The organism is Flavobacterium sp. 316, from assembly GCF_000967805.1.
GTDB classification, from domain to species: Bacteria; Bacteroidota; Bacteroidia; order Flavobacteriales; family Flavobacteriaceae; genus Flavobacterium; species Flavobacterium sediminilitoris.
Genome location: NZ_JYGZ01000002.1, coordinates 173,015 through 270,813, shown reverse-complemented (window position 1 = coordinate 270,813; position 97,799 = coordinate 173,015). Strand labels below are relative to the sequence as shown.

Genomic DNA, 97,799 nt, shown 5'->3' with positions numbered 1-97,799 from the left:
TACTACTCCATATTAAAGGTTACTTAAAGGTTAGGATAAAGGGAGGATAGTGTATAGAAACAGTATGGAAGAGTAATAGTATTTAAAAGAACAACAAATTGTATTAATCAAATGAAGAATCGTTGTATAGCTATATTAGGATTAATTTAATAACCTGTATAGTTGTTTTAGGATGAGTCAAAGACGGTGATACTCCCTATATACTCCCATCAACCCCATATATACCCCTTATCAAAGTAGTAGTTGTGGTACCCTATGGCTTATTTTCTTTTGCGGTTTTTAGTGAAAAATGAAAGATATTTTATCACAGGAGTATAAAATGTAAGACTATTTTATTGCAACAAAAAAATGCCACTATTTTAGCCTTTTAAAGAATAGCAAAACATTTAAAGCATTACTTCTTTTTCCTCTTTTTTTATTATTTTCGCATTATGTCAAAACTACCTAATATCACCACAAGTATATTCTCTGTAATGTCGCAATTAGCGAATGATTACGGAGCTATTAATTTATCACAAGGATTTCCAAATTTCCCTGTAGACGAACGCTTATTACAAATTTCTGAACGTTTACTTCGTGAAAACATACATCAATACACACCTATGGCTGGTTTACCATTACTAATGGAAAGAATTGCTGCATTAACAGCAAAAAACTACCAAAGAAATGTAAACATTGCTACAGAAATGCTAATTACTGCTGGTGCAACTCAAGGTGTCTTTACAGCACTTAACACTTTTATTAATCAAGGAGATGAAGTATTAATTCTAGATCCTAGTTATGATAGTTACGAACCTTCTGTTTTAGTAGCGGGCGGAAAACCTGTGCGTATTTCATTAAATGAAGATTACTCACCAAACTTTAATAAAATTGAAGATGCAATCTCAGCTAAAACTAAGATGATTGTTATCAATAATCCACACAATCCTACAGGAAGAATTTGGACAGAAGAAGAGTTCCAAACCTTGGAACAAATCTTAGAAAAACACCCTCAAGTTTTAATTCTTGGAGACGAAGTGTATGAATACATCTCATTTTCACATCCGCATATTTCTTTTAATTCAAGACCTAAATTAATTGAAAGAACAATTGTAGCATCGTCATTTGGAAAATCATTACATGTAACAGGTTGGAAAGTAGGATATTTAATTGCGCCTGAAAAACTAATGTATGAAATGAAAAAAGTACATCAGTTTTTAGTGTTTAGTGTAAACAGTTTTTCACAACATGCTATTGCAGAATATTTAAACGTAGTTGATTTTAGTGAAGTTGCTAAAATGTACAAACGCAAACGCGATTTATTCCAAAACTTACTAAAGGATAGTCGTTTTGAACTAATGTCTTGTGATGGAACTTACTTTCAAGTAGTAAATTACAATCAAATTAGCACTAAAAACGATGTCGATTTTGCGAAAGAATTAATTACAAATCATAGTGTAGCCGCTATTCCAATTTCAGTATTTTATAATGATGCAACAGATAGAAATATGCTTCGTTTTTGTTTTGCTAAAACAGATGAAACGCTGATTGCTGCTGCTGAAAAGTTAAAAGAGGTTTAATTCTAGGTTACATCAGTTCGAGTTTTTTAATGTAGAACAACGAAGTCAAAAAGTATCGAGAACTCCTGTACTGAAAAGAAATACTTCTCGATACGCTTCGCACTCAAAGTGACGTGAATTGTGTTGAAAAGATATTCTTGTATTTAGTTCTCCGTCTGTTCGAGTATTTTTAATGAAATGCGAACAGCAATTTCATGAAAAATGTATCGAGAACTCCTGTACTTAAAAGAAATTCTTCTCAAAAATTACTCGAACTAACAAAAAAGCGCATCAAAAACTAATTACACTCAATGGATTACTTCACTTGTTTTCCCTTTATAAAAACATGTTTAGGCAGTACAGAAGGAACTTCATCAATATTCATTGTCATAATATCTTTAGAAAAAACAGTAAAATCGGCCCATTTACCCACTTCAAGACTTCCTTTTTCATTTTCTTCAAAATTAGAGTAAGCAGCCCAAATAGTCATCCCTTTTAAAGTTTCTTCACGAGTTAAAGCATTCTCCATTTGAAAACCATTTTCAGGATAATTCTTCAAATCTTTTCGTGCTACAGCAGCATAAAAAGTCAACATAGGATTTACTTCTTCAATTGGAAAATCAGTTCCTAAAGCTACTAGACCTGCTTTTTCTAGCATTTTTTTATAGGCATAGGAGTATTTAATTCGTTCTGAACCTACTCTATCTTCAGCCCAATACATGTCGGAAGTAGCATGTGTAGGTTGCACAGATGGAATAATACCTAATCTAAAATAATCAAAATCTTGTTCTTGCATAATTTGTGCATGTTCAATTTTCCATCTTCTATTAGGTTTATCTTTTAAAACATCTTTGTATATTTTTAATAAAACAGTATTTGTAGAATCTCCTATTGCGTGTGTATTCATTTGATAATCAGAATCAGCAATTTGTTTTGCAATACTTTTTATTTCATTTATTGGAGATAATAACGCCCCAAATTGTTTTGGTTTATCTGAATAAGCACGATGCAAACAAGCACCACGAGATCCTAAAGCACCATCTCCCATGAACTTAAAAGAACGAACATTTAATTTATCTGTTTTATAAATTCCTAATCTTGTATAATAATCAACATTCTCTTTTGAAGCCATAACCATTGCATAAACATTAGTATCGAGTATGTTTTTTTGCTGCAACTCATCTATTAATTCAATAATATTTCGTTCTAAACCAGCTTCATTAACGGTTGTTATACCATAGTTGAACATTTCGCTTTGAGCATCTTTCAAAGCGGTTGTTTTAACATTCAAACTTGGCTCTGGAATAATGGCATTGATTAGTTCCATTGCATTATCAACCAAAATTCCTGTTGTTTTTCCGTCTTTAACTTCTATTTGTCCACCTTCTATTTTTGTAAAAGCCGTAATTCCTGCAAGTTCTAATGCTCTTCCATTTACTAGCATTGCATGCCCATCTATTCTTGTTAACACAACTGGAATATTTGGAAACAGAGCATCTAATTGCGCTCTTGATGGAAATTCTTTATTCTCCCAATCGTTTTGATCCCAACCTCTTCCTTCTATAAAATTAGTATTCTTTTTATTTTGAAATGCAACTACTCGAGAAACTACATCATCATAACTTTTAGTCTCTTTTAAATTTACTTTTTGCATAGTCATTCCTAAACCATACAAATGAGCATGAGCATCATAAAACCCCGGATATATAAATTGATTTTGAACATTAATATTCTTTTTAGCCTGAAACTGTTTTGTAATTGCTTTAGTAGTACCTACTGCAACTATTTTCCCTTTGTTAACAGCAATTGCTTCTGCTATATCAAATGAATCATTAACAGTATAAATAGTAGCATTAGTAAGTATCAAATCTATTTTTTCTCTTTTTTGACCAAATAAAAACAAGCTATTTAATAAAAAAAGAAAAACAACCTTTGAAGTATTCATATGTATTAATTTAATACACAAATGTAAAGAATAACCCATTGGATGTAATTAGTTTTTGATGATTTTTTTTCGTCAATTCGGGCATTTTTAATGAAATGAGAACAGCGATTTCATTAAAAAAGTATCGAAAATAATTCTTACAATAGAAACTTCTCAATACGATTCACACTCAAACTAACGTTTTAAACAATTTCGCCCAAAAGATAAAGAATATCCTTATTTTATCCTGATTCTTATTTTATTTAAGGTACCTTTACTAAAAACTTAGAAATTATGGCAAAAAGTCAAGATGCAAAGAAAACAGCTAAAAAAGAGCCTTTAAAAACTCCTAAAGAGAAGAAAGCTGAAAAACGAGACAAGAAAAACACTCCTAAAAGAGACATTTAATATTCAAACACGAAGTAATTCGTGTTTTTTTATATAAACAGCTATTTTATTTAAGTACTGCAATAAAATAAAAAGCACAATATAAGTCCTTGTAATCATAATTTTCATCCTTCAAAAAAAGAGAAACAAGCACATTCTATCTTTAAAATAAGGCAATAACACACTTTAATGTATTGTTAACAAATTTGAGTTGAAAAAACGATAAATAATTGTATTTTTACCACTCAAAAATTTTTAATAGTCAAATGGGTAAAATCATAGCAATTGCCAATCAAAAAGGTGGTGTAGGAAAAACAACAACTTCTGTTAATCTTGCTGCATCATTAGGTGTTTTAGAAAAAAAGGTACTTTTAATAGATGCCGATCCGCAAGCTAACGCTAGTTCTGGATTAGGAATTGACATAGAAACTGTAGAAATAGGAACTTACCAAATTTTAGAACACAGTAACACTCCTGATGAAGCTACAATGACATGTACAGCTCCAAATGTTTGGGTAATTCCTGCACATATTGACTTAGTTGCTATTGAAATTGAATTAGTAGACAAAGAAAATCGTGAATACATGCTTAAACAAGCATTAGAATCTGTAAAAGACAAATACGATTACATTCTAATTGATTGTGCTCCATCATTAGGATTGCTTACGCTAAATGCCTTAACAGCAGCCGATAGCGTTGTTATTCCTATTCAATGTGAATATTTTGCATTGGAAGGACTAGGAAAGCTATTGAATACTATAAAAAGTGTACAAAAAATCCACAATCCTGAATTAGATATTGAAGGCCTATTATTAACCATGTATGATTCTCGTTTACGTTTATCAAATCAGGTAGTTGAAGAAGTTCAAAAACATTTTAATGATATGGTTTTTGAAACTGTTATTCAACGTAATATTAAGTTGAGTGAAGCACCTAGTTTTGGTGAAAGCATTATTAATTATGATGCCACTAGTAAAGGTGCAACAAATTATCTAAATTTAGCGGAAGAAATTATCAAGAAAAACAAGTAGAAAATGGCGAAAGCAGTGAAAAAACAAGCATTAGGAAGAGGATTATCAGCTTTATTAAAAGACCCATCAAACGATATTAAATCGGTTGAAGACAAAGGGGCAGATAAAGTGGTAGGAAACATCATTGAGCTTGAATTAGATGCAATTGAGATAAATCCGTTTCAACCTAGAAGTAATTTCAACGAAGAAACACTAAAAGAACTAGCTATTTCTATTAAAGAATTAGGTGTAATTCAACCTATTACTGTTAGAAAACTAGAATTCAACAAATACCAATTAATTTCTGGAGAGCGAAGACTCCGTGCTTCTAAATTAGCTGGATTAGAAGTTATTCCTGCTTATATAAGAATTGCTAATGATAATGAATCATTAGTAATGGCTTTAGTAGAAAACATTCAACGTCACGATTTAGATCCTATTGAAATTTCACTCTCTTATCAACGTTTAATTGATGAAATTAACCTTACTCAGGAAGAGTTAAGTGAGCGTGTGGGTAAAAAACGTTCTACTATTACTAACTATTTACGTCTTTTAAAACTAGATCCTATTATTCAAACAGGAATACGTGATGGATTTATTTCTATGGGACATGGTAGAGCTTTAATTTCAGTAGAAGACGAAAACATACAATCTGATATTTATCAAAAAGTCGTATCACAAAATCTTTCTGTAAGAGAAACCGAAGCGCTTGTTAAAAAATATCAAGAGAGTCTAAAACCAACTACTGCAAAAACGAAAACATCTAGCTTTGACATCGACGAAGGAGAGAAAAAAGTATTCACAAACTTTTTTGGAACAAAAGTAGATGTAAAAGTAGCCATAAATGGAAAAGGAAAAATTACAATTCCTTTTCACTCTGAAGAAGATTTTAATCGAATTTTGAAATTGATTAACAATTAGTGAAAAAGATTCTAACCATACTTTTTTTTAGCTTATTTTTAAGCTTTAACGCTACTGCTCAGGAAGAAATTTCATTAGTTGCAAAAGATTCTATATCAACTACAATAAACCCATTATCTCCAGCTAAAGCTGCCTTTTATTCGGCAGTTTTACCTGGTTTAGGGCAAGCCTATAATAAAAAATACTGGAAAATACCTCTGGTTTATGCTGGTTTAGGTGCTGGAATTTATTTTTACACTTGGAACAACAAAAAATACCACGAATTTCGTGATGAATACAAAAAAAGATTAGATGGAACATCTGCTATGGGTGTACATCCTATTTACGGTGGAATAGATAATGATGGTTTAATTAGAGGACAAAAGTTTCACCAACGAAATCGAGATTTATCAGCACTAATTACTGCCGGAATTTATCTCTTAAATATTATCGATGCTAATGTTGATGCACACTTATTACAATTCAATGTAAACGATAATTTATCTATTAGACCCGAATTATATCAAAATGAAATTGATTACAAATTCAAATCAGGAATTCGACTTACCTATATTTTTTAACATTTATTTAGCTAACATAATTACTTAATTCATACAAATATCAAATGAAAATTGCACTTTTAGGATACGGAAAAATGGGAAAAGTTATTGAGAAAATAGCTTTAGAGCGTGGTCATGAAATTGTATTAAAAAAAGGAAGTAACGATAGTTTTGAAGGATTACAAAATGCAGATGTTGCTATTGATTTTAGCGTTCCATCGAGCGCTGTTTTAAACATTTCAACTTGTATTGAAAATGAAATACCTATTATATCAGGAACAACTGGTTGGCTTGAAGAATATGACAAAATGGTAGCTTTATGTAATTCAAAAAATGGAAGTTTTATATATGGCTCTAACTTTAGTTTAGGTGTAAATGTGTTTTTTGAATTAAATGAGTATTTAGCTAAAATGATGGCTAATTTGAAACAATATAATGTTTCAATGGAAGAAATTCATCACACACAAAAACTAGATGCTCCTAGCGGAACTGCTATTTCTTTAGCAAATGGAATTATAAAACATACCGATTATAAAAATTGGTCATTAGAAACAACAGATGATGAAAACATTCTAATTAATGCTAAAAGAATTGAAAATATTCCAGGAACACACAGTGTTTTTTATGATAGTGAAGTAGATCAAATTGAAATAAAACATACAGCTCACACTAGAGAAGGCTTTGCATTAGGCTCTGTAGTTGCGGCCGAATGGTTATTAGGAAAAAAAGGAGTATTTACAATGAAAGATGTTTTGGGGATTTAGATAACAAGAAGAAAGAAAAGAGAATATAGATATAGTTAATAATTGATAATTGATAATGAGTGCTAATAAAGAGCATAATTACAAGAATCTTAAAATTTGGCAGTTTAGGTAATTGTGATAGCTAATAACATTTTTAATATCTTATCTGATTTTCCAAAACACGAAAGATATGATTTAAGCTCTCAAATTAGTTGTTGTTCTCTATCTATTCCTAGTAATATTGTTGAAAAATCTACTAGAATAAATAAATCTTTTAGTAATTTTATAGATTACCTTTAGGTTTTTCATTTGAATTAATAATACAATTAATAGTCGCAAAGCGCAAAAAACATATAACAGAAAAACATTTAATAAAATAAACAATAAAATTGAAGAATTTCAGAGAATAACAATATTATTTCAAAATGGACTAAATTGAGTCTATTTTCTTTACTCTGTTTTCTTTATTCTAAAAAAAACAAATATGTCAGTAACAGGTTGGTTATTATTCATCTTATTAGTACAAGTAATCCACGGATTAGGAACTTGGAAATTATATGTAAAAGCAGGTAGAAAAGCATGGGAAGCATTCATTCCAGTTTATAATTCAATTGTTTTAATGAAAATTATCAATCGCCCTACGTGGTGGACACTTTTACTTTTCATTCCTATTATCAATTTATTTTTATTTCCAATCATTTGGATTGAAACACTAAGAACATTTGGTAAAAAATCTACTTTAGACATGATCTTAGGAATTGTAACACTTGGATTTTACATCATGTATGTAAACTATACTCAAGAAGTTACTTATTTTGCCAATCGTGATTTAAAAGCACCTACAAAAGCTATGGACACAGTTGGTTCACTTGCTTTTGCAATTGTTGTAGCTACATTTGTACACACTTATTTTATTCAACCATATACTATTCCAACCTCATCATTAGAGAAATCATTATTAGTAGGAGACTTCCTTTTTGTAAGTAAATTTCATTATGGAGCAAGAACACCTATGACTACGTTTGCTGCTCCAATGGTTCATGATACTATTCCTCTTATACATACAAAATCATATACTACTTGGCCACAATTACCTTATTATAGATTACCTGGTTTTCAAAAAATAGAACGAAATGACATTGTTGTATTCAATTGGCCTACTGATACCCTATTTCACATGTACAAAGCAGCAGACAAACGCTATGACAAACCTATTGATAAAAAAACCAATTATGTAAAAAGATGTACAGCCATTGCTGGTGATACATTTGAAATTAGAGACGGAATTATTTATATTAATGGCAAAGAATCTATTATGCCTGATAGAGCAAAGCCTCAATATATGCATAAGGTATACTCTAAAAACGGTGTAGCTTCTAACCTACTTACAGAAAATGGTTCTACAGAATTTACTCGTAAATTTATTACCACTATCTACAACGAAAATCAAGCAAATGCTTTATCACCTTATGCTAGAGGATCATTCAGAAATGAAGACGGTACCATAACTATTCTTACTGATGCTAGAGGAATTCCTAACAAAGTTCTTTCAAGTTTCAGTATCTCATTAACAGAAATTAGTGACTTTGAAAGAGAAGCTAACCTAACGCTTGTAAATGCTGAAAATTTAAGAAAAAATAGTGCTATTGATTCTGTAGTGAGAATTATATTACCAAAAAAAGAACTAAACAAAGAAATTTTTCCTGGCAATACAAATTGGACTATTGATAATTTAGGACCTATTTACATTCCAGAAGCAGGAAAATCAGTAGAACTTAACAAAGAAACATTGCCTTTTTACAAAAAAATAATTAATGAATATGAAGGAAACCAATTAGTAGTTAATGGAGATGAAATTAGAATCAATGGTCAAGTTGCAACTTCATATACATTTAAACAAGATTATTACTGGATGATGGGAGACAATCGTCACAATTCACTCGATGCCAGATATTGGGGCTATGTTCCTGCTAACCACATTGTAGGAAAACCTATTTTTATTTGGATGAGTATTGATGGAATTAATGATGGAATTAAAAACTGGAGAATTCGCTGGGATAGACTGTTTACAACAGTTAGCGGAACAGGTCAACCACAATCTTATTTTAAATATTTTCTAGTTTTATTGGCCTTATATTTTGTAGGCGAATATTTTTGGAAGAAAAAGAAAAAAGCAAAAGAAAATGCTTAATCATTACTTTATTTTTCAAGAATGTATTTAGATTCAATACATTCTTGAAAAATAAAATTCTTACTAAAAGAAATAAACAATCTTAGTGTTTAAAAAAATGAATATTTTATTACATCCTACTTACTTTCCATCTATAAGTCATTATACTGCTATGTTACAGGCGGAAACAATTACTTTTGAAGTTGAAGATAATTTTCAGAAACAAACCAATCGTAATAGAATGTATATTTACAGTCCAAATGGTATTCAAATGCTAAATATTCCTGTAAAGCATAATAAAACAGCACATCAGAAATACAAAGACGTTAAAATTGAAAATGCATTTGATTGGCAAAAAAATCATTTTAAATCCCTTGAAGCAGCTTATAGAACTTCTCCTTTTTTTGAGTTTTTTGAAGATGACTTTCGTCCAATATTTGAAAAGCAACACACTTTTATGATGGATTTAAATTTTGAAATCTTTGCAGTTATTAATGACTGTTTAGGGATTACACTTCCATTTTCTAAAACGGAAGAATTTTTCCATGAGACACCTAATTTCACAGATTTTAGATCTTTAGCAAACGGAAAGAAAGACATGTTTATAAATGAAGATTATATTCAGGTATTTAACGAGAAACATAATTTTATTCCTAATTTAAGTATTCTAGATTTATTATTTAATGAAGGTAGACATGCAAAAGAATACTTATTAAGACAAACAATATAAAGTATATTATTTCTTCGATTCTTTTTCAACTATTTCTAATCGTGTAATAACTGGAAAATGGTCGCTTAGTTTTACTTGATTATTAGTTTGAAATTCTTTTACTTTAAAAATATCTTCAACAAAAACATAGTCAATTCGAGCAGGATAATATTTAAAATTATACGATTTTCCAAAACCCGATCCTGCTTCTTCAAATGCATCATTCATTTCTCCTTTTATATTTCTATATACATAAGAGAAAGCACTATTGTTTAAATCTCCACAAATAATTTTTGGATACTTACAACTATCATAATGTGCTTTAATTAACTCTGATTGTAATTGTTGTTCTTTAAAAGCCTCACTTATTCTCATGAAAATAAATTTAGATTTGTTTTCATCTAGTTTCTCATGAATATCTGTACTAATTTTTATTGATTGTAAATGCATGCTATATACTCGTATAGTGTCTTTAAACTTTACTATATCCGCAAAAATCACATTATTACTAGAGTTTGGAAAATCAATTTCACCTGTATTTATAATTTCATATTTAGAAAAAATTGCCTGACCATATTTGTTTTTATTTCCCTCTAATTCTATGTTTTTAAAAGGAAAGTTTCTCAATCTTACATTTTCATTAGGTGTATATTCTTGTAAACATAAAATGTCAGGATTATAATTCTGAATAACATCTGAAATATCACTTGGTACTTTTTTATTGGGCAACCATTCGTATTTATTAAATAAACGGACATTATAACTCATTAAAGTAAAATCGTTTGGTTCTGCTTTTTCGTTAGTTTCAGAAAAACGATATAACTTATTTATAAATGTGATACCAATTAATAATACAAATCCAGATAATAATGCTTTTCGTTTTAATTGTAAGACCCAAACAATAAAAAAAATAAAATTTACAATTAGAAAAAGAGGTAGTAAAAGCGTTAATACACTTAGAAAAGGAAATAATTTAGGAGCTAAGAAAGGTAATATATAAGCCAAAAACGTCAATATAGCTAAAACTTTATTAACGAAAAATGCAAGCCTACTTATCCACGATTCTTTTTTCAATTATTTTCCTGTTTTAAATAAAAAATCTTTTTCTTCTTTACTCAAACTATCATAACCTGATTTACTAATCCGATCTAAGATATCATCAATTTTTTTTTGATCGATATTTGTTGTCTGATTTGTAAATGTAGTGGTTTTACTTGTATTCTTGTGTACGGTTTTAAAAGGAGTTTTCTTTTTTGGTGAAATTAAATCTTCAAATGCATCTTGTAGTTTTGAAATTCCTTTTGATAAATCGGTTCCATTTTTCAACAATTTTACATATAAAAACCCAAATAATGCTCCTCCTAAATGAGCCAAATGTCCTCCAGTATTACTTATAGGAACTTGAATTAAGTCTAACAAAACAATCACAGCAGCTACTTGCCATAGTTTTACTGTTCCAATTAATGGCATTCGCAATAACATATAAGGCGCATAAGTTGCAACTGCTATTAAGATTGACATTATTGCTCCACTTGCTCCAACTAAGACAGAATATTCTCCTAGAATATAAAATGAAATTAAAAATATTAATCCTGAGAAAATACCTCCTAAAATATAAAGTCCTAATAATTGTCTTCCTGTAAAATAGTTTATAAATAATCTACCCGAAAAATGTAAAACCATTAGATTGAAAAACAAGTGCAAAAAACCAGCATGAAGAAACATGTAACTTATTAATGTCCATGGTCTAAATATTAACTGATTATTATCAGAAAACAAGCCTAACCATATAGGGTAATTAAACGATTTGGTTTTAAATGAGAAAAAGAAAATAATTGACAGCACAAAGATTCCTATATTCCAAAAAATTAATCTTTGAACTATACCTCCTGTTTTATATTGCTGTTTTATATCTTCTATAATATTCATAAATCTATTTATTAGATTATTTTGTTATCTGTCCCAACGATTTTTATTAAACTGATTCTTTTTCCAATACCACATCATAATAAATCCTACTAATGCTCCTCCTAAATGAGCAAAGTGAGCTACTCCTGTTCCTCCACTACCAAATAATGAACTTCCTTGTAATCCTAAATATAAATCTATTGTTAACAATCCTGGAACAAAATATTTTGCTTTAATTGGCACAGGAATAAACATCAATGCTAATTCTGCATTAGGAAACATAAAAGCAAAAGCTACTAATAAACCATAAATTGCTCCTGAAGCACCTACTGCTGGAGCTATAAATGAAGAAGCCATTCCATCTAAACTACTCTGTGAAAGATATTCAGTCCAGTTTGTGCTATACTTTCCTTGGTTTAATATTTCAAAAATAACCTCTTTATCTACTCCATTTTCTAACAATACATTTAGTCCATTATGAAATTGATAATAATTTACTCCTGTGTGAAGTAAAGCTGCTCCAATTCCACATGAAAAGTAAAAAAATAGAAATTTATTACTTCCCCACATTTGCTCTAAAGCACTTCCAAAAGAAACCAAAGCAAACATATTAAAGAAAATATGCATTGGACCTCCATGCATAAACATGTGTGTAATAGGTTGCCAAAATTGGAACTTATCACTTTCAAAGTAATGTAATGCTAATAAATCAATAGAATTAGGTAATATATAACTCCCTATAAAAAATATAATATTGATGATAAGCAAATGCTTTACCATATCTGTCATTCTAATCATAATGCAAACTTTTTATCTAAATCTTCTACACTTATAGTAATGAAGATCGGTTTATTAAATGGAGAAACGTTTGGGTCTTTACAAGCAAATAAGCCATTAACCAAGTTCTCTTGTTCTATTTCTGCTAAATATGTTCCTGTTTTTACGGCAAGACTTTTTGCCATTGTCTTTGCAATTCCATCATTTAAAGAGAAAGTACTTTCAGGAATATTATGTTGCAATCCATTTATTAGTTCTTCTAGCAAAATACTTACTTCACTCTCTTGAATGGAAACAGGAATTCCTCCTATTTGAATACTATCTTCTTTAATATTGTCAAATATAAATCCTGTATTTTCTAATGAAGGTTGTAGTTCTTTGATAAACTGAATTTCTTCTCTAGAAAAATACAATTCTAATGGAAATAATAATTGCTGACTTGAAGCATGTTTAACTGTAATATTTGTCAAATATTGTTCGTATAAAATACGTTGATGTGCTTTATTTTGATCAATAACAAGCATTCCTGATTTTATGGAACTAACGATATACTTTTTGTGTATTTGGTAGGTTCTTGAAGTTGTATTTTCAACTTCCATATTATCAAAAAAAGAACCTGTTAACTCTTCACTTTCAAATGAAATGCTTTCTACTTCTGCAGTATCCTTTCTTAAATCTACATATAAACTTTCCCAAGAATTTGCAGTTTCTCTCTTCGTATAATTTCCACTTGAAGCGTATGAATTATTATTATTTCTTACTGGTTTATTTTCTATAAAAGGATTAAAATTTGCATCAACCTGAATAGTAGGAGAATCACTATCTTTATTCTTATACTCATAAGGAGTATCTAAATTAGGATCGCGTTCAAAATCTAAAACAGGAGCCACATTAAACTGTCCTAAGCTATGTTTTATAGCAGAACGTAAAATCGCATATAAAGCTTGTTCGTCGTCAAATTTAATCTCTGTTTTAGTAGGATGAATATTGATATCTATGGTATTTGGAGGGACTTGTAAATACAAAAAATAGCTCGGTTGATTTCCTTCTTTTAATAATCCATCATAGGCATTCATAATTGCATGGTGTAAATAACCACTTTTTATAAATCTATCATTCACAAAAAAGAATTGTTCTCCTCTACTCTTTTTAGCATATTCAGGCTTACCAACAAAACCACTTATCTTTACAATTTCTGTATCTTCTGTTACTGGAACTAATTTTTCATTTGTTTTACCTCCTAAAAGATTCACAATACGCTGTCTGTAATTTGAAGCAGGTAAATTAAACATTTCACTTCCATTATGGATCAATGTGAAATAAATATTTGGATGAGCTAATGCAACACGTTGAAATTCATCAACAATATGACGCATTTCAACTGTTTCAGATTTTAAGAAATTTCTTCGAGCTGGAATATTAAAAAATAAATTTTTTACTAAAAATGAGGTTCCTTTTGGTAGAACTGCAACATCTTGTGATATAAATTTACTTCCTTCTATAACAATGTGATGTCCTAATTCTTCCTGATCCTGTTTTGTTTTTAACTCCACATGAGCAATTGCCGCAATAGAAGCTAATGCTTCACCGCGAAATCCTTTTGTACTTAAATCGAATAAATCTTCTGCTAAACGAATCTTTGATGTAGCATGGCGTTCAAAACACAAACGAGCGTCTGTAACACTCATTCCTACTCCATTATCAATAACTTGAATTAATGTTTTTCCTGCGTCTTTAACAATTAACTTAACATCATTTGCTTTTGCATCGATAGCATTTTCAAGTAATTCTTTTACAACAGAAGCTGGTCTTTGAACAACCTCACCTGCTGCAATCTGATTCGCAACATGATCAGGTAATAATTGAATTATACTGGACATTTATTTTCTTTTAAAGACCGATAAGTCAAAGTCAATTATAAATAAAAAAATAAGTATCAAAATACTTATTATAATCAAAATTCTCCTATTCGCTTCTTTGTTTTGATTATGTTTAAAATCATTTAAAGCTTTCATAAATTTTGCTTTCAACCCTCTATCTGAACCTATGGTTACTCGATATTCGTCAAATTTATGTTTAATTTCAAAAGGATTTCCTTCTCCTTTATCATCAAAATATCTTGGTTGATAACTAAATTTTTTATTTTTTCTTTTCCCCAAAAGTCCCATTTTACTTTTATTTTAATTATTCAACATAGGAATCTAACACATATATACCTATCAATAATAATACCAGTAATAGTATTAATACACTTATTGGCAGAACTGTTTTTGTTTTTTTATTTTGCCCATGCACACCTTTCCATTTTGAAATAAAATCTTCCTCTGACAAAGAATCATCATTGGTCTCTCTATTATTTTCTTTTGAAAATCGAGGCTTATAATTAAAGGTTCTATTTTTTGATTTATACAACAAAACTTAGGTGCTTTTTTATAGAATCAAAAATACTTAAAAATAAATAGAATTAGAAATACAAATTGCCAAATTTTGTTAATTAGAGAAACTTACAAGTCTTAAAAACCAATATGAGTTTTTGATTATTATAAAACTATCAATTTAGGCTAAATCCTATCTGGATTTTGTGATAAAAAGTAATATTTTTTTATTAAAAACTTACCTGAGACAACTATTTCTTTGAAATAATTAAACTCAGGCTTTTAGTTTTTTTTATTTATTTAAGGCTACCATTTTTATTGCTGCAATAGCAGCTTCTGTTCCTTTATTACCATGCTTTCCTCCACTTCTATCAATAGACTGTTGCATTGTATTATCTGTTAAAAGGCAAAAAATAGTAGGTACATCATACTTTAAATTTAAATCTTTCACTCCTTGAGTTACTCCATCACATACAAATTCGAAATGCATCGTTTCACCTTTAATAACACAGCCTATTGCAATAACACAATCTACATTTTGTGTTTCAATCATCTTTTTTGAACCAAATATTAGTTCAAAACTTCCTGGCACATCCCAACGGACAATGTTTTCTGGTAAAGCACCACAATCTATTAAAGCTGCTTTTGCACCTTCAAACAAACCATTCGTAATTGCGTCATTCCATTCTGAAACAACAATCCCAAATCGAAAATCTTTCGCATTTGGGATTGTGTTTTTATCGTATTGTGATAAATTTTTATTTTCTGTAGCCATAATAAGCTTTATTCTGTCATCGTAATTAAAGCATCTATATTTTGAGCTTCTCTTGACGTTTCATAATTCTCTTTAATTTTTTTGAATAAAGCATTTGCTTCTCCTTTTTTATTATTTAAATAACATAGTTGAGCTGCTTTCATTAAAAATCTTGGAGTAGTATAATCATTTTCGTTAGATTCTGCTGCTTTCTTATAACTATCAATTGCTGCATCAACTTTATTTAGTTCTGAATACGCATCACCTAAAGCTCCTAAAGCTTCTGCTTTTGTTATTGCATCATTTGCTTTATAAGCTGTAAGGTATTTTTCAGCATTTTTAAAATCTTTAGTATGTAAATAAGCCATACCCGCATAATAGTTTGCTACATTTCCAGACTTTGTACCTGAATATTCTTCTGCAACACCTATTAATCCTAATTTACCTTCACCACCTTTAAGTGCTAAATTAAATAATGAATCTGGGTTTTGAGCATTAGCTAAAGCATCATTAAAATAAACTTGAGCTTGGTAAATGTCATTCAACGCTTTATCTTCTTTAGGCTCTACTACAAATTTATTAAATAATAAATACCCAATTGTTGCTAAAGCGATAGCACCTACAACTCCTAAAATTAACTTTTGGTTTTTAGCTACCCATTCTTCTGTTCTTGAAGCTGTCTCGTCAAGTGTATTAAATACTTCTTCCGTTGTACTTTCACCAGATTCTAATACTTCTTCAAATTCATTTTCGTTATCTAAAACATCTTTTGGTTTTGGTGCTTTATAACCTCTTTTGTTATATGTTGCCATTTATAATAAGTTTATTAAAGTTGCAAAAATATAATTTTTATTGAAACAGACACAAAAAATATTTTAAAATATTATTATATTAAGCTATACTCACATTATTAAGCTATGAATAAATTAAAAGTGCTTTTTTAATTGTTTTATATAATTTCATAGTATTTTTGCTGTAATTTCATATACTAATAAGATTTATTGCATAGTGTTTTTACAACATCTCACCTTACTTAACTATAAGAACATCTCCACACAATCTTTTGATTTTGATAGTAAAATCAATTGTTTTGTTGGAAAAAACGGAATAGGAAAAACTAATATTTTAGATGCTATTTACCATTTAGCTTATGGGAAAAGTTATTTTAACCCATTAGCTTCTCAAAATATAAAACATGATGAGGATTTTTTCTTAATTGATGCCATTTTTAACAAAAACGAACAAGAAGAAAAAATTTCGTGTAGTTTAAAAAGAGGTCAGAAAAAAATAATAAAACGAAACAATAAAATATACGAAAAACTTTCAGAACATATTGGCTTTGTCCCTTTAGTTATTATTTCACCTTCTGATACAGACTTAATAGTCGAAGGAAGTGAAACCAGACGAAAATTTATTGACAGCGTTATTTCTACATTAGATAACAAATATTTAAATGAATTAATACAATATCAAAAATTAATAGCACAACGAAATGCTCTTTTAAAATACTTTGCATTAAATCAAGTATTTGACAAAGATAATTTAGCGATCTATGATGACCAACTTGAACCTTTAGGTAAAATAATTTTTGAGAAAAGAAAACACTTTTTAGATCAATTCATCCCTATTTTTCAAAAATACTACACTATAATTTCTAGTGAAGCAGAAACAGTACAATTAATTTATCAAAGTCAGCTTTTTATGTCTGATTTAACTACATTGTTTAAGCAAAACTTAAATAAAGACAGAGCCCTACAATATACTAGTACCGGCATTCATAAAGATGACCTTTCTTTTGAAATTGATAATTTCCCAATTAAAAAATTCGGATCACAAGGACAACAAAAATCATTTTTAATTGCTTTAAAATTAGCTCAATTTGAATTTATAAAAGAACAAAGCGGTGAACTACCTATTCTTTTATTTGATGATATTTTTGACAAATTAGACGAATCTCGTGTTTCAAAAATTGTAACTATGGTAAACGATGCTGTTTTTGGACAAATTTTCATTTCTGATACCCATGCTGAAAGAACAGAAAACATTATTAAAAACACACATCAATCTTACACTATTTACAACTTATAATTTATAGAATTAATCTTATTTTTGCATCATTAAATTTTATTTCAAAATGAACATTCAATCTAATTTTTCTTTAAAAAAACATAATACTTTTGGAATTAATGCTTTAGCAAAACAGTTTATCGCAATTCATACAATAGAAGAATTAGCAATATTATTAAAAAATGAGAAAGATATTTTCATTCTTGGTGGTGGAAGCAATATGTTACTTACTAAAGATATTAATAAATTAGTTGTTCATATTGATTTAAAAGGAATAGAAGTCATAGATAAAAATGAAGAATATACATATATAAAAGCAAATGCTGGTGAGAACTGGCACGAATTTGTACTTTATTGTATTAAAAATAATTATGGTGGAATTGAAAATTTATCTTTAATTCCAGGCAACGTAGGAACAACTCCTATTCAGAACATAGGTGCTTATGGTGTAGAAATTAAAGATGTTTTTTTTAGCTGTGAAGCAATGGAAATTGAAACACAAAAGCTAATCATCTTTGATAAAGACTCTTGTCAATTTGGATACAGAGAAAGCATTTTCAAAAACGAGCTAAAAAATCAATATATTATTACTTCCGTTACATTTAAGCTAACTAATAAAAATCACAAATTAAACACTTCTTATGGTGCTATTGAGACAGAATTAGCAAATCAAAACATCACTACTCCAACCATAAAAGATGTTAGCAATGCTGTAATTTCTATTAGAAAAAGCAAATTACCTGATCCAAAAGAATTAGGCAATAGCGGTAGCTTTTTTAAAAACCCTATTATTTCAAAAGAAAAATATTCAAAAATTGCACTACTTTTCCCAGACATGCCACATTATAACATTTCTGATTCTGAAGTAAAAGTACCTGCTGGTTGGTTAATTGAACAAGCTGGTTTCAAAGGAAAACGCTTTGGTGATGCTGGAATTCACAAAAACCAAGCACTTGTATTAGTTAACTACGGAAATGCCACTGGAAGCGAAATTCTTTCTGTTTCTAAAGACATTCAAAACACTATTTTAAACAAATTTGGTATCTTAATAGAAGCAGAAGTAAACATTATTTAATAATAAAAATCAATAATAATACTAATTGTTTTGTAAATTTGCAGTCTAATATTAAGCATTATGAAACTAATTCTACTTACTATAGGTCTTCTAGCAATTGCCATTATTGGCATTTCAATAAAGATTTGGGCAAAAAAAGATGGTAAATTCGCTGGAACTTGTGCTAGCCAAAGTCCATTCCTAAATCCAGATGGAGAAAACTGTAGCTTTTGTGGAAAAACTCCAGAAGAAATGAAAAACTGTGAAGAAAGTTCACACTCTTAATTTTTTACTTTCTCTATATGTTTTTACAAATTTTATTGATTTTACTAGCATTTTTTGTTGGTATTCAATTCCTATACTATGTATTTATTTTAGGACGATTTTCTTTTTCTAAAAAAACAACTACTACAGCTAAAAAAATCCCTATTTCAGTAATTGTTTGCGCTAAAAATGAAGCTGAAAATATCAAAAAATATTTTCCTCTTTTAATTTCACAGAATCATCCAGATTATGAAATTATATTAATTGATGATGCATCTAGTGATGAAACACTTGATTTATTTGAAAAATACGAACAACAATATTCAAATATAAAACTAGTCAAAGTTCAAAACAATGAAACTTTTTGGGGAAATAAAAAATATGCACTTACATTAGGAATAAAAGTTGCTAAAAACGAACATCTTCTTTTTATTGATGCAGATTGTTATCCTAATTCAAAAAACTGGATAACACAAATGGCTAGCCAGTTTACATCAAAAAAAGCAATAGTATTAGGATATGGTGGTTATGAAAAAATCAAAAACTCCTTCCTAAATAAAGTCATTCGTTTTGAAACACTTGTTACAGCTACTCAATACTTCGGATGGGCAAAAACAGGCAATCCATACATGGGCGTTGGTCGAAATCTTGCATATACTAAAAAAACTTTTTTTGATGCAGGTGGTTTTATAGAACACATGAAAATTAGGTCTGGTGATGATGATTTATTTATAAATCAAGTAGGTACAAAATCAAATACTACTATTTGTTTTACACCTGAAAGCTTCACATATTCTGAACCTAAAAAAACATTTAATGAATGGTTTAATCAAAAAAGGAGACATGTATCAACCGCAAAACTATACAAACCTTTTGATCGCTTACAACTAGGCTTATTTTACATTTCTCAATTAGCATTCATTTTACTTTCAATTATATTGTTAGCCTTTCAACATCAATGGATCATTGTAACATCAATTATAGTATTTCGCTATTTATTTACATGGATAAGTCTTGGTTATGCAGCCGGAAAACTAAAAGAAAAAGATGTAATGTATTGGTATCCAATTATAGAATTTTTCCTTATCTTCACACAACTAAATGTTTTCTTTACTAACATTTTCTCAAAACCCGTACATTGGAAATAAATTCTGAAATTATTCAAAAAAATATAGACAAAGCAAAAACTGGAGACCAAGTTGCCTTCACATTCTTATTAGATTTTTTCTGGAATGAAGTTTATGGCTTTATGCTAAAAAGAACTGAAAACGAAATCGACACAGAAGACATTACAATTGAAACTTTTGCAAAAGCTTTTGATAAAATCACTAATTACAATCCAGAATTCGGGTTTAATACTTGGTTAATTGCAATAGCAAAAAATGTTCATATTGATATGCTACGCAAAAAGAAATCTTCATTATTTATAGATATTACAGATGAAGAAAATGATCATGCATTTAATGTTGTTGACGAAACACCTTCTATAGAAGATGAAATTATTACTGAACAAAATCTTTCGCAACTATTAAATTACATTAAAACATTAAAACCCGCATATCAAGAAGTTATTCAACTACGTTATTTCCAAGAAATGACCTATCAAGATATGGCTGAGCAACTTGATGAGCCTTTAAATAATATTAAGATAAAGCTACTTCGTGCTAAAAAATTATTAGCTGAAACTATTTCTAAAAAAAAGAATAAAAAATTGAAGTAAACGCACTTAATATTGTTTCAAATTTCACAACATGACAAACAAATCTTAAAACTTACTAATTCTTCTTTTGTTTTATCAAATCTCACTATCTTTGTGATTCAAAATTATTTTTATGAATACTGTTACTGAGAATGTTTTTCCTCCAAGAGAACCAAAACCAAAGTGGCTGAGAGTAAAGTTACCTACAGGAAAAAATTATACAGAATTAAGAGGATTAGTTGACAAATACAAATTAAATACAATTTGTGCTTCTGGTAGTTGCCCAAATATGGGAGAATGTTGGGGAGAAGGAACCGCTACTTTTATGATATTAGGAAATATCTGTACTCGTTCATGCGGATTTTGTGGTGTAAAAACAGGTCGACCAGAAACGGTTGATTGGGACGAACCTGAAAAAGTGGCACGCTCTATAAAGTTAATGAACATTAAACATGCCGTTATTACAAGTGTAGACAGAGATGATTTAAAAGATATGGGATCTATTATTTGGGCTGAAACAGTTAAAGCTATTCGAAGAATGAACCCAAACACTACTTTAGAAACTCTAATTCCTGATTTCCAGGGAAACACTAGAAATTTAGATCGTATTATTGAAGTAGCTCCAGAAGTAGTCTCTCATAATATGGAAACTGTAAAACAACTAACAAGAGAAGTAAGAATACAAGCTAAATATGAAAAAAGTTTAGAAGTTTTACGTTATTTAAAAGAACAAGGCATTAAAAGAACTAAATCTGGTATTATGTTAGGTTTAGGAGAAAAAGAAGAAGAAGTAATTCAAACTCTACACGATTTAAGAGCTGCAAATGTTGATATTGTAACAATAGGTCAATATTTACAACCTAGTAAAAAACATTTGCCTGTAAAAGAATACATTACTCCTGATCAGTTTGAAAAATATGAAAAAATAGGTAAAGAATTAGGATTTAGACATGTTGAAAGTGGGGCTTTAGTGCGCTCTTCTTACCATGCTGAAAAACATATTCATTAAAAACCATATAAAGTTAGCAGTTATTAACTAGAAACTATTACTTTATTAAAACCAAAAACTCCATAACTATTAATTTATGGAGTTTTTTATTATCTATACTTTATCGTTTTTAACAACAACCAAAACTTCTTCATTGAATTATATTTCAAATAATCATTATTCTTTTTCAAATAATCACATAACTTAAATAAATCTTAAAATTTAATAATACAATCAAATTATATTCCTTATCTATCTATCAAAAATAATAAATTCCTTACTTTTATACTCTAATTTTTCTTTAAAAAAATGACAAGAATTGCTATTAATGGTTTTGGAAGAATTGGTAGAAATTTATTTCGCCTTTTGCTTAACCATCCTTCAATTGAAGTTATTGCAATAAACGATATTGCAGACAACAAAACGATGAGTCATCTAATAAAATATGACAGTATTCATGGTGTGTTACAATCAAAAACAAGTTATAATGATACTTCTATTATAATAGATGATAAAGAATATTTATTCTATCACGAAAAAGATATTAAAAATTTAGATTGGAAATCCTTAAATATAGACATTGTAATTGAAGCTACAGGAAAATTCAAAACTTGGGACACTTTAAATCAACATATTTCATCTGGAGCAAAAAAAGTAATTCTATCTGTTCCTCCTGAAGATGATAAAATAAAAACAGTGGTTTTAGGAGTAAATGAAAGCATTTTAGACGGTTCTGAAGTTATCATTTCAAATGCAAGTTGCACAACAAACAATGCAGCACCTATGATAAAAGTAATTCAAGAACTATGCGAAATTGAACAAGCTTATATTACAACTGTACACTCTTACACCACCGATCAAAGTTTACACGATCAACCTCATAAAGATTTAAGAAGAGCTAGAGGTGCTTCTCAGTCTATTGTTCCTACAACAACTGGTGCAGCAAAAGCATTATCTAAAATTTTTCCAGAACTAGAAGGTAAAATTGGAGGATGTGGTATTCGTGTTCCTGTTCCTGATGGTTCATTAACTGATATCACTTTTAATGTAAAAAGAAAAGTAAGTATTGAAGAAATAAACAATGCTTTTAAACAAGCCTCAATTACAAATTTAAAAGGAATATTAGACTATACAGAAGATCCAATTGTTTCAGTAGATATAATAGGAAACAGAAATTCTTGTCTTTTCGACGCACAATTAACATCTGTAATAGACAAAATGATAAAAGTTGTAGGTTGGTATGATAATGAAATCGGATATTCATCACGATTAATAGACTTGATTCTCTTTGTATCCAAAAAATAATCTTATAATTAAAATACGTAAAATCAATTAACTATAATTAAAATATAACATTAGAAAAAAATATATATTTTTGTTAACAATCGCTAAATCTCAAAATCAATTTCATTTATAATGAGAAACTTATTACTTGTTTTTTTATTTTTCTGCTCAATAAGTTACTCTCAGTCACTTTTAAAATTGACTACTGAAATAAATGATAGTATTGATTATTATTTAGAAGTTGCATCATTCAACAAAGAAGATAAACGCTATTTTAACAAAGCCATAATTTATATTGACAAAGCCATAGATTATGCCAAGAAACATGGAGAATATTCTAAACTTCCAGACTGTTATTTAGTTTTAGGTGGAGTTTATTATGATTTAGGAAAACCTGATACTGCAATTGAAAACTTCATAAGAAGTATTAATCTATATAAAAAAAATGTTCCTAGTGCAAACTTAGCTTTAGCTTATTATAGTTTAGGAAAATGTTACTTAGAAAAGAACAAAATAGATCTTGCTGAAATCTATTTTAATAAATCTTCTGAAATCTACGGGGCATTAAATTTTTCAGACGCAATTGAATTAATCAACATTCAAAAAGGAATTATCCAGAAAAACAAAGAAAAATATGACGAAGCTATTTCTATTTTTAGCTCTGTAATTAGCTCCATTTCTAATGAATCTTTTTTTGACACAAAAGTAGAAGCTTATTATCAAATAGGTGAAATTGAAAACCTAAAAAACAACACTAATAATGCAATTGATTTTTTCGAAAATGCATTAATTATGAATTATAATCATTCTAAAAATATTCAACTCCAAAAGAAAATTCTTAGACAATTAAGTAATACCTATAAAAAAAACAATCAACTTGATAAATCTCAAATTTATTTAGAAAGATATGTTTCTATTGCAGATTCTTTAGATAACTTTTACAATCATTCATTATCTGAAAACACATTTGATAGAATTCAGTTTGACAAACAATTAAAAACAATTGAGCAATTAGACAAAGAGAAAAAAAGTCAACAAAAAACGCTTCGTTTTTCAAAACTAATAAGTATTTTAAGTATCGCATTAATTTCTATTTTATCGCTACTTAGTTTGTCTTTATACAAAAACAATAAAATTAGAATTAGCACAAATAAATTATTAAAAGAAAAAAACAAAGAATTAACCATAGAAAAAGAAAGAGCTGAAAGAGCAAGTAAAGCTAGAGCTGAGTTCTTAGCAACCGTAAGTCATGAACTTAGAACACCTTTAAACGCTATAAATGGCATTGCATATATTCTGCTTAATGAAAAACCAAAAGCAACTCAACTAAATTATTTAAAATCATTAGAATTTTCAGGAAAATATTTACTTACATTTATTAATGATATTCTTGAAATTAACAGACTTGAATCTGACAAAGTATTAGTTGAAAAAATAAATTTTAATTTAATTGATTTAGTCGAAAATATTAAAACCTCTTTTAATGAATTTATTATTGAAAATAATATTAATTTCCACCTTAAGATAGACAAAGATATCCCTCCTTACACTATTGGTGATCCTACAAAAATTTCACAGATTTTAATTAACTTAGTTAACAATGCTATTAAGTTTAGTAAGAATGGAGATGTTTGGTTAACCATTCAAAAAATAAAAGAATCTAAAAATCAAATCGTACTTTCTTTTGAAATAAAAGATAATGGAATTGGTATTCCAAAAGATAAACAAAAAAGTATTTTTGACAGCTTTAGTCAAGGATCTGTAGAAATTAATCGCACTTATGGTGGAACTGGCTTAGGATTATCCATTGTAAAGAAAATTTTAGAAATTTTAGGTAGCGATATTATACTTGAAAGTGATGTTAACAAAGGAACTAGCTTACAATTTAATTTAACTTTTGACAAGGGTGAAATCATTGAAAAGAAAGAAGCGTTACAAGAAAGTGAAAATTTACCCACAAAAAAAACTATAAAAATTTTATTAGTTGAAGACAACAAAATAAATCAAATGATAACCAAAAAAATGCTAGAACAAAAAGGTATATTTTCAGTTATCATTGATAATGGAGAAGAAGCTATTGAACATTTAAAAACAAACACTTATGATTTGGTTTTAATGGATGTTCACTTACCTGGCATAAATGGAACAGAAGCTACCTCTGAAATTAGAAGTTTTGACACTACTACACCCATAATTGCCCTCACAGCAATATCATTAAATGAGAATAGGGAAATGCTGCTTTCTTACGGCATGAATGAAGTAATCACAAAACCATTTGTTCCTGAAGAATTTTACACTATTCTATTTAACTTTTTATCTAATACTGAAGAATAAAATTTTTAATTAGGCTTCTCACATGTGGTTCTGCTTTTTTTGCAGCTTCTAAAACCTCTTCATGATTTACTTCTTCAATACTTTCCTCATTACCCATATCTGTAATTACAGAAATTCCTAAACAATCCATGTTCATATGCTTTGCTACAATAACCTCTGGAACAGTAGACATTCCTACGCAATCAGCTCCAATATTTTTAACCATCTTATATTCAGCTAATGTTTCAAATGTAGGTCCTTGTAACCCTAAATAAACACCTTCTTTAACCTCTATTTCATTATCTTTTGCAATATTTTTTATTTTAGCAATCATATCTTTTGAATATGGTTCACTCATATTTACAAATCTTGGCCCAAAACGCTCATCATTATGCCCACGCAATGGATGTTCTGGCATCATATTTATATGATCCTTTATTATCATAACATCGCCTACTTTAAAAGATGCATTTACACCACCAGAAGCATTTGAAACAATTAATTTTTCTATTCCTAATAATTTCATAACTCGCACAGGAAACGTAACTTCTTTCATATCATAACCTTCATAATAATGAAATCGTCCTTGCATAGCCATTACTTTTTTAGAATCAATAGTTCCGAATAATAACGCTCCTTTATGTCCTTTAACAGTAGAAACAGGGAAATTTGGAATTTCACTATAGGAAACTGAAAATTCAACCTTAATATCATTGGCAAATCCTCCTAAACCAGAACCCAAAATAACTCCATACTCTGGAGCAAAATGTGTTATACCTTTCAAATAATTAACCGTTTCTTGTGCCTTTTCCCACATATTCTTTTATTTTACTATTAAAATTATTTTCGTTTTCAATTATTCTACTCTTAATAGGCAAATAAAATAATTGATTATTTAAAAATTTACCTTTTAGTCTAACAAAGTCTTTTTCAGTAGTAATAATTTTTTTATTACTAGCTAACTTTTTTATTCTTTTTATATCTTGATCAGAAAAATTATGATGGTCTGGAAAAACCATTTTTTCATCTTCTTCATTCCCTAAGAAATCAAAAAACAAATCGGGTTTAGCAATACCTGCCAAAAGCAACTTTGGCTCTTTTAAATCTTCGATTTTTATTACCTCATTTTCAGCATACATATATTCATCATATTCAATTGTACTAAAGAAAACAGGACAATTAACATTTAACTGTCTCTTTATATTCTCCTGTGTAAGTTCGGAAATTAGTGAAGGACATTTAGTGACAATTATCATATTTGCCCTTTTTTTTCCTAATGAAGGTTCTCTTAAATTACCAAAAGGGAGAATAAAATCATTACAAAACAAATCATCATAAGTCGTTAATAGAATATAAAATCCTGCTTTTACTTTTCTATGTTGAAAAGCATCATCTAACAAAATCACATCCGGACTATATTTTAACAATTCTGTAATTCCATTTCTTCTATTAGCATCAACAGCAACCAAAACCCCAGGAAATTTAGAATAAAATTGAAAAGGCTCATCTCCTAAAATTCTAGCAGAAGTATTTTCATTAGCTAAAACAAAACCTTTTGATTCTCTTTTATAACCTCTACTTAGTGTAGCTACCTTATACTCTCTTAACAAGCGTATTAAGTACTCAATTTGAGGTGTCTTTCCTGTTCCTCCTACACTTAAATTTCCAACAGCAATTATTGGAATATTAAAAGTATGACTTCTAAAAATGCTAATATCATACAAAAAATTTCGAATGAATGTTACTATCCAGTAAATGAATGCTAGTGGGAAAAGTATTTTTCTTAAAAAAACCATAGCACGAAAGTAGCAATTTTTTATCTTTGAAGTAAATTTCTATACATGAAACTTTTCGAAATACTTCCTATACTTGAAGAACTCGCTCCATTAGCATATGCAGAAGATTTTGATAATGTAGGCTTACTCGTTGGCAATCAAAACGAAACAATAAAAGGAATATTAGTTTGTCATGATGCATTAGAAAATGTAATTGATGAAGCCATTTCAAAGAAATGCAACCTTGTAGTTTGCTTCCACCCTATCCTTTTTAGTGGATTAAAAAAAATTACAGGTAAAAACTATATAGAGAGAGCGATTATAAAAGCCATTAAAAATGATATTTCAATTTATGCTATTCACACGGCACTTGATAATCATCAAAATGGTGTCAATAAAATTTTCAGTGATGCTCTAGGTTTACAAAACACTAAGATTCTTATTCCAAAAGAAAATTATATCAAAAAATTAGTTACTTATACTGTTCCTGAAAATGCTACACAACTAAGAAATGCATTATTTGAAGCTGGAGCAGGAAAAATAGGTAACTATGAAAATTGTAGTTTTAACAGTCGAGGAATCGGCACTTATTTAGGAAATGAAAATAGCAACCCTGAAATAGGAAACAAATTTGAATTTATAGAAAATATAGAAACTAAAATTGAAGTTACTTTTGAAAAGCATTTAGAATCTAAAATTCTAAAAACATTATTCAGCAATCATATTTATGAAGAAGTTGCATATGAAATTTATTCATTAAACAATAAACATCAAAATATTGGTTTAGGAATGATAGGAGAATTATCTCAACCAATGAATGAAAGCGATTTTCTATCTTTTGTAAAAACAAAAATGCAGTGTGGAGGCATTAGACATAGTGCTTTTACAAACAAATCTATAAAAAAAGTAGCTGTTTTAGGTGGTTCGGGAAGTTTTGCAACAAAAGCAGCTTTACAAGCTGGTGCAGATGCTTTTTTAACTTCAGATTTAAAATATCATCAATTTTATGAAGCAGAAGGAAGACTTCTTTTAGCCGATATTGGTCATTTTGAGAGCGAAAGATTTACAAAAAATTATATTGTTGATTATCTTAAAGAAAAAATCACTAATTTTGCAATCGTTTTATCAGAAGAAAATACAAATCCTGTTCAATACTTTTAATATGGCAAACAAAAAAGAACTTAGCGTAGAAGATAAATTAAGAGCACTTTATGCTTTACAGCTGGTTGACTCTAAGATTGATGAAATACGTAATGTTAGAGGAGAACTACCTCTTGAGGTTGAAGATTTAGAGGACGAAGTTGCCGGTCTAAGCACTCGTTTAGATAAATTAAAATCAGATTTAGAAGCTATCGATGTTCAAATTAAAGAAAAGAAAAATGCAATCGATGAGCACAAAACAAGCATAAAAAAATACTTAGATCAACAAAAAAATGTTCGCAACAATAGAGAATTTAACTCTTTAACAAAAGAAGTTGAGTTTCAAGAACTAGAAATTCAATTAGCTGAAAAGCATATTAAAGAAATGAAAGCCTCTATTGAACATAAAAAAGAAGTTCTTGGTCAAACTAAAGAAAAATTAGATTCTAAGCAACATCACTTAAAACACAAAAAGGCTGAACTTAGTGATATTATGGCTGAAACTGAAAAAGAAGAAAACTTCTTAATCGGAAAATCAGAAGAGTTTCAAGAAAAAATTGAAGATCGTTTACTAGCAGCATACACAAGAATTAGAACAAGTGTTAGAAATGGTTTAGCAGTTGTTTCTATTGAGCGTGGTGCTTCTGCGGGTTCATTTTTCACAATTCCACCACAAACACAAATGGAAATTGCTGGACGTAAAAAAATCTTAACAGATGAACACAGTGGTAGAATATTAGTAGATAATATACTAGCTGAAGAAGTAAAAGATGAAATGGAGAAATTATTTGCAAAATTGTAATTATAGATTCCATTCAAAATAAATATAAATCCTGAAAATACTTTCAGGATTTTTTTATAACACTACGTTAACTTTTAAAATTCATAATTCCTATCTTTGCAACATGGAAGAAGAAAAATTAGTTCGTATTAATAAATTTTTATCAGAATCAGGTTATTGTTCACGTAGAGAAGCCGATCGTTTAATAGACCAAGGTCGTGTAACTATAAATGGAATTGTTCCAGAAATGGGAACAAAAATAGGTCCAAACGATGAAGTGCGAGTAAACGGACAATTGATTCAAGAAAAAACAGATAATCGAATTTATCTTGCTTTCAATAAACCTGTAGGCATTGAATGTACTACAAATCCTGATATAAGAGATAATGTTGTTTCTTATATTAATTATTCTGAGCGTATTTTTCCTATTGGTCGATTAGACAAAGCTAGTGAAGGTCTTTTATTGTTAACCAATGATGGCGATATTGTAAATAAAATTTTACGTGCAAGAAACAATCACGAAAAAGAATATATTGTAACAGTTAATAAAACAATTACTGATCGTTTTATTCAACGCATGGCAAATGGAATTCCTATTTTAGATACTATTACTAAAAAGTGTAAAGTAGAACAAGTAAGTAAAAATACTTTTAGAATTATTTTAACACAGGGATTAAATCGTCAAATTCGTAGAATGTGCGAATACCTAGATTATGAAGTAGAAGCGCTAAAACGTACTCGAATAATGAATATTTCATTAGATATACCTGTTGGACAACATCGTTTACTTACATCGAAAGAAATGACCGATTTAAATAATTTAATTGTGCAGTCTAGTAAAACCGAAGAAGCTAGTCTACCAAGTAATAAAAGTAAATTTACTGGCAAAAGAAATTATGATGACAGGAATAGGTAATAGTTATACTATTTCTGTTTTTTTTTTAAAAACACTTGATTTATCACTAAAAATTCGCACTCAGAACTTTCTATTATTAAAAATATGAAAAACAAATATTTTAGATATTTATGGTATTCATTATCATCAAAACAAAGATTTATTATAAGAAAAATATATTATTATCCAATAGATTTTTTTGATAAAATAAGAGGTAATAGACATAAATATGTTCCCTCAAGAGGGGATATTTATACAGGTTCAGCATCAAATTCTCAAAATTTTATTAAACAAAGTAATCATCAATTGCATCTATTAGTAGATGAAATCGATTTAAAACCAAATGATACTGTTTTAGATATAGGAAGTGGCATAGGAAGAACAGCAATATCCCTAACTAATTATTTAAACTCTAATGGAAAATACGAAGGGTTTGACGTTGTTAAAAGTGGTGTAGATTGGTGCAATTCAAAAATTGGTAAAGATTTTTCAAATTTTAATTTTACTTATATTCCTATATTTAATGATCTATATAATGACTCCTATTTAAAAGCAGAAGATTTTATATTCCCATATGAAAAAGGAACATTTGATAAAATTTTTTCTTTCTCAGTTTTTACTCATATGCAAATTAATGAAATCCAAAATTATTTTAAACAAATAAATAAAGTTCTTAAAGATGATGGAATTGCATTTTCAACTTTTTTTCTATACGATAACTACAATGAAGATTACATATCTAAAAGAGAAAAATTCAGTTTTCCAGTTAAAGGAAATGGTTTTAGATTAATGAATAATCAGGTTAAATCAGGAAATATAGCAATTCATAAAGAAAAATTGAATAAAATGATGGATGATGAAAATTTAATGATAACTAATATTATTGATGGTTTTTGGAAAGAAAATCAAAAGAAAACAAAAACTATTGAGTATCAAGATATAGTTATTTTTAAAAAAAAGAGTAATTTATAGATTTAAAGCCACTTATTCAAAAATTAAACATAATCCAGAAATTAGAATATATTAAACTCTTGAACATAAATATAATGGATTAATTATAAAACCTAAATACTTGGAAAAACACACTCCTTTTAAGCCTGAAACTAAAATATAAATTTATAAACACCTGCTTTTCAAAATAACAAACCCCATAAAAAGATGTCAAATCAATTTTCCAAGTTAGGAATTACTGCACCAATACTAAAAAGCTTAGTCGATTTAGAAATCGCTACACCAACAGAGATTCAAGAAAAAACAATTCCCATTTTATTAAATAAAGCAGATGATTTTGTTGGCTTGGCAAAAACAGGTACTGGAAAAACGGCTGCTTTTGGATTACCCTTATTACAATTAATAAAATCGGATAATCAAAATATTCAAGTGGTAATTTTAGTCCCAACAAGAGAATTAGGACATCAAATATTTAGTAACATGGAAACATTTGCTAAATATTTACCCGAAGTTTCTATTGCTGCAACTTGTGGAGGAATTCCTATTAAGCCACAAATTGAACGCTTATCAAAGCCTACACATATTGTGATTGCTACACCAGGTCGTTTAATTGATTTAATTAAACGAAATGCTATAAATATTAAAGAAGCAAAATATTTAGTATTAGATGAAGCTGATGAAATGATAACCGCTTTAAAAGAAGGTTTAGACGAAATTATAGTAGCACTACCAAAAAGCAGAAGAACATTATTGTTTTCTGCAACAATGCCAAGTACAATTAAGCAATTAATTCAAAACTACATGTCTAAACACGTTACGCAAGTAAGTGCTGATATGAAAACTATAGGAAATAATAGTATTGACCATCAATATCTAGTAGTAGATCCTATTGAAAAATTAAATATTCTAATGCATTTCCTAACTTCAAGAGAAGGGCAACGTGGCATTATTTTTTGCAAAACAAAAGCAGCCGTTAATAAACTAGCTAAAAATTTAGCAATTAACCGTTTCTCTTCAGGTGCATTACATGGTAGTTTAACACAACCTATTCGTGATCGTATAATGGAACAATTTCGTGAAGGACATATTAACATTTTAGTTGCTACTGATTTAGCTGCAAGAGGAATAGATGTAAAAGAAGTGTCATATGTAGTTAATTATCATTTACCAGATGTTTATGAAGCGTATGTACATAGAAGTGGAAGAACAGCTAGAGCTGGAGCAAATGGTTTATCGTTGACTATTTTACAAAAAGAAGAAATTGTTGAACTAGCTGATTTTCAAAAAGAGTTAGGAATTACTTTTACCGAATTTAAAAAGCCAGATAATCAAAGCATTGAGGATAATAATGTTTTTTTATGGGCTAAACAAATTTTCAAAACGAAACCAAATAATGAAATTTCTCCTGTTTTAAAAGATAAAATTAAAACAGTTTTCCATCATTTAACTAAAGATGAATTGATTGAAAAAATGTTGGCCAATCATTTATTACAAAATAAAAATGAAGTTCTCATAAAAGCCAAAACACCAGTTAGAAAGAAAAAATAAATCGTAATAAAACTAATTTTATCCTAAAATTAAAAAGGGAAAAACACCTAATAGAAAGGGTTTAAGAACCTTATAAGTATTTAATTTTAAAACTGATCTTTACCAAGAGTAAAAAACAAATAGTTTAACGTAAAATAAAAAAAATGAAAAGAGAAGTAACTATTAAAGAGTCAGAAGATAAAATTTTTCTATTAATTGAAAAAGATTATTTTAAAAGAGTTAAGGAAGGAAGAAGATTTTGGGGTTGGGGAAAACACAAATTAAAATGCCGATATTTTATTTTTGGAATCCCTGTTAAAGAAAATTGTAACAACTGTTGGGGTTAAAAATCAAAAGCCATCAAATTCACACTTGATGGCTTTCTTTCTAATTATACTTTATTATAACTTTTATTTAGTAATCCTACTAATTCATTTTTGGTATATGCTTTCAATCTCACCCATTTATCATCATCTTGTCAAAATTTTAAAATACTAAATATTTTATCGGATACCATAATTAAATCTAAAAACATCTCATAATAAGTTTACTATGAGATGTTAAAAAGTTAGTAAATCTCAATATTATCCTTGATACTCGTCATTATTTGGATTTAATTGATTTGCATGATTGTCTAAATCTGCTTGTGTGTACTCATAATCTTTACTTAAAGCCATAATTATAATATTTAATGTTAATATTTAAACAAAAATAGATTTAATTTGAATAATGTTAATGGAAATATTCGACGATAGTAAAAAATCTTAGTTTAAGATATAATTTTTATTTCCATAACATAGTCGTCCATTATATAATTATTTCCTATATCTATAACTTCATCTTTTACAATAGAGAAACCTAATTTTTCATAAAATGATTTAGCATTATTATACTTATTCACATTAAGAAAAATAGCTTCTTGATTAGCTTCTAAAGCTTTTTCTTTTACTAGTTCGTACAATTTCTTTCCAATTCCTGTACCTTGTGTTTCTGGTAGCACGTAAATTTTATGAATTTTTGCTTTATTAGGCATGCTATTTAATTCATAAGACACAAACCCTAGCGGCTTTTCTAATTCATCTTCTACAAGATAAAAAACATGCTTTTTAATTTCTATTTGCCCTTGTAGCGCCTCTATAGAATAAAATGCATCAAGCATATAATACAATTGTTCTTCACTTAAGATATCCTTATAAGCTATTGGCCAAATAGCATAAGCTAACTCTTTTACTTTGTTTAATTCGTCTCCTTTAATTTCTCTAATCATAATAATAAAAAATGCATACTGTAAATTTACAATATGCATTTTTATTTAACCTTCAATAATTCTAAAAAAAACGTATCTATAAAAATTTTAATAGAATTAAGCTTGTCCAGTTGGTCCAAAATTTAAAGGAATATGTGGTTGTTCGCCTTCTTCAATTTTCCCGTGTGCAACTTCAAATCTTTGTATATTTTCACCTAATGCTTTTAATAGTCTTTTTGCATGTTGTGGAGTTAATACTATTCTCGATTTTACTTTTGCTTTTGGCACACCTGGCATTATTGCAATAAAATCTAAAACAAATTCACTATTTGAATGATTAATAATAGCTAAATTAGAATAAATTCCTTCAGCTATTTTTTCATCTAATTCAATATTAATTTGTCCTTGTTGGTTATTATTATTTTCCATAATTTAATGATTTAAAAAAACCTAACAGAAATATCTGTTAGGTTTTTAGTTATGTATAAAACAACTTTCAATGACTAGTAATTAAATTCTTCTTTAGCAGCCATCAATTCGTTGTATTCTTCTTTAGATCCAACTATTGTATTGTCATATTCTCTCATACCTGTTCCAGCAGGGATTCTATGTCCTACAATAACATTTTCTTTTAAGCCTTCTAATGTATCTATTTTCCCTGCAACAGCAGCTTCATTTAATACTTTAGTAGTCTCTTGGAACGATGCAGCAGAAATAAATGATTTCGTTTGTAACGATGCTCTTGTAATACCCTGAAGTACTGGAGTAGCAGTTGCAGTAACAACATCTCTAGCTTCCACTAAATTTCTATCATCTCTTTTAAGTAATGAATTTTCATCACGTAATTGACGAGGTGTAACAATTTGTCCTTCTTTTAAGTTTACAGAATCTCCAGCAGATTCTATTACTTTCATTCCATATAGTTTATCATTTTCAACGATAAAGTCTCTTGTATGAGCTAATTGATCCTCTAAGAATAGAGTATCTCCTGGATCAACGATTCTAACTTTACGCATCATTTGACGAATTACTACTTCAAAGTGCTTATCATTAATTTTTACCCCTTGTAAACGATATACTTCTTGAATTTCATTTACCAAATACTGTTGAACAGCAGATGGTCCTTTAATTCTTAAAATATCTTCTGGAGTAATTGCTCCATCAGATAAAGGAGTTCCCGCTTTAACGTAATCATTTTCTTGAACTAAAATTTGATTAGAAAGTTTAACTAAATATTTCTTTACTTCACCAAATTTAGATTCAATTGCCAACTCACGGTTACCTCTTTTAATTTTACCGAATGTAACAACACCATCAATCTCAGATACAACTGCAGGATTAGAAGGATTACGAGCTTCTAACAACTCTGTAATTCTTGGTAAACCTCCTGTAATATCACTTGATTTAGAAGAACGACGAGGAATCTTCACAAGAATTTTTCCTGCTTTAATTTTTTCTCCTTCATCAACCATAAGGTGAGCTCCAACTGGTAAGTTATAAGAACGAATTAATTCTCCGTCTTTTCCATAAATATGTAAAGTTGGAATTAATTTTTTATTACGTGCTTCAGAAACTACTTTTTCTTGGAAACCTGTTTGCTCATCTATTTCAACTAAGAAAGTTTCACCTTGCTTAATATCTTCATATTCAACTTTACCTGTAAATTCAGAAATAATAACTCCATTATATGGATCCCATTTACATATCAATGATCCTTTATCTACGATTTCACCATCTTTAACAAAGATGTTAGAACCGTAAGGAATATTGTGAGTATTTAGAATAATTCCTGTTTTCTCGTCAATTAATTTTAACTCTGTTGAACGAGAGATCACGATATCAGCTGTATTACCTTCTGAATCTTCTCCTTTTACAGTTTTTAAATCTTCTATTTCTAAACGTCCTTTAAATTTAGTAACAATACTAGACTCTTCTGATAAACCTCCAGCAACCCCTCCAACGTGGAAAGTACGAAGTGTTAACTGTGTACCTGGCTCACCAATTGATTGAGCAGCAATTACACCAACAGCTTCACCTTTCTGAGTCATTTTTCCAGTCGCTAGGTTTCTACCATAACATTTAGCACAAATACCTTTTTCTGCTTCACATGTTAAAGGAGAACGAACTTCAACTTTTTCGATAGGAGAAGCATCAATTTTCTTAACAATAGATTCAGTAATTTGCTCACCTGCATGAACTAATACTTCAGAAGTTAAAGGATCTACAATATCTTGAAGTGTTACACGTCCTAGAATTCTTTCTCCTAATGTTTCAACAATTTCTTCGTTTTTCTTCAAAGCAGAAACTTCAATACCTCTTAAAGTACCACAATCAACAGAATTTACAATAACATCTTGAGATACATCATGTAATCTTCTTGTTAAGTATCCTGCATCGGCAGTTTTAAGAGCCGTATCCGCAAGACCTTTACGAGCACCGTGAGTAGAGATAAAGTATTCAAGAATTGAAAGTCCTTCTTTAAAGTTAGAAAGAATAGGGTTTTCAATAATTTCACCACCACCAGCAGTTGATTTTTTAGGTTTTGCCATCAAACCACGCATACCAGTTAACTGACGAATTTGCTCTTTAGATCCCCTTGCTCCAGAATCAAGCATCATAAACACAGAGTTAAATCCTTGTTGATCTTCTCTAATATTTTTCATTGCCAATTCTGTAAGTTCAGCATTTGCAGAAGTCCATATATCAATAACTTGGTTATAACGCTCATTATTTGTAATAAGACCCATGTTATAATTCAATGAAATTGCATCTACTTGAACACGTGCATCAGCGATCAATTTTCCTTTTTGATCTGGAATTCTAATATCTCCTAATGAGAATGATAAACCACCTTGGAAGGCAAATTTATATCCCATATTCTTCATATTATCTAAGAACGCAGCTGTTGTTGGAACATCTGTAACTCCTAAAATTCTACCAATAATATCACGAAGTGATTTTTTAGTCAATACCTCATTAATGAATCCTGCAGCTTCTGGCACAACTTCATTAAACAAGACTCTACCAGCGGTAGTTTGAATAATTTTGTTAACCAATTCTCCTTCTTCATTAAAGTCTTTAGCTCTTACTTTAATACGAGCATTTAATTCAACTTTACCTTCATTAATTGCAATATTAACTTCTTCAGCAGAATAGAAAGTTAATCCTTCTCCTAGAATTTTCTTTTCTGGAGTAGATAAACGTTCTTTAGTCATATAATACAATCCAAGAACCATGTCCTGAGAAGGTACCGTAATAGGAGCCCCATTAGCAGGGTTAAGGATATTATGTGACGCTAACATTAATAATTGTGCTTCAAGAATTGCCTCTGGTCCTAAAGGTAAGTGAACTGCCATCTGGTCACCATCGAAATCGGCATTAAAAGCCGTACATACTAATGGGTGTAACTGGATTGCTTTCCCTTCAATTAATTTAGGTTGGAATGCTTGAATACCTAAACGGTGAAGAGTAGGAGCACGATTCAATAATACTGGATGTCCTTTAATTACATTTTCAAGAATATCCCATACTACTGGTTCTTTTTTATCTATAATTTTCTTTGCAGATTTTACTGTTTTAACAATTCCTCTTTCGATTAATTTACGAATAACGAATGGTTTGTATAATTCTGCTGCCATATCCTTAGGGATACCACATTCAAATAATCTTAATTCAGGTCCAACAACGATTACCGAACGAGCAGAATAATCTACACGTTTACCTAATAAGTTTTGACGGAAACGTCCTTGTTTACCTTTTAACGAATCTGATAAAGATTTTAATGGTCTATTAGATTCTGTTTTAACCGCAGAAGCTTTTCTTGTATTATCAAATAATGAGTCTACTGCTTCTTGAAGCATACGTTTCTCATTACGTAAGATAACTTCTGGAGCTTTAATTTCCATTAATCTTTTTAAACGATTATTACGGATGATAACTCTTCTGTATAAATCATTCAAATCTGAAGTTGCGAAACGACCTCCATCAAGTGGTACTAATGGACGTAATTCAGGTGGAATAACAGGAATTACTTTTAAAATCATCCATTCAGGAAGATTTTCTCTATTTTTATTTGCTTCACGGAAAGATTCAACTACATTTAAACGTTTTAACGCTTCTGTTTTACGTTGTTTTGAAGTTTCATTATTTGCAGCGTGACGCAATTGGAATGACAAAGTATCTAAATCAATACGTGACAATAAGTCCATAATACATTCTGCGCCCATTTTAGCGATGAATTTATTTGGATCTGTATCATCTAAATATTGATTTTCCATTGGAAGCGTATCTAATATGTTTAAATACTCTTCTTCTGTTAAGAAATCTAATTTATTTAAAGTTTCTCCTTCTAAACCTTGTGCAATACCTGGTTGAATTACTACATATCTTTCGTAGTAAATTATCATATCTAATTTTTTAGAAGGTAAACCAAGAATGTAACCAATTTTATTTGGTAACGAACGGAAATACCATATATGAGCAATAGGTACAACAAGATTAATATGTCCTACTCTATCTCTACGAACTTTTTTCTCTGTAACTTCAACACCACAACGATCACAAACAATGCCCTTGTAACGTATTCTTTTATACTTTCCACAAGCACATTCGTAATCTTTTACTGGACCGAAAATACGTTCACAGAAAAGACCATCTCTTTCTGGTTTGTGAGTACGATAGTTTATAGTTTCAGGCTTTAAAACCTCTCCTCTTGACTCTGCCAAGATAGATTCTGGTGAAGCTAATCCTATCGTAATTCTGTTAAATCTTTTAACGGTGTTTTTATCTTTTAATCTTGTCATGATATGAATACTATCGATTTTATAAAAAACGCTATAAAGGGAGTAAGTTTTACATTACTCCCGTAAAATTATTCTTCTAATCTGATGTCTAAACCAAGACCTTTAAGTTCATGCATTAATACATTGAACGATTCAGGTAATCCAGGTTCTGGCATTGTTTCTCCTTTTACGATTGACTCGTAAGTTTTTGCTCTACCAATTACGTCATCCGATTTAACCGTCAAGATTTCTCTTAAGGTACTCGATGCTCCATAAGCTTCAAGAGCCCAAACCTCCATCTCTCCAAAACGCTGACCTCCAAATTGAGCTTTACCTCCTAATGGTTGTTGTGTAATTAAAGAGTATGGACCAATAGAACGTGCGTGCATTTTATCATCAACCATGTGTCCTAATTTTAACATATAGATTACACCTACGGTTGCTGCTTGATGGAAACGTTCTCCAGTACCACCATCATATAAATGAGTGTGCCCAAATCTTGGAACACCAGCTTCGTCTGTCAATTCATTAATTTGATCTAAAGTAGCCCCATCAAAAATTGGTGTTGCAAACTTTCTACCTAAATTCATACCTGCCCAACCTAATACGGTCTCATAAATTTGACCAATATTCATACGAGAAGGTACACCAAGTGGATTCAATACAATATCAACAGGAGTTCCATCTTCAAGGAAAGGCATATCTTCATGACGAACAATTCTAGCAACAATACCTTTGTTACCGTGACGACCTGCCATTTTATCTCCTACTTTAAGTTTACGTTTTTTAGCAATGTAAACTTTAGCAAGTTTTAAAATTCCAGAAGGTAGTTCATCTCCAACTGTGATTGTGAATTTTTCTCTTCTCAACCATCCTTGTAAATCGTTTAACTTAATTTTATAGTTATGAATTAAATCATTTACTAATTTATTAGTTAAATCATCTGTTGTCCATTGTCCTTTTGTTAAATGAGCAAAATCATCAACAACTTGTAACATTTTCTTAGTGAATTTTTTCCCTTTTGGTAATACTTCTTCACCTAAATCATTTATAACACCTTGCGATGTTTTACCATCAATGATTAAAAATAATTTTTCGATTAACTTGTCTTTTAAGTCATTGAATTTAACTTCAAATTCTATATCAAGTTTATCAATATCTTCTTTATCTTTAGAACGCTTACGCTTATCTTTTACAGCTTTAGCAAATAATTTCTTATCTAAAACAACTCCATGTAATGATGGAGAAGCTTTCAATGAAGCATCTTTTACATCTCCTGCTTTATCACCAAAGATAGCACGTAATAATTTCTCTTCTGGAGTTGGGTCAGATTCTCCTTTTGGAGTAATTTTCCCTATTAGAATATCACCAGGTTTTACCTCTGCTCCAATTCTAATCATTCCATTTTCATCTAAATCTTTTGTTGCTTCTTCTGAAACGTTAGGAATATCATTAGTTAACTCTTCGTTTCCTAATTTTGTATCTCTAACCTCTAATGAATAATCATCAATATGTATAGAAGTAAAAATATCGTCACGAACTACTTTTTCAGAAATTACAATCGCATCCTCAAAGTTATACCCTTTCCAAGGCATGAAGGCTACTTTTAAATTTCTTCCAATTGCTAATTCTCCATTTTGTGTTGCGTATCCTTCACAAAGAACTTGACCTTTAGAAACTCTATCCCCTTTTCTTACAATTGGTTTTAAGTTTATACAAGTACTTTGATTGGTTTTTCTGAATTTGATTAACTGATATGTTTTCTCATCTTCATCAAAACTTACTAATCTTTCGTCATCTGTTCTGTCGTACTTAATTGTAATTTTATTAGAATCAACATAAGCAACAACTCCTTCTCCTTCAGCATTAATTAATACTCTTGAATCAGATGCAACTTGTCTTTCTAATCCTGTACCTACAATAGGTGCTTCTGGACGTAATAAAGGAACTGCTTGACGCATCATGTTTGATCCCATCAATGCACGGTTCGCATCATCATGCTCTAAGAAAGGAATTAATGAAGCTGAAATAGAAGCAATTTGGTTTGGAGCAACATCAGTATAATGAATTGCAGTTGGTTCTACAACAGGGAAGTCACCTTCCTCACGTGCAATAACGTTTTCCGCAGTAATTTTACCTTTGTCATCCATCTCAATGTTTGCTTGTGCAATCATTTTTCCTTCTTCTTCTTCAGCGCTTAAATAAGTTGGAATTGATTCTAAATCTACTACTCCATCTGTAACCTTACGGTAAGGAGTTTCAATGAATCCCATTCCATTTACTTTAGCATAAACACCTAAAGATGAAATCAATCCAATGTTTGGTCCCTCTGGTGTTTCAATTGGACATAAACGTCCATAATGCGTATAGTGAACGTCACGAACCTCGAAACCAGCTCTTTCTCTAGATAAACCTCCAGGTCCAAGTGCAGATAAACGACGTTTGTGTGTAATCTCTGCTAGTGGATTAGTTTGATCCATGAACTGAGATAACTGGTTGGTTCCAAAAAATGAATTAATTACTGACGATAAAGTTTTAGCATTAATCAAATCGATTGGTGTAAATACTTCATTATCTCTAACATTCATTCTTTCACGGATTGTTCTTGCCATACGAGCAAGACCAACTCCAAATTGTGAAGACAATTGTTCACCAACTGTTCTTACACGACGGTTTGATAAGTGATCAATATCATCAATCTCAGCTTTTGAGTTGATTAATTCAATCAAATATTTTACAATTGTAATAATATCCTCTTTGGTCAAAACTTGTTTTTCCATTGGGATATCCAAACCTAATTTTTTGTTCATTCTATAACGACCAACTTCACCTAAGTTATAACGTTGATCAGAGAAGAATAATTTATCTATAATACCGCGAGCCGTCTCTTCATCAGGCGGTTCTGCGTTACGTAATTGTCTATAAATATGCTCAACAGCTTCTTTTTCAGAATTTGTTGGATCCTTTTGTAATGTATTATGAATGATAGTATAATCAGCAGCATTATTATCTTCTTTATGTAAAAGGATTAATTTTACATCTGCATCGATAATTTCTTCAACATTATCTTTATCTAAAATAGTATCACGGTCTAAAATAATTTCATTACGTTCAATTGATACTACTTCTCCTGTATCTTCATCTACGAAATCTTCATGCCAAGTATTTAAAACACGTGCAGCAAGTCTTCTTCCGATATATTTCTTAATTCCTGTTTTAGAAACTTTAATTTCTTCAGCTAAATCAAAAATTTCTAAGATATCTTTATCTCTTTCAAATCCAATAGCTCTAAATAAAGTTGTAACAGGTAGTTTTTTCTTTCTATCAATATAAGCGTACATAACACTATTGATATCTGTAGCAAATTCTATCCAAGAACCTTTAAAAGGAATAATTCTGGCAGAATATAGTTTAGTACCATTAGCATGGAAAGATTGACCAAAGAAAACACCTGGTGATCTATGTAATTGAGAAACAACAACACGTTCAGCACCATTAATAACAAATGTTCCACTAGGTGTCATATAAGGAATAGTTCCTAAATACACATCTTGAACAATAGTTTCAAAATCTTCATGTTCTGGGTCAGTACAATACAGCTTAAGTCTTGCTTTTAAAGGCACACTATATGTTAGTCCTCTATCAATACATTCTTCAATTGTATATCTTGGTGGGTCTATAAAATAATCAAGAAACTCTAAAACGAATTGATTTCTCGTATCCGTAATTGGGAAATTTTCCATGAAGGTATTATAGAGACCTTCGTTGCCTCTTTCATCAGATTTAGTTTCCAATTGGAAAAAATCCTTAAAAGACTTTACCTGAATGTCCAGAAAATCTGGATAATTAGGTATGTTTTTAGTAGAAGCAAAATTTAATCTTTCAGTCTGATTAGCAATCATCAATGGACAAATTTTTATTTAGAAAAAAATTAAAAACGTATAAACGATAATATACGCAAAATGGTTTAGGTCTTTGAGAGACAATCCCAAGACCTAAACCTGCTTTGTAAACTAAGTTTAACTTATTTAAGCTCAACTACAGCACCAGCTTCTTCTAAAGCTTTCTTAAGACCTTCAGCCTCATCTTTAGAAACTCCTTCTTTAACATTAGTTGGAGCACCGTCTACCATATCTTTAGCCTCTTTAAGACCTAAACCAGTTAATTCTTTAACAGCTTTAACTACAGCTAATTTAGAAGCACCAGCTTCTTTCAATACAACTGTAAATTCTGTTTGTTCAGCAGCAGCAGCACCTTCACCACCACCAGAAACCACAACTGCAGCAGCAGCTGGCTCTATACCATACTCATCTTTTAATATTGTTGCTAATTCGTTAACTTCTTTAACTGTTAAGTTAACTAATTGCTCTGCGAATTGTTTCAAATCTGCCATTTTTTCTATCTTTTAAAATGTTTTGTAAAAATATAATGTATTATAGTGCGTTCTTTTATTCAGCTCCTTCTTCTTTACCTTCTTGGTTTTGAAGTGCAGCAATAACTCTTTGTGCTGGAGATTGTAATAATCCAATGATTTCACCAATAACTTCAGCTCTAGATTTGATAGCTGCAAGGTTTTCTAAGTTTTCATCACCAATGTAAACATCTTCAGTTATATATGCTCCTTTTAAAACTGGCTTTTTACCTTTTTTACGGAACTCTTTAATGATTTTAGCTGGAGCACTAGCTACATCTGAAATCATCATTGAAGTATTTCCTTTTAAAACACTAGGTAAATCTCCGAAATCAGTATCAGAAGCTTCCATTGCTTTTTCAAGCAAAGTATTTTTTACAACTTCTAATTTTATTCCTGCTTTAAAACAAGCTCTCCTTAAGTTTGAAGTAGTTTCTGCATCTAGTCCTGAAGTGTCTGCTAAATAAATAACATTCACACCCGCTAACTTTGCAGTTAAATCTTCAATAGCGATTGATTTTTCTTCTCTAGTCATACTAAAAATTTTTAACTACCAAATTATACTGCCTTAGGATCTAAAGCAATAGCAGGACTCATTGTACTTGATAAGTGTATAGACTTAATATAAGTACCTTTAGCTGCAGTTGGTTTTAATTTTATTAATGTTTGAATAATTTCGTGAGCATTATCATAAATTTTATCAGCATCAAAAGACACTTTTCCAATTCCTGCATGAACAATACCCGTTTTATCAACTTTAAAGTCGATTTTACCAGCTTTAACTTCTTGAACAGCTTTAGCAACATCCATAGTTACAGTACCTGTTTTAGGGTTTGGCATTAAACCTCTTGGTCCTAAAACACGTCCTAATGGACCTAATTTACCCATAACAGCTGGCATAGTGATGATAACATCAATATCAGTCCAACCATCTTTAATTTTTTGTAAATAATCATCTAAACCAACGTGGTCTGCACCTGCTGCTTTAGCTTCAGCTTCTTTATCTGGAGTAACTAATGCTAACACACGAACATCTTTTCCTGTTCCGTGAGGCAATGTTACAACTCCTCTTACCATTTGATTCGCTTTTCTAGGATCTACTCCAAGGCGAACTGCGATATCAACAGACTCATCAAATTTTGCAGAAGAAACAACTTTAATTAATGCTGATGCATCTTTTAAAGAATATTGTTTGTTCTTATCAATTTTTGAAGCAGCCTCTTTTTGCTTTTTTGTCAATTTTGCCATGTCTAATTCTCTTTGAACGATTAAAAAGGAGCGTCTCCTGATACTGTTATACCCATAGATCTAGCTGTACCTGCAACCATACTCATTGCTTTTTCAATAGTAAAAGCATTTAAGTCTGGCATTTTATCTTCAGCAATAGTTCTGATTTGATCCCAAGTAACATTTGCTACTTTCTTACGATTTGGTTCTCCTGAACCTGATTTAGCTTTAGCTGCTTCTAAAATTTGAATTGCAGCTGGTGGCGTTTTTACAACAAAGTCAAAAGACTTGTCTTTGTACACAGTAATTTGTACTGGTAAAACTTTGCCAGGCTTATCTTGAGTTCTAGCATTAAATTGCTTACAGAACTCCATGATGTTAACCCCAGCAGCCCCCAAAGCAGGTCCAACCGGTGGCGATGGATTCGCAGCACCTCCCTTAACTTGTAGTTTAACTACTTTACTAACTTCTTTTGCCATTTTTTAAAAAAATTTAGCACATCTATCAATTGGAAGCGATTGATGTGATTATATATGTAACTTAAATATTATACTTTTTCAACTTGCATAAAACTTAATTCTAATGGTGTTTTTCTACCGAAAATCTTAACCATAACTTCAAGTTTACGCTTTTCATCATTAACCTTTTCAATTGTTCCATTAAAGCCATTAAATGGCCCATCAACAACCTTAATTGTTTCTCCAATAGAGAAAGGAATTGCTACATTATCAATTTTAACTGATAACTCATCCACTTTTCCTAACATTCTATTTACTTCTGAAAGCCTCAATGGTACCGGCTCTCCTCCTTTAGTTTCACCTAAGAATCCAATTACACCAGGTATAGACTTAATAATATGAGGAACTTCTCCAGTAAGATTAGCTTCAATCATAATATAGCCAGGGAAATAAACTCTTTCCTTAGCTATTTTTTTTCCATCTCTAACCTGAACAACTTTTTCAGTAGGAACAAGTACCTGAGACACATAGTCTTCCATACCTAACCTTACAGTTTCAGTTTCTATATAAGCTTTAACTTTATTTTCTTGACCACTTACAGCTCTTACTACATACCACTTCTTAACATTATTATCTGCCATAACTAATTATTTTAGTATGTTAAAAAAACCTTCTAAAGCTTTTACAAATAATTGATCTACACCATAAGTCAAAAGCGCAAAAATAACTGAAAAAAGTGCCACTATTATAGTTAAGCGCTGTACTTCTGCCCACTCAGGCCAAGTAACATTAGCTTTTAATTCCTGAAATGCTTCCGAAATATAATTAACGAATTTTGTCATTACTTAATAATTTGCACGGGCGGAGGGATTCGAACCCCCATCAATGGTTTTGGAGACCACTATACTAGCCCTTGTACTACGCCCGTTTATTTAACCAGTTCAATTTTTAAAAATTGAACTGGTATTTTTATTTATTATAAACTATAATTAGTCTAAAATTTCAGTTACCTGACCAGCTCCTACTGTTCTACCACCTTCACGGATAGCAAAACGTAAACCGATACTTAATGCGATAGCATTTAACAATTGAACTTCAATAGTTAAGTTATCACCTGGCATTACCATCTCTACACCTGCTGGTAAAGTAATAGTACCAGTTACGTCAGTTGTTCTAACATAGAACTGTGGACGATAGTTATTATGGAATGGTGTATGACGTCCACCTTCTTCTTTTTTCAAGATATAAACCTCTGCTTTAAAATGAGCATGTGGCTTAACAGATCCTGGCTTAACAATTACCATTCCTCTTTTGATATCTTCTTTAGCAATACCTCTTAATAAGATACCTGCATTATCTCCAGCCTCACCTCTATCTAAGATTTGACGGAACATTTCAATACCAGTAATAGTAGAAGTTAATTTCTCAGCACCCATACCAACGATCTCAACAGGATCACCTGTATTTGCAATACCAGTTTCGATACGACCTGTAGCAACAGTTCCACGACCTGTAATTGTGAATACATCTTCAATAGGCATTAAGAAAGGCTTATCAACATCACGAGCAGGCAATTCAATCCAGTTATCAACAGCTTCCATCAAAGACATAACTGTTTCAACCCATTTTGGCTCACCATTTAAAGCTCCTAAAGCAGATCCTTGGATAACTGGTCCATTATCTCCATCATATTGATAGAAAGATAATAAATCTCTAATTTCCATTTCAACAAGCTCTAACAACTCAGCATCATCAACCATATCAACTTTATTCATGAAAACAACCATTCTTGGAACACCAACTTGGCGACCTAAAAGGATGTGCTCACGAGTTTGTGGCATAGGACCATCAGTAGCAGCAACCACTAAGATAGCACCGTCCATTTGAGCAGCACCAGTAACCATGTTTTTCACATAATCCGCGTGACCAGGACAGTCAACGTGAGCATAGTGACGGTTAGCTGTTGAATACTCTACGTGTGAAGTATTAATTGTAATACCTCTTTCTTTTTCTTCTGGAGCATTATCAATCTGATCGAAAGATTTTGCTTCTGATAAACCTGCATCAGCTAATACTTTAGTGATAGCTGCAGTCAAAGTTGTTTTACCGTGATCTACGTGTCCGATTGTACCGATATTTAAGTGCGGTTTCGAACGATCGAATGTTTCCTTTGCCATGACTTAATAATTTAATCTTAGTTATTTAATTAGTGTTCAATATAATAAAAAACAACCTGAGAGCCAATGACGGGATTTGAACCCGTGACCTCTTCCTTACCAAGGAAGCACTCTACCCCTGAGCTACACCGGCCAATGACCTACAATAGCAGGATTGTTTTTCTTCGTGGGGAGAGCAGGATTCGAACCTGCGAAGTTTTCACAGCAGATTTACAGTCTGCCCTCGTTGGCCGCTTGAGTATCTCCCCGAACCATTTTATTATCAGTTACTTACAATTTGAGCCGATGGAGGGACTCGAACCCACGACCTGCTGATTACAAATCAGCTGCTCTAGCCAGCTGAGCTACACCGGCAACTATAATAAAAAAGTCCGCTATTTCTAACGGACTGCAAATGTATATAATTTATTTTTCAATCAAAAATTTTTTTCACTTTTTTTTATTTTAAACATACGTTCTCATTTTTTCTTTATACTTAACCAAAACCCTCTCTAAAGACTCAACAGAAATATCTACCGCTTCTTCAAAGCTTTTACAAGTTTTTTTCACCATAAATTCATCTCCTGGAACATTAATTTTTACTTCAATTGTTTTATTTTCTTTATCACTTGTATTTTCCAATTTCAAAAAAACATCAGACGATACTACTTTATCACAATACTTTTCTAATTTATCTAATTTTTCTTGAATAAAATTGACTAATTTTTTGTCAATATTAAAATTAACAGCCTGAACATTTACTTTCATACTTTAAATGATTTATTTAGGTTAGACAAATGAATTATTATTGATTTCTAGGATGCGCTTCTTGATATACTTTTTTTAACTCTGTCAAACTACTATGAGTATATACTTGGGTAGAAGACAAACTAGCATGCCCTAATAATTCTTTTACTGAATTTAAATCGGCCCCATTATTTAGCAAATGAGTTGCAAATGAATGCCTAAGAACATGTGGACTCTTTTTTACTTTCAGAGACACAGTACTAAAGTAATCATTTATTAAACGATAGACAAACGATTCACTAACTTTATTCCCTTTTTTAGACAAAATTAACACATCATTCGATAACATTTTTTTTTCACAACTTCTCACCTGAATATATTTCTTCAATACTTCCTCAGTACACTGAAGCAAAGGCACAATTCTTTCTTTATTTCTTTTCCCTAAAACTTTAATAGCTTTATTAGAAAAATCTACATTTTGAATTTTTAAATTTATCAACTCTATTCGCCTAATCCCTGTAGCATAAAACAATTCAAGAATCAACTGATTACGTATTCCTTCAAAATCATCTGAAAATTGATTTACTTGAAACACATTTTGAATTTCTTTTTCCGAAAACGGAATTTGAATTTTTTTAGGTATTTTCAAGGATTTATGCTTCAACAAAGGATTAATTTTTATTTCTTTTATTTTTAATAAAAATTTATAAAATGATTTTAAAGATGATATTTTTCTATTTACAGATTTATTTGAAAGCCCTGATTCCACTAACAAAACCATCCAACTCCTTATTACCGAATAATTAACCTCTTCTAATTGGATTTCATTGTGATACAAATTCAAATAATTCACAAACACATTAACATCTCCTACATAAGCTTTTAAAGTAAGAGCAGAATACTTTTTCTCCTTTTCAAGATAATTTTGATATGCTTCTAAATTTTTATTCATAAAAAAACCGTTAGAAACAAAGTTACACTTTATTTCCAACGGTTAAATATTTTATAGCTGTAAAAAATTATGATTCTAATGAATCTTTCAATCTTTGAATATATGCAGCTTTTTGAACTTGAGCTCTTTTAACAATTGATGGCTTATGGAAAGCTTGACGTGATCTCAATTGACGAACAGTTCCAGTTTTGTCGAATTTTCTTTTATAACGCTTTAACGCTTTATCGATATTTTCTCCGTCTTTAATCGGTATAATTAACATAGTTTAGGCACCCCCTTTCATTTAGACTGCAAAAGTAAAAAATTATTTTCATAATACCTAAATTTATTTAAACATACTCAACTTAAGTTGTTTAAATAAAATATAATTACACTCAATTATCTAAAACAAAAAAGAGATTTATACAATCTCTTTTTATTCTTTATTTTTTAAGACTAGCAGCTAGCTGCTATTGGGCAAGGAGTTCTAGGACTATCAACCCATCCATTACAACTTCCATCATCACACCATTCACAACAAAAAAGTCCTCGTCTACCTAAAATCATTTTCTGCTCACTTCTAGTAAGGACAACTCCTAGTTTTGATACTTTTTTCATAATTAAACATTTTTAAGATAAACAAACCTCACTGTAAATCTTTTAAAGATACTCACAGCTTATGTCTTTTTTATCGGAAAGAACACACTCTCATATATTTCTTTCTCAATTAATTACAAATATAAACAAATTTCTAAAAACCATCCATTTTCCCTATACTCACTTTACTTATCAATATAAATTTTTAAAAGCGTTTATACTTAAAATTCTTTTCCATATAACTAAAATGTAGTATTTACAAGCTTACAAAGCTATGATTTAACGGCTGGTTTATAATTTTGATTATCAATAATCATCTTTGACAGGATTTCTTTAAGAATTTCTGAAGTCCCACCACCAATAGGTCCTAAACGACTATCTCTAAATAAGCGTGCTAACGGATATTCTTCCATATATCCATAACCACCTAACATCTGCAAACAGCTATAAATAGTTTCATCAGCAACTTTTGTTGATTTTAACTTGGCCATAGTTGCCTCCTTTACTACATATTCACCCTTATCCAATCTTGCTACAGCAGCATAATTAAATATTTTACAATGCTCAACATCAGTTGCATGTTCCACTATTGTATGACGTAATGCTTGAAATTTATTAATTGTTTTCCCAAAAGCCTCACGTTGAGACATATATTCAATAGTATATTCAATAGCATATTCTGCTCTTGCATGCGCATTAATAGCCATTATAAGACGTTCTAGAGCAAAATGCTGCATAATATACGGAAAGCCTTTTCCTTCTTCACCCATTAAATTTTCGATAGGAATTTCAACATTATCAAATGCTATTTCTGCTGTATCAGAAGCTCTCCATCCTAATTTATCTAGTTTAGTAGCAGATACTCCTTCTGTATTACTATCTACTAAAAAGATACTAATTCCTTTATTTCCCAAATCAGGGCTGGTCTTTGCTGCAACAACTAGGTAATCAGCATAAACACCATTAGTTATAAATGTTTTAGAACCATTAATAACATATTTATCTCCTTTTTTCACGGCAATTGTACGCATTCCTGCAACATCACTACCTCCAAAAGGTTCTGTAATACATAAAGCGCCTATTTTATCACCTGAAATACTTGGAACTAAATAGTCTTGCTTAATTCGTTCATCTCCTTCTGCATTTAAATGCGTCATTGCTAAGTAAGAATGTGCCCACATAGCCGCAGCAAAACCAGCAGATTTTATTTTTTGGAGTTCTTCTAAAAAGATAACAGTATAAAATAAATCCAACCCTAAACCTCCATATGCTTCAGGATATCGTATCCCGAAAAAACCCATTTCTCCAAACTTTTTCCAAATAAAACGTTCGATTGTTCCTGTTTTTTCCCATTTTTCGATATGAGGCACAACTTCTTTATGCAAAAAATCGCGTAAGCTTGATCTAAATAATTGATGTTCTTCTGTAAAATATATTGAATCCATGAATTTATATTTGATTTCTTTAAAATGAGCTATTTTTTTAGAATTCCAAATATAAGGCGATTATTTTTAATTTTTCTAAGGGACAGTTGTTAATTTTTGCCAAATCTTCAATAGAACTTAAAACACCATTCATACTTCTATAAGTAACAATCTCTTTTGCAAAAGCATAATTAAAATATGGAAATTTTGCCAATTCTTTTATTGAAGCTTCATTTATTTTAATTTTATTTAAATTTTGATTGGGCGACACAAAAAATGCTGTTTTACATTCTTCAAAAATTTCAGGTGTAATTCCCCAAATAAATTGCAACTGATCAATTGTAGCAAAAGTTCCTAATTTCATTTTCTCTTTCAATATGATATCCGAAATTTTATCTCCAATACCATAAATCTTCATTATCTGTTCTTTTGTTGCTAAATTTAAATCTATTGGAACAATTTTTTCTTTATTTTGTTTAGTATATGAAATAGGGTTACTTTTCTTTGAAGTTACCCAATCAGGAAACTTAAAATTCACTTGCATCTTCATCAATAGTTCATCTGAAATCTTAGTAATCTCTTGAAATTCTTTTGAGGAATTAATAAATTTTCCTGATTTTCTATACTCATGTAATCTATCAATTTCCTCGATAGACATTCCTAACATATATCCTTTATAATCTGTTATAAAATTCGGATTGAAAGGTTTTATTTCATATTTTTCATCTACAATACTTTTTTTTATACTGTCTATTTCGTCTTGAACAAGGAGCCATTCTTCATCGGTTTCATTTAAATTATCATTGCCATAATTAGTTGTTTTCATCAAATAATAAATTATTTGAACAATTATAATCAAAATCAATAATGAAAAAATCCCACTTCTATGTTCTCTAGAAAATAGAAAGTAGGATTTTATTTTTTCCATCTGTTTTTTCAAAATAGTTATACCTGAAAAACTTTAATATATTATTCTTCTTGTTTTCTTACTAATTCATCATCATTCTCACTATAAGAATCTGGTTCTTGTTTTGGTGGAATTGTTAGAACTTTATAGAAAAAAAATGCTGCAAATGAAACCACAATTCCTTGTGCGCAAATCATTGTTATTAATGCTGTTGTATTCATAATTATTCTCTCCCTTCTTTTACTCGTTTTTTATAAGCTAAATACACTACTATTGAAATGAACAAGAACAACATTAACAATAACATTCTTCCTAAAAATTTATAAAATGTATTATTAGTAAAGTCTCCTGTTGCAATTTTATCTTTTGGATTTATGTTATCTCCTACTTGTACAAGTGTTTTTTGATTTTTACTTGCATCGAAAGTATATATTTTTGTGTCTTTAAATGTCTCTACTTTTACTTTTTCTGTTGTTTTATCAAAAACTTTCTTCTCATTTTCAAAAGTAAATTTTATTTCCGTTGGAGTTACTTCCTCAACAATTGCTGATTTAGTTCCAGTACTTTCAAAATTTTCCGCATAATATGCATCTGAAAACCATTCTTTATTATGAGTGTCTGAATCTTTTACTTTATCAACCCAATCAGGAATACTTGACACTAATACCCAACCTAATAAAGCTGGAGTAACAATCAGGATAATATATTTATAGAAACCTGGTAATTTAATATCTGCTCCTTTATTAATTTCTACCCAACCTTTCTTAATTCCAAAAATATAAGAAAATAAAACTGTTTCTAAGAATGCAAAAACAACCAAACTTACCGTTCCTGCCCAATAGTCATATTGATCAAATAATCCTTGATTATAAAAAATAACTGTTGGAAGTCCCATTGTTAAAGCTAAGGCACCAAATGACCAAGCTCCTTTATTTTTACTCCAATTAAATTCATCTCGCATAAATCCCATCCATGGAGTACCCATTGCTAACGAAGAGGTAATCCCTGCAAAGAACAATAGACCAAACCAAAAGACTCCTGCAAATATTGATAAGACATCTCCCCATTGTTGAAATAAATATGGCATAGTTTGAAACGCCATTCCAAAACCTGCGTTCTGAATAACCCAATCCAACCCTAAATAACCTGCAGCAATTGGAACAACTATTAAACTACCTAATACAACTTCAACAAATTCATTCATAAAACCTGCCGAGACTGCATTTAAGGCCACGTCATCTTTTTCTTTCAAATATGCTGCATAACAATGAATTGTACCCATACCTACTGAAAGTGTGAAAAATATTTGACCCGCTGCTGCTAACCAAACTTTTGGATTAGATAATGAATCAAATTGTGGCGTCCATAAGAAATTAAGACCATCCCAAGCATTAGCTTCTGGAAAAATATCTGAAGCTCCACTTGTTCCTAATGTTAATCCTCTAATTGCTAAAATAACACCAAATGTTATTAACAAAGGCATACCAATTTTGGCTACTTTTTCAATTCCACTTAATCCTTTAGATAATATATATGTATTTAAAAGTAAACAAACAATGTAAAATATTACGGCTTCATAAGGAATACCTGTTGTAGAATGAGCAACATCAACATAAGAGTTAAAGAATCCTGCAACATCCGCTTGACTCATATCTTTAAACGTTCCTACAATGGAATGATACACATAAGACATTGTCCATGATTCAATATAACAATAATAGGCTGCAACAGCAATATTAGTAAAGATTCCAAACACTCCAATATACTTCCAAACTCGGCTTTTACCCATAGTATTTAGAATGTATGGCGTACTATGATTTCCAAATTTGCCACCGTATCTTCCTGTAGACCATTCAATAAATAATAATGGAATACCCATTACTAAAAAACATATTAAATATGGAATAATAAAGGCTCCTCCTCCATTTTGAACTGCTTGAACTGGAAAACGTAAAAAGTTTCCAAGTCCTACAGCATTTCCAGCCATTGCCAGAATGAGTCCGACTCGCGAACCCCAAGAATCTGCTTTTGTTGACATACTATATAATTGGTTGTTAATTTCTCAAAGATAAGAAAAGTATCGAAAAAACAAAGAAAAGTTAATTTTTTGACAATTGTTTACTATAAATCAAACACAGATGATCTTTTTGTATAAATCATATCTTTTAATTTCAATAAAAACGCTAGTGTTAAATAAAACCCGAAACCTAAGCCTGCGGTTACAAAAGATATGTATATAAAAAAAAGTCGAACATTTGTTGCTCTGATACCTAATTTATCGGCTAATCTTGTTGCTACAAAAAAGCCATGTTTTTCAAAAAAATGAAGTATTTTATACATTAAAAATTCTATTTAAACTTTTCAAATATACATATTAATTTTTAATCAATTTTAGTCCTATTCTACAGTGTAAACATTTGTTTTTACTACAATATTCGTTTTTCAATTGTAATAAACTTTGCGAATCAAAAGCATTATTTGCTTTAATTTTAAAACTATTAAATTTATTTATTATAGTGTTTTTTTCTGGTTGAATTTGTTTTATTAGACTTAATATTGATTCTATATTATCTTTACCTATATAATAATCATAAGTAAATTTCAAAGGGATTATCGTATTTATGATTATTAAATCTATAAAATTTCTTGACAGCAGCTTTCTTTTTATGCTATTTTTTTTATCAAAATTGTAATGATCTTTCCAATAATTATTTGTTTCAAATGAGAATAGCCTATAGAATTTATCTTTATCATTTAAATTTATACATTTTGAAAAAACATTATCAATAGTACTATATAAACTGGCTAATTGAGCTAAACGAATTGTTGGAAAATTATCTGGCCGAAGCTTATAAAACTGTAATGGCTCTAAAAATATTTTTTCTAAAGCATATTTATTTTGAAGATATTCCCACTTTGATACTATTTTTATATAATATTCGTCTTCATAGTTTTCTTCTAATAAATTTGAATACCCAAATAATAATGCCTCTAGGTTTTCAACAGAGATTCTTTCTTTTCTAATTGTAGAAAAAGGAATCGATTTTGCAATTTTAAGAAAAGCCTCTCCATTTGTATTTAATCCAAAGTTTTTTGCTAGCATGCAAAAAAGTACTGCTTCCCAGTCGTTTTTTGTTTCACTAAGTAACTGCAATACTTCATTTGATTTTCTCTCTAATCGTTCAAAAAATAATCTTTCTTTCCAGTTATCGAATATAAAATCATCAATTGTTGTAATTTGATTTTCACAATTGATCCACGTTTTGGTCTTTATTAAATTTTCATATTTAACAACTTCAGTCTTTGAAACACATTCCTTCAATTCTAAAACAGGGATTTCTGAATTGTCTTTTCTAAAAACTTCGATATCGTGTTCCCAAACTACATGTAAAATTACATTATCATAATTTTCATCTTTTTGATGATTATGTAAATACCAATCTGATGATTTTACATGAATTTCAATATTTCCAGCCCATTGCTGATTATCTATAATTATTTTTGAATTAAAAAAATCTGGACCTGAAGTTTGTAAATAATGTCCAAAATGGAGAATTTCTACTTTTTCTCCTTTCGTAGTGTATAATTGAGTTACATTGACTTTTTTATGTAACCAAATATAATGTAAGAAGTCTTCTTTCATAATATGGCTTGTACTAATTAATTGGCTTATAATAAAGTACAAATATATACAAAATAAAAAAACCTGCAAATCATAAATTTGCAGGTTTTTTTTAATGGCTTAATTATTTTATTGAACTTATAATATCATGTTTAGTAACAATATGATGTTTTCCGTTTTCTAATTCTACTAAAACGGCTTGATTATCTTTATTTATTAATTTAGAAATTTCTTCCATTGAAGTTGAAGCTTTAACAATTGGATATGGTTTACCCATAATATCTTTTATTGGTTTATCTGCTATATTTTTATCTTCAACATAACTTCTAAACAAATCTGTTTCATCAATACTTCCTACAAACCCTGTTGTATCTATAACTGGAATTTGAGAAATTTTATATTTTTTTAGTCTTTCAATTGCATGAGATACTAATTCTTCTGTTCGTACAATTATTAATGGCTTATCTTGATGATCTTTAATTAAATCTAATGCTTTTGTTACTTCTTCTTCTAAGAATCCTCTTTCTCTCATCCAATCATCATTGAACATTTTTCCGACATATCTACTTCCTGAATCGTGAAATAAAACTACTACAACATCTTCTGGTTTAAAATGTTCTTTTAACTGTAATAACCCTTTTATAGCTGCTCCTGCTGAGTTCCCTACAAATATCCCTTCTTCTAATGCTAGTTTTCTTGTATAAACTGCTGCATCTTTATCTGTTACTTTTGTAAAACCATCAATTAGTGAAAAATCAACGTTTTTAGGTAAAATATCTTCTCCAATTCCTTCTGTTATATAAGAATAAATTTCATTTTCATCAAAAATTCCTGTTTCATGATATTTTTTAAATACTGAACCATAGGTATCTATTCCCCATATTTTCACGTTTGGATTTTTCTCTTTAAGATATTTTGCAACTCCAGAAATAGTTCCACCTGTTCCTACTCCTACTACAAAATGTGTAATTTTTCCTTCAGTTTGTTCCCAAATCTCTGGTGCAGTTTGTTCGTAATGTGCAATTGCATTACTTGGGTTATCGTATTGATTTACATACCATGCGTTTTCAGTTTCAGTTGCTAAACGTTTTGAAACCGAGTAATAAGAACGTGGATCTGTTGGTTCAACATCTGTTGGACATACTACTACTCTTGCTCCAACAGCACGAAGAATATCCATTTTTTCTTTTGATTGCTTATCTGAAATAACACAAATTAACTTATATCCTTTCACAATTGCGGCAAGTGCTAATCCCATTCCTGTGTTTCCTGATGTTCCTTCAATTATGGTTCCACCTGGTTTTAATCTTCCGTCTGCTTCCGCATCTTCAATCATTTTAACAGCCATTCTGTCTTTTACAGAATTTCCTGGATTAAAAGTTTCTACTTTTGCTAGAACTAATGCGTCGATTTCTTTAGTAAGTTTATTTATTTTTACTAACGGTGTATTTCCAATAGTTTCTAATATATTTTTTGCGTATTTCATTTTTTAAATTTTGTAAATGCAAAGATAATGTGAATATTATGAATACAAAAATTAGAGAGAGTTTATAATTTAACCCTGATTGTACTGGCAGCTTTTTTGTTTATAAAAACCAAAACCTACAAGGAAAAGCAGGAAAATGGATTACAAAAATGCCTTTTGATTCGTTTTTTATTTGAAAAAATTCCAAACTAATCCAAATCGAACAATAAAATCTCTGTACGGGTAGTTTGGTGCTGAATAAAAATTGTATCCTGTCCAAGCTGAATTAAAATGCTCAGCTTTTAGAAATATTCTTGTTTGACGAACTTTTGCGTTTATAAAGAAATCAAACATAGGAAATCCTCCAATTTTTCTTTCATTTTGGACATAAAATTCTCCCAATAATGGGTTATAGTCGTTAGCATAATATTCTGTAAAATAATTGAAAATAATTCCTGTTTGAATAAACATGGCTTTTTTGAATATATGTTCTGAAAAATAAAGTGAGTTTCTTGTTACAAATTGTGGAACATTTAGCGTTTTGTCTGAGTTTTCTACATTTTGATATAAAAAAGTATTATCTAATGCTAGTTTCCAAAATTTAATTTCTTTTGATACTTTAATAGACGCATAATTTATAGTTTTATTATTTTGAAAAGGTTTTACTGTAAGTGTATCAATACTATTTGTGATATTATCGAAATATAGATAATCGTCTAAAATTGAATATTGTGCTTCAAGATTTATCCATTTTGTTAATGCTGAGAATTGAAATTGATTTTTCTTTTCATTTTTAAAATTATTTGCCCAATTATAATCTACATAATTACTTTGATATAATGTGTAATTAAGGTTTGGTAAACTATTTAACTTTTGATATTTAAACACAAATTGATAATCCTCATTTAATTTATAATTTAGCGTTGCTTCAATATTTGAAACAGATTGATCTGTAATTGCATTTGAAATTAACAAATTGGCCTTTAATTTATTTGCATAATATGTATAATTTCCTCCTATAGAAGTTATTCTTTCATTAATTGCATTAGGAACTAACGTATTTCCTATATTATCAAAAACAATACTTTTATAAAAATAATTGTATGTATTATCTTCTACGAAGAAGGAAACGTCTCCATATTTTTTAGTTGTAAAGCCAACTCCTAATTTATTATATAAATGATTATATCTTGTTTTATTATTTATTGAACCAGAATAGAAATCTCCAAACCTCTTATCTGCTGTTAATTGTGTATAATTGAAAAACTTATACTCGTGATTAAATTGATGAGTAAAAATTAAACTATTTGGATTGTTTTTATTCAATTTGAATGAATGGTCAATAAGAAATCGATTTCCTTTTAAAAGTGATGTTGCGTTTCTAAAATAAACATCGATTCTTTCCCTTTCATTATATGGATTTTCACTCTCTTCAAATAGATTTATATCTTTGATTCCTCCATTTTCTTGATTTGAAATGTCTTGTCCTGCAAAATGAGCATTTAATATATATCGTTTATCTTTTGTAAAATAACTCGTAGTGAATCTGAAATTTCCAGAACTTGATATGTTATTTATATATTTTCCATTTGATCGCAATCCTTTATAAGCAATAGAAAAATTTAAATTAGGTTTTGTATTTACTGTCAAAAAAGCGTCAACTGATTGCCCTTGCTCCATTACCGTTTTAAAATACAAATCAGACAAAGGTGTTGGAACATTATAATATTTAATATCTTCTATTTCTAAATAATTAAAATGTTTTGCTGAAAAACCCATTGATGGGTGAATTGATTTCTTAACTAAAGAATAATTTAATGTATTATATGTATGCCCTTCATTAGCAAACGCTATTAATCCAAAAATATCTTTTCTCAGTAAATTATATCTATATTCTTTTTGAATTGACAAAGTTGTATCTAAAAATGTAGTATCTCTATCAAGAGTATAAGTTTTATACAACTCTATAGATGGTTTCTCATCTATATCAGCCATATTCAAAGGTTTTAGTACTTTTAGAGTATCTTTCTTTATAATATTATTCTCTGTTTTTGATACATTCTTTTGTGAAAAAGCAAATGATGAAGATAATATTAAAAATAAAAAAAATAGGTTTTTCATTATATTATAAATATGAGCAAATGTAATGAGAAAATAGTGAATAAAAAAAGACCTACATTTTTTAAATATAACATTACTAAACCAATAAAAAAATATTGAGTTAATCATTTAATTTCTGTATTTTTAAGTCTTTAAAATCAGCTATTATAGAAGTATTTGAAGGACAAAGCATACTAAACTTTATAAAAGAATTGCCAAATGATGAATCTTGTAAGGTATATTTAGCACAAATGAAATGGAAAGATGGTTTTATTTGTATGAAGTGTGGTCATACAAAAGGATGTGAAAAATCGGGATATAATTACCAATGTTATAATTGTCAACATGTTGAAAGTGCCACTGCAAATACGTTGTTTCACAAGGTTAAATTTGGTTTACATAAAGCTTTTTGTATTGTGTTTGAAATGACAACTAGTAGTAAAAGTGTATCAAGTATTCAAATGGGCAAACGCTTTGGTATTCGCCAAGGTACTGCTTGGTATTTTATGCAAAAAGTGCGCAAAGCAATGCAAAGTAGCCAGAAATATCCTTTGTCAGAATTGGTTCATGTAGACGAATTTACTGTGGGTGGAAAAGAAGAAGCAAAACAAGGAAGAAGTTATAATTCTAAAAAGAAAAAAGCAGTAATAGCAGTAGAATTAAACCAAAAACATCAGATAAAAAGAGTCTATGTGAAATCTATTGACGACTATTCTTCAAAATCACTAACTCCAATTTTTGAAGAACATATAAGTCAAACGACAAAGATAGTAACGGATAAATGGAGAGGATATGAACCTCTAAAAAAACTTTACAATATTGAACAGCAATTAAGTAATAATGGAAGAAATTTCAACGAATTACATATTATAATAATGCAATTGAAATCTTGGATTAGGACAACACCAACCCATGTTAGTAAATGGCATATCCAAGCCTATTTTGATGAGTTTTGTTTTAGAATAAATCGTTCTCAATTTAAAACAAGTATTTTTCATAAAACCATAGAAAAAATGCTAAATACAAAACCAATTTATCAAAAAAATATAAAACAGACGCTAAGTGTATAACTCAAAAAAAATATTTTTTAATTGAATAGGCAATAGTTTTTAATTACTGCCCTATTCAATTAAAAAATATTCACATTATTTTTTAATTACTCTCTTTATGAAATTATCTTCACCAACCTTGAATACGACATAATACGTACCCGAATTTAAATTATCTAAATTAATATCTATAACATTATTAGGACTATTTAGAACATACTTTTCTTTCACAACTCTACCAATATAATCAATGATATAATATTCACTTATAAAATTATTATTAGACCTTATACTAATATTATCATAAGTAGGAACAGGATATATAGTATAAGAATCATTATTTAAATTAAAAGATGAATTTTCAAGTACAGCAGAATCAAAACCAGACACAACTAAGCTAAATTTTTGAGAACCTGAACTTAAACTTCCTTTGTGTCTAACTTGAATAGTATACCTTCCTATAGCATTATCAATTTCAATTTTTTCAACATTATCAACAGTATTATCTCCTTTAACAGCAGCGCCTGACAAATTGTTTAACTGTAACTTCCATGGAAAATTAACTTCTTCATTCTTTACAACTCTAATATCTAAATCATTAACTAAAGCAGGAATAGATGAATTAAGCTGATTGTCTTTAGCAATACCTGGAGGATCTATCCAGCATATTGTTGCTATAAGTCTTTGAGCAATTGATACATCAACATCAAAAGTATATACATCATCTTGATTCAAGATAATCTCCTTAATTAAAGATTTTGGAGTCAAACTAAATGACTCTCTAATTAAATTTGCTGCACTCTCAGCATTCAGCAACCCCCAACCAAATTTAGCATCTGGACCAATTACACCACCATCTCTCGCAGTATGACAAACTAGTCCTTTTAAAGTTGACGATAACATAAATGAAGAATTTAAATTATTATAATATTCTTGTAACAACAATAAAGAACCTGCTACATTTGGAGAAGCCATTGACGTCCCAGTTTTAAAACTATATGAAGTCAAATTATCGTTATCTGTAGACCATACATTGGTACCATCTCCCGCAATATCAGGTTTAACCCTCCCGTCATCTGATGGACCTTGACTACTAGAAGAATTTATAACTAAAGATATCAAACTTCCATTAACTGGACTAATAAAAGGATTTGCGTTTGCAACAACTAAATTATTTTTTGCATTTTTTTCGGCAGTTAATTTATCATAGTTAGGTGACAACCCTCCAGAATAGCTACTAGTCCCTGAATTCCCTGCAGAAGTAACCATCAAATAATAAGGAGAGTTATAAGCTACTTCATCCCAATTCCTCGATTCAGTATCATAACACCCCATCTGCCATGTTGCTGCATTTTGATCTCCATTTTCATCCAAAACCGGAATCCCATATGAATGATTAGAAATCAACAATGCATTATTTGCAATCTCTGAGACTACTTCTGATAAATCATTAGTCCAATTATAAGAAACTAAATTAGCTTTAGGAGCCATTCCCTTTCCAGAAGCATCTACGCCTTTAGCAATCAAGGTTCCTGAAACATGTGTTGCATGACTATCACTAGGAGGATTTGGTAACACATATTCAGGTGTTAAAACCCTAGAAGAAGATACAGTCTCATCATTCTGAAATTCCATATGATCTACTCTTGCCAATCCACCATCCCAAACACCAATCAACATATTTTCACCTTCCAAATCAAGTCCTAAACTTCCACCAAAATGCAATGAATTAGTACCAGTAGCCTTTGCACTATTGGCATTATCTGTTAAAATAAACACAGGTCTTCCATCAATAATATCAAATATTTTATACGGAATATTACTTGAATAAATAGAGTTTACCTTTAATGAATTATTCAATAAAAATTTTTCAATATCAGAATTCCTCAAACTATCATTCTTATTAAACCTATTAATCAAACCATTCAACTTATCCAAATCATACTCTCTAATAATATTTTCCCTTTGATTCCTTGTTTGCGAATAACCGCAAAACACAAAAAGCAGTAATAAATAGTAAATTTTTTTCATAATAATTAAAAAAATAAACTACTTTAGAGGTTATCTCTAAAGTAGTTTATAGTTATACATATAAAATTGAAATTAATTATTGATATTCGCATCAATGAATGGGTTTCTATCAATTTCTTTTTGAGGAACCTTCAAATAAAATAATTCACTATCAGCTGGCACAGTAAGCACTACTCTGTGTACGTTATCTCTTACTATTGGTCTTCTCAATCTTTTTGCATCAAACCACTCCACACCAATTTCTCCATAAAGTTCCTTACGTCTTTCTAAAAGAATCTCCTCTAATAAATCATTACCTGTATTAGTAGACAAAACAGCATTTGGATCTCTATCAGACTGTAAAGAAAACAGTAAATCTCTTGCACCTGGCTCATTTCCTGATCTAAATTGAGCTTCTGCATCAATCAATACCATTTCAGATTTTCTCATTATTGGCAAATCAGCATCAAATGTAAAGGCAAATTTTGTCGTCACAAATTTTCTCCAAGGAGTTGCTGAATTATAAATATCGAAAAAAGTATTTCTAATATCAGATGCCGTAAATTCATTAACAAAATTAGAGTTCACATATGTAGCTTGATATGAAAGCGTTAAATGATCTGTAAGAACATGAGGAGCAGCATAATAAAAATTAGTTTCTGCTTCATCTTGATACATTCCCCAAATCCATTCAGCATCTTCAATATTATTAAATCCATTTCCCCAATTAGTAGAAACCACAGCCGTATTTGCATCTCCTCCATATGCCTCTTGAGCAGCTATTGAAGCACTTGTCCAATCGTCTTGAGTAACTAATAAAACTCTCGCTAAAATACCATTAGCCACTTCCTTATTAACATAACTTTTTCCTATTCTAGTATCTGGTAACACTTGAATAGCTGACCTTAAATCTCCTAAAATCAATGCATACACATCACTTGTAGAACTTGGTTCCTTTGGCTGAGTTGCACCAGTTACAGGTTCAGTATATATAGGAAGCTTCTTAGCATTTGGATCAGTAAGGTAGTTTGGTGCAAACTCTAGTACTAATTGAAAATAATGAAAAGCTCGAAGAGTTTTTCCTATTGCGATTAATTCATTTTTATCATTACTAGACAATTCTTCACTTCTTTCAACACCTGAAATTAATTGATTAGCATAAAATATAATTTCATAATTAAAATCCCAATTAAACACTGTTCTTCTATAACTTGGTTCTCTATTTTCATGTGCATAATCAAATTGATACCAATTTGCAGATTGAATTAAATCATTTCCTTTAATTGTTCTGGCAAAATACTGTGAATATAACCCTCCTGAATCAACAGTAGTATATTGAGCTCTATATCTTCTTAAAATTCCAGAAACAAAGGCGTCCGCCACTGCTCTATTAGAAAAAACCACGTCTTCAGTTAATCCACTTTGGTTCTTTGGTTCGTCCAAGAATTCATCAGAACAACTTGACGAAATTAGCAACAATAATGCAAAACTAAAAAGTAATGCTTTATTCAATAAATTATTATTTTTCATATTATTATTTTTTAAAAAGAGACTTTTACTCCTGTAGTAAACGTTCTATATTGTGGAGATCTTCTATTAGTAGTTCCATCAAAACTTTGTTCAGGATCAATACCTTTATGTGATTGAAAAGTTAATACATTATCTGCTTGAATAAATAATCTAACATTATCTATTCCTGTTCTAGACAATAATTCTGAAGGTAAACTATAACCTAAAGTTAAGCTCTTTAATCTTAAATAATCATTATCAAACAAATATCTAGTTGACCTTGCATTACTATCATTATTATCTATTGTTAATCTTGGATAGTCAGTAACGTCTCCAGGATTTTGCCATCTATCAAATACATCTGGGTGCGCATTAGCCCCTGGTCTACTAAATGAATTAGTAATACCTGAATAATCCGTATCTAAAATCTGTGCACCAACACTAAAATTAAAGATTAAATTCAAATCAAATTGACGATACTTTAAATATGATGAAAAGCCACCTTCAAAATCAGGTAATGAAGTACCAAAGAACTTTCTTGTAGCATCCGCATAAACTTTAGTTGTTTGTTGCCCAACAACATTCCCATTTACATCTAGAACATCTTCATACCACATTGCCTTACCATCTGCAGGATCAACTCCAGCCCATTCTGCTATATAAAAATCAAAAATAGATCTTCCAACTTCCCATCTTTTAGAACCTCTATCAATACCATTTTCATCAACTAAACTTAAAATTTCATTTGTGTTTTTAGAAAGATTTAAACTAGTATTCCAAACAAAGTTATCTGTACTAATATTTTTTGTATTAATTACAAACTCAAAACCTGAATTCTTAACAGACCCAATATTAGTTGTTATATCTTGAACACCTAATGAAGTTGCTAAAGGTTTATTTAAAATCAAATCAATAGATTTCTTATTATAATAGTCAATAGACCCTGTAATTCTATTATTTAAAATACCATAATCTAATCCTATACTTGTAGACGCTGTCTTTTCCCATTTTATATTAATATCTGCTAAACCAGACAATAGTAAACCTGGATTCCCTTCATTATTCCATCCTGTAGAATAAAGAGATTGATATGGAAAATAATTAGTTCCTAAGTTACTATTCCCCAATTCTCCATAAGAAGCTCTCAATTTCAAATAATTAACAAACTTACTCTCATTTAAAAATGCTTCTCTAGAAATTATCCAACTTCCTCCAACCGAATAAAAGCTACCCCATCTTACATCTTTATCAAATCTGGTTGAGCCATCAGTTCTAGCACTAAACTCTGCAAAATATTTTTCATTATAATTATAACCTAACCTACCTAAATAACTATTAATTCTTTCTTCAATTATCGTTCCAGAAACTCCTTCTGGCACTGTACTTCCATTCAGATTTTGAACTCCAGGCAAGAAACCTGTACCTTGTGCTTGAAATTGATCTATTTTCAATGAATAAGCTTCAGTAATAGCATCTAATGATATATTATGATTATTTATTTTTTTATTAAAATACAAACCATTAGTAGCATTTAATGTTGTAGTAATATTTCTTGTTTGATTAACTCTTCCTCCAACTGAAGAAGCCGCTCCGTATAAATCATCATTAAAACTATATGAATCAAACATAAAGTTTTCATATCCTAGTCTACCTTTATATGTCAAAAAATCGAACAACCTAACTTCTGCATATCCAGAAGTCAATAAACTAGTTCTCTTTCTTTGCTCATCTCCCAAGTACAAATTAGCAACAGCGTTTTCCCCTCCATTTACAGGCCTAACACTATTAACAGACTGCCCAGGGATCGATCCATTACCAAAATCGTATTGCACCCCTCCATTTTGATCATAAACTAAACTACCATTTTGATCTCTCTGATATAACGGATAAATACTTGACAAACTATAAATCCAACCTATACTTTGAGTTGTACTTCCACTTGTTTGATCAGGATTTCCTGAATTCGAAAACGAAACACCTGAACTCATACCAATTTTTAACCAATCTTTTAATTGTGAATCGACATTAAGCCTTGAAGTTATTCTTTCAAAATCAGAAGTAACAACAGGTCCATCTTCATTCAAATAATCCAAAGAAAGAAAATAAGTAGTCTTATCATCTCCTCCAGAAATATCAAAACTATGATTTGTTCTTATTGCTGATTTTCTCAAAATTTCATCTTGCCAATCAGTCTCCCACAATAATTTAGCTCCATTTATTAATTGCCCATCAACTCCTATAGGATTTGAAACCCCATAAGGATTATAACCTAAACGATCTATTAATTGAGAAGATGCATTAGAAGAAGCCGTTACCACATCTTGACCTGCATCAAGATTAGAATTTTTAATTGCTTCCCAAGTCAATTTCATTAAATCTTCAGTACCTATTCTATCATGTAGTCCTACAGCTAAATCAGAAAAACCTATCTGAGATCTTAAATTAATCTTAGGAGCAGTATTTCTTTTACCTCTTTTAGTTGTAATTAAAATAACACCATTAGCACCTCTACTACCATATAAAGAAGCTGAAGAAGCATCTTTTAAAACTGTAATACTCTCAATTTGATCCTGACTTATAGAGTTTATATTACCATTATAAGGAGTACCGTCCACTACATACAAAGGCCCTGCTTCAGCTGTTAAACTAGAGAAACCTCTGATTCTAATCTCTGGATTTGTACCTGGCTGCCCACCTTGATTAACCATAGTCACACCAGAAACAGTTCCTTGCAACGCTTTCAAAGGAGAAGTAACTTGTTGATTATCAATCACATCGGAAGTAAGAGTGCTTATAGCCCCTGTTACAGCTTCCTTTTTTTGCACTCCATATGCAACGACCACAACTTCCTTTAGTTCTAGTCCTTCTTGTAATTTGGCGTTATAAGTACTTCCTGAACCTATAACAATCGACACACTATCCATTCCTGCATAAGAAACAACTAACACATCTCCTTGACTAGCTCTTATAGTATAGCCACCATCAAAATTAGTTGTTGTCCCCTTATTAGTCCCTTTAACAACAACATTAGCCCCTGCTAAAGGTCCCAATGCATCAGAAACGACACCTGAAACAGTTTTCTCTTGTGCGAACGAAAACTGCATTACAAACGCTACTATCAGCGTAAAAATCCATTTAAACTTCGATCTCATATTAAATTTTTTTGAGTTAGTTATTTAGCAAACTTCTTAATAATTTCTTAAATAACCAAATAATACTTCGGAATATTATTAATATAAAAGTGTTAAAATTTAATTATCAAAAAAAACTAACAACAAAACTAACACTATTAAGATGTTAAAACCGCAAAAAGGTTGCGTAAAAATTATATTTTTGCAAAAAAAATGTTAATCAATCGACATACATCTTTTACTTTTGAATGTGGAACAGATGAAGCTGGGAGAGGTTGCCTCGCTGGCCCGGTAACTGCTGCTGCTGTAATTCTCCCTATAGAATTCAAATCAGATTTATTAAACGATTCCAAGCAGTTATCAGAAAAAAATAGATTTAAGTTAAAACCAATTATAGAAGAAGAAGCTTTAGCTTTTTCTTTTACACATATCTATAATGAGGAAATTGACGAAATAAATATATTAAATGCTTCAATGAAAGCAATGCAAGAATCTATTTTAAAATTAAAAACGACTCCAGAATACATTATTGTAGATGGAAACAGAGCTATTTTCTCAAAATTAGACCTAAAGAATACTCATGGTAAAAAACTCACACTTGAAGAAATTGAATTTTTAAAAAAAATCCCTAATGAAAGTATAATAAAAGGTGACTCTAAATATTTAAGTATTGCAGCTGCTTCTGTTTTAGCAAAAACATATAGAGATGAATATATGGATAAAATTCATGAAGAATTTCCAATGTATAATTGGAAAAAAAACAAAGGGTACCCTACAAAAGAACATCGTGAAGCCATAAAAAAATATGGTCCCACAAAATATCATAGAATGAGTTTTAAATTATTACCCGAACAATTAACTTTAGATTTATAAACCTTTATAACTACTAAATTCCGCTTCAAATAGTTCTGAAAAATGCTTTACAACTTTCTCTTTTACTAAATTTTCATCTATTTGAGCATTTAATTCAGCATGCATTGAAGTAACCGCTTTTCCTTTTATACCACACGGAATAATATTATCAAAAAAACCTAAATCTGCATTAACATTTAATGCAAATCCATGCATAGTTACCCAGCGACTTGCGCGAACTCCCATAGCGCAAATTTTCCTTGCAAACGGAGTTCCTACATCTAGCCATACTCCTGTTTCTCCTTCACTTCGAGTTCCTATTATATCATATTCCGCTAATGTTAAAATTATAGCTTCTTCTAAAAAGCGCAAATACTTATGTATATCAGTAAAAAAATTTTCTAAATCCAAAATAGGATAACCTACTATTTGACCTGGTCCATGATATGTTATATCTCCTCCTCTATTTATCTTATAAAAAGTAGCTCCTTTTGCTTCTAATTGTTTTTCTGAAAGTAACAAGTTTGATAAATCCCCACTTTTTCCTAATGTATATACATGTGGATGCTCTACGAAAAGAAAATAATTAGGTGTTTGAAGATTTGCTTCTTCCCTACGGTTTCTAACTTTTACATCAATAATTCCTTTAAATAATTCTTCTTGATAATCCCAAACCTCTTGATAATCTTTATATCCTAGATCTTGCAGTTGTATTTTTTTATTTTGAATCACAATGAGTATATTGAAAATTAGTATTGCAAATATACAAATACTTCCTTCTTAGCCCTGACAGAAATAGCATCCTTTTTTGAAAAAAAAGATAAAATGTAAGGCAGGAAAACGGAAAGCAAGAACATCCAAACTATTCGCTACAAAAATCCTTAATATTGAAACTCTAAACTTGAATCTTGTAACAAAATCTATTATCTTTGCTCGCTTAATTACAATTATATATTAATTATATGCAACTTTCAGAACAAGAAATCATTAGAAGAGAAAAGCTTAAAGCTTTACGTGAACTTGGTATCAACCCTTATCCTGCGGACTTATTCCCTGTGAATCATACTTCGAAACAGATTAAGGAAACTTTTGAAGAAAATAAAAAGGTTGTAGTTGCTGGAAGATTAATGAGTGTTCGCGATCAAGGTAAAGCTGCTTTTGCTGAACTACAAGATAGTGAAGGAAGAATCCAATTGTATTTAAATAGAGATGTTATTTGTGAAGGTGAGGACAAAACGTTATACAATCAGGTTTTTAAAAAACTAACCGATTTAGGCGATTTTATAGGTATTAAAGGAGAATTGTTTACTACAAAAGTAGGAGCAAAATGTATTCGCGTGGAAAATATAACTTTTCTAAGCAAAACATTACGTCCATTACCTCTACCAAAAACAGATGACGAAGGTCAGGTTTTTGATGCTTTTGTTGATCCAGAATTGAGATACAGAATGCGTTATGTAGATTTGGTTGTAAATCCACAAGTAAAAGAGGTATTTAAAAAGCGAACAAAATTATTTAACGCTATGCGCTCTTTCTTTAATGAAGCAGGCTATATGGAGGTTGAAACACCTGTTTTACAATCAATTGCTGGCGGAGCAGCAGCAAGACCTTTTATAACACATCATAACAGTTTAGACATCCCATTATACATGAGGATTGCTAACGAATTATACCTAAAAAGATTAATTGTAGGTGGCTTTGATGGTGTTTATGAATTCTCAAAAAATTTCCGTAATGAAGGAATGGATAGAACACATAATCCAGAATTCACAGCAATGGAGATCTATGTAGCTTACAAAGATTACAACTGGATGATGGAATTTACAGAGAATTTATTAGAATATTGTGCTTTACAAGTAAATGGAACAACTGAAGTTGTTTTTGGAGATAAAAATGTGAATTTCAAAGCACCTTATGCTCGTGTGACCATGACTGATGCTATTAAACAGTTTACAGGTTTTGATATTACTGGAAAAACCGAAGCTGAATTATTTGAAGCAGCTAAATCTATGGGAATTCAGGTAGATGAAACTATGGGTAAAGGAAAATTAATTGATGAAATTTTTGGCGAAAAATGTGAAGGAAATTTTATCCAACCAACATTCATTACAGATTATCCAAAAGAAATGTCTCCATTATGTAAAGAACATAGAGATAATCCTGATTTAACTGAACGTTTTGAATTAATGGTTTGTGGAAAAGAAATCGCAAATGCTTATTCTGAGTTAAACGACCCTATTGATCAAAGAGAACGTTTTGAAAATCAAATGACTCTTGCTGAGAAAGGTGATGATGAAGCAAATGGAATTATTGATGAAGATTTCCTACGTGCTTTAGAGTATGGTATGCCTCCAACATCTGGATTAGGAATTGGAATGGATAGATTAATGATGTTTTTAACTAATAATGCATCAATACAAGAAGTTTTATTCTTTCCTCAAATGCGTCCTGAGAAAAAAGGACCTGAATTAACAGAAGATGAAAAACATATCATAGAAATTTTAAAAGCTAATGAAGGAATTGCTATTGGCGATTTAAAAATAAAATCGGAATTAAGTGGCAAAAAATGGGATGCTGCAAGCAAAGGAATCACTAAGCATGGTTTAATGAAAATTAAAGTAGATGGCGATGCTAAAATTGCTGAATATTTAGGGAAATAATTAATTCCTCTAATCAAAAATTTAAAAAAGGAGCTTTTAAAAGCTCCTTTTTTATATTACAAACTATAATTCAAATTCACACTCCAACGATAATTTGCTTTTACATTTCCGCCAGTAAGATTTTGATTTATAGGCAACATAGCATTAGCTCCAAAAGAAAATTGATCTTTTCCTACTTCAAAACCCAGTTTGCCAAATAAAATATCTCCAGCCGTATTTCTAAGTTTTTGATTATGCTGATAATTATCTGCATATACTTCTCCTGCAATCCCTATTTGTGGTGCAATAACGAATTTTGATGCTTCATACCAATAAAACAACGTACTTGCATAGTTTAATTGATTACCAAAACGATAATTCTTATCATTTTCTGTCTTAATTACATAATTTAGCATAGAATTTAACCCAAATTGTTTATGTTTAATTACATATTCTGTTGCTAAAAGATAATCCCAACTTCCTGTTCCTACTTGAAAACTTGGATTTACTGCTCCTGAGTTTGTTTCATCAAACGTTCCTGTTGGTATTTTCACTCCTGTTCCAATTTGCAAAGAATGTACAAAAGAAGTACTATCTTTTTTAGTTTCATAAAGTTGATACATCGCTAAAACTGTGATATCTCCTAAACCATCTATATTTTGTCTTCCAACAGCTCTTTCTCTAGAATGGAAATGATACGGAATTAAAGTTGAAACTTGTACGTTTTTCACCACAGGAATTCTTGCCCAAAGTTGAACTGTATTAAAATTTTCTTTGTACCAAGGAGAATTACTATATAAACCGTCATTACTTTCATAAGATTGATTAAAATAGCGAATCCCTACAAAATTAGTGTTTAACATAGAAGCAAAACCCATACTTCCTCCGCTTGCAGAACAACCACAAGCATCGCAAAAATCATATTTTTCAAACTGAATATGGTGTTTTAAAAATGGATTTTCTATCGAAAGCGTATCTTTCTCTTTAGCAAAACCAAATTGAAAGATAAGTACAAAAATTATTATTATTTTCTTCATTTTTTTAATATTCTGAAAAGCGACTATCTGTTAAGTATTCATAGTCTGTTAGTGTTTTTAAAAATGCAATAAGTTGTGTTTTTTCTATATTTGTTAATGGAATTCCTAATGTTCCATTTTCATTTAAAGAAGCGTCTAATGTTGTAGAATTAACCACTCCAGAATTATAATGATTTAAAACTGCTTCTAAAGTAAAAAAGCGTCCATCATGCATATAAGGTGCTGTTTTTTCAATATTTCTTAAACTTGGCACTTTAAATTTGTATTTATCCTGCTCTAACTCTGTAACTCTATACCTTCCTACATCATTAATAACTGGATTTATAGCTAAACCATTATTTCTGTATGAATTATCAGTAAACATATCTGTTGCATGACAAGAAGCACATTTTTGATTAAATAGATTATATCCTTCTAGCTCATCGTTTGTTAATACTCCTCCTTCTTCATTTCTTCTGAATTTATCAAATTTAGAATTGGAAGATGTTACCATAACCATGAATTGCCCCAAAGCTTTTAACATATTTTCCGAATTAATTTCTCCATCTGGGAAAGCTTGTTTAAATAGTTTTTGATATTGAGCATCTGCTTTCATCATACTTACAGCATCTGCAAAATTCCCATTCATTTCTATTTCACTAGTTAATGGAATTATTGGTTGTAAATCTAAATGTGTTGTTGCTCCATCCCACATATAAGCACTTTGAAAAGCTAAATTCTGTATAGGTGGTGTATTTCGAGTTCCTATATTATCTCCTACTCCATGACTAAAGGTATGACCATGATGCGTAAATGCATCTTCTTGAATATGACAAAATCCACATGAAACGATTCCATCTGAAGCTAAACGACCTTCATAAAATAGCTTCTTTCCTAACTCAAATCCTTTTTCTGTCAACGGATTGTTGGACAAATCATAAGATAAAGGTGGAAAATTATCTGGAACTTGAAACGCTATAGGTATATTTTGATATTCATCATCATTACTTTCGCTTGAACAACTAAAAAGAATAGGAAAAAAGAGCAATATTATATATTTTGCTTTCATTTTTTTATCATTTTTAAATAAAAGCTGTTGATAAGAACCAACAGCTTTTATAATTATTTAGTCATTGTGAACATGATGTACTTCAAACATATTTGAAATATTAGCCGTAATTAAAGCTAGTTTATTCCCTCCCATTATGGTTGCTTGTTCTGAAAGATTCATTTTATTAGTTCCATCAATTAATTGAGATAAATCAGTCATAATATGTACTTGAGGAACAATATTTTCTCTTACTAAAGCATTATCAGGCAAATCTAATGTTACAGCCGTGTAATTATAATTATCACCCGTTTTTCCTGTATGCACTTTAAATTGAGTATCAGAAGTTACTGTAGCAGATGTAAAAGTTCCTTCAAAAGCAACAAATTTATATCCTGCGCTCCAAGACCACATCATTCCTGCAGTTTGCGCTATTTCTAAAAAATTGCCTTGTCCTGTTGCTCCTAAATTAAATTGCTCTTCATCTACTCCTATTCCAAAGGTTACTTTTGTATAATTTCCTACTGGAATATTTGGAATTTGAACTAAAGTTGTTGCTGGTGTTAGCTCATCTATAAGAAAATAACTCTCGCTCTTAGGAACTGTATAGATAGAACCATCATCTTTTGTTAATTGCACATTACTAACAATATATTTTGCTTTTGTAACTTTAATAACTTCTCCGTTTGAATTTGTATAAGGTGTGTTTGCTGCAAAATTTGCATCGTTATATATTTGATCAAATTCTAATTTTATACTTCCTATACTCTCTTTATTTACAACCTCATCATCATTAGAACATGAAGTTAACACTAAGAATACTGACAATAAAGCTATTATGTTTTTAAATTGAAATTTCATTATAATCTATTTTTATTTTTTATTAAAGTTGATGTGTTTGATTAAAAAATTCTTCAAACAATTTTGGACATAAGAATCCTAACTAACTCAAAAATTGAATTAATTTAATAACGCTTTTTAAGAACAAGCCTAATTAAACATTCTAAAGGATTATTCTTTTCGTAAAACTTTAAGAAATAAAAATAGGAGGATGAAATATTGAATATAAAGCAACCGATTTGTACAAATCTTGATAGAAAGTTTGCTTTATTTTATCTAAAAAACTAAAGTTAAACATAACATTTAACTCGTCAATTTCTTTACAAAACAGCAATTCAATTTCTTGATGTGTTGTTTGTTTTTTGTCTGATGAAATTGGTTTTTCAGATTCTGAAGCTTTTGCGAGTTCTTTTGTTAAATGACACTTACCATTACAGTTAAGTTCTGGTTTTGCAACATTTTCACAAAGTTCAGTTGCAATATATTCATAATTAACAATATAATCCAATACTGGAATTACCGGTTTCACCAGTATAAATAATGCTAAAATGAACATCGTTTTTCTCACAATGCAAATATACAAACGAGAATAGAAAAACTAACTGATTAATTTCAATTTTATTTTTTTATGGATTATCAATTAAACTTTTTTAAAAATTATCTGTCTAATAATTAAATCATTAAAAAATAATAATTATGAAAAAAGTATTTCTAACACTAGTTATACTAGTTAGCACATTAGCATTTTCTCAATCAAAAGAGAACAGAAAAGAAAGAATGGATTCTGAAAAAATGGCTGAACTTCATGTAAAAAAAATGACATTAGATTTAGACTTAACAGAAAAGCAGCAAAAAGAAATTAAACCTATTTTCTTGGAACAAGCTAAAAAAAGAGAAGCGAAAAGAAATGAATTAAAAATGCGTAAAGAAAAAGGAGAAAAATTATCTAGCGATGAGCGATTTGAAATGAAAAACAAAGCTTTGGACAACCAAATTGAAATGAAGAGTAAATTAAAAAACATATTAACTCCTGCTCAAATGGAAAAATGGGAAAACAATAAAAAAGAACGATCAAATAAAGCGAAAAAACATGCTAAACGAATAAAAAGCAATAAAGATGAAAAGTAAAAATTTAAGATATTTTTTGGATTAGAACTAAAAATAATATAGATTTGGTGGTTAATAATTACAAATCCTTTAAAAAATGAAAAAAATATTTGCTTTTGTGGTTTTATTCTTTGCTTTCACTATGAATTCATTTGCTCAACAAGAAGAAGTAAGAGAAGAGATTGCTTTATTAGCTAAAAGTGATGCTAAAGAGATTACTGAATACCTAGAGTTAGGCGATACTGAATTAAGCGATTTCTATAGGTTATTTTATTATAAGCATGATGAACTTTCAAAAAGTACAAACGAGGAGCGCAAAGCTGTTATATCAAAATCAGTAAAAGCGAGTATTGAAGCATCAATTACTCCAGATAAATTAAAAAAATTGAATACTAATCCAAAACTTTTCAAAAAGTTAACTCATTAAAAAAAGTCCTGCAAATGCAGGACTTTTTTATGAATTTAAATCCTTAATCAATTCTAAAAGAACCATAATCAAAACTTAATATCTGAGACTAAATATTTTATTCGTTAATTTTCTTATAAAAAAAGAAAAAACAAGTAAATATCTATTTTTGATTTGTATTTTTGAATCAATAATTACCGCATGAGATATTTTACAATTTTACTTTTTGCATTACTATCTAATTTGGCATTTAGCCAAAATGATACTTTGACAACAACTCTTCATGGGACAGTTGTTCACAATGAAACAAAGTTACCAATAAACAACGTACACGTTATAAACACTACAAAAGTAAGTGGAACTATAAGTGATGGAAATGGTTATTTTGAAATCAATGCAAAAATAAATGACACTTTGTTATTCTCTTATTTAGGATTTGAAACTTTAAAAGTAAAAGTTACCAATGACTGGGTAAAAAATAAATCTTCAAAAATTACACTTACAGAAAAAGCATATGCGCTTGAGGAAGTGATTATTTCTAAATATAATTTAACAGGTTATGTTGAAGTTGATACAAAACTTATTCCTGTTGATGAAAACACCTATAGATACAGTATTTCTGGCCTTGATGCGGGTTATGAAGCTGGAGACAAATCGCCAAGTGCTGTTACAAAAGTTTTAGGTGCCATTTTCAATCCTGCTGATTTTCTCTATAATGCTTTTGGTAAAAGACCAAAACAAATGAGAAAACTTAGAGAAATGAAAAAAGATGATACTGTACGCGAATTACTTTCAACAAAATTTGATAGAGAAACTCTTGCTGCACTTTTAGAAATAGACAAAGACGATATTCCTCTTATTCTTCAAAACTGTAATTATTCGGAATATTTTATAAAATCGGCTAATGATTTACAAATTCTTGAAGCTATTAGTTCTTGCTATGAAGAATATAAAATTCTAAAGAAAAACAAATAATTTTTGGAAAACAGAAAATAATAATTCGTGTTTTTTTATAAGAAATTATCTCTTTCACGAAATCTACTTTCCACAAAATCAATGTCTTTTATTGTTTTCCTAGTCCAATCTAATCGTTTTTGAATAATTTCTTCTTCTGTAAGATTCCAATTAATATTAGAATTCCGAAGTCTGTTTGTCAAATCTTGAATGATTATAGCTGCTGAAACAGAAATATTCAAACTTTCAGTAAATCCTACCATTGGAATTTTTAAATATCCATCTGCATTTTTCATTACGTCTTCAGATAATCCTTCTTTTTCTGTTCCAAAAAATAAAGCAGAAGGTTTTGTTATATCAAACTCATGAAGGAAGCAAGATTCATTATGCGGTGTTGTGGCTATAATTTGATAACCTTTCCCTCTTAATGCATCAATACATGATTTATTGCTAGAAAATTCATTAATATCTACCCATTTCTCTGCTCCTAAAGCAATTTGTTTATCAATAGTTTTGCTGTATTTTTGTTCAATAACATTTAACTCTTGTATTCCAAAAACTTCACAACTACGCATTACAGCACTAGTATTATGCATTTGATATACATCTTCTACAGCAACAGTAAAGTGTTTGGTTCTATTTTTAAGAATGTCTAAAAACCGTTGTTTTCTATTCTCTGAAATAAAACCTTCTAAATATTCTAATAACGCTACATCTTTTTTCATGGGGTTCAAATTTATAAAACCCTAAGTGAACTTAAAAACTATAGGTCATTTTTATTTTAGCAAAAAATGGTGTTCCTGGTGTAAAATGAATTTCTTCTACACTTTGCGATTCGGTTTGCAACTGTGATTCTGTTAAAAATTGAGTTTCATTCCACTTAGTATCAAAAACATTATTAACAATTACACCTATTTGAATGGATTTATTAATTTGATAATTTAATGATAAATCAGAAATAAAATAACCATTTGCTACAACAGAATTATTTTCATTAGCTGGACGATCTCCTAAAAATCGATATTGCATATTTCCTGAAAACTTTTTATAATTTTTAATACTTATTCCTCCTGTAGAAGTAAAATTTGGAGCTAATGGAATATAATCAAATCCGTTTGGTTCATCAATACTTCTTGCAAACGCATAATTAGCATCAAAATCAAAAAACACAAAGTCATTTAACTGATAACGAATTCCAAGATCCGCTCCTATTCTTCTTGATTTTCCTGATGGTTCAACAATACCTTCATCTCCTACATAAACAAATTCTTGATTTGAAAATAAACTCCAAATAGCTGTATTAATAATTAAATTAGAATTGGGTTTCCAAATTGTTCCTAAGTCGGCTCCAAAAACAGATGGTAATATCTCTTTATCTTCTTGCAGCACTACTCTTGTGTCGTTTGAATGAAATCCTAGTCCTGTTTTTAAGAAATAAACTATTTTTTCATTTTGAGCATAACTAAAATTTAGCTTTGGTAATATTTTTGCTTTATCATTTGAAAGTGTTTTATAAGTAGATGCTAATTTATCTTGATAATTAAATTTAAAATACTCTAATCGTAATCCTGGATTAATTGTAAATTTCTCAAATTGGAAATTAGTATTTATATATCCGAAAAAGTTTGATTCTTCAATATCTCCATATTGTATATAATTTAAAACTGTATTTCTATTTAATGTATGCGACAATTCAGAATCCTTAGTTGAATTCACTTTTACTCCTACTCCTGATTGAATTTTTAAGTTATAATTGGTAAACACTTTGTTTGTGCTATACTCTGTATTAAATCCATAAAGAGTTCTATTTTCATTTTGCTTAATTTGATCTCCATTTACAGGATCATTTAAGAAAAAAGTGAAGTTTGAAAATAATGTAAAATCATATTTTGAGAAATAAGCATTTGTTTTCACAAAACTATTTTCATCAATCATTTTGTCCATTGAAAAAGCCAAATTTGTTCTAGATGTAAAACCGCCTTCTGTATCATCAACCGCTCCAAAACGAGAGATTGTTCCATCATTAACTAAACGCATTGGAATTTGCCCAGAAGCGTCCCATTTACTTGTAAAATGCGATCCTATGAAACTTAATTTTGTTTGATTTTCTAAAATGGTTGTGTATTTTCCAAAAAGATTAAAACGATTAAAGTTTTGAGGAGATTCAAATGGCCCATCTGTAACAATATATTCTGTGGCAATATAAGCGTTTGATTTTGGGGAATTCCCTAACAAATCAAACAATCCAACTGTTCTAATAGTATTAAATTGACCTACTTCTAAACTTATTTTACTTTCATTTAATTTATCTTTTGAAACAAAATCTACATAACCTGCTGTTGCAAAGTTTCCTTTTAAAGCAGTATATGGTCCTTTTCCAAAATCAATTTTATTAATTACTTCTGGAATTACAAAATGTAAATCGGCATAACCTTGTCCGTGAGCATGAGATACCATATTTACAGGAATTCCATCGGCAGTAATTGCAATGTCTGTTCCATGATCTATATCGAAGCCTCTCAAAAACAACTGCTCTGCTTTTCCACCACCTGCATGTTGACCTATAAATAGTCCTGGAACTTTTCTAAGAATTTCTTGAGATGAGTTTACTGGATTCGTAGTCAAATCCATTTTCATGATATTGGAATTAATGTTAACATTTGGTGAAAGTGTAATTTCAGAAAGCTTAAATATTTCTTCTTCCATCGTTAATACTACTTTTTTATCTAATTGAGAAACATTAAAATTTATTGATTTATATCCTAATTTTGTTAGTTTAAAAGTATCATTAATGGTTACATTTGAAAAGGTAAAATTTCCAAATTCATTTGTGTGTGCATGTGCTTCTGTCGATTCATTATACACATAAACATCTGCAATTGAGTTTCCAAAAGCATCTATTACTTTTCCATTAAACTTCTGAGAATAACCAAAAATGGAGCATAAAATAGTTGTCGTTAAATAAAAATAGAGTTTCATTTGGCATTTGTTTTGTTTGTTTTTTGATAATTTCGATGTGCTTAAGAGATTTCTTATTTACGATTTCATATTATATTCTCATTATTAAAATTTCCAAATTTGGACCTAATTCATATATACTAGATAATAATTCTTCTTTATTCGAATTTTCTTTCGTTAGCATATCATTAGCTTTTAAAATCATTTCATTGTGAAACAAAATCAGCGGTTCCTGAGATTTATTCATAGTGTGCTTTTTAACTATCTTCAATGCTTCATCAAAATCTCCATTTTGGTAATAAGCCCAAGCTAATAAGTCATATGATTCTGGTGTTGGTCTATTTTGAATCTCTTTTTTAGCAATTTCAATTGCTTTTTCAGAATTATCTAAAACTTCAGAATATAATAATGCATTATATTTATTATACATATCCCCATAATTATGATTATTTAACAACTTAAAGTATTCTTCAATATCTAATTTTTGTTCTGTATAATTTGTTGCAAATTCATTCATTTCTGCTCTTAAAAGATACAAATCAGGAACAGTATGCTTTGCTGTAATATGATCGATAATTTCGATTGCTGATTTAGTATCTCTTTCATAAGAAAAAACAATCCAAGCAATTCCTTTTAATGCATAAGCATTTTGATTGTCTATTTGTAGTGTTTTTAAATAATAATCATATGATTCTTTAATACGCCCAGCATGGCCATAAAAATCTGCTATATTTGAATATATCCATAATTTAAGATCTTCTTTCTTAGTTTCTTCAGCTATTTTTTTAGCTTGTTCCATTATTTTAATAGCTGTATCTAAATCTCCTTTATGATCATTCCATTTTGCTAAACGAATTAAATAATCGAAATCTTTAGTATCTTGAATAACATCTAACTTTTTCTCAGCTTCAGTATAATTTCCTAATTCCATATAAACATCAAATAGCATCTTCTCTGTAGATAGTCTATTTTCACCTAATATATATGCTTTTTTTAAATACTCTAATGCCTCTTTAAATTGATGTTGAGAAATATAATTTTTGGCTATAGATCTATGAATACTCGCTTTTTCTCCTCTAACTCTATTATTACAATCTAATAAAAGTTTTTCTGCACGATATAAATCTTGAATATTTCCTTTTATTTCAAATAATTGAGAATATAAACTTGCTAACGAAATTAAATAAGTATATTGATTTGGTGCTGCATTGTATTTTGTTTGCCAAAAATCAATTTCTCTTTTTATATTATTTTCTTTTTCATTTTCTTTCACAATAAGAAAAGCTTGATAATCTTCCTTATTTGTTACTTTAATTTTTTCATCTGAATTACAACTCAAGAATAAGAAAAAAATCAACATTATTGAAGTTGCTTTAATTGTGGTATTTTTCATAATTTTAGTATTTAGTTCGTCTTATTTGAGAATAAGGAGCATCAATAGACACTCCTTATTAGGTTTGGTTAATCAGTTTCTACCAAGGTGAAGCTAAATATGGAAAAGAAGCTAAAAACGTTTTATCATTTGCATTTACATTATCTGAAGTTAATCCTGAATTATCTGTTCCATTTGGACCTCCAAAAATTAACAATAATTCAACATCAATAACATCATCTGCAAGTGCTCTTCCCGACAAGGTATTTGCTGGGTTTCCATCAAAAAAAGTAGTTGTCCCTGTTGTAGAAACGTTTAAAACATCTGTTGCCAAAACTGTTGTAAAAGTAGCTGCATCAAGTCCTAATGCATTTGTTGTATATCCTGAATTTAATGCTAGTAATTTTGATTGAAAAGCTGATTGAAATGAAGCTCCCATTGTAGATGGTGTAGTAACATTAAAATTATCCTTGCTAGTTGAACTAACAAAAACAGTATTAATAGCAGGTCTACCCATTTGATCTTGTTGTGTATATGTTCCACTAAAATCTATTGATTCGTTATTGTATGAATCATCGTCATTGTTGCACCCTACGACTAACAAAGCCACTATTAAAGATGCAAATAAAGTTTTATATTGAATTGATTTCATAATTATATTCGTTTTTTAGAGGTTATTATTATTTTCTTTTTGTTTCTACCCAAGTATTCAATCTTCCAGTTCCTCCTAGCATTGTTTTAGGAAGTTCAACAACTATAGACATTACATTTGTTCCTGCAAATGTATCCGTACCAGTAGCATTAAAACTAGAAGCATTACCTGCAATTATCTCTGAATATTGTCCAAAATCAAAGAAAAAAGGATCATCTCTTAAACCTGCAAATAAATTAATTCCAGACTGCAATGAGGTTATCGCAGTTGATCCGTAAGGAGTAATAGCAACACTTCCAAGAGGACTTGACGTTTTAATTGTACTTGAAGTACCTGCTGTTCCTGGTACCACTGGTCCAAAAAAGTACATTTTTCCATTTCTTGGAATTGCTTGAATAACTAAGTCTTCAACATTATCTCCATTATTATCAATATTAAATTCAACTAATACATTTTCATCAAATGATGATGAAGCACTCATTGTTGGACTTAATAATCCTTTTACATTCGCTACAAAAACTAAATTATTTGTATTAGCTCCTTGAAAAGAATAAAAATCTGTTATATCTGCATTTCCACCTTGAACTGCTGGTGCATCTATATGATCGGCTGCAATTAAAATAGAACCGACTAAGCCTAGTAGTGAAAGTCCTAAGTATAATTTTGAATTTTTCATTTTAATGATTTTTAATGATTTATAACTACAGTTACGAGAACTTTTAACGTTTGGTTTTAAAAAATTGAAAAAATATTTTTTTTTAGTACATTAGTGGTAACTTTACAAACATATGGAACAAGAACTATTAGTTAAGGAACTCCTTAAAAAGGATAATTATTCGTTTACATTATTATATGACAACTATTCTAGGAGTTTATATGGTGTTATTTACAACCTAATTAAAAACAAAGAAGAATCTGAGGACGTACTTCAAGAAGTCTTTGTTAAAATTTGGAATAATATAGACTCCTATAATGAAACTAAAGGTCGTTTATATACTTGGATGCTAAATATTGCTAGAAATACAAGTATTGATAAATTACGATCAAAAGGATATAATAACAGTCAAAAAAACCTTTCCGCAGATAATTTCGTATATATGCTTGAAGACAATTCAAAAGCATTAAATAGAATTGATGCAATTGGCATAAAAGAATTTATCAAAAAATTAAAACCTAAATGTATTCAAATCATTGAATTATTGTTTTTTCAAGGATATACACAGCAAGAAGCATCGGAAGAACTTGAAATACCTTTAGGTACAGTAAAAACAAATAATAGAAATTGTATGAATGAATTAAGAACGATTATCAATGAATAGTAGAGAATACATAGAATCTGGAATTTTAGAATTGTATGTTTTTGGCACACTTACTGAGCAAGAAAACAACAAAGTTCTAGAAATGGCAAAAAATCATATTGATATTCAAGAAGAAATTAAGGCCATAGAAAATGTTGTTATTAATTTATCTCATAGTGTTGCTCCTCACCTTTCCGCAACTAATTATGAGAAAATAAGAAATCAACTTTTAGAAAAAAATAGAGTAATACAATTACAACCTAGAAAAAATTATGCACAATATATGGGTTGGATTGCTGCCGCAGTATTTGTATTAGGTTTTGGTATTCAATTATACAAATTGAATCAATCTAATACTATTATCGAAAGTTTATCTGTAGATAAAAGCAAAATGCAAGAATCTATCGTAGAATTAGAGTTTCAAAAACAAGATGCTGAAAAAATATTAGCTATTGTAAGAGATAATAATAACATACAAGTAGCACTTGCAGGACAAGAAGTAGCACCAAATGCTTTTGCGAAGGCATATTACAACAAAGAAACTAAAGAAGTATATATTGATGCTGCTGGTTTACCAATACCTCCTGAAGGAAAAGTATATCAGGTTTGGGGATTAAAGCTAGATCCATTAACACCTCAAAGTATTGGTTTATTAGACAACTTTACAGCTAGTAATTCAAAGGTTTTCAAAGTAGAAAAAGCTGAAGATGCTGAAGCTTTTGGAATTACTTTAGAACCAGCTGGCGGAAGTGTCAGTCCTACACTTGAACAACTTTATACTTTAGGAAAAGTTTAAAAAATTAAAATATGTAAGAATGAATATGCCTCAAAATTTAAATACTATTTTGAGGCTATTTTTTATTCTTCACATAAACAAACCATAATAATTAGATAGCCAAAGCACTCTATAAAAATATAATATAACTTTTTAGACAATCATTACTTTTAAACTTTCTAAACTTCTACTTATATTTGCAACTTTAAAATTTGAATTTAATTTTTTAATTCCATTCTGAAACAAACTCAGAGTAAACAACAACACAACAACATCATGTTACAATTATCAGAACTAAATGCTATTTCTCCTATTGATGGACGATATAGAAACAAAACCCAGAATTTAGCTCCTTACTTTTCAGAAGAAGCATTGATAAAGTATCGCGTTTTAATTGAAGTAGAATACTTTATTGTATTATGTGAATTACCTTTACCACAACTTTCTGGTGTTGATATAACTATATTTCCTGCTTTAAGAAAAATGTACACTGATTTTTCTACTGAAGATGCATTGTGGATTAAAGAAACTGAAAAAACAACTAATCATGATGTAAAAGCAGTTGAATACTTTATTAAAAGTAAATTTGATGCTTTAGGATTAGAAAAATATAAAGAATTTATTCATTTCGGATTAACTTCTCAAGATATTAATAATACAGCTATTCCACTTTCTACAAAAGAAGCTTTTGAAAACGTATATATGCCTTCTTTAATTGCTGTTATTCAAAAATTAAAGGATTTAAGTATTGAATGGATGGACATTCCAATGCTTGCACGTACACACGGACAACCTGCTTCTCCTACTCGTTTAGGAAAAGAAATTTTAGTTTTTGTAGAACGTTTAGAAGAACAAATGCGTTTATTATTTAATGTTCCTTTTGCAGCTAAATTTGGTGGTGCAACAGGAAATTACAATGCACATAAAGTAGCTTATCCAAACAATGATTGGAAACAATTTGGGACCAAATTTGTTGAAGATATTCTAGGATTACATCATTCTTTCCCAACAACGCAAATTGAGCATTATGATCATTTCGCTGCTTTTTTTGATGCTTTAAAAAGAATCAATACAATAATAATTGATTTAGATAGAGATATTTGGACGTATGTTTCTATGGATTATTTCAAACAAAAAATAAAAGCTGGAGAAATTGGTTCATCAGCAATGCCACATAAAGTAAATCCTATTGATTTTGAAAACAGTGAAGGAAATTTAGGCATTGCCAATGCTATTTTTGAACATCTATCAGCTAAATTACCTATTTCTCGTTTACAACGTGATTTAACAGATAGTACAGTTCTTCGTAATGTTGGTGTTCCTTTTGGTCATACTATCATTGCCTTTGAAGCCACATTGAAAGGATTAAACAAGTTATTATTAAACGAAGCTAAATTTACTGAAGAACTAGAGAAAAATTGGGCAGTTGTTGCTGAAGCAATTCAAACTATTTTAAGACGTGAAGGTTACCCAAATCCTTATGAAGCTTTAAAAGAATTAACTAGAACAAACACAGTTATTAATAAAGAATCGATTCGTGCTTTTATTGAAACTTTAAATGTTTCTGATGACATTAAAACTGAATTGAAACAAATTACACCAAGTAATTATTTGGGCATATAATAGCATCAAATAATAAAACTTATTCTTTTGTAAAATATAAAATCCATTAGCATTCACTAATGGATTTTTTTTACGCTATAAACTGTTAATTTTTACAAAAAGGATTGTAATGATTCTTCCAATTTAGTACTTTTAAAAAAAGTTAAAATAATGCCATTTTCGTTAGTTGCAAGCACAGCAGTTCATTTACCAGACTTAATCAATGATTTAGGTTTAATCCTTGTCACAGCAGCAATTTCTGTATTAATTTTCCGTAAATTAAAACAACCTTTAGTTTTAGGATACTTAGTTGCTGGATTTTTAGCAAGTGCTAATTTTAATTTTTTTCCAACAGTAAAAGACATTAACAGTATTGAAGTTTGGGCAGAAATAGGAATCATTTTTTTATTGTTTAGTTTAGGTTTAGAATTTAGTTTTAAAAAGCTACTAAAAGTTGGAGGAACAGCATCCATTACTGCATTAACACAAATTTTTGCCATGATTGTTTTAGGCTATTATGCAGGACGATTTATGGGCTGGGACAATATGAACTGTATATTCTTAGGTGTCATTCTTTCCATTTCTTCCACTACTATTATTCTAAAAGCATTTGATGAACTAGGCGTAAAATCGCAAAAATTTGCAGGAAATGTTATTGGAGCTCTGATTGTGCAAGATATTGTTGCCATTTTAATGATGGTTTTGCTCTCTACTGTTGCAGTAAGTCAACAATTTTCAGGAAGCGAATTGGTTAAATCTTTATTAAAACTATTCTTCTTTTTATCGATTTGGTTTATATCTGGTATTTTTTTCATCCCAACATTATTAAAAAAATTAAAACATTTACTTTCTGATGAAATGTTATTAATTATCTCATTAGCACTTTGTCTGTTAATGGTAATTTTTGCCTCTGAAGTTGGTTTCTCTCCAGCATTAGGCGCTTTCATTATGGGATCTATTATTGCAGAAACTAATGAAGCTGAACATATTGAACATTTAGTAAAACCCGTAAAAGATCTATTTGGTGCGGTTTTCTTTGTATCCGTTGGAATGTTAATCAATCCTGATACCTTGGTTGAATATGCTTTTCCTGTTATGATACTAACATTCGTTACTATTTTTGGACAATCAATAAGTTCTACCATTGGAACTCTTATTTCAGGTCAACCGCTTAAAGAATCCATACAAACAGGAATGAGTTTGTCTCAAATAGGTGAATTTTCTTTTATTATAGCAACACTTGGAACTTCCTTAAAAGTTACAAGCGATTTTTTGTATCCCATTGTTGTTGCTGTTTCAGCTGTAACTGCTTTTACAACTCCATTTATGATAAAATATGCTTCTCCAACAGCCGCTTTTGTTGAGAAAAAATTACCTAAGAAATGGGTTAAAAAAATTGAATTATACAGTGCCAATTCACAAGCTATAAAAACAGTAAGCACTTGGAAAATTGTTATCAAAGAATACTTATTTCAAGTTATCTTATACTCTGTTATTCTTTTTGCTATTATTCTAATGTCTAAAAACTTTTTGTTACCGCTATTAGATGATATTTTGTATGGACATATAATCGCAGCTTTTTTAACCTTATTAGTTTTAGCTCCTTTCTTATGGGCGCTATCTTTAAAAAGAGTAGCCAAAGCTGAAGTTCAAGAATTATTAAAAAACAGAAAATATTACGGCCCTGTTATTGTTTTAATTTTCATTCGAATTGCCATTGCCTTATTTTTCATTGGATTAATGTTAAACAATTTCTTCTCACCTGAAATTGCACTGTTAGCCTTTGTTTTTTCAATTGTAATTATGATGATTTTTCCAAAAAACATCAATCGATTATATCATAAAATTGAAGATCGATTTATAACCAATTTTAATCAAAGAGAAGTAACAACTAAAAATTTAAATCGAAATAATTTATCACCTTGGGATGGTCACATGGCAAATTTTACTATTTGTGCCGAATCAGATTTAGCAGGAAAAACACTAGAAGAAGTTAAAATTAGAGAAAATATAGGCGTAAATATTGCATTTATAAAACGTGGTGGCTTACATATATATATTCCTTCCAAAGAAGAAAAATTATATCCGAATGATGAGATTAGTATAATCGGAACAGACGAGCAAGTAAAACAATTTGCTGATTATTTAGAGCAACACAAGCTAAATACAGAAACACTTCTTGAATCAGAAATAGTATTACAACAATATGAATTAAGAGATCAATGGTTTATTGGTAAAACTATTCGTGAATCGAATTTACGAGAAAAAACAAACGGAATGATTGTAGGAGTTGAACATAATGGTCGACGAATATTAAATCCTGAATCGAGTCTAATTTTAAGTAAAAATGACATTATTTGGGTTGTTGGAGACAAAAAGAAAATAAAAGCATTTTTCAGTTAAGTTAAGTTAAGTTAAATCTCATCTTAACAATTCATTAACAATTGGCATGGAATTTGATTTTGTAAGAAAAAGACTTTTATATGTGTAAAATTTTGTCCCTATTACTTTTTCTAACATTTCCCTCTATTTCAGCACAAGAACTAATTATTGATTATAATCAGCTAAGTGATGAAGTCTTGAAACAAATTAATTCGCACAGAAAAATATTAAAACTAGACGAATTAAAGGAAGATGCAATATTATTCAAAGCCGCTCAAGATCATAGTATTTATATGAATGAGAAAAATATATTATCTCATGAACAAAAGGTTATTGACAAAAAATTCCCGAAAGACCGTATAAAATATTATCAAGGAAATGATTTTAATGTATTTGGAGAAAATGTACTTTATACTACTATAGATGTAAAACACTATTCTAAAACAGATATTCTTGCTTTAGCAAAGAAAGTCTTTATACAATGGAAAAAATCGCCTCCACATTATAAAAACATAATTAATTCAAATTATGAATTAGCAGGTATTGCTTTTTCATTCGATAAAAAAACCAGACGTTTATATGCTACCAATGTATTTGGAGCAAAAGGTGTTGTAATTCCAAATCAATTATCAAACAACGCTTTTGGACTATCTGAAAAAAGTATTTATTGTAAGAATGTTGATTTAAATGATAAAATACACATAAGCAATGGTCTTCAAATTGAAGGAGATGATGTAATACTTTATTACCATGACATTAAAACTTTTAAAGAAATTTTTAAAAACCCTAGTGATGCTATAGCAATTGATTTTGTTGAAGAAAGTCAATTACAATGTGGTTCAAAAAACAATTTTGACATATCACCAATTTATGATGGAGTACTTTCAAAACCTATTTATAGAGACGAGTTGCTAGCTAACAACACCGCTGAAAACAAACACAAAATAATCACTAAAGTAGGTAAAGTACCTGAACATTTAAAAGAAAAAAACGTTACATTAAACATTATTTTTATTTTCACAAATTGTGCTTGTGAATATATTGTTCCTCATGATATTAAATCAAAATCTATATCTCTATTCCCTATAAATCCAATAGTAGAAATTCCTAAAAATACAACTCTAAGCAATAAAGGAATTATTAGAACTGAAGAACATTCTTTTGCTTTTGAGCGAAATGAAATTGTTGAAAAATTTAAAAACACTGATGAATATTTTAACATTGATAAAATTTCAGATGATGAAATCGTTATTCAATTTGATACTTTAATTTCCGAGAATTTTAATAAAGTAGTTGCAAATAAAGACTCAATCTTATTTTCTGAAATTGAATATTCGGAAGAAAAGATTGAAGAGCCTTTTACATTTATAAATGAAGCTATTCATTCTACCCAAATTTATAGTTATAGTTCTATAGAAGGAAAAGAAGAATTGAATAAAAAATTACATCAAGAAAGAGCTATTGCAATAGAAAATTATGGCAAAGAAAATTTAGATATAACTATTAAACCTTCAAAAATAATTGCTGAAGAAAATTGGGAGACTTGCTACATTCAACTTGAAATGGAGAACTTAGGCGAATTAGCAACAAAATCGAAAGAAGAAATTAGAAGCTACATCAATGCAAATAAGACAACTTGGAATGATTATTTAGACAAACAACGTGTTTCAAAACTCATAGCTAATTATTATGGAGAAATAACAACAAATAATCCTAATAACAAATTATATCTTCAATTTCTTTATGAAATTAATTTACGCACAGGTATTCTTAAAAAAGATTATAATAGAGCAAACTTAGCTCTTGCAAAACTTTATGATGTTGATTTTTGCTATGCAATATTTGATGAAATTGTATTTAATGAATTAATGACTAACCAAAAATTAGTTCAAAATGCATGTGCTGCACTTATCAAAAATTATCAATATGATCGCTTTAAAACCGTACGATTCTTAAAACATTGGTTAACTCAATTCGACTCTTTTAATAAAGATACTCAACTAAATTTATTGAATTTATACTGTGTTACCAATGAAAATCTACTTCATACTTGGGATGTTTCAACTACTAAATTAGCCAATGTAACTAAGCCTAAAACATTAGAAAACAACTTTTCATTGTTTCAGCCTAATTTAGATTTAACTGCGAATTACAACTATGTTGCTTTATATTATTCTAATCATACTAATGATTACAATGGAATTAATTATTATTTTACCAAAGTGTATAATAGTTTTAAAAACAATATCAAATCAACTAAAGACAGGGTAAATTTTGGGTTATTTCTAAATCATTGGAGCAACTATCATAGAACAATAACATTATTAAAAGCAGAAATGAAAAAGCCAACTTTTACTAAAGAAGAAGCTCTTTTATTAGCACAAACTTATCCTGTTATTGACGATGATAAAAATAAATCAGAATTAGAGTATATTCTAAAAAAAGCATATCAATTAAACAAAAATGCTTGGTGCAATTGGCAAAAAGAAAATAAAAACCTATTACGGAATATTACAATTAAAAATGAGTTTTGTAAAAAATGTAATTAAAAAAAGCCTCATTTTGAGGCTTTTAAAATATTATAATTCATCTGCAACTTCATCAATTGCTCTAATTGTATAATCTAAATCTTCATAGTATTATTACAAACACATTTTGTCATTCTGTAAAATTAGATAATAATGATGACTCAAAACTCATTATGGAATAATTTGAATTAATCTACAAAACTAATAATTCATTTACAATTAGGATAGAATTTGATTTTGTAAGAAAAAGACTTTTGTATGTGTAAAATTTTGCCCCTATTACTTTTCTAACATTTCCCTCTATTCCAACACAAGAACTAATTATTGATTACAATCAACTAAGTGATGAAGTACTAAAACAAATTAATTCACACAGAAAAATATTTTATCTCATGAACAAAAAAATAGTCAATAAAAATCCCCTAAAGATCATATAAAATACTACCAAAAAAACGATTTTAATATTACTGGAGAAAATGTACTTTTTACAACTATATCCGTATCACTATGCTCTAAAAAAGGTTATAAAAGTCTTTACTTCGATTATTTTTCATAAGAGTTCATGAATTTAAAACATCTTAAAGGTGTGACTACAACCATCATTTTTACTATTTTATTTTTTGATATGTTTTGATTTTTTATTTCTCTTCCAAAATCGAATTCTAATTCATTTCAAGCATATACTAATTATAGTCCTTTTAAAAAAATATATTTTTTACATTTACTGTATCTTGCTTAATCAAAAAACACACTATGTCCCAAAAATCACTTTTTGTCTTTCTTTTGTTTTCTTATGCTCTTACTGCTCAAAACTGTGTAGAAAGCATTACTTGTTCAGACGATACCGTATCTGTAGTACTTTCAGATGGAACTATTTATAATTGGGGAAAAAATGATTACGGTCAATTAGGTATTGGCACTGTAACAAGTGAAGATAGCCCCATTCTATTTAGCACACAATCTGATTGGAATATACTGACTTATGGACGTTTACATTCCGCTGGATTAAAAAATAATGGCACAATATGGACTTGGGGTAATAATGATTTAGGTCAATTAGGTAATGGCACTAACACTACCAGTAACGCACCAACACAACTAGGAAATGAAAACAATTGGACGGCTATTTCAGCAGGAAATTTACATTCAATAGCCTTAAAAGATGACGGAACCCTTTGGGGATGGGGAAATAATCAAGCTAATGAACTACTTGATTTTTCTATTTATCCAGCTACATTTACAACACCCGTTCAAATCAGTACAGATACCGATTGGGATAAAATCTATGCTGGTTATTTTAGAACATTTGGTATCAAAAACGATGGCACTTTGTGGGGAAAAGGCAACAATTCCTATGGTTCTGTTGGAACTACAATGCAAGGTTTTATTAATGAATTTACCCAAGTAGGTTCAGATTCTGATTGGGTTAAAGTATCTGGAGCACGTTCACAGCATACTTTAGCCTTAAAAAGTAATGGTTCTCTTTGGGCTTGGGGAAATAATGAAAATGGCAGATTAGGAGATGGAACCATTACAAATCGTCCAATACCTACACAAATAGGAAATAGTCAATGGAAAGATATTGCAGCTGGTAATTATCATTCGTTAGGAATAAAAACAGATGGCACTTTATGGCATTGGGGTTCCTATGGCTGGATAGAAGGGCAACTATTAATCCCAAATAATTTTTCTCCTGTTCAGGTAGGCACTGATACGGATTGGAAAAGTATTGCCGCAGGATATTCAATTTCTTTTGCAATTAAAGAAGACAACACCCTATGGGGCTGGGGATTTAATACCCTAGGCTGGTTAGGAAATGGCTCAACTGTTTCCACTGCAAATCCGGTATTGATTATTGATTGTATTAATTTATCTATTCCAAATTTTGAAAATAATGCCATTTCCATTTACCCAAATCCCACTGAAAATCATTTAAATTGGTCTGGAAATATAACCGAAGGATCCTCATATGAAATAATAAATACAATAGGTCAAAAAGTAATCACTGGAACAATTGATTTGAACAAAAAAGAAATAAATATTGCTACTATTCCAACTGGAATGTATGTTTTAATAATACAAACTAAAGATGGTAATTTATATCAACAGAAATTTTTAAAGAAATAAAAAAACAGTTCTTAAGCCAGAATCACATTAAGAATCCCTAATTTTTAAAATCTCAATCAATTATCACATATTTAACAAAAATGTTCGTTTTCATTAGAAAAAATCAAGCTAAAATTTCGTAATTTTACAATCAAATAATTCATGTAAAATATGGAAACCCATTTTGAAAGCAACCCTTTAATAGACAAACTGCCTAAACATTTAAAACAATTTATAAAACCACAAGATTATAAGGATTATACACCTATTAATCAAGCGGTGTGGCGTTATGTGATGCGTAAAAATGTGGAATATCTTTCAAAAGTAGCACATGAATCGTATTTAGAAGGTTTACAAAAAACAGGTTTGGAAATAGAAAACATTCCAAACATGTATGGCATGAACCGTATTTTAAAAGAAATAGGTTGGGCTGCTGTAGCTGTTGATGGTTTTATTCCTCCGAATGCCTTTATGGAATTTCAAGCGTATAATGTATTAGTAATTGCTTCCGATATTCGTCAACTCGAACACATAGAATATACTCCTGCTCCAGATATTATTCATGAAGGTGCCGGACATGCTCCTATTATTGCTAATCCAGAATATGCAGAATACTTACGACGCTTTGGCGAAATAGGTTCTAAAGCTATTTCATCTTCACATGATTATGAAATGTATGAAGCAGTTCGATTACTTTCTATTTTAAAGGAAGCAGAAGGAACTCCTGAAGCCGATATAAAAGCAGCAGAAAACCGAGTAGATTATTTACAAAACAATATAGGACCATTATCAGAAATGGCTCGTATTCGTAACTTACATTGGTGGACTGTTGAATATGGTTTAATAGGAACAGTTGATAATCCTAAAATATATGGTGCAGGCTTACTTTCTTCTATTGGAGAAAGCGCATGGTGTATGACAGATAATGTAAAAAAGATTCCTTACGATATTTCAGCCGCAGATCAAAGTTTTGATATTACAAAACCACAACCACAATTATATGTAACACCTAGTTTTTCACATTTGAATTTGGTTTTAGAAGAATTTGCAAATAAAATGGCAGTACGCACTGGTGGATTATCGGGAATTAAAAAATTAATCGATTCAAATTCTATTGGAACAGTAGAATTAAGCACAGGGTTACAAATTTCAGGTGTGTTTTCAAATGTAATTGAACATGAAGGTAAACCTGTTTATGTACAAACTACAGGGAACACAGCACTTTCATATAGAGAAAAAGAGTTAGTGGGTCATGGAACTGAATATCATACAGAAGGTTTTGGTAGCCCAATAGGGATGCTAAAAGGTATTAACCTAGCTATTGAGGATATGAGTCCTAGAGATTTAAGAGCTTATGATATCTACGAAACAGAGAAAGTAATTTTAGAGTTTGAAGGAAACATTGTAGTTTCGGGTGAAATTATTACAGGTACACGCAATTTACGTGGTGAAATTTTATTAATAAAATTAAAAAACTGTACTGTTTCTCATAACGGAACTATTTTATTTGAACCAGAATGGGGTATTTATGATATGGCTATAGGAAAAGAAGTAATTTCTGCTTTTAGTGGGCCAGCAGATGTAAATAGCTTTGACATGATTACACACGTTCCTTCTTCTACTACTATAAAATCTAAATCATCAGTTGAAAGACAAGAATTAGAAAATCTATATAAAAACGTAAGAGATTTAAGAGAAGGTAAAAATGCTACAAAAACTATTGAAAACATATTTGAAATAGTAGCTAGAAATCATAAAAATGACTGGTTATTAAGCGTAGAAATTGCCGAATTAGCCAAAAAAGAAAACAATATTGATTTCTTAAATAAAGTAGTGAATCATTTAGCTATTGTGAAACAAAATAGACCCGAAATAGGTCATTTAATTGATAATGGTTTAGAACTTTTTTTAGAATCAGCAACAGCTTAAAGTAACTATTGTTACAAATATGTTTACATATACCATTTATATTTGTTGCATTAAATAGTTAATTATGGGAATTTTAGATATATTAGGATTAGGAAACTCATCAAATGAGATAAAAGAATTTATTGCAAAAGATGCCATTATTTTAGATGTAAGAACAACTGAAGAGTTTGTTGACGGACATATTGAAGGCTCTAAAAATATTGCACTACAAGTTTTACATGATCATATAACCGAGATTAAAGAATGGAACAAACCAATTATTGCTTGTTGTAAATCTGGAATGCGAAGCGGTCAAGCCACTTCCATTTTAAAAAAACATGGCATTGATTGTATTAATGGTGGCGGCTGGGAAAGTTTACAAAGTAAATTATAGAACGATAATTTTTAATTTTACCACATATTTTAATCGATAAAAAGATCTAGTATGTGGTTTTTTTATGAAATAAAAACAAGAAAATATTTCAACTATAATTTTAAATCACTCTCTGATTCAATAACATCTCCTTTATATTGTAATGTCCAACCCATAGAATTTGTTAATACTAGCATTTTTGCTAATTCAGACAACAAACGATTTTTAGCATTCGTTTTCAAAGTCGATTTATCAATTTTTTTAGCTAGATTTTCTCTTGCTATTTTATTAATTTTATTATAATCTTCTCCTGTAAATTCATTAAAAGTACTTGATTCAGTATTGTAATATTTTATATCTGGACTAATTTTTATTTCTTCTTTTGGGACATTGGTAATCGTTAAAATTTTATTTTTGGCATCAATATCATACGTTACTTTGCTTAAATCAAAACCTACCGTTACATCTGCATTGATTACTACTAAAGCCTTTTTATCAAAAGTTAAACCAGGAATATATGTTTCTTTTCGGTCTTTATAAGTTAATACCTCCGCAAAATGACCTTCTGTTACCACAAGTTTACCTACGTTTTTAATTTGTGCTTGAATAAGATTTGTATCATATTCTATTGAAGAAGTCTCTGTTGTACTCGTAAAATATTTGTATCCGAAAAATAATACTAACCCTATTAAGATGAGTACAACCCATTTTCTTATTTCAGACAAACGATTAAATAAGCTCATAAACAGATGTTTTTTAAAATTGAATAAACGAAAATTTTGCTTGCAAATTACTAATTTTCCTTTGTGTATTTTCTATAAACTTCAAATGACTTGAAGAATTAGGATTGAAAGGTCTATGTGATAATGCTTTTTGAATTGTTTCAACCTCATCCATAGTTAGAAATGCTATTTCTGAAATTACTGTTTCTTTGAATCGTTGCCAAATATAATCGATAGCTACTTGGTTAGGATGTAACATATCTTCAGCATAAAAACGATAATCACGTAACTCATCCATCACAATTTCATAGGAAGGAAAGTAGTTAGTATTTCGTTTTAAATGTTCAGTATTCAGCAAATTATGTATTGCACTAATTAAATGCGCTTTACTAACATTATTTTCAACAAAACCATCTTTAATATGTCGCACTGGTGAAACGGTAAAAATGAAACTACAATTCGGATTCACAGAAGCAACTAAAAACACAATATTTTTTAAACTTTTTTCTATTTCATCAATAGATAACAATTGCTTTAAAAATTGTTTTTGAGGAACTTTATGGCAATTGGCAACAATCTCTTTCGTTTCATTATATTGATACACCCAAGAAGTTCCTAGAGTAATAATACAATGTGTCGCTTGCTTAAGTTGCACATTAGTATCATCAATTAATGCATTTAATTGTTTTAAAAAAAAATCTTTATTGGGATTAGACAGTTCAGAATGCACTTCATAGCAATGCCATAAATCATTATGAAAAAAAATATCTTTTTCTTTAAAATAATCTTTCTGAATACTTCTTACGATTACCTTTTCTAACGATATTGGATTAAAAATAATACCAAAGGGATTTACAGTATTTTGAAATTTATAATAATCGATTTTTTTTCCTATGTTTTCTACAAAACAAGAACCTAAAGCAATAATCTTTGATTGATAATTGATTTGGGTTTTATTTTGTAAAATGGGAATTCGAGTACGAAATTGCATACAAGGTAATTTTCATCAAAAATAACAATAAAAAAGAAACCCAAAACACTTGGTCTTGGGTTTCTTACTGTTTGTTTTCTTTAAAATATTAATAAAGCAATTGATAAGAAGTTACATCTCCTGATTGTTGAGTTTCAACAACTGTTATTGGGTAACCACTCGCATTATAAGTATATACATTTGTAGTAATATAAGTATTGGTAGTTCCTCCAGAAGTATTTTCAACAACTTCAGTTTCTTTAACTACATTATTCTTTGAAGACCTTGGTTCATCAAACAACTTATCAAGTCCAACAACATTCATAAATGGATTTTTCTTATCATCATACAAATATGTTGTTGTTATAGTTGAATAGGTACTAATCTCCTCTCTCTTAATAACATTATTATTGGCAAAAAATAATTTCCCATTATTAATTGTGCTCGTTGCATTCGTTGCTATCACTATAGCGTACTTAGTAAAAGAAACTGTACCATCAGAGTTGTAAGTATAGTCAGTTCTTTCTTTTTGAGAACTACCTGTTGAAATTTCTTCCATAGAAACTAATTTCCCATTATTATAAAAATAATTCGTAGTAAATTCTAAAGACGCACCATCAAACTCTTCTATTTTTGTTAATAAATCTCCTGTATAAGTATATAAGAGTTTTGAACCGTCATTAGAAATATTACTCACAAGTTTATTACCATCATAAGTCCAATCATAAGTCTCTGTATTTCCTCCTTCAGTAAGGATTGTTTTTTTTAAAAGAATGTTTTCAGCTTCATCTACTACAGAATCATCATCTTTTGAACATGATGTAAAAACCAACGCAATTGCGCTTACTAGTGTTAAAATTTTTTTCATTTTTGTGTTTATTTTTTTACAAATAAAGTAAAAAATAAATAGTTACAACAAATTATTCTTTATAAATAGAACATATTACTACATTACTTTATAGCTTCTCTTATTTTTAACATAATAATAATTATATTTGGAATAATGATTTTTATTTTTGACAGCCAAAAAAACAAGTATTTAAAAACACAAAATGGCAGAAATAATCACTACTCTACTTTTTTTAATTGCTGTAATTGATCCGCTAGGTTCTATTCCTGTTTATTTAGAAGCTACAAAAAATTTCGATAAAAGAGAAAAACAAAAAGTAGCCATTAGAGCTTCTTTAATTGCATTTTCTGTTTTACTTTTTTTTATTCTAATTGGGCAATTAATACTAGAAGGAATGGAAGTATCTCTCGATGCTTTTCAAATATCAGGTGGTGTTATCTTATTTTTATTTGCCTTAACGATGATTTTTGGAGATGGAAAACCAGAAACGGAGAAACATTTAATCAAAGATTATAAACATGTTACCATTTTCCCTGTAGCGATTCCTTCAATTGCTTCGCCTGGTGCTATAATGGCTGTTGTTTTAATGACTGATAATCATATTTATACGATACAACAACAAGCTATTACGTCTCTATTGGTTTTAGTTGTCATAGGAATTACTATGTCATTACTTTTAGTGGCTAATTATGTACAGGAGAAAATAGGAGAATATGGAATAACTGTTATTAGTAAAATAATGGGATTAATTTTAGCTTCTTATGCTGTTCAAAGTATTTTAAGTGGACTAAAGGCTTTTTTTATGTTATAGGATAATAAATAATGAGCAAAGAAACTTTAAACTTATACTTTCATTCCTTATTTCCAATTGAAGATGATATTGTTCATCAAATTACTAGAAAATTTAAATCGTTTTCACTGAAAAAAAACGAACTTTTATTAGCTGAAAATAGAATTAACAATAAAACCTATTTCTTAGAAACAGGTTATGTTCGTTCCTACACATTTGACTCTAACGGAAATGAAATAACGACGAATCTTTTTACTGCTCCTTGCTTTGTTAATGATTTTCTTTCCTTTTTTAAAGAACAGCCTACCAAAGAGAATTATGAAACCTTAACCGATTGTACTTTTTGGCTAACCGATTTAGAAACAGTGCAAGAAAACTTTCACTCTATTCCTGAATTTAGAGAATTTAGCAGAATGCTTTTTGTTGTTAATTATTATAAACTACATGATAGAGTTTTAGAAATGGCAAAAGATACTGCTGAAGAACGTTATCTTAATTTATTAAAAAAACAACCTGCTATTTTTCAAAATGTTCCCCTAAAAATAATTGCTTCTTTCTTAGGCATTACCGATACTTCATTGAGCAGAATTAGAAAAAAAATTACTACACTTTAATTTCTTTTCATTTGGCAAGTGACTGCAAAATATTTGTTTGGATATTTGCTATAACTAATTTTTAAAACTATTCTAATGAATATAAAAAACATTACTATTATTGGTACTGGAGGCGTTGGTGGTTATTTCGGTTTTAAAATTAATGAAGCAAATACCAACTCACTTTTTCATATTACTTTTTTAGCTCGAAAAACAACTTATCAAGTCATAAAAGAGAAAGGCTTAACATTACTTTCTCCTGAACACAAAAACAATGTTACAAAACCTGATGCAATTATTGAGGATATTAGCGCAATAAAAAAACCTGATTTAATTCTAATATGTGTGAAAGAGTATGATTTAGAAAACGTTTGTAAACAATTACTTTCGGTTATCAACGAAAAAACAATTCTACTTCCCTTGATGAATGGAGCAGATATTTACGATCGTATTCGGAAAATTATAACTCACAACACCATTTTACCCGCTTGTGTTTATGTAGCTTCCCATATTAAAGAAAAAGGGATTATTGAACACAAAGGAATCACTGGAAAAATTGTACTAGGCAAAGACCTCAATTATCCTCATGAAGACATTCAATGGGTAATTTCTATATTAGAAAACAGTGGAGCCATCATCGATTTCCAAGAAGATGCATTCCCAGCCATTTGGACAAAATTTATGTTTATCGCTAGTTTCGGATTAGTCACTGCTCGCTACAATCAACCTATAGGTAATGTTTGTGAAAACGAAGTATTAAGACAAAGAGCTACAGAAATAATGCAAGAAATTGA

88 protein-coding genes and 4 tRNA genes (1 of these 92 cut by a window edge) are annotated in these 97,799 nt (G+C 29.7%); 39 read left to right on the top strand and 53 right to left on the bottom strand.

Features of this window, described 5'->3' with window-relative positions; all coding sequences use genetic code 11:
* Positions 1 to 431 precede the first annotated feature (431 nt).
* A complete protein-coding gene (locus SY27_RS04920; RefSeq protein ID WP_045967770.1) occupies positions 432 to 1,559 on the top strand; it encodes a methionine aminotransferase in 1,128 nt (375 codons plus the stop codon).
* Positions 1,560 to 1,854: 295 nt separating this feature from the next.
* Here the strand turns inward: SY27_RS04920 and SY27_RS04915 are convergent, their stop codons facing one another.
* Positions 1,855 to 3,483: an amidohydrolase gene (locus SY27_RS04915; protein WP_045967768.1), complete on the bottom strand. Its 1,629-nt coding sequence runs from the start codon at positions 3,481 to 3,483 to the stop codon at positions 1,855 to 1,857.
* A gap of 632 nt (positions 3,484 to 4,115) precedes the next feature.
* On the opposite strand from SY27_RS04915, the gene SY27_RS04910 reads away from it, so the two are divergent.
* The 7 genes from SY27_RS04910 (at position 4,116) to SY27_RS04885 (ending at position 9,962) form a co-directional block, all read left to right on the top strand.
* Positions 4,116 to 4,880, top strand: coding sequence for a ParA family protein (locus tag SY27_RS04910; RefSeq protein ID WP_045967766.1), 765 nt, complete (start codon positions 4,116 to 4,118; stop codon positions 4,878 to 4,880).
* A 3-nt stretch (positions 4,881 to 4,883) separates the two neighbouring features.
* On the top strand, positions 4,884 to 5,780 hold the full coding sequence (locus SY27_RS04905) for a ParB/RepB/Spo0J family partition protein (protein ID WP_045967765.1): 897 nt from the start codon (positions 4,884 to 4,886) through the stop codon (positions 5,778 to 5,780).
* On the top strand, positions 5,780 to 6,340 hold the full coding sequence (locus tag SY27_RS04900) for a DUF5683 domain-containing protein (protein ID WP_045967763.1): 561 nt from the start codon (positions 5,780 to 5,782) through the stop codon (positions 6,338 to 6,340). Before SY27_RS04905 ends, SY27_RS04900 begins: the two co-directional genes overlap by 1 nt.
* Before the next feature lie 44 nt (positions 6,341 to 6,384).
* On the top strand, positions 6,385 to 7,083 hold the full coding sequence (dapB, locus tag SY27_RS04895) for a 4-hydroxy-tetrahydrodipicolinate reductase (protein WP_045967761.1): 699 nt from the start codon (positions 6,385 to 6,387) through the stop codon (positions 7,081 to 7,083).
* 114 nt (positions 7,084 to 7,197) lie between these two features.
* Entirely contained in the window at positions 7,198 to 7,362 is a 165-nt protein-coding gene (locus SY27_RS19055) for a four helix bundle protein (RefSeq protein WP_235270902.1), read from the top strand.
* A gap of 184 nt (positions 7,363 to 7,546) precedes the next feature.
* Positions 7,547 to 9,253: a signal peptidase I gene (gene lepB / locus SY27_RS04890; protein WP_045967759.1), complete on the top strand. Its 1,707-nt coding sequence runs from the start codon at positions 7,547 to 7,549 to the stop codon at positions 9,251 to 9,253.
* Positions 9,254 to 9,350: 97 nt separating this feature from the next.
* The gene (locus SY27_RS04885) at positions 9,351 to 9,962 is read left to right on the top strand and encodes a WbqC family protein (protein WP_045967758.1); all 612 of its coding nucleotides are present in this window, start codon (positions 9,351 to 9,353) and stop codon (positions 9,960 to 9,962) included.
* 6 nt (positions 9,963 to 9,968) lie between these two features.
* On the opposite strand, the gene SY27_RS04880 is transcribed toward SY27_RS04885, so the two are convergent.
* The 7 genes from SY27_RS04880 to SY27_RS04845 all read right to left on the bottom strand — a co-directional run bounded on the left by SY27_RS04880 (position 9,969) and on the right by SY27_RS04845 (position 16,567).
* Complete coding sequence (locus SY27_RS04880; protein WP_045967756.1) at positions 9,969 to 11,015, bottom strand: endonuclease/exonuclease/phosphatase family protein; 1,047 nt, start codon at positions 11,013 to 11,015, stop codon at positions 9,969 to 9,971.
* Entirely contained in the window at positions 11,016 to 11,870 is an 855-nt protein-coding gene (locus SY27_RS04875; protein WP_045967754.1) for a rhomboid family intramembrane serine protease, read from the bottom strand.
* A 24-nt stretch (positions 11,871 to 11,894) separates the two neighbouring features.
* A complete protein-coding gene (locus tag SY27_RS04870) occupies positions 11,895 to 12,647 on the bottom strand; it encodes a rhomboid family intramembrane serine protease (RefSeq protein WP_152640701.1) in 753 nt (250 codons plus the stop codon).
* Complete coding sequence (mutL, locus tag SY27_RS04865) at positions 12,644 to 14,506, bottom strand: DNA mismatch repair endonuclease MutL (protein ID WP_045967752.1); 1,863 nt, start codon at positions 14,504 to 14,506, stop codon at positions 12,644 to 12,646. The genes SY27_RS04870 and mutL overlap by 4 nt, the downstream gene beginning before the upstream one ends.
* Positions 14,507 to 14,794, bottom strand: coding sequence for a hypothetical protein (locus tag SY27_RS04860; RefSeq protein ID WP_045967749.1), 288 nt, complete (start codon positions 14,792 to 14,794; stop codon positions 14,507 to 14,509).
* A 499-nt stretch (positions 14,795 to 15,293) separates the two neighbouring features.
* Entirely contained in the window at positions 15,294 to 15,776 is a 483-nt protein-coding gene (gene ribH, locus SY27_RS04850; RefSeq protein ID WP_045967745.1) for a 6,7-dimethyl-8-ribityllumazine synthase, read from the bottom strand.
* A gap of 8 nt (positions 15,777 to 15,784) precedes the next feature.
* On the bottom strand, positions 15,785 to 16,567 hold the full coding sequence (locus SY27_RS04845; RefSeq protein WP_045967743.1) for a tetratricopeptide repeat protein: 783 nt from the start codon (positions 16,565 to 16,567) through the stop codon (positions 15,785 to 15,787).
* Between the two features lie 196 nt (positions 16,568 to 16,763).
* Between SY27_RS04845 and SY27_RS04840 the strand changes: the two genes are divergently transcribed.
* The 8 genes from SY27_RS04840 to SY27_RS04805 all read left to right on the top strand — a co-directional run bounded on the left by SY27_RS04840 (position 16,764) and on the right by SY27_RS04805 (position 25,445).
* Positions 16,764 to 17,843, top strand: coding sequence for a DNA replication/repair protein RecF (locus SY27_RS04840; protein ID WP_045967741.1), 1,080 nt, complete (start codon positions 16,764 to 16,766; stop codon positions 17,841 to 17,843).
* A 46-nt stretch (positions 17,844 to 17,889) separates the two neighbouring features.
* Positions 17,890 to 18,897, top strand: coding sequence for a UDP-N-acetylmuramate dehydrogenase (murB, locus tag SY27_RS04835; RefSeq protein WP_045967740.1), 1,008 nt, complete (start codon positions 17,890 to 17,892; stop codon positions 18,895 to 18,897).
* A 60-nt stretch (positions 18,898 to 18,957) separates the two neighbouring features.
* Positions 18,958 to 19,161, top strand: a complete 204-nt coding sequence (locus SY27_RS04830; RefSeq protein WP_045967738.1) for a hypothetical protein — start codon at positions 18,958 to 18,960, stop codon at positions 19,159 to 19,161.
* A gap of 17 nt (positions 19,162 to 19,178) precedes the next feature.
* The gene (locus tag SY27_RS04825; RefSeq protein ID WP_045967736.1) at positions 19,179 to 20,288 is read left to right on the top strand and encodes a glycosyltransferase; all 1,110 of its coding nucleotides are present in this window, start codon (positions 19,179 to 19,181) and stop codon (positions 20,286 to 20,288) included.
* Positions 20,279 to 20,860 (top strand): RNA polymerase sigma factor, encoded by a 582-nt coding sequence (locus SY27_RS04820; RefSeq protein WP_045967734.1) that lies wholly within the window; start codon positions 20,279 to 20,281, stop codon positions 20,858 to 20,860. Before SY27_RS04825 ends, SY27_RS04820 begins: the two co-directional genes overlap by 10 nt.
* A 112-nt stretch (positions 20,861 to 20,972) precedes the next feature.
* Positions 20,973 to 21,848 carry a lipoyl synthase gene (gene lipA, locus SY27_RS04815; RefSeq protein WP_045967732.1) on the top strand — a complete coding sequence of 292 codons (876 nt, stop codon included), beginning with the start codon at positions 20,973 to 20,975 and terminating at the stop codon, positions 21,846 to 21,848.
* Between the two features lie 288 nt (positions 21,849 to 22,136).
* Positions 22,137 to 23,132, top strand: coding sequence for a type I glyceraldehyde-3-phosphate dehydrogenase (gene gap, locus SY27_RS04810; RefSeq protein ID WP_045967730.1), 996 nt, complete (start codon positions 22,137 to 22,139; stop codon positions 23,130 to 23,132).
* A 177-nt stretch (positions 23,133 to 23,309) separates the two neighbouring features.
* Positions 23,310 to 25,445: an ATP-binding protein gene (locus SY27_RS04805; RefSeq protein ID WP_235270894.1), complete on the top strand. Its 2,136-nt coding sequence runs from the start codon at positions 23,310 to 23,312 to the stop codon at positions 25,443 to 25,445.
* Here SY27_RS04805 and SY27_RS04800 read toward each other — a convergent pair.
* Positions 25,429 to 26,241, bottom strand: a complete 813-nt coding sequence (locus SY27_RS04800) for a purine-nucleoside phosphorylase (protein ID WP_045967726.1) — start codon at positions 26,239 to 26,241, stop codon at positions 25,429 to 25,431. The two genes, SY27_RS04805 and SY27_RS04800, sit on opposite strands and share 17 nt — an antisense overlap.
* Positions 26,213 to 27,220 (bottom strand): tetraacyldisaccharide 4'-kinase, encoded by a 1,008-nt coding sequence (gene lpxK, locus SY27_RS04795; protein ID WP_045967725.1) that lies wholly within the window; start codon positions 27,218 to 27,220, stop codon positions 26,213 to 26,215. Before lpxK ends, SY27_RS04800 begins: the two co-directional genes overlap by 29 nt.
* A 45-nt stretch (positions 27,221 to 27,265) precedes the next feature.
* Between lpxK and SY27_RS04790 the strand changes: the two genes are divergently transcribed.
* The 6 genes from SY27_RS04790 (at position 27,266) to SY27_RS04765 (ending at position 32,840) form a co-directional block, all read left to right on the top strand.
* Complete coding sequence (locus SY27_RS04790) at positions 27,266 to 28,360, top strand: Nif3-like dinuclear metal center hexameric protein (protein WP_045967723.1); 1,095 nt, start codon at positions 27,266 to 27,268, stop codon at positions 28,358 to 28,360.
* 1 nt (position 28,361) lies between these two features.
* A complete protein-coding gene (locus SY27_RS04785) occupies positions 28,362 to 29,141 on the top strand; it encodes a zinc ribbon domain-containing protein (RefSeq protein WP_045967721.1) in 780 nt (259 codons plus the stop codon).
* Between the two features lie 103 nt (positions 29,142 to 29,244).
* Entirely contained in the window at positions 29,245 to 30,036 is a 792-nt protein-coding gene (gene rluF / locus SY27_RS04780) for a 23S rRNA pseudouridine(2604) synthase RluF (protein WP_045967719.1), read from the top strand.
* An 84-nt stretch (positions 30,037 to 30,120) separates the two neighbouring features.
* A complete protein-coding gene (locus SY27_RS04775; protein WP_045967718.1) occupies positions 30,121 to 30,987 on the top strand; it encodes a cyclopropane-fatty-acyl-phospholipid synthase family protein in 867 nt (288 codons plus the stop codon).
* A gap of 186 nt (positions 30,988 to 31,173) precedes the next feature.
* A complete protein-coding gene (locus SY27_RS04770; protein ID WP_045967716.1) occupies positions 31,174 to 32,514 on the top strand; it encodes a DEAD/DEAH box helicase in 1,341 nt (446 codons plus the stop codon).
* Between the two features lie 143 nt (positions 32,515 to 32,657).
* Complete coding sequence (locus SY27_RS04765) at positions 32,658 to 32,840, top strand: hypothetical protein (RefSeq protein WP_045967714.1); 183 nt, start codon at positions 32,658 to 32,660, stop codon at positions 32,838 to 32,840.
* A 422-nt stretch (positions 32,841 to 33,262) separates the two neighbouring features.
* Here SY27_RS04765 and SY27_RS04760 read toward each other — a convergent pair whose 3' ends face one another.
* The 27 genes from SY27_RS04760 to SY27_RS04640 all read right to left on the bottom strand — a co-directional run bounded on the left by SY27_RS04760 (position 33,263) and on the right by SY27_RS04640 (position 58,586).
* Positions 33,263 to 33,799, bottom strand: coding sequence for a GNAT family N-acetyltransferase (locus SY27_RS04760; RefSeq protein WP_235270892.1), 537 nt, complete (start codon positions 33,797 to 33,799; stop codon positions 33,263 to 33,265).
* Positions 33,800 to 33,856: 57 nt separating this feature from the next.
* Positions 33,857 to 34,168, bottom strand: coding sequence for a DUF3467 domain-containing protein (locus SY27_RS04755; RefSeq protein WP_045967712.1), 312 nt, complete (start codon positions 34,166 to 34,168; stop codon positions 33,857 to 33,859).
* Positions 34,169 to 34,242: 74 nt separating this feature from the next.
* On the bottom strand, positions 34,243 to 38,541 hold the full coding sequence (gene rpoC / locus SY27_RS04750) for a DNA-directed RNA polymerase subunit beta' (protein WP_045967710.1): 4,299 nt from the start codon (positions 38,539 to 38,541) through the stop codon (positions 34,243 to 34,245).
* Positions 38,542 to 38,609: 68 nt separating this feature from the next.
* Positions 38,610 to 42,422 (bottom strand): DNA-directed RNA polymerase subunit beta, encoded by a 3,813-nt coding sequence (rpoB, locus tag SY27_RS04745; protein WP_045967708.1) that lies wholly within the window; start codon positions 42,420 to 42,422, stop codon positions 38,610 to 38,612.
* Between the two features lie 122 nt (positions 42,423 to 42,544).
* Positions 42,545 to 42,913 carry a 50S ribosomal protein L7/L12 gene (gene rplL, locus SY27_RS04740; RefSeq protein ID WP_045967706.1) on the bottom strand — a complete coding sequence of 123 codons (369 nt, stop codon included), beginning with the start codon at positions 42,911 to 42,913 and terminating at the stop codon, positions 42,545 to 42,547.
* A gap of 55 nt (positions 42,914 to 42,968) precedes the next feature.
* Positions 42,969 to 43,466, bottom strand: coding sequence for a 50S ribosomal protein L10 (rplJ, locus tag SY27_RS04735; protein ID WP_045967704.1), 498 nt, complete (start codon positions 43,464 to 43,466; stop codon positions 42,969 to 42,971).
* A gap of 23 nt (positions 43,467 to 43,489) precedes the next feature.
* Positions 43,490 to 44,179, bottom strand: coding sequence for a 50S ribosomal protein L1 (gene rplA, locus SY27_RS04730; protein WP_045967701.1), 690 nt, complete (start codon positions 44,177 to 44,179; stop codon positions 43,490 to 43,492).
* 20 nt (positions 44,180 to 44,199) lie between these two features.
* Entirely contained in the window at positions 44,200 to 44,637 is a 438-nt protein-coding gene (gene rplK / locus SY27_RS04725) for a 50S ribosomal protein L11 (RefSeq protein WP_045967699.1), read from the bottom strand.
* A 68-nt stretch (positions 44,638 to 44,705) separates the two neighbouring features.
* Positions 44,706 to 45,257: a transcription termination/antitermination protein NusG gene (gene nusG, locus SY27_RS04720; protein ID WP_045967697.1), complete on the bottom strand. Its 552-nt coding sequence runs from the start codon at positions 45,255 to 45,257 to the stop codon at positions 44,706 to 44,708.
* A 6-nt stretch (positions 45,258 to 45,263) separates the two neighbouring features.
* Positions 45,264 to 45,458 (bottom strand): preprotein translocase subunit SecE, encoded by a 195-nt coding sequence (gene secE / locus SY27_RS04715; protein WP_045967695.1) that lies wholly within the window; start codon positions 45,456 to 45,458, stop codon positions 45,264 to 45,266.
* A 14-nt stretch (positions 45,459 to 45,472) separates the two neighbouring features.
* Positions 45,473 to 45,544, bottom strand: a tRNA-Trp gene (locus SY27_RS04710).
* Between the two features lie 61 nt (positions 45,545 to 45,605).
* Complete coding sequence (gene tuf, locus SY27_RS04705; protein WP_045967694.1) at positions 45,606 to 46,793, bottom strand: elongation factor Tu; 1,188 nt, start codon at positions 46,791 to 46,793, stop codon at positions 45,606 to 45,608.
* A gap of 61 nt (positions 46,794 to 46,854) precedes the next feature.
* A tRNA-Thr gene (locus SY27_RS04700) sits at positions 46,855 to 46,926 on the bottom strand.
* Positions 46,927 to 46,960: 34 nt separating this feature from the next.
* Positions 46,961 to 47,041 (bottom strand) — tRNA-Tyr (locus SY27_RS04695).
* 32 nt (positions 47,042 to 47,073) lie between these two features.
* A tRNA-Thr gene (locus SY27_RS04690) sits at positions 47,074 to 47,147 on the bottom strand.
* Positions 47,148 to 47,237: 90 nt separating this feature from the next.
* Positions 47,238 to 47,540: a ribosome hibernation-promoting factor, HPF/YfiA family gene (gene hpf / locus SY27_RS04685; RefSeq protein ID WP_045967692.1), complete on the bottom strand. Its 303-nt coding sequence runs from the start codon at positions 47,538 to 47,540 to the stop codon at positions 47,238 to 47,240.
* 37 nt (positions 47,541 to 47,577) lie between these two features.
* A complete protein-coding gene (locus SY27_RS04680) occupies positions 47,578 to 48,471 on the bottom strand; it encodes a tyrosine-type recombinase/integrase (protein WP_045967690.1) in 894 nt (297 codons plus the stop codon).
* A gap of 67 nt (positions 48,472 to 48,538) precedes the next feature.
* Positions 48,539 to 48,733, bottom strand: a complete 195-nt coding sequence (gene rpsU / locus SY27_RS04675; protein WP_045967688.1) for a 30S ribosomal protein S21 — start codon at positions 48,731 to 48,733, stop codon at positions 48,539 to 48,541.
* Positions 48,734 to 48,906: 173 nt separating this feature from the next.
* A complete protein-coding gene (locus tag SY27_RS18785; RefSeq protein ID WP_161794123.1) occupies positions 48,907 to 49,068 on the bottom strand; it encodes a hypothetical protein in 162 nt (53 codons plus the stop codon).
* Positions 49,069 to 49,319: 251 nt separating this feature from the next.
* Entirely contained in the window at positions 49,320 to 50,492 is a 1,173-nt protein-coding gene (locus SY27_RS04670; protein ID WP_045967686.1) for an acyl-CoA dehydrogenase family protein, read from the bottom strand.
* A gap of 37 nt (positions 50,493 to 50,529) precedes the next feature.
* Positions 50,530 to 51,399, bottom strand: a complete 870-nt coding sequence (locus tag SY27_RS04665; protein WP_045967684.1) for a helix-hairpin-helix domain-containing protein — start codon at positions 51,397 to 51,399, stop codon at positions 50,530 to 50,532.
* Between the two features lie 41 nt (positions 51,400 to 51,440).
* Positions 51,441 to 51,599 (bottom strand): hypothetical protein, encoded by a 159-nt coding sequence (locus SY27_RS18980; protein ID WP_200894129.1) that lies wholly within the window; start codon positions 51,597 to 51,599, stop codon positions 51,441 to 51,443.
* Positions 51,600 to 51,601: 2 nt separating this feature from the next.
* Positions 51,602 to 53,416 (bottom strand): sodium-dependent transporter, encoded by a 1,815-nt coding sequence (locus SY27_RS04660; protein WP_045967682.1) that lies wholly within the window; start codon positions 53,414 to 53,416, stop codon positions 51,602 to 51,604.
* A gap of 83 nt (positions 53,417 to 53,499) precedes the next feature.
* On the bottom strand, positions 53,500 to 53,718 hold the full coding sequence (locus SY27_RS04655) for a PspC domain-containing protein (RefSeq protein ID WP_235270890.1): 219 nt from the start codon (positions 53,716 to 53,718) through the stop codon (positions 53,500 to 53,502).
* 34 nt (positions 53,719 to 53,752) lie between these two features.
* Entirely contained in the window at positions 53,753 to 55,021 is a 1,269-nt protein-coding gene (locus SY27_RS04650; protein WP_045967678.1) for a DUF2851 family protein, read from the bottom strand.
* Positions 55,022 to 55,124: 103 nt separating this feature from the next.
* A complete protein-coding gene (locus tag SY27_RS04645) occupies positions 55,125 to 56,486 on the bottom strand; it encodes a pyridoxal-phosphate dependent enzyme (RefSeq protein WP_045967676.1) in 1,362 nt (453 codons plus the stop codon).
* Positions 56,487 to 56,654: 168 nt separating this feature from the next.
* Positions 56,655 to 58,586 (bottom strand): putative porin, encoded by a 1,932-nt coding sequence (locus SY27_RS04640; RefSeq protein ID WP_045967674.1) that lies wholly within the window; start codon positions 58,584 to 58,586, stop codon positions 56,655 to 56,657.
* Between the two features lie 146 nt (positions 58,587 to 58,732).
* On the opposite strand from SY27_RS04640, the gene SY27_RS04635 reads away from it, so the two are divergent.
* Complete coding sequence (locus tag SY27_RS04635; protein WP_045967673.1) at positions 58,733 to 59,635, top strand: IS1595-like element ISFlsp3 family transposase; 903 nt, start codon at positions 58,733 to 58,735, stop codon at positions 59,633 to 59,635.
* 75 nt (positions 59,636 to 59,710) lie between these two features.
* On the opposite strand, the gene SY27_RS04630 is transcribed toward SY27_RS04635, so the two are convergent.
* The 3 genes from SY27_RS04630 to SY27_RS04620 form a co-directional block, all read right to left on the bottom strand.
* A complete protein-coding gene (locus SY27_RS04630) occupies positions 59,711 to 61,645 on the bottom strand; it encodes a S8 family serine peptidase (RefSeq protein ID WP_052705142.1) in 1,935 nt (644 codons plus the stop codon).
* Positions 61,646 to 61,717: 72 nt separating this feature from the next.
* Positions 61,718 to 63,154 (bottom strand): RagB/SusD family nutrient uptake outer membrane protein, encoded by a 1,437-nt coding sequence (locus tag SY27_RS04625; RefSeq protein WP_052705140.1) that lies wholly within the window; start codon positions 63,152 to 63,154, stop codon positions 61,718 to 61,720.
* A gap of 11 nt (positions 63,155 to 63,165) precedes the next feature.
* Positions 63,166 to 66,285, bottom strand: a complete 3,120-nt coding sequence (locus SY27_RS04620; RefSeq protein WP_045967671.1) for a TonB-dependent receptor — start codon at positions 66,283 to 66,285, stop codon at positions 63,166 to 63,168.
* Between the two features lie 192 nt (positions 66,286 to 66,477).
* Between SY27_RS04620 and SY27_RS04615 the strand changes: the two genes are divergently transcribed.
* The gene (locus SY27_RS04615) at positions 66,478 to 67,137 is read left to right on the top strand and encodes a ribonuclease HII (protein ID WP_045967669.1); all 660 of its coding nucleotides are present in this window, start codon (positions 66,478 to 66,480) and stop codon (positions 67,135 to 67,137) included.
* Here SY27_RS04615 and lipB read toward each other — a convergent pair.
* Positions 67,132 to 67,848, bottom strand: a complete 717-nt coding sequence (gene lipB, locus SY27_RS04610) for a lipoyl(octanoyl) transferase LipB (protein WP_235270888.1) — start codon at positions 67,846 to 67,848, stop codon at positions 67,132 to 67,134. The two genes, SY27_RS04615 and lipB, sit on opposite strands and share 6 nt — an antisense overlap.
* 230 nt (positions 67,849 to 68,078) lie before the next feature.
* On the opposite strand from lipB, the gene lysS reads away from it, so the two are divergent.
* Positions 68,079 to 69,776, top strand: a complete 1,698-nt coding sequence (gene lysS, locus SY27_RS04605; protein ID WP_045967667.1) for a lysine--tRNA ligase — start codon at positions 68,079 to 68,081, stop codon at positions 69,774 to 69,776.
* A gap of 56 nt (positions 69,777 to 69,832) precedes the next feature.
* Here lysS and SY27_RS04600 read toward each other — a convergent pair whose 3' ends face one another.
* The 4 genes from SY27_RS04600 to SY27_RS04585 all read right to left on the bottom strand — a co-directional run bounded on the left by SY27_RS04600 (position 69,833) and on the right by SY27_RS04585 (position 73,188).
* Positions 69,833 to 70,792: a transporter gene (locus SY27_RS04600; RefSeq protein ID WP_045967665.1), complete on the bottom strand. Its 960-nt coding sequence runs from the start codon at positions 70,790 to 70,792 to the stop codon at positions 69,833 to 69,835.
* A gap of 4 nt (positions 70,793 to 70,796) precedes the next feature.
* Positions 70,797 to 71,840 (bottom strand): cytochrome-c peroxidase, encoded by a 1,044-nt coding sequence (locus tag SY27_RS04595; protein WP_045967663.1) that lies wholly within the window; start codon positions 71,838 to 71,840, stop codon positions 70,797 to 70,799.
* A gap of 57 nt (positions 71,841 to 71,897) precedes the next feature.
* A complete protein-coding gene (locus tag SY27_RS04590) occupies positions 71,898 to 72,680 on the bottom strand; it encodes an MbnP family protein (RefSeq protein WP_045967661.1) in 783 nt (260 codons plus the stop codon).
* 169 nt (positions 72,681 to 72,849) lie between these two features.
* Positions 72,850 to 73,188: a hypothetical protein gene (locus tag SY27_RS04585; RefSeq protein WP_235270887.1), complete on the bottom strand. Its 339-nt coding sequence runs from the start codon at positions 73,186 to 73,188 to the stop codon at positions 72,850 to 72,852.
* A 167-nt stretch (positions 73,189 to 73,355) separates the two neighbouring features.
* Here SY27_RS04585 and SY27_RS04580 point away from each other — a divergent pair, with 167 nt between their 5' ends.
* The 3 genes from SY27_RS04580 to SY27_RS04570 all read left to right on the top strand — a co-directional run bounded on the left by SY27_RS04580 (position 73,356) and on the right by SY27_RS04570 (position 75,147).
* Positions 73,356 to 73,787 carry a hypothetical protein gene (locus tag SY27_RS04580; protein ID WP_045967657.1) on the top strand — a complete coding sequence of 144 codons (432 nt, stop codon included), beginning with the start codon at positions 73,356 to 73,358 and terminating at the stop codon, positions 73,785 to 73,787.
* 76 nt (positions 73,788 to 73,863) lie between these two features.
* A complete protein-coding gene (locus SY27_RS04575; RefSeq protein ID WP_045967656.1) occupies positions 73,864 to 74,193 on the top strand; it encodes a hypothetical protein in 330 nt (109 codons plus the stop codon).
* A 180-nt stretch (positions 74,194 to 74,373) separates the two neighbouring features.
* Positions 74,374 to 75,147 carry a carboxypeptidase-like regulatory domain-containing protein gene (locus SY27_RS04570; RefSeq protein WP_045967655.1) on the top strand — a complete coding sequence of 258 codons (774 nt, stop codon included), beginning with the start codon at positions 74,374 to 74,376 and terminating at the stop codon, positions 75,145 to 75,147.
* 35 nt (positions 75,148 to 75,182) lie between these two features.
* On the opposite strand, the gene SY27_RS04565 is transcribed toward SY27_RS04570, so the two are convergent.
* The 5 genes from SY27_RS04565 to SY27_RS04545 all read right to left on the bottom strand — a co-directional run bounded on the left by SY27_RS04565 (position 75,183) and on the right by SY27_RS04545 (position 80,784).
* A complete protein-coding gene (locus tag SY27_RS04565) occupies positions 75,183 to 75,851 on the bottom strand; it encodes an RNA methyltransferase (RefSeq protein ID WP_045967654.1) in 669 nt (222 codons plus the stop codon).
* Positions 75,852 to 75,882: 31 nt separating this feature from the next.
* Complete coding sequence (locus SY27_RS04560; RefSeq protein ID WP_045967653.1) at positions 75,883 to 78,105, bottom strand: TonB-dependent receptor domain-containing protein; 2,223 nt, start codon at positions 78,103 to 78,105, stop codon at positions 75,883 to 75,885.
* 70 nt (positions 78,106 to 78,175) lie between these two features.
* Positions 78,176 to 79,477: a tetratricopeptide repeat protein gene (locus SY27_RS04555; protein WP_052705136.1), complete on the bottom strand. Its 1,302-nt coding sequence runs from the start codon at positions 79,475 to 79,477 to the stop codon at positions 78,176 to 78,178.
* Positions 79,478 to 79,556: 79 nt separating this feature from the next.
* Positions 79,557 to 80,108 carry a DUF4331 family protein gene (locus SY27_RS04550; protein ID WP_045967652.1) on the bottom strand — a complete coding sequence of 184 codons (552 nt, stop codon included), beginning with the start codon at positions 80,106 to 80,108 and terminating at the stop codon, positions 79,557 to 79,559.
* 28 nt (positions 80,109 to 80,136) lie between these two features.
* Complete coding sequence (locus SY27_RS04545; protein ID WP_045967651.1) at positions 80,137 to 80,784, bottom strand: DUF4331 family protein; 648 nt, start codon at positions 80,782 to 80,784, stop codon at positions 80,137 to 80,139.
* A gap of 112 nt (positions 80,785 to 80,896) precedes the next feature.
* On the opposite strand from SY27_RS04545, the gene SY27_RS04540 reads away from it, so the two are divergent.
* From SY27_RS04540 to SY27_RS04505, 8 genes are all read left to right on the top strand, one after another.
* A complete protein-coding gene (locus tag SY27_RS04540; RefSeq protein WP_045967650.1) occupies positions 80,897 to 81,427 on the top strand; it encodes an RNA polymerase sigma factor in 531 nt (176 codons plus the stop codon).
* Entirely contained in the window at positions 81,420 to 82,202 is a 783-nt protein-coding gene (locus SY27_RS04535; protein WP_045967649.1) for an anti-sigma factor domain-containing protein, read from the top strand. The genes SY27_RS04540 and SY27_RS04535 overlap by 8 nt, the downstream gene beginning before the upstream one ends.
* Positions 82,203 to 82,457: 255 nt before the next feature.
* Positions 82,458 to 83,804: an adenylosuccinate lyase gene (purB, locus tag SY27_RS04530; RefSeq protein WP_045967647.1), complete on the top strand. Its 1,347-nt coding sequence runs from the start codon at positions 82,458 to 82,460 to the stop codon at positions 83,802 to 83,804.
* 150 nt (positions 83,805 to 83,954) lie between these two features.
* Positions 83,955 to 86,186, top strand: a complete 2,232-nt coding sequence (locus SY27_RS04525) for a cation:proton antiporter (RefSeq protein ID WP_045967645.1) — start codon at positions 83,955 to 83,957, stop codon at positions 86,184 to 86,186.
* Between the two features lie 80 nt (positions 86,187 to 86,266).
* Positions 86,267 to 88,714, top strand: a complete 2,448-nt coding sequence (locus SY27_RS04520; RefSeq protein WP_045967643.1) for a CAP domain-containing protein — start codon at positions 86,267 to 86,269, stop codon at positions 88,712 to 88,714.
* A 732-nt stretch (positions 88,715 to 89,446) separates the two neighbouring features.
* On the top strand, positions 89,447 to 90,820 hold the full coding sequence (locus tag SY27_RS04515; protein ID WP_045967641.1) for a T9SS type A sorting domain-containing protein: 1,374 nt from the start codon (positions 89,447 to 89,449) through the stop codon (positions 90,818 to 90,820).
* Between the two features lie 150 nt (positions 90,821 to 90,970).
* Entirely contained in the window at positions 90,971 to 92,728 is a 1,758-nt protein-coding gene (locus SY27_RS04510) for an aromatic amino acid hydroxylase (RefSeq protein ID WP_045967640.1), read from the top strand.
* Positions 92,729 to 92,792: 64 nt separating this feature from the next.
* On the top strand, positions 92,793 to 93,101 hold the full coding sequence (locus SY27_RS04505; protein ID WP_045967637.1) for a rhodanese-like domain-containing protein: 309 nt from the start codon (positions 92,793 to 92,795) through the stop codon (positions 93,099 to 93,101).
* 92 nt (positions 93,102 to 93,193) lie between these two features.
* Here the strand turns inward: SY27_RS04505 and SY27_RS04500 are convergent, their stop codons facing one another.
* The 3 genes from SY27_RS04500 to SY27_RS04490 form a co-directional block, all read right to left on the bottom strand.
* Complete coding sequence (locus tag SY27_RS04500; RefSeq protein WP_045967635.1) at positions 93,194 to 93,823, bottom strand: DUF4230 domain-containing protein; 630 nt, start codon at positions 93,821 to 93,823, stop codon at positions 93,194 to 93,196.
* Positions 93,824 to 93,836: 13 nt separating this feature from the next.
* On the bottom strand, positions 93,837 to 94,793 hold the full coding sequence (locus SY27_RS04495; RefSeq protein ID WP_045967633.1) for a GSCFA domain-containing protein: 957 nt from the start codon (positions 94,791 to 94,793) through the stop codon (positions 93,837 to 93,839).
* 88 nt (positions 94,794 to 94,881) lie between these two features.
* Positions 94,882 to 95,640, bottom strand: coding sequence for a hypothetical protein (locus SY27_RS04490; protein WP_045967631.1), 759 nt, complete (start codon positions 95,638 to 95,640; stop codon positions 94,882 to 94,884).
* A 184-nt stretch (positions 95,641 to 95,824) separates the two neighbouring features.
* Between SY27_RS04490 and SY27_RS04485 the strand changes: the two genes are divergently transcribed.
* The 3 genes from SY27_RS04485 to SY27_RS04475 all read left to right on the top strand — a co-directional run.
* A complete protein-coding gene (locus tag SY27_RS04485) occupies positions 95,825 to 96,433 on the top strand; it encodes a MarC family protein (protein ID WP_045967629.1) in 609 nt (202 codons plus the stop codon).
* Between the two features lie 11 nt (positions 96,434 to 96,444).
* Entirely contained in the window at positions 96,445 to 97,026 is a 582-nt protein-coding gene (locus tag SY27_RS04480; RefSeq protein ID WP_045967627.1) for a Crp/Fnr family transcriptional regulator, read from the top strand.
* Between the two features lie 75 nt (positions 97,027 to 97,101).
* On the top strand, positions 97,102 to 97,799 hold the 5' portion of the coding sequence (locus tag SY27_RS04475) for a ketopantoate reductase family protein (RefSeq protein WP_045967625.1). Its footprint extends 238 nt past the window's final position; the window shows 698 of its 936 coding nt (coding positions 1-698); it begins with the start codon at positions 97,102 to 97,104; its stop codon lies off the right edge, out of view.

Coding starts and splice junctions, on each gene's coding strand:
- SY27_RS04920 (WP_045967770.1), top strand. CDS start 432: ATGTCAAAACTACCTAATATCACCACAAGTATATTCTCTGTAATGTCG.
- SY27_RS04915 (WP_045967768.1), bottom strand. CDS start 3,483: ATGAATACTTCAAAGGTTGTTTTTCTTTTTTTATTAAATAGCTTGTTT.
- SY27_RS04910 (WP_045967766.1), top strand. CDS start 4,116: ATGGGTAAAATCATAGCAATTGCCAATCAAAAAGGTGGTGTAGGAAAA.
- SY27_RS04905 (WP_045967765.1), top strand. CDS start 4,884: ATGGCGAAAGCAGTGAAAAAACAAGCATTAGGAAGAGGATTATCAGCT.
- dapB (WP_045967761.1), top strand. CDS start 6,385: ATGAAAATTGCACTTTTAGGATACGGAAAAATGGGAAAAGTTATTGAG.
- lepB (WP_045967759.1), top strand. CDS start 7,547: ATGTCAGTAACAGGTTGGTTATTATTCATCTTATTAGTACAAGTAATC.
- SY27_RS04885 (WP_045967758.1), top strand. CDS start 9,351: ATGAATATTTTATTACATCCTACTTACTTTCCATCTATAAGTCATTAT.
- SY27_RS04875 (WP_045967754.1), bottom strand. CDS start 11,870: ATGAATATTATAGAAGATATAAAACAGCAATATAAAACAGGAGGTATA.
- SY27_RS04870 (WP_152640701.1), bottom strand. CDS start 12,647: ATGATTAGAATGACAGATATGGTAAAGCATTTGCTTATCATCAATATT.
- mutL (WP_045967752.1), bottom strand. CDS start 14,506: ATGTCCAGTATAATTCAATTATTACCTGATCATGTTGCGAATCAGATT.
- SY27_RS04860 (WP_045967749.1), bottom strand. CDS start 14,794: ATGGGACTTTTGGGGAAAAGAAAAAATAAAAAATTTAGTTATCAACCA.
- ribH (WP_045967745.1), bottom strand. CDS start 15,776: ATGGCTACAGAAAATAAAAATTTATCACAATACGATAAAAACACAATC.
- SY27_RS04845 (WP_045967743.1), bottom strand. CDS start 16,567: ATGGCAACATATAACAAAAGAGGTTATAAAGCACCAAAACCAAAAGAT.
- murB (WP_045967740.1), top strand. CDS start 17,890: ATGAACATTCAATCTAATTTTTCTTTAAAAAAACATAATACTTTTGGA.
- SY27_RS04830 (WP_045967738.1), top strand. CDS start 18,958: ATGAAACTAATTCTACTTACTATAGGTCTTCTAGCAATTGCCATTATT.
- SY27_RS04825 (WP_045967736.1), top strand. CDS start 19,179: ATGTTTTTACAAATTTTATTGATTTTACTAGCATTTTTTGTTGGTATT.
- lipA (WP_045967732.1), top strand. CDS start 20,973: ATGAATACTGTTACTGAGAATGTTTTTCCTCCAAGAGAACCAAAACCA.
- gap (WP_045967730.1), top strand. CDS start 22,137: ATGACAAGAATTGCTATTAATGGTTTTGGAAGAATTGGTAGAAATTTA.
- SY27_RS04800 (WP_045967726.1), bottom strand. CDS start 26,241: ATGTGGGAAAAGGCACAAGAAACGGTTAATTATTTGAAAGGTATAACA.
- lpxK (WP_045967725.1), bottom strand. CDS start 27,220: ATGGTTTTTTTAAGAAAAATACTTTTCCCACTAGCATTCATTTACTGG.
- SY27_RS04790 (WP_045967723.1), top strand. CDS start 27,266: ATGAAACTTTTCGAAATACTTCCTATACTTGAAGAACTCGCTCCATTA.
- SY27_RS04785 (WP_045967721.1), top strand. CDS start 28,362: ATGGCAAACAAAAAAGAACTTAGCGTAGAAGATAAATTAAGAGCACTT.
- rluF (WP_045967719.1), top strand. CDS start 29,245: ATGGAAGAAGAAAAATTAGTTCGTATTAATAAATTTTTATCAGAATCA.
- SY27_RS04775 (WP_045967718.1), top strand. CDS start 30,121: ATGAAAAACAAATATTTTAGATATTTATGGTATTCATTATCATCAAAA.
- SY27_RS04770 (WP_045967716.1), top strand. CDS start 31,174: ATGTCAAATCAATTTTCCAAGTTAGGAATTACTGCACCAATACTAAAA.
- SY27_RS04765 (WP_045967714.1), top strand. CDS start 32,658: ATGAAAAGAGAAGTAACTATTAAAGAGTCAGAAGATAAAATTTTTCTA.
- SY27_RS04760 (WP_235270892.1), bottom strand. CDS start 33,799: ATGCATATTGTAAATTTACAGTATGCATTTTTTATTATTATGATTAGA.
- SY27_RS04755 (WP_045967712.1), bottom strand. CDS start 34,168: ATGGAAAATAATAATAACCAACAAGGACAAATTAATATTGAATTAGAT.
- rpoC (WP_045967710.1), bottom strand. CDS start 38,541: ATGACAAGATTAAAAGATAAAAACACCGTTAAAAGATTTAACAGAATT.
- rpoB (WP_045967708.1), bottom strand. CDS start 42,422: ATGATTGCTAATCAGACTGAAAGATTAAATTTTGCTTCTACTAAAAAC.
- rplL (WP_045967706.1), bottom strand. CDS start 42,913: ATGGCAGATTTGAAACAATTCGCAGAGCAATTAGTTAACTTAACAGTT.
- rplJ (WP_045967704.1), bottom strand. CDS start 43,466: ATGACTAGAGAAGAAAAATCAATCGCTATTGAAGATTTAACTGCAAAG.
- rplA (WP_045967701.1), bottom strand. CDS start 44,179: ATGGCAAAATTGACAAAAAAGCAAAAAGAGGCTGCTTCAAAAATTGAT.
- rplK (WP_045967699.1), bottom strand. CDS start 44,637: ATGGCAAAAGAAGTTAGTAAAGTAGTTAAACTACAAGTTAAGGGAGGT.
- nusG (WP_045967697.1), bottom strand. CDS start 45,257: ATGGCAGATAATAATGTTAAGAAGTGGTATGTAGTAAGAGCTGTAAGT.
- secE (WP_045967695.1), bottom strand. CDS start 45,458: ATGACAAAATTCGTTAATTATATTTCGGAAGCATTTCAGGAATTAAAA.
- tuf (WP_045967694.1), bottom strand. CDS start 46,793: ATGGCAAAGGAAACATTCGATCGTTCGAAACCGCACTTAAATATCGGT.
- hpf (WP_045967692.1), bottom strand. CDS start 47,540: ATGAAAGTAAATGTTCAGGCTGTTAATTTTAATATTGACAAAAAATTA.
- SY27_RS04680 (WP_045967690.1), bottom strand. CDS start 48,471: ATGAATAAAAATTTAGAAGCATATCAAAATTATCTTGAAAAGGAGAAA.
- rpsU (WP_045967688.1), bottom strand. CDS start 48,733: ATGTTAATTATACCGATTAAAGACGGAGAAAATATCGATAAAGCGTTA.
- SY27_RS18785 (WP_161794123.1), bottom strand. CDS start 49,068: ATGAAAAAAGTATCAAAACTAGGAGTTGTCCTTACTAGAAGTGAGCAG.
- SY27_RS04670 (WP_045967686.1), bottom strand. CDS start 50,492: ATGGATTCAATATATTTTACAGAAGAACATCAATTATTTAGATCAAGC.
- SY27_RS04665 (WP_045967684.1), bottom strand. CDS start 51,399: ATGGAAAAAATAAAATCCTACTTTCTATTTTCTAGAGAACATAGAAGT.
- SY27_RS18980 (WP_200894129.1), bottom strand. CDS start 51,599: ATGAATACAACAGCATTAATAACAATGATTTGCGCACAAGGAATTGTG.
- SY27_RS04660 (WP_045967682.1), bottom strand. CDS start 53,416: ATGTCAACAAAAGCAGATTCTTGGGGTTCGCGAGTCGGACTCATTCTG.
- SY27_RS04655 (WP_235270890.1), bottom strand. CDS start 53,718: ATGTATAAAATACTTCATTTTTTTGAAAAACATGGCTTTTTTGTAGCA.
- SY27_RS04650 (WP_045967678.1), bottom strand. CDS start 55,021: ATGAAAGAAGACTTCTTACATTATATTTGGTTACATAAAAAAGTCAAT.
- SY27_RS04645 (WP_045967676.1), bottom strand. CDS start 56,486: ATGAAATACGCAAAAAATATATTAGAAACTATTGGAAATACACCGTTA.
- SY27_RS04640 (WP_045967674.1), bottom strand. CDS start 58,586: ATGAAAAACCTATTTTTTTTATTTTTAATATTATCTTCATCATTTGCT.
- SY27_RS04630 (WP_052705142.1), bottom strand. CDS start 61,645: ATGAAAAAAATTTACTATTTATTACTGCTTTTTGTGTTTTGCGGTTAT.
- SY27_RS04625 (WP_052705140.1), bottom strand. CDS start 63,154: ATGAAAAATAATAATTTATTGAATAAAGCATTACTTTTTAGTTTTGCA.
- SY27_RS04620 (WP_045967671.1), bottom strand. CDS start 66,285: ATGAGATCGAAGTTTAAATGGATTTTTACGCTGATAGTAGCGTTTGTA.
- SY27_RS04615 (WP_045967669.1), top strand. CDS start 66,478: ATGTTAATCAATCGACATACATCTTTTACTTTTGAATGTGGAACAGAT.
- lysS (WP_045967667.1), top strand. CDS start 68,079: ATGCAACTTTCAGAACAAGAAATCATTAGAAGAGAAAAGCTTAAAGCT.
- SY27_RS04600 (WP_045967665.1), bottom strand. CDS start 70,792: ATGAAGAAAATAATAATAATTTTTGTACTTATCTTTCAATTTGGTTTT.
- SY27_RS04595 (WP_045967663.1), bottom strand. CDS start 71,840: ATGAAAGCAAAATATATAATATTGCTCTTTTTTCCTATTCTTTTTAGT.
- SY27_RS04590 (WP_045967661.1), bottom strand. CDS start 72,680: ATGAAATTTCAATTTAAAAACATAATAGCTTTATTGTCAGTATTCTTA.
- SY27_RS04580 (WP_045967657.1), top strand. CDS start 73,356: ATGAAAAAAGTATTTCTAACACTAGTTATACTAGTTAGCACATTAGCA.
- SY27_RS04575 (WP_045967656.1), top strand. CDS start 73,864: ATGAAAAAAATATTTGCTTTTGTGGTTTTATTCTTTGCTTTCACTATG.
- SY27_RS04570 (WP_045967655.1), top strand. CDS start 74,374: ATGAGATATTTTACAATTTTACTTTTTGCATTACTATCTAATTTGGCA.
- SY27_RS04565 (WP_045967654.1), bottom strand. CDS start 75,851: ATGAAAAAAGATGTAGCGTTATTAGAATATTTAGAAGGTTTTATTTCA.
- SY27_RS04560 (WP_045967653.1), bottom strand. CDS start 78,105: ATGAAACTCTATTTTTATTTAACGACAACTATTTTATGCTCCATTTTT.
- SY27_RS04555 (WP_052705136.1), bottom strand. CDS start 79,477: ATGAAAAATACCACAATTAAAGCAACTTCAATAATGTTGATTTTTTTC.
- SY27_RS04550 (WP_045967652.1), bottom strand. CDS start 80,108: ATGAAATCAATTCAATATAAAACTTTATTTGCATCTTTAATAGTGGCT.
- SY27_RS04545 (WP_045967651.1), bottom strand. CDS start 80,784: ATGAAAAATTCAAAATTATACTTAGGACTTTCACTACTAGGCTTAGTC.
- SY27_RS04540 (WP_045967650.1), top strand. CDS start 80,897: ATGGAACAAGAACTATTAGTTAAGGAACTCCTTAAAAAGGATAATTAT.
- SY27_RS04535 (WP_045967649.1), top strand. CDS start 81,420: ATGAATAGTAGAGAATACATAGAATCTGGAATTTTAGAATTGTATGTT.
- purB (WP_045967647.1), top strand. CDS start 82,458: ATGTTACAATTATCAGAACTAAATGCTATTTCTCCTATTGATGGACGA.
- SY27_RS04525 (WP_045967645.1), top strand. CDS start 83,955: ATGCCATTTTCGTTAGTTGCAAGCACAGCAGTTCATTTACCAGACTTA.
- SY27_RS04520 (WP_045967643.1), top strand. CDS start 86,267: ATGTGTAAAATTTTGTCCCTATTACTTTTTCTAACATTTCCCTCTATT.
- SY27_RS04515 (WP_045967641.1), top strand. CDS start 89,447: ATGTCCCAAAAATCACTTTTTGTCTTTCTTTTGTTTTCTTATGCTCTT.
- SY27_RS04510 (WP_045967640.1), top strand. CDS start 90,971: ATGGAAACCCATTTTGAAAGCAACCCTTTAATAGACAAACTGCCTAAA.
- SY27_RS04505 (WP_045967637.1), top strand. CDS start 92,793: ATGGGAATTTTAGATATATTAGGATTAGGAAACTCATCAAATGAGATA.
- SY27_RS04500 (WP_045967635.1), bottom strand. CDS start 93,823: ATGAGCTTATTTAATCGTTTGTCTGAAATAAGAAAATGGGTTGTACTC.
- SY27_RS04495 (WP_045967633.1), bottom strand. CDS start 94,793: ATGCAATTTCGTACTCGAATTCCCATTTTACAAAATAAAACCCAAATC.
- SY27_RS04490 (WP_045967631.1), bottom strand. CDS start 95,640: ATGAAAAAAATTTTAACACTAGTAAGCGCAATTGCGTTGGTTTTTACA.
- SY27_RS04485 (WP_045967629.1), top strand. CDS start 95,825: ATGGCAGAAATAATCACTACTCTACTTTTTTTAATTGCTGTAATTGAT.
- SY27_RS04480 (WP_045967627.1), top strand. CDS start 96,445: ATGAGCAAAGAAACTTTAAACTTATACTTTCATTCCTTATTTCCAATT.